This window comes from Kitasatospora sp. NPDC059327 (assembly GCF_042752535.1).
In the GTDB taxonomy this organism is placed as follows: Bacteria; Actinomycetota; Actinomycetes; order Streptomycetales; family Streptomycetaceae; genus Kitasatospora.
The window spans coordinates 56,816-170,293 of record NZ_JBHYYB010000009.1 but is presented as its reverse complement, the minus strand read 5'-3'; the positions used below and the strand labels follow the sequence as shown (position 1 = coordinate 170,293).

At 73.9% G+C, this 113,478-nt stretch carries 94 protein-coding genes, 1 pseudogene, 1 CRISPR repeat array and 1 riboswitch (2 of these 97 only partly in view); of the genes and pseudogenes, 51 read left to right on the top strand and 44 right to left on the bottom strand.

The genetic code is table 11. The features are described from left to right. Window positions 1–59 (top strand): annotated as a pseudogene (locus ACFXHB_RS09125) (pirin family protein); its annotated part reaches 106 nt to the left of the window's first position; the annotation flags it as partial. A gap of 190 nt (window positions 60–249) precedes the next feature. Here ACFXHB_RS09125 and ACFXHB_RS09120 read toward each other — a convergent pair. After that, window positions 250–624: a hypothetical protein gene (locus tag ACFXHB_RS09120; protein ID WP_380573209.1), complete on the bottom strand. Its 375-nt coding sequence runs from the start codon at window positions 622–624 to the stop codon at window positions 250–252. A 100-nt stretch (window positions 625–724) separates the two neighbouring features. Next, window positions 725–1,438 carry a hypothetical protein gene (locus ACFXHB_RS09115; protein WP_380573208.1) on the bottom strand — a complete coding sequence of 238 codons (714 nt, stop codon included), beginning with the start codon at window positions 1,436–1,438 and terminating at the stop codon, window positions 725–727. 283 nt (window positions 1,439–1,721) lie between these two features. On the opposite strand from ACFXHB_RS09115, the gene ACFXHB_RS09110 reads away from it, so the two are divergent. Beyond that, a complete protein-coding gene (locus ACFXHB_RS09110) occupies window positions 1,722–2,087 on the top strand; it encodes a hypothetical protein (RefSeq protein ID WP_380573206.1) in 366 nt (121 codons plus the stop codon). 107 nt (window positions 2,088–2,194) lie between these two features. Beyond that, on the top strand, window positions 2,195–2,413 hold the full coding sequence (locus ACFXHB_RS09105; protein WP_380573205.1) for a hypothetical protein: 219 nt from the start codon (window positions 2,195–2,197) through the stop codon (window positions 2,411–2,413). A 91-nt stretch (window positions 2,414–2,504) separates the two neighbouring features. On the opposite strand, the gene ACFXHB_RS09100 is transcribed toward ACFXHB_RS09105, so the two are convergent. From ACFXHB_RS09100 to ACFXHB_RS09080, 5 genes are all read right to left on the bottom strand, one after another. Next, window positions 2,505–3,542 (bottom strand): sugar ABC transporter substrate-binding protein, encoded by a 1,038-nt coding sequence (locus tag ACFXHB_RS09100; protein ID WP_380573204.1) that lies wholly within the window; start codon window positions 3,540–3,542, stop codon window positions 2,505–2,507. 80 nt (window positions 3,543–3,622) lie between these two features. After that, window positions 3,623–4,354 carry a FadR/GntR family transcriptional regulator gene (locus ACFXHB_RS09095; RefSeq protein WP_380573203.1) on the bottom strand — a complete coding sequence of 244 codons (732 nt, stop codon included), beginning with the start codon at window positions 4,352–4,354 and terminating at the stop codon, window positions 3,623–3,625. Window positions 4,355–4,520: 166 nt separating this feature from the next. Then, entirely contained in the window at window positions 4,521–5,552 is a 1,032-nt protein-coding gene (locus tag ACFXHB_RS09090; protein ID WP_380573202.1) for an ABC transporter permease, read from the bottom strand. Next, window positions 5,536–7,146, bottom strand: a complete 1,611-nt coding sequence (locus ACFXHB_RS09085) for a sugar ABC transporter ATP-binding protein (RefSeq protein WP_380573201.1) — start codon at window positions 7,144–7,146, stop codon at window positions 5,536–5,538. Before ACFXHB_RS09085 ends, ACFXHB_RS09090 begins: the two co-directional genes overlap by 17 nt. Before the next feature lie 131 nt (window positions 7,147–7,277). After that, complete coding sequence (locus ACFXHB_RS09080) at window positions 7,278–8,324, bottom strand: sugar ABC transporter substrate-binding protein (protein ID WP_380573199.1); 1,047 nt, start codon at window positions 8,322–8,324, stop codon at window positions 7,278–7,280. A gap of 505 nt (window positions 8,325–8,829) precedes the next feature. Between ACFXHB_RS09080 and ACFXHB_RS09075 the strand changes: the two genes are divergently transcribed. From ACFXHB_RS09075 to ACFXHB_RS09025, 11 genes are all read left to right on the top strand, one after another. Next, the gene (locus ACFXHB_RS09075) at window positions 8,830–9,681 is read left to right on the top strand and encodes a fumarylacetoacetate hydrolase family protein (RefSeq protein WP_380573198.1); all 852 of its coding nucleotides are present in this window, start codon (window positions 8,830–8,832) and stop codon (window positions 9,679–9,681) included. 11 nt (window positions 9,682–9,692) lie between these two features. Continuing rightward, entirely contained in the window at window positions 9,693–11,105 is a 1,413-nt protein-coding gene (locus tag ACFXHB_RS09070; protein WP_380573197.1) for an L-fuconate dehydratase, read from the top strand. Beyond that, entirely contained in the window at window positions 11,102–11,863 is a 762-nt protein-coding gene (locus ACFXHB_RS09065) for an SDR family NAD(P)-dependent oxidoreductase (RefSeq protein ID WP_380573196.1), read from the top strand. The genes ACFXHB_RS09070 and ACFXHB_RS09065 overlap by 4 nt, the downstream gene beginning before the upstream one ends. Further along, on the top strand, window positions 11,860–12,858 hold the full coding sequence (locus ACFXHB_RS09060; RefSeq protein WP_380573195.1) for an aldo/keto reductase: 999 nt from the start codon (window positions 11,860–11,862) through the stop codon (window positions 12,856–12,858). The genes ACFXHB_RS09065 and ACFXHB_RS09060 overlap by 4 nt, the downstream gene beginning before the upstream one ends. Then, the gene (locus tag ACFXHB_RS09055; protein WP_380573194.1) at window positions 12,858–13,598 is read left to right on the top strand and encodes a (Fe-S)-binding protein; all 741 of its coding nucleotides are present in this window, start codon (window positions 12,858–12,860) and stop codon (window positions 13,596–13,598) included. The genes ACFXHB_RS09060 and ACFXHB_RS09055 overlap by 1 nt, the downstream gene beginning before the upstream one ends. After that, on the top strand, window positions 13,595–15,043 hold the full coding sequence (locus tag ACFXHB_RS09050; RefSeq protein WP_380573193.1) for a LutB/LldF family L-lactate oxidation iron-sulfur protein: 1,449 nt from the start codon (window positions 13,595–13,597) through the stop codon (window positions 15,041–15,043). The genes ACFXHB_RS09055 and ACFXHB_RS09050 overlap by 4 nt, the downstream gene beginning before the upstream one ends. After that, a complete protein-coding gene (locus ACFXHB_RS09045; RefSeq protein ID WP_380573191.1) occupies window positions 15,040–15,696 on the top strand; it encodes a lactate utilization protein C in 657 nt (218 codons plus the stop codon). Before ACFXHB_RS09050 ends, ACFXHB_RS09045 begins: the two co-directional genes overlap by 4 nt. Then, window positions 15,693–16,004 (top strand): L-rhamnose mutarotase, encoded by a 312-nt coding sequence (locus ACFXHB_RS09040; protein WP_380573190.1) that lies wholly within the window; start codon window positions 15,693–15,695, stop codon window positions 16,002–16,004. Before ACFXHB_RS09045 ends, ACFXHB_RS09040 begins: the two co-directional genes overlap by 4 nt. Beyond that, window positions 16,001–16,882 carry an amidohydrolase family protein gene (locus ACFXHB_RS09035; RefSeq protein ID WP_380573189.1) on the top strand — a complete coding sequence of 294 codons (882 nt, stop codon included), beginning with the start codon at window positions 16,001–16,003 and terminating at the stop codon, window positions 16,880–16,882. The genes ACFXHB_RS09040 and ACFXHB_RS09035 overlap by 4 nt, the downstream gene beginning before the upstream one ends. Window positions 16,883–17,007: 125 nt before the next feature. Then, the gene (locus tag ACFXHB_RS09030; protein ID WP_380573188.1) at window positions 17,008–17,703 is read left to right on the top strand and encodes a FadR/GntR family transcriptional regulator; all 696 of its coding nucleotides are present in this window, start codon (window positions 17,008–17,010) and stop codon (window positions 17,701–17,703) included. A 343-nt stretch (window positions 17,704–18,046) separates the two neighbouring features. After that, window positions 18,047–19,795 (top strand): carbohydrate binding domain-containing protein, encoded by a 1,749-nt coding sequence (locus tag ACFXHB_RS09025; RefSeq protein WP_380573187.1) that lies wholly within the window; start codon window positions 18,047–18,049, stop codon window positions 19,793–19,795. Between the two features lie 132 nt (window positions 19,796–19,927). Here ACFXHB_RS09025 and ACFXHB_RS09020 read toward each other — a convergent pair whose 3' ends face one another. Continuing rightward, entirely contained in the window at window positions 19,928–20,758 is an 831-nt protein-coding gene (locus tag ACFXHB_RS09020) for a serine hydrolase (RefSeq protein ID WP_380573186.1), read from the bottom strand. Window positions 20,759–21,092: 334 nt separating this feature from the next. On the opposite strand from ACFXHB_RS09020, the gene ACFXHB_RS09015 reads away from it, so the two are divergent. Both ACFXHB_RS09015 and ACFXHB_RS09010 read left to right on the top strand, forming a co-directional pair. Beyond that, window positions 21,093–21,485 carry a BlaI/MecI/CopY family transcriptional regulator gene (locus ACFXHB_RS09015; RefSeq protein ID WP_380573185.1) on the top strand — a complete coding sequence of 131 codons (393 nt, stop codon included), beginning with the start codon at window positions 21,093–21,095 and terminating at the stop codon, window positions 21,483–21,485. Then, entirely contained in the window at window positions 21,482–22,426 is a 945-nt protein-coding gene (locus tag ACFXHB_RS09010; RefSeq protein WP_380573184.1) for a M48 family metalloprotease, read from the top strand. Before ACFXHB_RS09015 ends, ACFXHB_RS09010 begins: the two co-directional genes overlap by 4 nt. Before the next feature lie 730 nt (window positions 22,427–23,156). Here the strand turns inward: ACFXHB_RS09010 and ACFXHB_RS09005 are convergent. From ACFXHB_RS09005 to ACFXHB_RS08990, 4 genes are read right to left on the bottom strand one after another with little or no spacing between them, the layout of a single operon-like run. After that, window positions 23,157–24,764: an ABC transporter ATP-binding protein gene (locus tag ACFXHB_RS09005; protein WP_380573183.1), complete on the bottom strand. Its 1,608-nt coding sequence runs from the start codon at window positions 24,762–24,764 to the stop codon at window positions 23,157–23,159. Further along, entirely contained in the window at window positions 24,761–25,627 is an 867-nt protein-coding gene (locus ACFXHB_RS09000; protein WP_380573182.1) for an ABC transporter permease, read from the bottom strand. The genes ACFXHB_RS09005 and ACFXHB_RS09000 overlap by 4 nt, the downstream gene beginning before the upstream one ends. Then, entirely contained in the window at window positions 25,624–26,637 is a 1,014-nt protein-coding gene (locus tag ACFXHB_RS08995) for an ABC transporter permease (protein ID WP_380573181.1), read from the bottom strand. Before ACFXHB_RS08995 ends, ACFXHB_RS09000 begins: the two co-directional genes overlap by 4 nt. Beyond that, entirely contained in the window at window positions 26,622–28,181 is a 1,560-nt protein-coding gene (locus tag ACFXHB_RS08990) for an ABC transporter substrate-binding protein (RefSeq protein ID WP_380573180.1), read from the bottom strand. Before ACFXHB_RS08990 ends, ACFXHB_RS08995 begins: the two co-directional genes overlap by 16 nt. A 372-nt stretch (window positions 28,182–28,553) precedes the next feature. Here ACFXHB_RS08990 and ACFXHB_RS08985 point away from each other — a divergent pair, with 372 nt between their 5' ends. From ACFXHB_RS08985 to ACFXHB_RS08960, 6 genes are all read left to right on the top strand, one after another. Beyond that, complete coding sequence (locus ACFXHB_RS08985) at window positions 28,554–29,543, top strand: TauD/TfdA family dioxygenase (RefSeq protein ID WP_380573179.1); 990 nt, start codon at window positions 28,554–28,556, stop codon at window positions 29,541–29,543. A gap of 83 nt (window positions 29,544–29,626) precedes the next feature. Beyond that, window positions 29,627–30,616: an ornithine cyclodeaminase family protein gene (locus ACFXHB_RS08980; protein WP_380573178.1), complete on the top strand. Its 990-nt coding sequence runs from the start codon at window positions 29,627–29,629 to the stop codon at window positions 30,614–30,616. Then, the gene (locus ACFXHB_RS08975) at window positions 30,607–31,947 is read left to right on the top strand and encodes a Y4yA family PLP-dependent enzyme (RefSeq protein ID WP_380573177.1); all 1,341 of its coding nucleotides are present in this window, start codon (window positions 30,607–30,609) and stop codon (window positions 31,945–31,947) included. The genes ACFXHB_RS08980 and ACFXHB_RS08975 overlap by 10 nt, the downstream gene beginning before the upstream one ends. Window positions 31,948–32,046: 99 nt before the next feature. Then, window positions 32,047–33,075, top strand: a complete 1,029-nt coding sequence (locus tag ACFXHB_RS08970; RefSeq protein ID WP_380573176.1) for a cysteine synthase family protein — start codon at window positions 32,047–32,049, stop codon at window positions 33,073–33,075. Window positions 33,076–33,097: 22 nt separating this feature from the next. Next, the gene (locus ACFXHB_RS08965) at window positions 33,098–34,579 is read left to right on the top strand and encodes an MATE family efflux transporter (protein WP_380573175.1); all 1,482 of its coding nucleotides are present in this window, start codon (window positions 33,098–33,100) and stop codon (window positions 34,577–34,579) included. Window positions 34,580–34,789: 210 nt separating this feature from the next. Beyond that, window positions 34,790–35,959: a CopD family protein gene (locus tag ACFXHB_RS08960; protein ID WP_380573174.1), complete on the top strand. Its 1,170-nt coding sequence runs from the start codon at window positions 34,790–34,792 to the stop codon at window positions 35,957–35,959. Window positions 35,960–36,067: 108 nt separating this feature from the next. Here ACFXHB_RS08960 and cobF read toward each other — a convergent pair whose 3' ends face one another. The 4 genes from cobF to aceA all read right to left on the bottom strand — a co-directional run bounded on the left by cobF (window position 36,068) and on the right by aceA (window position 40,837). Next, entirely contained in the window at window positions 36,068–36,823 is a 756-nt protein-coding gene (cobF, locus tag ACFXHB_RS08955; RefSeq protein WP_380573173.1) for a precorrin-6A synthase (deacetylating), read from the bottom strand. A 113-nt stretch (window positions 36,824–36,936) separates the two neighbouring features. Continuing rightward, on the bottom strand, window positions 36,937–37,806 hold the full coding sequence (locus tag ACFXHB_RS08950; RefSeq protein ID WP_380573172.1) for a 3-hydroxybutyryl-CoA dehydrogenase: 870 nt from the start codon (window positions 37,804–37,806) through the stop codon (window positions 36,937–36,939). Window positions 37,807–37,832: 26 nt separating this feature from the next. Beyond that, window positions 37,833–39,443: a malate synthase A gene (gene aceB, locus ACFXHB_RS08945; RefSeq protein ID WP_380573171.1), complete on the bottom strand. Its 1,611-nt coding sequence runs from the start codon at window positions 39,441–39,443 to the stop codon at window positions 37,833–37,835. A gap of 101 nt (window positions 39,444–39,544) precedes the next feature. Next, window positions 39,545–40,837: an isocitrate lyase gene (gene aceA, locus ACFXHB_RS08940; protein ID WP_380573170.1), complete on the bottom strand. Its 1,293-nt coding sequence runs from the start codon at window positions 40,835–40,837 to the stop codon at window positions 39,545–39,547. A gap of 421 nt (window positions 40,838–41,258) precedes the next feature. Here aceA and ACFXHB_RS08935 point away from each other — a divergent pair, with 421 nt between their 5' ends. Together ACFXHB_RS08935 and metE are read left to right on the top strand one after the other, a co-directional pair. Further along, entirely contained in the window at window positions 41,259–42,728 is a 1,470-nt protein-coding gene (locus tag ACFXHB_RS08935) for a short-chain fatty acyl-CoA regulator family protein (protein ID WP_380573169.1), read from the top strand. A 121-nt stretch (window positions 42,729–42,849) separates the two neighbouring features. Then, a riboswitch (cobalamin riboswitch) is annotated at window positions 42,850–43,004 on the top strand. A gap of 158 nt (window positions 43,005–43,162) precedes the next feature. After that, window positions 43,163–45,472 carry a 5-methyltetrahydropteroyltriglutamate--homocysteine S-methyltransferase gene (metE, locus tag ACFXHB_RS08930; RefSeq protein WP_380573168.1) on the top strand — a complete coding sequence of 770 codons (2,310 nt, stop codon included), beginning with the start codon at window positions 43,163–43,165 and terminating at the stop codon, window positions 45,470–45,472. Window positions 45,473–45,559: 87 nt separating this feature from the next. On the opposite strand, the gene ACFXHB_RS08925 is transcribed toward metE, so the two are convergent. After that, window positions 45,560–46,348, bottom strand: coding sequence for an SDR family oxidoreductase (locus ACFXHB_RS08925; RefSeq protein WP_380573166.1), 789 nt, complete (start codon window positions 46,346–46,348; stop codon window positions 45,560–45,562). Window positions 46,349–46,466: 118 nt separating this feature from the next. Next, complete coding sequence (locus ACFXHB_RS08920) at window positions 46,467–47,036, bottom strand: GNAT family N-acetyltransferase (protein ID WP_380573165.1); 570 nt, start codon at window positions 47,034–47,036, stop codon at window positions 46,467–46,469. Window positions 47,037–47,181: 145 nt separating this feature from the next. Between ACFXHB_RS08920 and ACFXHB_RS08915 the strand changes: the two genes are divergently transcribed. Further along, window positions 47,182–48,438 (top strand): styrene monooxygenase/indole monooxygenase family protein, encoded by a 1,257-nt coding sequence (locus ACFXHB_RS08915; RefSeq protein ID WP_380573164.1) that lies wholly within the window; start codon window positions 47,182–47,184, stop codon window positions 48,436–48,438. A 39-nt stretch (window positions 48,439–48,477) separates the two neighbouring features. Here ACFXHB_RS08915 and ACFXHB_RS08910 read toward each other — a convergent pair whose 3' ends face one another. Both ACFXHB_RS08910 and ACFXHB_RS08905 read right to left on the bottom strand, forming a co-directional pair. Then, complete coding sequence (locus tag ACFXHB_RS08910; protein WP_380573163.1) at window positions 48,478–49,158, bottom strand: TetR/AcrR family transcriptional regulator; 681 nt, start codon at window positions 49,156–49,158, stop codon at window positions 48,478–48,480. A gap of 108 nt (window positions 49,159–49,266) precedes the next feature. Beyond that, window positions 49,267–50,139 carry a pirin family protein gene (locus ACFXHB_RS08905; RefSeq protein ID WP_380573162.1) on the bottom strand — a complete coding sequence of 291 codons (873 nt, stop codon included), beginning with the start codon at window positions 50,137–50,139 and terminating at the stop codon, window positions 49,267–49,269. Window positions 50,140–50,341: 202 nt separating this feature from the next. On the opposite strand from ACFXHB_RS08905, the gene ACFXHB_RS08900 reads away from it, so the two are divergent. Beyond that, window positions 50,342–51,106, top strand: coding sequence for an MBL fold metallo-hydrolase (locus tag ACFXHB_RS08900; protein WP_380573161.1), 765 nt, complete (start codon window positions 50,342–50,344; stop codon window positions 51,104–51,106). 10 nt (window positions 51,107–51,116) lie between these two features. Here ACFXHB_RS08900 and ACFXHB_RS08895 read toward each other — a convergent pair whose 3' ends face one another. From ACFXHB_RS08895 to ACFXHB_RS08875, 5 genes are all read right to left on the bottom strand, one after another. Continuing rightward, window positions 51,117–55,031: an amino acid adenylation domain-containing protein gene (locus ACFXHB_RS08895; protein ID WP_380573159.1), complete on the bottom strand. Its 3,915-nt coding sequence runs from the start codon at window positions 55,029–55,031 to the stop codon at window positions 51,117–51,119. 274 nt (window positions 55,032–55,305) lie between these two features. Then, window positions 55,306–56,064, bottom strand: a complete 759-nt coding sequence (locus ACFXHB_RS08890) for an SOS response-associated peptidase (protein WP_380573158.1) — start codon at window positions 56,062–56,064, stop codon at window positions 55,306–55,308. 136 nt (window positions 56,065–56,200) lie between these two features. Then, window positions 56,201–56,815 carry a GNAT family N-acetyltransferase gene (locus tag ACFXHB_RS08885; protein ID WP_380573157.1) on the bottom strand — a complete coding sequence of 205 codons (615 nt, stop codon included), beginning with the start codon at window positions 56,813–56,815 and terminating at the stop codon, window positions 56,201–56,203. A gap of 162 nt (window positions 56,816–56,977) precedes the next feature. Beyond that, window positions 56,978–59,728, bottom strand: coding sequence for an FtsX-like permease family protein (locus tag ACFXHB_RS08880; RefSeq protein WP_380573155.1), 2,751 nt, complete (start codon window positions 59,726–59,728; stop codon window positions 56,978–56,980). After that, the gene (locus ACFXHB_RS08875) at window positions 59,725–60,501 is read right to left on the bottom strand and encodes an ABC transporter ATP-binding protein (protein ID WP_380573154.1); all 777 of its coding nucleotides are present in this window, start codon (window positions 60,499–60,501) and stop codon (window positions 59,725–59,727) included. Before ACFXHB_RS08875 ends, ACFXHB_RS08880 begins: the two co-directional genes overlap by 4 nt. A 437-nt stretch (window positions 60,502–60,938) precedes the next feature. On the opposite strand from ACFXHB_RS08875, the gene ACFXHB_RS08870 reads away from it, so the two are divergent. After that, complete coding sequence (locus tag ACFXHB_RS08870; RefSeq protein ID WP_380573153.1) at window positions 60,939–61,193, top strand: hypothetical protein; 255 nt, start codon at window positions 60,939–60,941, stop codon at window positions 61,191–61,193. Window positions 61,194–61,264: 71 nt separating this feature from the next. Then, window positions 61,265–62,680 carry a diaminopimelate decarboxylase gene (gene lysA / locus ACFXHB_RS08865; protein WP_380573152.1) on the top strand — a complete coding sequence of 472 codons (1,416 nt, stop codon included), beginning with the start codon at window positions 61,265–61,267 and terminating at the stop codon, window positions 62,678–62,680. A gap of 88 nt (window positions 62,681–62,768) precedes the next feature. Here the strand turns inward: lysA and ACFXHB_RS08860 are convergent, their stop codons facing one another. From ACFXHB_RS08860 to ACFXHB_RS08850, 3 genes are all read right to left on the bottom strand, one after another. Beyond that, window positions 62,769–64,415 carry an amidohydrolase gene (locus tag ACFXHB_RS08860; protein WP_380573151.1) on the bottom strand — a complete coding sequence of 549 codons (1,647 nt, stop codon included), beginning with the start codon at window positions 64,413–64,415 and terminating at the stop codon, window positions 62,769–62,771. Beyond that, window positions 64,412–65,929, bottom strand: coding sequence for an APC family permease (locus ACFXHB_RS08855; protein ID WP_380573149.1), 1,518 nt, complete (start codon window positions 65,927–65,929; stop codon window positions 64,412–64,414). The genes ACFXHB_RS08860 and ACFXHB_RS08855 overlap by 4 nt, the downstream gene beginning before the upstream one ends. A gap of 151 nt (window positions 65,930–66,080) precedes the next feature. Next, window positions 66,081–66,989 carry an Lrp/AsnC family transcriptional regulator gene (locus ACFXHB_RS08850; RefSeq protein ID WP_380573147.1) on the bottom strand — a complete coding sequence of 303 codons (909 nt, stop codon included), beginning with the start codon at window positions 66,987–66,989 and terminating at the stop codon, window positions 66,081–66,083. A gap of 180 nt (window positions 66,990–67,169) precedes the next feature. Here ACFXHB_RS08850 and ACFXHB_RS08845 point away from each other — a divergent pair, with 180 nt between their 5' ends. Both ACFXHB_RS08845 and ACFXHB_RS08840 read left to right on the top strand, forming a co-directional pair. After that, the gene (locus ACFXHB_RS08845) at window positions 67,170–67,373 is read left to right on the top strand and encodes a hypothetical protein (RefSeq protein WP_380573146.1); all 204 of its coding nucleotides are present in this window, start codon (window positions 67,170–67,172) and stop codon (window positions 67,371–67,373) included. Next, window positions 67,370–67,837: an SsgA family sporulation/cell division regulator gene (locus ACFXHB_RS08840; RefSeq protein ID WP_380573145.1), complete on the top strand. Its 468-nt coding sequence runs from the start codon at window positions 67,370–67,372 to the stop codon at window positions 67,835–67,837. Before ACFXHB_RS08845 ends, ACFXHB_RS08840 begins: the two co-directional genes overlap by 4 nt. 194 nt (window positions 67,838–68,031) lie before the next feature. Here the strand turns inward: ACFXHB_RS08840 and ACFXHB_RS08835 are convergent, their stop codons facing one another. Then, entirely contained in the window at window positions 68,032–68,442 is a 411-nt protein-coding gene (locus tag ACFXHB_RS08835) for a DUF5997 family protein (RefSeq protein WP_380573144.1), read from the bottom strand. A 57-nt stretch (window positions 68,443–68,499) separates the two neighbouring features. Between ACFXHB_RS08835 and ACFXHB_RS08830 the strand changes: the two genes are divergently transcribed. Next, window positions 68,500–69,342, top strand: a complete 843-nt coding sequence (locus tag ACFXHB_RS08830; RefSeq protein ID WP_380573143.1) for a LysR family substrate-binding domain-containing protein — start codon at window positions 68,500–68,502, stop codon at window positions 69,340–69,342. Between the two features lie 71 nt (window positions 69,343–69,413). Here ACFXHB_RS08830 and ACFXHB_RS08825 read toward each other — a convergent pair whose 3' ends face one another. Continuing rightward, a complete protein-coding gene (locus ACFXHB_RS08825) occupies window positions 69,414–70,361 on the bottom strand; it encodes a hypothetical protein (protein WP_380573142.1) in 948 nt (315 codons plus the stop codon). A gap of 232 nt (window positions 70,362–70,593) precedes the next feature. Here ACFXHB_RS08825 and ACFXHB_RS08820 point away from each other — a divergent pair, with 232 nt between their 5' ends. The 3 genes from ACFXHB_RS08820 (at window position 70,594) to ACFXHB_RS08810 (ending at window position 74,336) form a co-directional block, all read left to right on the top strand. Continuing rightward, the gene (locus tag ACFXHB_RS08820; protein ID WP_380573141.1) at window positions 70,594–70,866 is read left to right on the top strand and encodes a heavy-metal-associated domain-containing protein; all 273 of its coding nucleotides are present in this window, start codon (window positions 70,594–70,596) and stop codon (window positions 70,864–70,866) included. A 118-nt stretch (window positions 70,867–70,984) separates the two neighbouring features. Beyond that, on the top strand, window positions 70,985–73,243 hold the full coding sequence (locus ACFXHB_RS08815) for a heavy metal translocating P-type ATPase (protein WP_380573139.1): 2,259 nt from the start codon (window positions 70,985–70,987) through the stop codon (window positions 73,241–73,243). 358 nt (window positions 73,244–73,601) lie between these two features. Next, entirely contained in the window at window positions 73,602–74,336 is a 735-nt protein-coding gene (locus ACFXHB_RS08810; protein WP_380573137.1) for a Mut7-C RNAse domain-containing protein, read from the top strand. 163 nt (window positions 74,337–74,499) lie between these two features. On the opposite strand, the gene ACFXHB_RS08805 is transcribed toward ACFXHB_RS08810, so the two are convergent. Beyond that, the gene (locus tag ACFXHB_RS08805) at window positions 74,500–75,195 is read right to left on the bottom strand and encodes a type 1 glutamine amidotransferase domain-containing protein (RefSeq protein ID WP_380573136.1); all 696 of its coding nucleotides are present in this window, start codon (window positions 75,193–75,195) and stop codon (window positions 74,500–74,502) included. Between the two features lie 292 nt (window positions 75,196–75,487). On the opposite strand from ACFXHB_RS08805, the gene ACFXHB_RS08800 reads away from it, so the two are divergent. After that, window positions 75,488–76,366, top strand: coding sequence for a LysR family transcriptional regulator (locus ACFXHB_RS08800; protein ID WP_380573217.1), 879 nt, complete (start codon window positions 75,488–75,490; stop codon window positions 76,364–76,366). A 197-nt stretch (window positions 76,367–76,563) separates the two neighbouring features. Further along, window positions 76,564–77,910 (top strand): phenylacetate--CoA ligase PaaK, encoded by a 1,347-nt coding sequence (paaK, locus tag ACFXHB_RS08795; protein WP_380573135.1) that lies wholly within the window; start codon window positions 76,564–76,566, stop codon window positions 77,908–77,910. A 57-nt stretch (window positions 77,911–77,967) separates the two neighbouring features. Here the strand turns inward: paaK and ACFXHB_RS08790 are convergent, their stop codons facing one another. Continuing rightward, window positions 77,968–78,846: a nuclease gene (locus ACFXHB_RS08790; RefSeq protein WP_380573134.1), complete on the bottom strand. Its 879-nt coding sequence runs from the start codon at window positions 78,844–78,846 to the stop codon at window positions 77,968–77,970. Between the two features lie 174 nt (window positions 78,847–79,020). Between ACFXHB_RS08790 and ACFXHB_RS08785 the strand changes: the two genes are divergently transcribed. After that, the gene (locus ACFXHB_RS08785; protein WP_380573133.1) at window positions 79,021–79,449 is read left to right on the top strand and encodes an ArsR/SmtB family transcription factor; all 429 of its coding nucleotides are present in this window, start codon (window positions 79,021–79,023) and stop codon (window positions 79,447–79,449) included. A 73-nt stretch (window positions 79,450–79,522) separates the two neighbouring features. Here the strand turns inward: ACFXHB_RS08785 and ACFXHB_RS08780 are convergent, their stop codons facing one another. Further along, window positions 79,523–81,871: a collagenase gene (locus ACFXHB_RS08780; protein WP_380573132.1), complete on the bottom strand. Its 2,349-nt coding sequence runs from the start codon at window positions 81,869–81,871 to the stop codon at window positions 79,523–79,525. Window positions 81,872–82,172: 301 nt separating this feature from the next. Between ACFXHB_RS08780 and ACFXHB_RS08775 the strand changes: the two genes are divergently transcribed. The 7 genes from ACFXHB_RS08775 (at window position 82,173) to ACFXHB_RS08745 (ending at window position 91,008) form a co-directional block, all read left to right on the top strand. Next, entirely contained in the window at window positions 82,173–83,327 is a 1,155-nt protein-coding gene (locus tag ACFXHB_RS08775) for an aminotransferase class V-fold PLP-dependent enzyme (RefSeq protein WP_380573131.1), read from the top strand. Window positions 83,328–83,478: 151 nt separating this feature from the next. Further along, window positions 83,479–84,822, top strand: a complete 1,344-nt coding sequence (locus ACFXHB_RS08770) for an ABC transporter substrate-binding protein (RefSeq protein WP_380573129.1) — start codon at window positions 83,479–83,481, stop codon at window positions 84,820–84,822. Continuing rightward, window positions 84,819–85,742, top strand: a complete 924-nt coding sequence (locus tag ACFXHB_RS08765) for a carbohydrate ABC transporter permease (RefSeq protein WP_380573128.1) — start codon at window positions 84,819–84,821, stop codon at window positions 85,740–85,742. Before ACFXHB_RS08770 ends, ACFXHB_RS08765 begins: the two co-directional genes overlap by 4 nt. After that, a complete protein-coding gene (locus ACFXHB_RS08760; protein WP_380573127.1) occupies window positions 85,739–86,677 on the top strand; it encodes a carbohydrate ABC transporter permease in 939 nt (312 codons plus the stop codon). Before ACFXHB_RS08765 ends, ACFXHB_RS08760 begins: the two co-directional genes overlap by 4 nt. 2 nt (window positions 86,678–86,679) lie before the next feature. Beyond that, window positions 86,680–88,395 (top strand): glycoside hydrolase family 36 protein, encoded by a 1,716-nt coding sequence (locus ACFXHB_RS08755; protein WP_380573126.1) that lies wholly within the window; start codon window positions 86,680–86,682, stop codon window positions 88,393–88,395. Between the two features lie 108 nt (window positions 88,396–88,503). Continuing rightward, window positions 88,504–89,562, top strand: coding sequence for a LacI family DNA-binding transcriptional regulator (locus ACFXHB_RS08750; protein WP_380573124.1), 1,059 nt, complete (start codon window positions 88,504–88,506; stop codon window positions 89,560–89,562). A gap of 174 nt (window positions 89,563–89,736) precedes the next feature. Then, window positions 89,737–91,008, top strand: coding sequence for a serine hydrolase domain-containing protein (locus tag ACFXHB_RS08745; protein WP_380573123.1), 1,272 nt, complete (start codon window positions 89,737–89,739; stop codon window positions 91,006–91,008). A gap of 305 nt (window positions 91,009–91,313) precedes the next feature. Here ACFXHB_RS08745 and ACFXHB_RS08740 read toward each other — a convergent pair whose 3' ends face one another. Beyond that, entirely contained in the window at window positions 91,314–91,826 is a 513-nt protein-coding gene (locus ACFXHB_RS08740) for a histidine kinase (RefSeq protein ID WP_380573122.1), read from the bottom strand. A gap of 129 nt (window positions 91,827–91,955) precedes the next feature. On the opposite strand from ACFXHB_RS08740, the gene ACFXHB_RS08735 reads away from it, so the two are divergent. Next, on the top strand, window positions 91,956–92,444 hold the full coding sequence (locus ACFXHB_RS08735; RefSeq protein WP_380573120.1) for a DUF5990 family protein: 489 nt from the start codon (window positions 91,956–91,958) through the stop codon (window positions 92,442–92,444). A 67-nt stretch (window positions 92,445–92,511) separates the two neighbouring features. On the opposite strand, the gene ACFXHB_RS08730 is transcribed toward ACFXHB_RS08735, so the two are convergent. The 3 genes from ACFXHB_RS08730 to tsaD all read right to left on the bottom strand — a co-directional run bounded on the left by ACFXHB_RS08730 (window position 92,512) and on the right by tsaD (window position 98,667). Then, window positions 92,512–94,845 carry a collagenase gene (locus ACFXHB_RS08730; protein ID WP_380573119.1) on the bottom strand — a complete coding sequence of 778 codons (2,334 nt, stop codon included), beginning with the start codon at window positions 94,843–94,845 and terminating at the stop codon, window positions 92,512–92,514. 326 nt (window positions 94,846–95,171) lie between these two features. Beyond that, window positions 95,172–97,334, bottom strand: a complete 2,163-nt coding sequence (locus ACFXHB_RS08725) for a collagenase (protein WP_380573118.1) — start codon at window positions 97,332–97,334, stop codon at window positions 95,172–95,174. Between the two features lie 265 nt (window positions 97,335–97,599). Then, window positions 97,600–98,667 (bottom strand): tRNA (adenosine(37)-N6)-threonylcarbamoyltransferase complex transferase subunit TsaD, encoded by a 1,068-nt coding sequence (gene tsaD, locus ACFXHB_RS08720; RefSeq protein ID WP_380573117.1) that lies wholly within the window; start codon window positions 98,665–98,667, stop codon window positions 97,600–97,602. 161 nt (window positions 98,668–98,828) lie between these two features. On the opposite strand from tsaD, the gene ACFXHB_RS08715 reads away from it, so the two are divergent. Further along, window positions 98,829–99,431 (top strand): superoxide dismutase, encoded by a 603-nt coding sequence (locus tag ACFXHB_RS08715; protein WP_380573116.1) that lies wholly within the window; start codon window positions 98,829–98,831, stop codon window positions 99,429–99,431. 60 nt (window positions 99,432–99,491) lie between these two features. Here the strand turns inward: ACFXHB_RS08715 and ACFXHB_RS08710 are convergent, their stop codons facing one another. After that, the gene (locus tag ACFXHB_RS08710; protein WP_380573115.1) at window positions 99,492–99,965 is read right to left on the bottom strand and encodes a hypothetical protein; all 474 of its coding nucleotides are present in this window, start codon (window positions 99,963–99,965) and stop codon (window positions 99,492–99,494) included. Window positions 99,966–99,976: 11 nt separating this feature from the next. Next, complete coding sequence (locus ACFXHB_RS08705; protein WP_380573216.1) at window positions 99,977–101,287, bottom strand: multiprotein-bridging factor 1 family protein; 1,311 nt, start codon at window positions 101,285–101,287, stop codon at window positions 99,977–99,979. Between the two features lie 237 nt (window positions 101,288–101,524). Here ACFXHB_RS08705 and ACFXHB_RS08700 point away from each other — a divergent pair, with 237 nt between their 5' ends. From ACFXHB_RS08700 to ACFXHB_RS08685, 4 genes are all read left to right on the top strand, one after another. Next, window positions 101,525–101,929 carry an ATP-binding protein gene (locus tag ACFXHB_RS08700; RefSeq protein ID WP_380573114.1) on the top strand — a complete coding sequence of 135 codons (405 nt, stop codon included), beginning with the start codon at window positions 101,525–101,527 and terminating at the stop codon, window positions 101,927–101,929. A 218-nt stretch (window positions 101,930–102,147) separates the two neighbouring features. Next, the gene (locus tag ACFXHB_RS08695) at window positions 102,148–102,936 is read left to right on the top strand and encodes a radical SAM protein (RefSeq protein WP_380573113.1); all 789 of its coding nucleotides are present in this window, start codon (window positions 102,148–102,150) and stop codon (window positions 102,934–102,936) included. 67 nt (window positions 102,937–103,003) lie between these two features. Continuing rightward, on the top strand, window positions 103,004–103,702 hold the full coding sequence (locus ACFXHB_RS08690; protein WP_380573112.1) for a pentapeptide repeat-containing protein: 699 nt from the start codon (window positions 103,004–103,006) through the stop codon (window positions 103,700–103,702). Next, window positions 103,699–104,391: a hypothetical protein gene (locus ACFXHB_RS08685; protein WP_380573111.1), complete on the top strand. Its 693-nt coding sequence runs from the start codon at window positions 103,699–103,701 to the stop codon at window positions 104,389–104,391. Before ACFXHB_RS08690 ends, ACFXHB_RS08685 begins: the two co-directional genes overlap by 4 nt. Window positions 104,392–104,457: 66 nt before the next feature. Here the strand turns inward: ACFXHB_RS08685 and meaB are convergent, their stop codons facing one another. From meaB to ACFXHB_RS08665, 4 genes are all read right to left on the bottom strand, one after another. Continuing rightward, complete coding sequence (gene meaB / locus ACFXHB_RS08680) at window positions 104,458–105,459, bottom strand: methylmalonyl Co-A mutase-associated GTPase MeaB (RefSeq protein WP_380573110.1); 1,002 nt, start codon at window positions 105,457–105,459, stop codon at window positions 104,458–104,460. Window positions 105,460–105,471: 12 nt separating this feature from the next. After that, window positions 105,472–107,676, bottom strand: a complete 2,205-nt coding sequence (scpA, locus tag ACFXHB_RS08675; protein WP_380573109.1) for a methylmalonyl-CoA mutase — start codon at window positions 107,674–107,676, stop codon at window positions 105,472–105,474. Continuing rightward, complete coding sequence (locus ACFXHB_RS08670; protein WP_380573108.1) at window positions 107,676–109,583, bottom strand: methylmalonyl-CoA mutase family protein; 1,908 nt, start codon at window positions 109,581–109,583, stop codon at window positions 107,676–107,678. Before ACFXHB_RS08670 ends, scpA begins: the two co-directional genes overlap by 1 nt. A 553-nt stretch (window positions 109,584–110,136) precedes the next feature. After that, window positions 110,137–110,589, bottom strand: coding sequence for a hypothetical protein (locus ACFXHB_RS08665; protein WP_380573107.1), 453 nt, complete (start codon window positions 110,587–110,589; stop codon window positions 110,137–110,139). 387 nt (window positions 110,590–110,976) lie between these two features. Here ACFXHB_RS08665 and ACFXHB_RS08660 point away from each other — a divergent pair, with 387 nt between their 5' ends. Continuing rightward, complete coding sequence (locus tag ACFXHB_RS08660; protein ID WP_380573106.1) at window positions 110,977–111,990, top strand: LacI family DNA-binding transcriptional regulator; 1,014 nt, start codon at window positions 110,977–110,979, stop codon at window positions 111,988–111,990. Window positions 111,991–112,597: 607 nt separating this feature from the next. Here the strand turns inward: ACFXHB_RS08660 and ACFXHB_RS08655 are convergent. Beyond that, the gene (locus ACFXHB_RS08655) at window positions 112,598–112,750 is read right to left on the bottom strand and encodes a hypothetical protein (RefSeq protein WP_380573105.1); all 153 of its coding nucleotides are present in this window, start codon (window positions 112,748–112,750) and stop codon (window positions 112,598–112,600) included. Window positions 112,751–113,354: 604 nt separating this feature from the next. Next, a CRISPR array of direct repeats spans window positions 113,355–113,478; the repeat unit is 29 nt (it continues 1,495 nt past the right edge of the window).

Below are 113,478 nucleotides of genomic sequence, written 5' to 3'. Positions count from 1 at the left end.
GCCTGCGCGCCCCGGAGCTCCCCGCCCTCCCCCTGAAGCCGCGCGGACGGGTGCGCTGACCGGCGGTCATGGTCATTCCCGAGCCGGCGGGAGTGCTGGGTCGGGCGGGGGAAGGGGATCCGGGCGACGGTCGTCCGTCGTCCCCGCCCCGGGCCTCGCGGACGTCCGGGGCGGGGCCCGCGCACGACGGTGGCGCTCCTGCCCGGGGCTGGGGCAGGAGCGCCACCGGTCACCCGCTCGGCCTCCGGGTCAGGCCGTCCGGCGGCGGAAGATCGCCCGGATCGCGAACACGATCGCGACGATGAGCCCGATCACGAACAACACGATCAGCAGGATGACGACGATCACGGCGATGCCGAGCTTCTTGAAGAAGCCGCCCTTCTTCTTGTCGTCCTTCTTGTCGCCGGCGGCGAGTGCGGCACCGTGGGCCGTGCTCGGTGCGGGCGACCCGGTGCGGACGGGTGCTCCGTCCACCGTCCGGCCCGGGTCGGGCTGCGCGGCCCGGGTGGTCGCCGCGGCCGCGTGCGTGGCGGCGGGAGCGGCTCCGGCGGTGGCCGGCGGGCCCAGCAGCAGCCCCGCGGCCACCACGGCGGGCGCGATCCTCGCGAGTATCCGTGCCTTCATCACATCTCCTGTTGTCTTCGGTAGTCATGAGCGAGGTGGTCGTCGGTGGCGCCGAGGGGGCCCGCCGACGCGTCGTCGCCCGGCCCGTGAGGCCGTCCGGTCAGTCGAGGTCGAGGCCCTGGCGGCCGAGGGCCGGGCTCGTGCGGCCGGGGCGGTGGACCCGGTCGGTGGTGAGGCCGTCGGGGGCCGTGTTCACCTGGCCGAGGAGGAAGGGGATCATCCCGCGGTCCAGCAGGGCTGTCAGCCAGTCCTCGCGTGCGCGCTCGGTGTCGGTGCCCGTCCTGCCGGTGGGTCGGCCCGACGGATCCGATGGAGCGACGGCGGCTCGTCCACGCGAGGCCGTCACGAGGAGGCCGCACAGCCCGAACGTCAGGCTGAGCCCGGCGACCACCGCGGCCGCCATGGCGGCGGAGGTCAGGAAGTCCTCCAGCCCGTGCCGGGACTCCGCCATGCCGAGGACGACCCCCAGCAGGTAGAGGATGGCCGCGGTCGTGCCGGCGAGGATCGGAATGAGCGAGGCCAGTACGCCCGCCACCCCGGCGGCCCGCTCCCGGGCGGGGGACGACTCCGGCCGGTCCGCGGCTGGTCGGCCCGGCGACAGGCGGATCTCGACGTACCGCTCGAACTCCGTGCTCGCCGCAGCGGTGATCACGGCCGTGGAGCCGCGGGCCAGCGCTCGGAGGCGTTCGGTGCCCGGTGCCCCGGCCCCCGCCTTCCGCAGCGCGGACCGTACGCCGGGGTCGGCGAGCGCGCGGTTCAGGACGTGTTCGTAGTCGGCCCGGTCCTGGCGCGGGATGTCTGGCGGTCGATCCATGCGGCTCCCCCGTTGTGTGCGGTCGACTGAGGCCGGACCGGTCATGGCGCCGACGCTGCCAGCCGGAATCTACAGGACTGTAGAGGATGGGTGAACCGGCGGCCGGGCCTCGGCCGGTCGGCCGGTGGGCGTCCCCGGCCGCGGCTCCACCGTGGGACAGGCCGGCGCACGGGTGCGACGGAGGTCCGGTGGCGCCGTGCGGACGGTTCTCGCCGACCGCCGGGGCCGCCCGGGTCGTGCGGGCCGTAGGCTGTGGCGTCGGTCGAACAACGGGGGTAGAGGCATGGGCGGTTGGATATGGGCAGTGATCCCGGCCGTGATCATCGGTGGGGGATGGGTCGGTGACACCGTCCGGGGCGCGCTGAAGACGCGGCACGAGCGGAAGGTGGAACTGGGACAGGTGGCCGAGCGGCGCCAGCTCGCACTCGACGCGGCGAAGCGCCCGCCGGAGCCCGTCTGCGGGTGTACCCATCACCTGGCCAAGCACGACAAGCGGGGCAGGTGTCACGAGGTGGTCGAGGCCCCGACGGCCTGGGACGCCGAGCGCAGGCCCCTGAGCTACGAGCCGCGGCCGTGCAACTGCCAGCAGTACGTGGGCCCCGAGCCGCTGGGGACGGTCTTCGCGCCGGAGATCGTCGATCCGCGCTGAACCCGTGCCACCGAGCGTAGCCGGACGGTCCCGGTGCGGAGGTCCTCCGGTCGGGGCGGCCGGTGCCCCTGTGCCGGCCGGTCACCGGGATGCGGGAGAATGTCCCCATGAGTGACGAGCGAACCCCACCCGCCTCGGCGATCGAACGCCGGCAGCGCCTCCTGGACATCATGCGGAAGGACGGCGGCAGCTGGGACTGGAAGCGGGCCCGCGAGACCTATCTGCCCCGTCCGGACCCGCGTACCGTCCGCCGTGACCTGCAGTTGCTCTGCAAGGCCCGGGAGATCTTCCGCGTCGAGAACGGCGAGTACCAGGCCGTCGGCTAGCGGGCCGGTCGCGGCCCCCGCCCGGCCCGTCCGCGGCCCGTCCTGGTGTCTCAGGCACCAGGACGGGCCGCGGCAGCGCCGGCGGCGGGTGTCAGCCCGTGGTCTGGTTGGCCCAGAGGCTCTTGTCGTCGACGTTCTCCTTGGTCACCAGGGGGGCGGGGAGCTGGTCCTCCAGGCCGTTGGGCAGGGAGATGATGGTGGACTGGTGGTCGGTGGGGCCGGGTTGGAAGGTCCTGCCCTCGGCCGCGGCCTGCGCGTAGAACAGGGCGTACTTGGCGTAGAGGTCGGCGGGCTGGGACACCGTCGCGTCGATCTGGCCCTCGCGGATGGCGGCGAGTTCGGTCGGGATGCCGTCGTTGGAGACGATGGTGATGTGGCCGGGCTGGCCCGCGGGCTTGAGCAGGCCCTTCTGCCGGAGGACGTCCAGGGTGGGTTGCAGGAACACCCCGCCGGCCTGCAGGTAGATGCCGTTCAGGTCGGGGTGGGTGGCGAGGGTGGCCTGGAGTTTGGCGGCGGCGACGTCGCCCTTCCAGTCGGTGGGCAGCTCGATGACCTGGATCTTGGGGAAGTTGCGCTTCACGCAGGTCGAGAACGCCTCGGAGCGGTCGTAGCCGTTGACGGAGTTGAGCGCGCCCTGGAGTTCGGCGACCTTGCCCTTGCCGCCGAGCTGCTTGCCGAGGAACTGGCAGGCCTTGGTCCCGTAGGCCTTGTTGTCGGTGCGCACCACCATGTACACGTTGCCGTGCTCCGGTTCGGTGTCCACGCTGATCGCGTTGATGTTGGCGGCGAACAGCCCGGAGAGCGTCACGTCGGTGGTCACGGTGTTCTGCGGCGCCATGACGATGGACTTGGGGTTGCGGCTCTGCAGCGACTGGATGTTGGCGGTGAACTTCGCCTCGTCGCCGTTGGAGTGGGTCAGCGGCAGGACGTCCAACTGCCGGTCGTCGATCTCCCGCTGGAGGTAGGTCGCGTACGCCTTCCAGAAGTCGGAGTCGGTGCGGGGGATGTCGATACCGATCTGCCGTCGCGAACTGCTCGGGCCGTCGGAGCCTCCGCAGGCGGTGAGGCACCCGGCGAGGAGTACGACGATGCCGCCCGAGCAGGTGGTCCGGATGGTTCGGCTTTTCATGGGTCAGAACGTCCTGGGTGGTAGGGGCCGCCGCATCGGGAGGTGAGGCGCGCGGGGTCCGGGGCCTCGGCGGACCGCTGTCAGGCGGTGCTGCCGGGGCCCCGGGGGTCGGTGGTGGTTCCGCCGGCCAGCCAGTCCTCGACGGCGGCGACGTGCACGGTGCTGGCACTGGCGGCGCGCTGGGCGTCGCGGTCGACCAGGGCCCGCCAGATGGCCTCGTGCTCCAGGTGGGCCTGTTCCCGGGCGGGGGAGACCGCGGCGCCCCCGCCCGAGGGCGGCGGGAGGGTGCCGCGCACGATGCGCAGCCGCTGGGTGTGGGTGGAGAGGATGCCGAGCAGGGTAGACAGGACGGGGTTGCCGACGGCGTCGGCGATGGTCCGGTGGAACTCGATGTCCAGCTCGACGAACGCCTCGATGCCGATGTCCGCGGCGCTGCGGTCGAGGATGTCCCGCAGCGTCCGCAGGTCGTCCTCGGTGAGCCGTCCGGCGGCCAGCGCGGTCACCTGGGGTTCGAGCAACCGCCGGACCTGGAGGAGCTGGTGGGCGGTGCGGCCGTGGGAGACGTCGGCGGCGAAGGCCATGGCTTCGAGCAGGAGGTGCGGCTCCAGACCGGAGACGTAGGTGCCGTCGCCCTGCCGGGGGACCAGGATCCGCATCGCGGTGAGCGCCCGTACGGCCTCGCGCAGCGAGTTGCGCGACAGTCCGAGCTGGTCGGCGAGGTCGGCCTCGTTGGGGAGGCGGGCACCGGGCTGCAGGGTGCCGGAGACGATCATGTCCTTGATCCGCTCGATGGCCTCGTCGGTCACCCCCATGGTGGTCGCCTCCTGTGGTCGGGTGTTCGGGCCTGCGGCGGGACGGGGGCACGAGAGGAGGAGGGGACGGGGGAGCGAGGGGCTGAGCGGAGGGCCGGAGCGGCACGGCCGGGGGCCGGCCGGGCGGGTCGCGCCGCTCCGGCCGGCCCCCGGGGCCCGGGACCGGTCACTCCTGCTTCTCGCCGGAGGCGAAGCGCGAGATGATCAGCGCGACGATGATGATCGCGCCGTTGAGGAACTGGTTCCACAGCGGCGGCACGCCCGCGAGGGTCATCACGTTGACCACGAGCTGGAGGGTCAGCACACCGGTGAGCGCGCCGAACAGGGTGCCGCGCCCGCCGTTGAGGCTGACGCCGCCGATCACGGTGGCGGCGAAGACCTGGAAGATCCAGCCGTTGCCCTGGTCGGCGGAGACGGAGCCGTAGTGTCCCGTGTAGAGGACGCCGGCGAAGGCGGCCACCAGACCGCCGAGGATCAGCACGACCCAGGTGATCCGGTCGACCCGGATGCCGGCCGCGCGGGCGGCCTCGGGGTTGCCGCCGATCGCGTACAGGGCGCGGCCGTGCCGCAGCCAGGCGAGCGCGCACCCGCCGGCGAGGAAGAGCAGCGCGCAGATCCAGATCGCCGCCGGGACGCCGAGCCACCGGGCGCCGCCCAGGTAGGTGAAGGAGCCGGGCAGGTTGACGATCGACTGGCCCTGGGAGACGGCGACCTGGAGGCCGCGGAGCAGGGTGAGCGCGCCGAGGGTGACGATGAAGCCGTTCAGGCGCAGCTTGAGGATCAGGAAGCCGTTGACCGCGCCGATGAGCGCGCCCACCGCCAGGCACAGCGGGACGGCCGTCCAGGACGGGAAGAGCCCGAGGCCGTTGAAGCGCGCGCCGTGGTCGGGCAGGACCAGCCAGACGGCGATGACCGGGGCCACCCCGATCGTGGACTCCAGGGAGAGGTCCATCCGGCCGGCGATCAGGATCAGCGCCTCGGCCAGGACGAGCAGACTCAGCTCGGTGGCCTGCTGACCGACGCCCAGGAGGTTGTCGGAGGTGAGGAAGGCGGGTGAGACGGCGAAGCCGATGACGCCCAGGACGAGCAGGACCGGTACGAGCGACAGGTCGCGGTAGCGGGCGAGCTCGAAGCGGCGGCCGGCGGGCGCGGGGACGGCGAGCGCCGGTCGCGCGCGGACCTCAGTGGTGGGAGACATGGTGTTCCTTCGGGTCGGTCGGGCCGGTCATGCCCTCCATGGCCGCGACCAGCTGTTCGTCACTCCATCCGGGGGCGAACTCGGCGACGACGCGGCCGTGGAACATGGCCAGGACGCGGTCACAGGCCCGTAGGTCGTCGAGTTCGTCGGACACGATCAGGGCGCTCCGGCCGGCTTCGGCGACCTCGCGGACGGTGCCGAGCAGGGCTTCCTTGGACTTCACGTCGACGCCGTTGGTGGGCCGGACGGCGACCAGCACGTGCGGTCCGGTGGCCAGCGCCCGGGCGACGACGACCTTCTGCTGGTTGCCGCCGGACAGGGCGGACACCGGACCGGCGGGGCCGGGCGTCTTGATGTCGAGTTCGCCGATCATCCGCTGGGCGAAGGCCCGGGTGCGCGAGGGCAGCACGGTGCCGAACGGGCCGAGCTGGTCGGTGACGGTCAGGGTGGCGTTCTCGGCGACGCTGCGCTGCGGGACGAGGCCCTGGATGTGCCGGTCCTCGGGAACGAACCCGATGCCGGCCGCGAGGGCGGCGGGGACATCCCCGGTGCGCACCGGCCGGCCGGCGACGGTGACGGTGCCGGACTGCGGGCGGTGCAGGCCGGCGACGGTCTCGCCGAACCGGACGTTGCCGCTGGCGGCCGCGCCGGCCAGACCGACGACCTCGCCGGCCCGCGCGGTCAGGGTCAGGTCCTGGTAGGCGCCGGCCAGGCTCAGGCCGGTGACCTCCAGCAGCGGGGCGCCGTCGGGGCGCGCCCGGTCGGTCACCGACCAGGTGGGCCCGTCGGCCCGGGTGCCGTCCCCGGTCACCGCGGGCCCGTCGGCTCCGGAGCCGTCCCCGGTCATCGCCTCCACCAGCGCCAGCCGGCCGAGTTCGGCGACCGGGGCGGTGACGATGTGCCGGGCGTCACGGTAGACGGTGACGGTGGTGCAGAGGTCGTAGACCTCCCGCAGGTGGTGCGAGATGAACAGGAACGCCACGCCCTGCTCCTGGAGCGAGCGCAGCTTGTCGAAGAGCCGCTCGATGCCGCGGGCGTCGAGCTTGGCGGTGGGTTCGTCCAGGATGATGAAGCGGGCGCCGAAGGACAGCGCCCGGGCGATCTCGACGAACTGGCGCTGCTCGACGGTCAGGTCCTCGGCCCGTGCGGTGGGGTCGACGTCGACGCCGTACTCGGCGAGCAGTTCGGTGGCCCGGTGGCGCAGCCGTTTCCAGCTGATCGGGCGCAGCGCGCCGCCGCCGCGCCGGTCGGGGCTGTGCCGGTTCAGGCCGTGCCGGTTCAAGAAGAGGTTCTCGGCGACGGTGAGCGCGGGGATGACGGTGGAGCGCTGGTAGACGCAGGCGACCCGGGCGCGCCAGGCGTCGGTGTCGCCGGGGGCCGGGGCCTGCTCGCCGTTGAACCGCAGGGTGCCGGTGTCGGGGCTCCGCAGGCCGGTCAGGATGGAGACGAGCGTGGACTTCCCCGCGCCGTTGCGGCCGACCAGGGCGTGCGATTCGCCGGGTGCGACCGAGATGCGGGCGTCGCTGAGGGCGACGGTGGCGCCGAAGCGCTTGCTGATCCCGTCGGCCTCGACGACGGGGCTGGGGTCCGCCATGGCGGGTGTCCTTTCCGAGGGCTCCCGCCGGTGGCGGTCTCCCCTCCGAGGGCTCCGGTGAACGGCGGCCGGTGGCAGGGAGCCGGTGGCAGGGCGCCCGGCAGGCGCCGCCGTTCACGGGAGGGTGGGGCCTACTTGCCGACGGTGTTGCCCCAGAGGCTCTTGTCGTCGACGTTCTCCTTGGTCACCAGGGGGGCGGGGAGCTGGTCCTCCAGGCCGTTGGGCAGGGAGATGATGGTGGACTGGTGGTCGGTGGGGCCGGGTTGGAAGGTCCTGCCCTCGGCCGCGGCCTGCGCGTAGAACAGGGCGTACTTGGCGTAGAGGTCGGCGGGCTGGGACACCGTCGCGTCGATGTCGCCCTTGCGGATCGCGTCGAACTCCTGCGGGATGCCGTCGTTGGAGACGATGGCGATGTGGCCGGGCTGGCCCGCGGGCTTGAGCAGGCCCTTCTGCTGGAGCAGGGCGAGGGTCGGCTGCAGGAACACCCCGCCGGCCTGCAGGTAGACGCCGCCGAGGTCGGGGTGGGCGGCCAGGGTGGACTGGAGCTTGGCGGAGGCGACGTCGCCCTTCCAGTCGGTGGCCAGCTCGATCACCTCGATGCCGGGGAACCTCTCCTTCATGCAGGCGGCGAACGCCTCGGAGCGGTCGCGCCCATTGACGGAGCTGAGCGCGCCCTGGAGTTCGGCGACCTTGCCCTTGCCGTCGAGCTGCTTGCCGAGGAACTCGCAGGCCTTGGTGCCGTACGCCTTGTTGTCGGCGCGCACCACCATGTAGACGTTCCCCTTGTCGGGGCGGGTGTCGACGCTGACCACCGGGATCTTCCTGGCGGACAGCTGCTCCAGGGTGGAGGCGATCGCGCCGGTGTCCTGAGGGGCCATCACCACGGCCTTGGCGCCGGTGTTCCGGAACACCTGGATGTTGGCGACCAGCTTGGTGACGTCGTTCTGGGAGTTGCTCACCGGCAGGGTGTTCAGGCCCTGGGCGGAGGCGTCCTGCTTGACGTACTGCGCGTAGGAGTTCCAGAAGTCGGAGTCGGCGCGCGGCAGGTCGATGCCGAGCGCCGGCTTGCCGCCACCGGCGGAGTCCGAGGAGCTGCCGCGGTTGCAGGCTGTGGCGAACCCCGCCAGGACGACGACGGCGGCGGCCGTGGCCGCGATTCTGGAGGAGCGGAACGTCATGGTGCTGATCTCCTTGGCTGGGACGGACCGGTCGCCGTCGGGGAGGGAGCCGGCGCGGCGGGAGGGGTGGGCGGCCCGTCCCCGGGCGGCGCGCCGGGGAGGGTGAGGCCGGCTTCCCCGTCCGGACCTCGCCCGGAGGGAGGCCGGTTCCCGGGCGCGGCGATGAAGTGGCAGACGGCACCGGATCGCGCATCCGCTAGTCATCGGATGGTTTGCGACATCGAGGACCCTACGAGCCTGACACCTGCCTGACAAGAGGAAGCCTCGGACGATTCCCAACCGTGACATCCCCGGCGCCGAACTCTGCCCGATGAGCCGTCATATTCTCTCTGAGCTGCGAACTTTGGTGACGCCATGAGAGGGTCGCCGGGGTCTGCCCGGGAAAACATCGGAGGACTTCTTGCGCTATGCAAGGCCGCTCCGTATCGTCGGGGCATTGTCGATTCATCCGATGTATTGGCCGGCGCAGTGCCCCGGCCTCCGGAGTGACTACGGGAGACGAGACATGAAGCTTCTGCGGATCGGACCGGCGGGAGAAGAGGTTCCGGCCGTCCTGGGCCCGGACGGCCGCGTGTTTGCCCTTTCGGGCCTGACCGGTGACATCGACGGGGCATTCCTCGCGGCGGACGGGACCGACCGCGTCCGCGCCGCCCTGGCCGCCGGAGGCCTGCCGCCCCTCGATCCGGCCGGGCTGCGGATCGGCGCGCCCGTCGCCCGTCCCGGCAAGGTCGTCTGCGTCGGCCTCAACTACCGCGACCACGCCGAGGAGACCGGGGTGGCCGTCCCCGACCGCCCGGTGGTCTTCCTCAAGGACGCCGCCACCGTGGTCGGCCCCTACGACCGGGTGCTGATCCCGCGTGGCTCGACCAGGACCGACTGGGAGGTCGAACTCGCCGTCGTCATCGGCCGCGAGGCCCGCTACCTGGCGAGCCCGGCCGAGGCGTCCGACCACATCGCCGGGTACGCGATCAGCAACGACGTCTCCGAGCGGGAGTTCCAGCTGGACTACTCCGCCCAGTGGGACCTCGGCAAGTCCTGCGAGACGTTCAATCCGCTCGGGCCCTGGCTGGTCACCCCGGACGAGGCCGGCGACGTGGGCTCGCTCGGCCTGCGCCTGGCCGTCAACGGCGAGCCGCGGCAGAACGGCGACACCAAGAACATGATCTTCGATGTGCCGTACCTGGTCTGGTACCTCAGTCAGTACATGGTTCTGCGGCCCGGCGACGTCATCAACACCGGTACCCCGGCCGGCGTGGCGCTGGGCCTGCCCGGCCGGCCCTACCTGCGCGCCGGCGACACCGTCGAACTCGCGATCGACGGCCTCGGCACGCAGCGCCAGACCTTCTCCCAGGCGTGAAAGGCACCGAGTTGTCCGCGACCACGGCACGGATCACCGCCGTCGACACCTACGACATCCGCTTCCCCACCTCGCGGGACCTGGACGGGTCCGACGCGATGAACCCCGACCCCGACTACTCCGCCGCCTACGTCGTCCTGCGCACCCGCGCGGGCGGTGACGAGGGCCACGGCTTCGCCTTCACCATCGGGCGCGGCAACGACGTCCAGGTCGCCGCGATCGACGCGCTGCGCGCCCACGTCCTCGGACGGTCCGTCACCGAGCTGTGCGAGGACCCCGGTTCCCTCTACCGTGACCTCGTCGGCGACAGCCAACTGCGCTGGCTCGGCCCCGAGAAGGGCGTGATGCACATGGCCGTCGGCGCCGTCGTCAACGCGGTGTGGGACCTCGCCGCCAAGCGCGCGGGCAAGCCGCTGTGGCGGCTGCTGGCCGACGCCGACCCGGCGTGGCTGGTCTCCCAGGTCGACTTCCGCTACCTCACGGACGCGCTCACCCCGGACGAGGCGCTGGAACTGCTGCGAAGAGGCAGGCAGGGCGGCCCCGACCGGGCGGCCGAGCTGCTGCGCCGCGGCTACCCCGCCTACACCACCTCGCCCGGCTGGCTCGGCTACAGCGACGAGAAGCTCACCCGACTCGCCGAGCGGGCGGTCGCCGACGGCTTCACCCAGATCAAACTGAAGGTCGGCGCCGACCTCGCGGACGACGTCCGCCGCTGCCGCGCCGCCCGCGCGGCCGTCGGCCCGGACATCCGGCTGGCGATCGACGCCAACCAGCGCTGGGACGTCGGCGAGGCGATCGAATGGACCAACGCCCTCGCCGAGTTCGACCCGTACTGGATCGAGGAGCCCACCAGCCCGGACGACGTGCTCGGCCACGCCGCCATCCGGCGGGGGGTCCACCCGATCAAGGTCGCCACCGGCGAGCACGTGCCGAACCGGATCGTCTTCAAGCAGCTGCTCCAGGCCGGCGCCGTCGACGTCCTGCAACTGGACTCCGCCCGGGTGGCCGGCGTCAACGAGAACCTGGCGATCCTGCTGCTCGCCGCCAAGTTCGGCGTCCCGGTCTGCCCGCACGCCGGCGGGGTGGGCCTGTGCGAACTCGTCCAGCACCTGTCGATGTTCGACTACGTCGGGCTGTCCGGCACGGTCGAGGACCGCGTCATCGAGTTCGTCGACCACCTCCACCAGCACTTCCTCGATCCGGTGGTGATCGACCGCGGCCACTACCGGGCGCCCACCGCGCCCGGGTTCTCCGCGACCATGCACCAGTCCGCCATCGACACCTACCGCTACCCGAACGGCGCGTTCTGGGCGGCCGATCCGACGACGCACCCGGCTGCTCCGACGCACCCGGCCGACGTGAAGGACACCCCGACGGCCCCGATCGCCCCGACCGCCCCGACCGCCCCGGAGGACCGGGGATGACCGCCGACCTCGACGGGTTCACCGCCCTGGTCACCGGCGGTGCCTCCGGCATCGGCCTGGCCACCGCCCGACTGCTCGCCGAGCGCGGCGCGGACGTCGCCGTCCTCGACCGCGACCCGAGCGGGCTCCGCGGCCCGCTGCGCGGCTTCACCGCGGACGTCGCCGACGACCGCTCGGTGCGCCCGGCCGTCCGGGCGGCGGCCGAAGCGCTCGGCGGGATCGACATCCTGGTCAACAACGCCGGCATCGGCGCCACCGGAACGGTGGAGGACAACCCCGACGAGCAGTGGCACCGCGTCCTGGACGTCAATGTGCTCGGCATCGTCCGCACCACCCGCGCCGCCCTGCCGTACCTGCGCCGCTCGCCCGACGCCTCCGTGGTCAACACCTGCTCCATCGTCGCCACCACCGGCCTTCCCGGGCGCGCGCTCTACGCGGCGAGCAAGGGCGCCGTCCTCTCGCTCACCCTGGCGATGGCCGCCGACCACGTCCGGGAGGGCATCCGGGTCAACTGCGTCAACCCGGGGACGGTGGACACCCCGTGGGTCGCCCGCCTGCTGGACGCCGCCGACGACCCGGCGGCCGAACGCGCCGCGCTGAACGGCCGTCAGCCGACCGGGCGCCTGGTGACCGCCCGGGAGGTGGCCGCCGCCATCGCCTATCTCGCCTCCCCGGCGGCCGCGAGCGTCACCGGCACCGCCCTGGCGGTCGACGGCGGCATGGCCGGCCTGCGACCACGACCGGAGCCACGCCCGTGACGCCGCGCCACCGCCCCCTCGGCCGCTCTCCGGTCCGGGTCACCGAACTCGCCTTCGGCGCCGCCGGTATCGGCAACCTGTTCACCCCGGTCACCGACGCGCGGGCCGCCGAGGCGGTCGCCGCCGCCTGGGAGTCCGGCGTCCGGTACTTCGACACCGCCCCGCACTACGGCCTGGGCCTGTCCGAGCGCCGGCTCGGCGACGCGCTGCGCGCCCTGCCCCGGGACGAGTACACCCTGTCCACGAAGGTCGGACGACTGCTGGAGCCGGCCCCCGCCGCCGGCGGCGACGACCTGGCCAACGGCTTCGCGGTGCCCGCCCGCCACCGCCGGCGCTGGGACTTCAGCGCCCGGGGAGTGCGCCGGTCCATCGAGGACAGCCTGCGCAGGCTCGGCCTGGACCGGATCGACATCGCCTACCTGCACGACCCCGACGACCACCTCGACCAGGCGCTCGGCGAGGCCTACCCCGAACTGGAACGCCTGCGCGCCGAGGGCGTCCTGGGGGCGATCGGGGTCGGCATGAACCAGGCCGACCCGCTGGTCCGTTTCCTCCGTGAGACGGATCTCGACGCGGTCCTGCTGGCGGGCCGGTACAGCCTGCTCGACCAGCGCGGACTGGCCGACCTGCTGCCACTGGCCCAGCGGCGCGGCGTCGGCGTCGTGATCGGGGGAGTGTTCAACTCGGGCCTGCTCGCCGACCCGCGCCCCGGCGCGACCTTCGACTACACCGAGGCCCCCGCCGACCTGCTCGCCCGCGCGACCGAGCTCAAGGCCGTCTGCGAGCGGTACGGCGTGCCGTTGCGGGCCGCCGCCCTGCGGTTCCCGTTCGGGCACCCGGCCGTCGCGAGCGTCCTGGTCGGCACCCGGGACGCCGTCGAGGTCCGGGACGCCGCCGCCCTGCTCCACCACCCCGTACCGGCCGCGCTCTGGGCAGACCTCAAGGAGCGTGGTCTCCTGCCCGCGGACGTCCCGACCCCTCCGGAGCCGAGCTGATGCGCATCGCCCTGTTCATCACCTGCGTCACCGACACGCTCTTCCCGGACACCGGCCGCGCCGTGCTGACCGTGCTCGAACGCCTCGGGCACACCGTCGAGTTCCCGTCGGAGCAGAGCTGCTGCGGGCAGCCGCACTTCAACACCGGCTACCGCCCCGAGGCCGTCCCCCTGGTGGCCCGCTTCGCGCGGGCCTTCGCCGGGTACGACGCGGTGGTCACCCCCTCCGCCTCCTGCGCCGCCATGGTGCGCGACAACCACCCGCTGCTGGCCGGGGAGTACGGCGGCGCCGAGCTCCAGCGGCGGGTCGCCGAGGTGGTCCCCCGGGTCCACGAGTTCACCGAACTGCTGACCGACGTGCTCGGGGTCACCGACGTCGGGGCCCGCTTCCCGCACCGCGTCGCCTACCATCCCACCTGCCACTCGCTGCGCGGCCTGCGCCTCGGGGACCGCCCCGGCCGCCTGCTGCGCGCGGTCGAGGACATCGAGCTGGTCGACCTCCCCGCCGCCGACTCCTGCTGCGGCTTCGGCGGCACCTTCGCCGTCAAGAACGCCGCCACCTCCGCCGCGATGCTCGCCGACAAGAACGCCGCGGTGCTCGACAGCGGCGCCGAGGTGCTGTGCGCCGCCGACAACTCCTGTCTGACGCACATCGGTGGCGGACTGTCCCGGCAGGGTGCCGCGGTGCGGACCCTGCACCTGGCCGAGATCCTCGCCGCCACCGAAGGAGGCACCCGGTGAACGGGCGGGGCGTGGTGTGGCTGGGCTCGCCGTCCTTCCCCGACGCCGCCCGCGAGGCCCTCGCCGACACCCAGCTGCGCGCCAACCTGAGACGGGCCACCACCACCATCCGCGACAAGCGGCTCGCGGTCGCCGCCGAACTGGACGACTGGGAACACCTGCGGGACGCGGCCGCCGCGATCAAGAACCGCACCTCGCGCCACCTGGACCGCTACCTGGTGCGCCTGGAGGAGTCCGTCACCGCGGCGGGCGGTACCGTGCACTGGGCCGCGGACGCGGCCGAGGCCAACCGGATCGTCACCGGGCTGGTCCGGGCCACCGGCGAGCGGACGGTGGTGAAGGTCAAGTCGATGGCGACCCAGGAGATCGGCCTCAACGAGGCCCTCGCCGAGGCCGGCATCACCGCCTACGAGACCGATCTCGCCGAGCTGATCGTGCAGTTGGGCGACGACCGGCCCTCGCACATCCTCGTCCCGGCGATCCACCGCAACCGCACCGAGATCCGCGACCTGTTCGTGGCCGAGATGGGCCGTTGGGGCAGGCCCGCCCCCGAGGGACTCGGCGACGACCCGCGCGAGCTCGCCGAAGCCGCCCGGCTGCACCTGCGGAGCAGGTTCCTCGGTGCCAAGGTGGCCGTCTCCGGAGCCAACTTCGCCGTCGCCGACACCGGTACGGTCGTCGTCGTGGAGTCCGAGGGCAACGGCCGGATGTGCCTGACCCTGCCCGAGACCCTGATCACCGTGATGGGCATCGAGAAGGTCGTCCCCACCTGGTCCGACCTGGAGGTCTTCCTCCAACTGCTGCCGCGCTCCGCCACCGGCGAGCGGATGAACCCCTACACCTCCGCCTGGACCGGCACCACCGAGGGCGACGGCCCGCGCGCCTTCCACCTGGTGCTGCTCGACAACGGTCGCACCGACACCCTCGCCGACGAGGTCGGCCGGCAGGTGCTCGGCTGCATCCGCTGCTCGGCCTGCCTCAACGTCTGCCCGGTCTTCGAGCGGACCGGGGGGCACGCCTACGGCTCGGTCTACCCCGGACCGATCGGGGCCGTCCTCACCCCGCAGCTGGTCGGCATCGAACAGGCGGCCTCCCTGCCGTTCGCCTCCACCCTCTGCGGGGCCTGCTACGACGCCTGCCCGGTGAAGATCGACATCCCGCGGGTCCTGGCGCACCTGCGTGCCCGTGCGGTCGAGGCCGGGCGCGGTCCGCTGAACCCGGAGGCCCTGGCCATGAAGGCCGCGGCCAGGGTCCTCGACTCGCCGCGGCTGCTCTCCGCGGCCCAGCGGGCCGCCGCCGCGGGGGGCCGGCTGCTGGCCCGGGACGGGCGCATCGGCCGGTTGCCCGGCCCGCTGCGCGGCTGGTCCGACTCCCGCGACACCCCCGTGCCGCCCGCCGAGTCCTTCCGCGCCTGGTGGCGCGAGAACCGGGAAGGTGAACGATGAGCAGCCGCGAAGCGGTCCTCGGCCGCATCCGGGCGGCCCTCGCCGACGTCCCCGCCGCCGAGACCCCGGACGACGTCCCCGTACCGCGCGCCTACCGCCGCGGCCGCACCGCACCGGGCGAGGACACCGTCGCCCTGTTCGCCGAGCGCGTCGCCGACTACCGGGCCACCGTCACCCGGACCGACCGGGCGGGCCTGCCGTCCGCCATCGGCGCCGCCCTCACCGCCCGGGCCGCCGTCCGCCTGGCGCTGCCCGCCGGCTTCCCCGCCGAGCTGCTGCCGCCCGGCGACCGGGAGTGGCACGAGGAACCTCTGGACACCGCCGCGTTGGACGCCCTGGACGGCGCCGTCACCCTCGCCGCCGCTGGCATCGCCGTCACCGGGACCATCGTGCTGGACGCCGGTCCCGGCCAGGGCCGCCGCGCCCTCACCCTGATCCCCGACTACCACCTGTGCGTCATCGGGGCCGGACAGATCGCCGACGACGTCCCCGACGCCCTCGCCCGGCTCGACCCGACCCGGCCGCTGACCTTCGTCTCGGGCCCGTCCGCCACCAGCGACATCGAACTCGACCGGGTCGAGGGCGTGCACGGCCCCCGGGTCCTGGACGTCATCATCGTCGACGCCACCCGACCCGACCCGGAGCCGTCATGAGGATCGCCCTGCACACGCGGGTCCGCGAGGACCGGATCGAGGAGTACGAGGCCGCGCACCGCGCGGTGCCGGCCGAACTCACCGCCGCCATCCGTGCCGCCGGCGTCACCTCCTGGACCATCTGGCGCAGCGGCCGCGAGCTGTTCCACCTGCTCGAATGCGAGGACTACGGCCAGCTGCTCGCCGAACTGGAACGGCTCCCGGTCAACGTCGCCTGGCAGGCGCGGATGGGCCAACTCCTCGACGTCGCGCACGACTACACCGAGGACGGCGCCGCGGCCGGGCTCGCCGCGGTGTGGGAGCTGTGACCGGCCCCGGGATCATCGACGCGCACCACCACCTCTGGGACCTCACGGCGCGGCCGCAGCCCTGGATCACCGGCGCGGCCCTCGCGCCGCTCGCCCGCTCCTTCGGCGTCGACGAGTTCACCTCCCGGGCCCGCGCCGCCGGCGTGACCGCGACCGTGGTCGTCCAGACCGTCTGCGTCCCCGGGGAGACCCCCGAACTGCTGGCCCTCGCCGCCGGCGACGGCCTGATCGCCGGCGTGGTCGGCTGGACCGACCTCACCGCCCCCGAAGTCGCCGAGGCGCTCGCCGCCCTGCGCGAACAGCCCGGCGGGGAGCGGCTGGTGGGCATCCGCCACCAGGTCCAGGAGGAACCCGACCCCGGGTGGCTGCTCCGCCCCGAGGTGCGGCGCGGGCTGCGCGCGGTCGCCGGGGCGGGCCTCGCCTACGACCTCGTGGTCACGGCGCGCCAACTGCCCGCCGCCACCGCCGCGGCGGCCGGCCTCCCCGGCCTGACGTTCGTCCTCGACCACCTCGGCAAGCCGCCGGTCGCCACCGGGGCACTCGAACCCTGGGCGGGGGAGCTGCGCCGGCTGGCGGCCCTGCCCAACACGGTGGGCAAGCTCTCCGGTCTGGTCACCGAGGCCGCGTCCGGCCGGTGGACGGCCGAGGACCTCCGGCCGTACGCCGAGACCGCCCTCGACGCCTTCGGCCCGCGGCGCCTCCTCTTCGGCTCCGACTGGCCGGTGTGCACCCTGCGGGCCGGCTACCCGGAGGTCGTCCGGACCGCCGGTCAACTCCTGGACGGGCTCGGCCCGGACGAGCGGGACGCGGTGCTGCGCCGCAACGCGCTCCGGGTGTACGGCCTCGGCGTCCCCGCTCCGGGCGGCCGGCCGGCCTGAGCCGACGGCCGTGCGCGGACACCCGGTACCTGCCGGTCGGGCCCGGCCCTCGGCGGCGAACGGGGCCTCGGCCCAGGGGGGCGAGCTGATTATGCTGTGAAGATCAGGAACAGGGAGGCAACACCGTGCCAGTCACCGACGAGGCGATCGAGAAGATCAAGGCCATGATCGTCAGCGGTGAGCTGCGCCCCGGCTCCCGCCTGCCCAAGGAGGCCGATCTCGCCGAGCGGCTCGGCCTGTCGCGCAACTCGCTGCGTGAGGCGGTCAAGGCACTCTCGCTGATCAGGGTGCTGGACGTGCGCCAGGGCGACGGCACCTACGTGACCAGCCTGGAACCCCACCTGCTGCTGGACGCGCTCGGCTTCGTCCTCGACTTCCACCAGGACGACACGGTGCTGGAGTTCCTGGAGGTCCGCCGGATCCTGGAGCCCGCCGCCGCGGCGATGGCCGCCCGGGTGATGCCCGAGGAGAACATCGCCGCGCTCGGCGAGGTCCTGGCGGCGCTGCGCGACGACGCGACCCTCGACGAGCTGATCGACAACGACGTCGAGTTCCACCGAAGAATCGCGGCGGGCTCGGGCAACACCGTGCTCTGCTCGCTCATCGACGGGCTGTCCGGCCCGACCACCCGGGCCCGGATCTGGCGCGGCCTCACCGAGGAGGGCGCGGTCCCCCGGACCCGGGAGCAGCACCGCGCCATCTTCGACGCCATCGCCGCCCGCCGCCCCGACCTCGCGCACGCCTGGGCCACGATCCACGTGGCCGGGGTCGAGCAGTGGCTGCGCGACACCCTCGGCACCGCCGGGTCCGAGCTCGGCTGACACTTCGGCCGTCATCGCTCCGGGCCCCGGCCGTCGGCGCGTCGATTTCCGGCCGTCATCGCGTCGGGCCCGTTCCGCCCGCCCGGCGTCCTCGTCCGGCCACCCCGGACCGCAGACTCTCGACGGGCCGTCAGGGCCCCTCCGGGTGCGGGAGTCCCGTGCCTCGCGCCCGTCCGGACGGGGCATGCCGCTCGCAATTGGTCCAGACCTATTGACTGGCCCCGCCGCCCCTTCTACGATCCGGACCGGCACAGCCCCACATGTCCCCACCTCACCCAGAGCCGGGCGTCACGCCCCCACGCGTCGGTCATGTTCATGACGCTCGGCGGGAAGGGAGCACAGCATGTTCCGTCGGAGGTCCCGTACGCCACGCCTGTCGGGCGAGGTCAGCCCCAGTCCCGAGCCAGGCCGCGCCGGCGGCGAGCCGCTCGGAGCCGCCCGCGCGCAGCGGGCGACCGTGGAACGCGCCGTCCGGGCCCACCGGTCCGGCCGTGCCGAACGCGGCCCGGCCGCCCTGCGGCGCACCGTCGCCGGGGTGAGCGCCGCCGCCCTGATCGGTGCCGGCATCGCCGCCGTCGGAGCCGTCACGGCCGGAGCCGCCGTCCCCAACCTGGTGGCCAACCCCGGTTTCGAGAGCGGACTCTCCGACTGGACGTGTTCCGGCGGCTCCGGCGCGGTCGTCGCCAGTCCGGTGCACGCCGGGTCCGGCGCGCTCAAGGCCACGCCGACCGGCCAGGACACCGCCCAGTGCGCCCAGACCATCAGCGTGCAGCCCAACTCCCAGTACTCGCTGAGCGCCTACGTCCAGGGCAGCTACGTCTACCTGGGCGCCACCGGCACCGGCATCACCGGCACCACGTCCACCTGGACGGCGAGCAGCCCGGCGTACAGCCAGCTCAACGTCGCCTTCAGCACCGGGGCGAACACCACCTCGGTGACGGTCTACCTGCACGGGTGGTACGGGCAGCCCGCGTTCTACGCGGACGACGTGGCACTGGCCGGGCCCGGCGGCACCAGCCCCTCGCCGACCACCGCGCCGCCCACCACGACACCGCCGACCACGACACCGCCGACCACCACCCCGCCCACGACCACCCCGCCCACGACCACCCCGCCGACCACCACGCCGCCGGGTGACACCTGCCCCACGAAGCCCAAGCCGGCGGGCAAGGTCCTGCAGGGCTACTGGGAGAACTGGGACGGCGCCGCGAACGGCGTCCACCCCGGCATGGGCTGGGTGCCCATCACGGACAGCCGGATCGCCGCGCACGGCTACAACGTCATCAACGCCGCCTTCCCGGTGATCCTCTCGGACGGCACCGTGCTGTGGCAGGACGGCATGGACGCCGGCGTCAAGGTCTCCACCCCGGCCGAGATGTGCCAGGCGAAGGCGGCCGGGGCGACCCTGCTGATGTCGATCGGTGGCGCCGCCGCCGGCATCGACCTCAGCTCCAGCACCGTCGCCGACAAGTTCGTGGCGACCGTCGTCCCGATCCTCAAGAAGTACAACTTCGACGGCATCGACATCGACATCGAGACCGGGCTGTCCGGCAGCGGCAGCATCAGCACGCTGTCCGCCTCCCAGTCCAACCTGATCCGCATCATCGACGGCGTGCTGGCCCAGATGCCGGCCGGCTTCGGCCTGACGATGGCCCCCGAGACCGCGTACGTCACCGGCGGAAGCGTCACCTACGGGTCGATCTGGGGTTCCTACCTGCCGATCATCAAGAAGTACGTCGACAACGGCCGCCTGTGGTGGCTGAACATGCAGTACTACAACGGCAGCATGTACGGCTGCTCCGGCGACTCCTACCAGGCCGGTACCGTCCAGGGCTTCACGGCGCAGACCACCTGCCTGAACAACGGTCTGGTCATCCAGGGCACCACGATCAAGGTGCCGTACGACAAGCAGGTGCCCGGTCTGCCGGCCCAGCCCGGCGCGGGCGGCGGCTACATGGCGCCGAGCCTGGTGAGCCAGTCGTGGAACGCCTTCGGCGGTGCGCTGAAGGGGCTCATGACGTGGTCGGCCAACTGGGACGGCTCGAAGGGCTGGACCTTCGGCGACAACGTCAAGTCCCTCCAGGGGCGCTGACGCCCGGCTGACTCCCGCCGGCCCCGGTGCCCCGTTCGGCGCCGGGGCCGGTCACCGACCGGTACCGCCGGGGAACGCGGTCGCCGCGGCCGGCTCCGGGCGCGCGGACCCGGTGGGCGGCCGGCCGGTCGGTCAGTGGGAGGTGCCCGGCGCCAGGGAGTGCCGCCGGGCCCAGTAGCCGGCGGAGATCCGGGCCAGCAGTCGGGCGGCCGGGTCGTCGACCGCGTTCCCGCCGGCCAGCGGGCCGGAGTAGCAGACCGCGATGCCGTAGGGCGGCGCGTCCGCCGGGTAGACGATGCCCGCGCTGTGCCGGACACCGGGGAGCCAGCCGTTCTTGAAGGCGATCCGGGTACCGGGTGGCAGGCCGGCGGCGAGGTCGACCCGGTGCGCGTTGGCGGCCAGCACGTCGAGCGGCTCCGGCGGCAGCAGGCGCAGCAGCCGGGCCAGGTCGGCGGCCGTCACCAGGTTGGTGAGGCCCGCCGCCTGGGCGCCGGCGTCGTCGATGCCGCGGCCGGTGACGCTGCACCGGGCCCGGGCCAGGTGCCAGACCTCGGCGACGGCGTCCAGCCCGACGTGGGCGAGGCACAGGTTGGTGGCCAGGTTCGACGAGTGGACGATCATGCGTTCGGACAGCCACCGCAGGGTCCGTTCCGTCCCCAGCGCCTGCCAGGGGCCGGCGTCGTCGTCCCGCTCCCGCAGGACGCCGAACCGGGGCCCGTAGGCGGCCGAGGCGAACGAGTTGTGCACCGGTACCGGGGCGTCGAGATCCAGTCCGCTGCGGTGCAGTGCCGCGAGGACGGCCACCTTCATGGTGCTGGCCGCGAGGTGGACGGTGTCGGGGTTCAGCGCCCGGACCGGCGCCGCGCCGAGCCTGGCGACGTGCACCGACAGCACACTCCGGCCCGAGGGCAGGCCCACGGCGGAGGGCACCTGGCCCGCTCGCGGCGGCATTTCCTCCAGCACTGCCACTCCTTCGTTCCGCGCTCCCGGCAGGTGCCCAGTGAGCCACTGGCCGTGGGTGCGCGGCAGGGCGCACCCACGGCGCACCGGATCACCGGCCGGGCCGCGCGCGCCCTGCGCACCGGCGGGGGAGCGCCGGGTCCGCGGGGAGGGCGTCGTGCCGGCCCGGCCGCGCGGCGTGGGACGAGGGGCGGCACGCCCGACCAGTACAGTGAGCTGAGGCATACCTTACGAACATCCGATCGGACCGCCCGCGTTCGCGCGGCCGAACCCGGTGGGGCAGAGGCATCGCCGGGTTCGCTGCACGCCTATCCGGGGGCGCGGCAGGGAGCGGGAGATGGTGGACGGGAGCCGGGACGACAGCCGGGATCCGAGACGGCCGCACGGCGAGCTGGTCGCGGACGTGCTGGCCGTGCTGTGGGCGGCCGACCGGCCGTTGACGGCGCAGGAGGTCAACGAGGCGCTCGACCGGGGACTGGCCCGGACGACGGTGGCGACGGTCCTGAGCCGGTTGCACGAGAACGGGACGCTGGAGCGCAGCCGTCCCGGGCGGGGCTTCGCCTACGCGCCGGTCGCCGACGCCGCCGGACTGGTGGCCGGCCGGATGCGCCGGGAGCTGGAGAGCGACCCGCGGCGCGAGCTGGTGCTGAAGCGGTTCGTGTCGGCGCTCTCCGAAGGAGACGAGGAGGTGCTGCGGCGCCTCCTGAGGGAATCCGAGGACCGCGAATGACCGTCTTCCTGGCCCTGGTCGTCCTGGCGACGGCGGCCCCGTGGGCGGCGACGGCGGCCGCCCGCCGGCTGGCCGCGCTGCTGCCGCCGCGCGAGGCGTGCGTGGCGCTGACCGGTGCGGCCGTCCTGCTGGCGGGCGGGACGGTGGCAGCCCTGGTCGCGCTGTTCCACGTGCCGTTCCTCGCCGCCCTGGAGCGGATCCCGCTGTCGCGCGTGCTGACCGAGTGGCCGGCCGCCGTGCCGCTGTCCTGCGTCGCCGGGGTGCTGCTGCTGCTCCAGGCCGTGGTGCTGGTGCGCCGGTGGCTCGATCACCGCGCGCTGCTGGCACGGGCCTGGGCGGCGACCCGGGACGGGGTGGCCGACGGCGATGTGCTGGTGGTGCCCGGAGAGGACGCGGAGGCGTTCGCCCTGCCGGGCTTCCGCCGCCGCCGCGGCCGGGTCGTGGTGACCACCGGCATGGTGCGGGCGCTCGGTCCGGCGGAGCGCGAGGTGCTCCTCGCGCACGAGCGGGCCCACCTGGCGGGCCACCACCACCTGCTGTCCGCGGTCACCGACCTCGCCGCCGGGGTGCACCCGGCACTGCGGGGCCTGCGGGAGGCGTTGCCGTTCCACCTGGAGCGGTGGGCGGACGAGGCCGCGGCCCGCTCGGTGGGTGACCGGCGGCTGGCGGCGACGGCGATCGCGCGGGCGGCGCTGGCCGGGTCGGCCACCGCACGGGCGGGCGGCGGCCGCAACCCGCTCCCGTCGGTGAGCGCCGGACCGGTGCCGCGGCGGGTCGAGGCGCTGCTCGGGGCGGTGCCGGTCCGGCCGCGCGGGCGGGCGCGGCGGGTCGGCGCGGTCTGTCTGACGGCGGTGACGGCGGTGACGCTGGTGAGCCTGGGGCTGGCGTACGGGCTGCACGAGTACGTGGAGTACGCGGCGGCGGCGGTCCGGGGACGCTGAGGGGGACGGTGGTCAGGGGCGGTGCGGCGCGGCGGGGGAGCGGGCCCGGTCGCCGGGGCGACGGACGACATCGATGTAGACCGATGGCGCCGGCCCGGCTATGGTGGGCTCGGTTCACCTTGCAGCGCGGCGCCGTGCTCGGCGCGGCGGGCGAGCGGGTCCTGCGGTCCTCACTTGTGACCGGCGTTCGGCAGCGTGGCATGGCGTCGGTGGTTCCCGGGACCCCCGCCGGAGGTGGTGCGGCCCTCCCCCAGTGATTGGATGCGACGTGTACGACAGGAGGAAGGGATCGTCGAGTCCCTTCGAGCAGACCGTGCACCTCCTGTCGGCGGCCGGCCGGGCGGCCGACTCCCTGCTCGCGGAGCGCCTGGAGTTCCGCGGGATGAGCCCGGCCCACCTGACCGCCCTCTCCACCCTGGCCCGGTTGGGGCCGCACGCCCGCCCCGACCTCGTCGACCGGATCGGCGGGGCCGGTGACGACGACACCGCGCGGACGATCGACGAGCTGCTGGCCGCGGGCCTGGTGCAGTCCCTGTTCGTCCAGGTCGGCGGGCGGCACGAAGTCCTCACACTCACCTCGGCCGGGCAGGTCGCGCTGGAGATCCTGCACAGTGACGCGTCGGCCGTGCAGGACGAGCTGCTGGCCTCGCTGACCCGCGGCGAGCGCATCCAGCTGAACTCCCTGCTGCGGCGGGTCTGCGCGACCGCGGCCCGCGGCGGCGCGGCGCGCTCAGCTCCGCGCCGGACCGACGACTGGGTGCTGACCCGCGAGCGCCGCAGGGACTGGGCCGTCGAGCGCGAGGACGGCGTCGGCGTGGCCGGCGACCAGCGGCAGGTCGTGGCTGACGAGGACGACGGCGAGGCCCCGGTCGCTTCGTAGCCCGGCCAGCAGCGCCATGATGCCGGCGGCGGTCCCGGTGTCGAGCGCCGAGGTGACCTCGTCGCACAGCAGGACATCGGGTTCGGCGGCCAGCGCCCGGGCCACCGAGACGCGTTGGCGTTGCCCGCCGGAGAGCTCGTGCGGGTACCGGGCGGCGTGGGCGGCGGGCAGCCCGACCGAGCCGAGCAGCTCCGCGACGCGTTCGTCGCACCGCGCCGCGGGCAGCCCGAAGTGCAGCTTCAGGGGCCGGGCGAGGGCGGCGCCGACGGTGTGGGCGGGGTTGAGGGCGCCGAGGGGGTTCTGCGGGACGACCTGGATACGGCGGCGCTGGTCGCGGCTGCGCCGCAGGTGGGAGTCGCGGAGGGGTTCGCCGTCGAGGGCGACGGTGCCGCCGCTGGCCCGGTGGAGGCCGGCCAGGGTGCGGACCAGGGTGGTCTTCCCGCAGCCGGAGGGACCGGTGATGCCGGTCAGGGTGCCGGGGCGGAGGTCGAGGTCGACGCCGGACAGGACCTGGCGCCGGGCGCGTCCGGTACCGGTGTGGGCGACCAGCGCGCGGACCGTCAGCACGGGGCTCCCGCCGTCGGCGCGGGCCGCCGGGGTACCGCCGGGGGTGGCGTCCCGGCGCGGGCCGACCGCTGCCGCGGGGGGCGCGGCCGGGGTGCCGGGACGGCCGGCGGGACGCAGGTCGAGGGTGTCGTCGGCGCAGCGGGCGACGAACGCCGGGTCGTGGCTGGAGAAGACGACGGCGAGGTGGTCGCGGGCCGCGATGTCGCGCAGCAGGTCGGCTATGTCGTCGCGCAGGGCGGGGTCGAGGCCGGCGGTGGGTTCGTCGAGGAGGAGGATGTCGGGGCGCCGGGCGAGGGCGCGGGCGAGCGCGACGCGGCGCTGCTGTCCGCCGGACAGCGCGGCGGCGCGGCGGCGTTCGAGCTGCTCGTCGGTGGGGAGGCGGACCTGGCGCAGCAGGTCGGGCAGGGCGGTGCGACCGCGGTCGGCGGCGGTCTCGGTGATGAGTCGGCCGATCCGCATCCGCGGGTTGAGGCCGGAGCCCGGGTCCTGCCCGACGAAGGCGAGCCGGTGGCGGCGCAGCTCCCGCAGGCGGTCGGGCGGGAGGGCGAGGACGTCGTGGCCCAGGACGTCGACGCCGCCGGTGGTGACCCGCGCGCCCGGGGGGAGCGCGCCGACCAGGGCGTGCAGCAGGGTGGTCTTGCCCGCCCCGGAGGGGCCGGTGACGGCGTGGACGCGGCCGGGCCGGAGCGTGAGCGAGGCGTCCGCGAGCAGCGGGGTGTCGTGCAGGGCGATCGACAGGCCGCTCACCCGGGCGGCGACGGGGGAGGAACCGGCCGCGGTGGTGTCCTCGGTACGGTCGTCGGGCGAGGGCGAGGGCGAGGGCGAGGGCGAGGGCGAGGGCGAGGGCGAGGGCGAGGCCACGGCGCGGTCGTCGGGCGAGGTGGTGCTCACAGCGCGGTCTCCGGGGTGGTCCGGGCGGGGGCGAGGGCGTCGGCGGCGAGGTTGACGCTGACCGCGAGCAGGCCGATGGCCAGGCAGGGCGCGGCGACGGCCCAGGGGTTCAGCATGATGCCGGCGGCGTTCTCACGGATCATCAGGGCCCAGTCGGCTTCCGGTGGTTGGGGACCGAGCTGGAGGAAGGCCGCGACCGAGACGACGTAGACGCCCTCGACGAAGCGCAGCCCGAACAGGGCGAGCACGGTGGCGCGCAGGTTGGGCAGCACCTCGCGGGCGGCCAGGTACCAGAGGCGCTCACCGCCGGCGGCCGCGGCCTCGACGTAGCCGGTGGCGGCGATGGGCGCGGCGGCCGCGGCGACGATGCGCACGGCGTAGGGGATGCCGAGGACGGTGGCCGCGGCGGCCACCGGCAGGCGTCCGTCGACGGGCCAGGCCAGGGCGACGAGCATGATGCCGAGGACCGGGGGCAGCAGGATGGCGAGGTCGGCGGCGCGCTCGACGAGCCGGCCCAGGCGCGGCCGGAGCGCGGCGAGGACGCCGATGACGACGGCGGCGCCGGTGACGACCACGGCGACCCCGAGCGCGGTGGCGATCAGCGGCGCGCCGCCGTGCAGCAGGCGGCTGAGGACGTCCCGGCCGAGCTGGTCACCGCCGAGGGCGGCGGCGTCGTCGGGGGCGGCGTAGGGTGCGGTGACCGGTTGGTCGACGGCGTGCGGGGCGAGCAGCGGGCCGGTCAGGGCGAGCAGCACCAACAGGCCGGCGGGCGCGGCGCGCAGGGCGGCGCGGCGGCGCCGGCCGGTGGCGCGGGGCGGGCCCGCCGCGGGGCGGGGGGCGGGGGCGGTGGGGGCGCTGGTCACGGACGGGCTCCCAGGACGCGGTCGCGGATCAGGTCGGCGAGCAGGAGCAGCGTGCTGATGGCGGCTCCGGTGGCGGCGACGACGCCGGCGACCAGGGGGGTGTCGCGGTCGGCGATCGCGCCGGCGAGGACGGCGCCGATCCCGGGGTAGTTGAAGAGGGTCTCGACGACGACGGCGCCGCCCAGCAGCATGCCGGCGGAGGTGGCGACGGCGACCGCGACGGCGGGCAGGGCGCCGGGAAGCATGTGGTGGGTGAGGACGCGTCGGCGCGGCAGACCGTCGAGGACGGCGGCGCGTACGTGCGGCAGGGCGGCCTGGTCGGCGAGCGCGCCGCGCACGATCCGGGTGTTCCAGCCGATCTGCGGGATCGCCAGGGCGAGGGCGGGCAGCACGAGCATGTCCCAGGAGGCGGGGGCGCCGTCCGCCCCGGTGAGGGTGACGGCGGGCAGCCAGCCGGTCCACTGGGAGAGCACCAGCAGCAGGCCGATGGAGAGGACGAACTCGGGGACGGCGAAGGCGGCGGTGGCGAGCACGGCGACGGCACGGTCGGCGCGGCCGCCGGGGCGCAGCGCCGTCCAGCAGCCGAGGGCGAGCGCGCCGAGGATGCTCGCCGCGAGCGCCAGGCCGCCCAGCAGCAGGGTGTTGGGGAAGGGGCCGGACAGCACGGCGGTGACGGGCTGTCCGTGGGCGGTGGTGCCGAGGTCGCCGGTGGGCAGGCCGCTCATCCAGTCCCAGAACCGCACGGCGAGCGGGCGGTCGAGGCCCAGCGCGGCGCGGCGCGCGGCCATGTCGGCCGCGGTCTCGCCGCGTTCGGAGGTGGCGTTGGCCGCGTCCCCGGGGAGCAGGGCGACCGCGGCGAAGACGGCGGCCAGTAGGAGGCCCAGCAGGACCAGGCGCTTGGCGATCAGCCGCGCGGCCCGCCCGAGAGCGGCCGGCGGCGCGGCGTCGGCGGACGCCGGGGGCGCCGGGGCGCCCCCGGCTGTCGGGGTGTCACTCAACGCGCCAGCCACGTCTTTTCGAGCTGGACGCGGCCGTAGCCAGGGAGCTTGGGCAGGTTGCGGACGGCGGAGCCGGCCAGGTCGATGCCGTCGGCCATGCCCCAGAGCAGGTAGCCGGACTTGGCGAACTCGATCTCCTGGAGCTGGTGCAGCACCTTGCCGCGCTCGGTGGCGTCCGCGGTGCCGATGGCCTTGCGGTAGAGCTCGTCGAACGCGGGCTCCTGCCAGCCGGCCTCGTTCTGGCCGGCGTCGGAGAGCATCGTCTTGGAGGCGAAGAACACCACCGAGTCGTTGGTGCCCCAGTAGGTGGTGTAGAGCGGGGCCTTGAGCCAGGTGGCGTCCCAGAAGATCTTGGAGTCCTGCTTGACCACGTTGATCTTCACGCCGGCCTCGCGGACCTGGGTCGCGAACAGGGTCGCGGACTCCGCCAGGCCCGCGATGTCCTCGGTGGTGACCAGGTCGTACGTCCTGGCGGTGTCGAACCCGGCGTCGGCGAGCAGCTGCTTGGCCTTCGCGAGGTCGCGCTTGCGCTGGGGGATGTCCTTGGCGAACGCGGGGTCGCCGGTACCGAGGATGTCGTTGCCGACGGAGCCGTAGCCCGACAGCACCTGCTTGACCATGGCGTCGCGGTCGACGGCCAGGCGCAGCGCCTCACGGACCCGGACGTCGGCGAACGGGCCGTCGGCGGTGCGCATGACGATCGGCATCGCCATGTCGTTGCCGCGGCGCAGGATCTGGACGTCCTTGCGGGCCTCGGCGGTACGGGCGGCGACGGCGCCGACGTTGGAGGCGACGTCGATCTGACCGGCCAGCAGCGCGTTGGCCATGGCCTGCGGGCTCTCGAAGATCCGCACCTCGACGGCGTCCAGCGGGGGCTTGCCGCCGTACCAGTCGTCGTTGCGGACCAGGCGGGCGTTGCCGTCGCGGTACCAGTCGAGCTTGAAGGGGCCGGTGCCGGGCGCGCCGGCGAGGGCGTCGTCCTTGGTGTCCTTCTTCAGCACGAAGGTGGTGAGCCGGGTCTGCAGCGGCAGGTCGGCGTTGGGGTAGTCGGAGACCAGGACGACGGTCTTCGCGTCCTCGGCCCTGATGCCCTCGGGCTGGATGCCGGGCAGGCGGCTCTTGCCGGCGGGGGTGTTGCGCAGGCGCTGGAGCGACCAGACCACGTCGTCGGCGGTGACCGGGGTGCCGTCGTGGAACTTCGCGCCGTCGACGAGGGTGAAGCGCCAGGTCTTCAGGTCCTCGGAGGGCTTCCAGGAGGCGGCCAGCCGCGGGGCGGTGTTCGTGGTGTCCCCGGGGACGGCCAGGGTGTCGTAGAGCAGACTGATGATCAGGTAGTCGCTCTCGTTGGCCTGGGTGCCGTGCGGGTCACGGGTGACGGCGGACGCCTTGCCGAGCGCGCCGATCTTCAGGGTGCCACCGGTGCGGGGCTGTTCGGAGACCGTGCCGGTCGACGCGGTGTCCTTGGACCCGCCCGTGCCGCTGCTGCAGGCGGCGAGCGTACCGGCCACCCCGAAACCGGCACCGGCCCACAGCAGCTGTCGTCTGGTGACGCCCACGTTCGTTCCTCGATTCCGGGTTGAGCTTGATGTGCTTAGGGTTACCTATCCTAAGTTCTGAGGCTTTCGCAAGCCGCGCGACGGGGCGCACATGAGATCCGGCCATGCTCGGGATCTCGTCAACCAAGGCGCTGACCTGGGGTGTTGACGCAGTGCGCCGGGTGTACGCACCGATGGAACTGAGACTACGTAAATGTAGACAATCATACGAGTGAGGGTTGCCTTACCTCACAGTCGTTGTTACGTTCCTGGTGTCCGGCAGCCCGAGCCGCGCCGGACCGACGCCACTCGCGTTTCTCCCGTCACCCCCCTCAAGCCGGTGCGGCGATGCCGCATGCCCGCGCTCCTCCTGCCTGCCCGGAAGGTGCCACCGTGCCCACCTGCCCCGCCCCGGTACGCCGCCTCGACACCGAGGCCGCCGCGGAACTCACCGCCACCGCGGCCACGTTGCTGGCCCTGCACGGTTCCTCGACCAGCCCCGCCCTGCTGGCCGACCTGCCCGCGCGGTGCGCCGGGCTCAGCGAGCCGCTGCGCCACGCGCTGCGCCCGGTCGACACCGCCGACGGACTCTTCGTGCTCCGCGGCCTGGACGTCGACGACCCGCGGCTGGGCCCGACCCCGGGTCACTGGTCCAGCGTCGGCGACGCCGGCGCGCTGTACGACGTGGTGCTGCTGCTCGTCTCCACGCTGATGGGCACCCCGATCGCCTGGGACGGCCAGCAGGACGGCCGGTTCGTGCACAACATCATCCCGTCGCCCGGCCACGAGAGCGAGCAGACCGGCGCCTCCAGCTCGGTCCTGCTCACCCCGCACACCGAGGACGCCTTCCACCCCGGCCGGGCCCACCTGCTGCTGCTCTGCTGCCTGCGCAACCACGACGGGATCGCCACCACGGCGGCCAGCGTGCGCCTGACCGACCTCGCCGGGGACGACCTCGCCCGGCTGAAGCGCCCCGTCGCGCCGATCCTGCCCGACGACGCCTACGAGCAGGCCCGGCACTTCGCCGGCCGGCCCGCGCCGGTGCCCACCCTCTTCGACTCGCCCGAGGGCCTGACCATGCGGTACGACCCCGCCTACACCCCGCTGGAGGAGACCGACGAGGCGTGGCGCGAGGCCTACGGCCACCTCGGCGAGGAACTGGCCCGCGTCTCGGTCGCCGTCGCACTGGAGCCGGGGGACGTCCTGGTCGTCGACAACGACATCGTCGTCCACGGCCGGGTCCCGTTCCGGGCCCGCTACGACGGCACCGACCGCTGGCTCAAGCGCGCCTCCGTCCGCGTCGAGGGCCGGCCCACCCGGCCGCTCGCCGAGCACGACGAGCACGGCTACGGCCAGGCCGCCCTCACCGCCTGGGCCGCCTGACCCGACGCGGCCGCCCGAACCGGGCCGCCCGGGCCCTCCGGCCCCGCCCACCCTCAGCCCCACCACCTCGAAAGGGGACCCCCGTGGACCGGGACGACACCACCCTGCGCGTACTCTCCACCAGCGACCTCGCCGGCCTGGACATCTCCCTCGCCGACGTCGTCGACACCGTCGAACAGGCCTACCGCACCCTGGCCGCCGGCCGGTCCGACAACCCGCGCAAGCTCACCGTCAAGCCCGCCGACGGCCACTCCGTCTCCTACGCGATGCTCGGCCGGGACGGCTCCCGCAACGTCGTCGCGATCAAGACCTCCTACAAGCACGGACTGCACGAGAGCCGCGAGAACCAGCACTACTACACGACGCTGACCATCTACGACGACGTCACCGGCCTGCCGGTCGCGATGATGGACTGCTCCCGGATCGGCTCGCTGCGCACCCCGGCGGTCTCCGCCCTGCTGGCCCGCGAGTGCGCCGCGCCGGACGCGCGCACCGCCCTGGTGATCGGCACCGGTACCCAGGGCCGGCTCGCGCTGCCCTTCCTGCTCACCACCCTGCCGAAGCTCGACCGGCTGCTGCTGTCCGGCACCCACCCCGAGGGCATCGCCGCCGTCCGCGCCGAACTCGCCCGGCACTTCCCCGACCGCGAGATCGAGCTCGTCGAGGACCTCCGACGGGCCGCCCGGGACGCCGACGTCCTCGTCGCCACCGCCGGCGGCCACACCACCGCCGCCGTGGAGGCGGACTGGCTGAAGCCCGGCGCGGTGTCGATCCTGGTCGGCCACGGCCTCGCCCCCTCGACGCTGCACCGCGCCGACCGGGTGATCGCCACCAGCGAGGCCCAGATGCGGGTCACCGGCACCGACATGGCCGACGAGAACGGCGCCTTCCCGACGGTCGACCTGGAGCTGCCCGTCGTCCTCTCCGGGGTCTCCAAGGCCCGCACCGCACCCGAACAGCGGATCTTCGCCTACAACAGCGGCCTCGTCGTCACGGACATCGCGCTGGGCCACCGGTTCGCCCAGCTCGCCACCGCCCAGGGCCTCGGCACCGAGGTGGCCCTGTGGCGCTGACCCTGCCCGCCCACGCCGACCCGCTCACCGACCGGATCCAGGCCGCCGGCCTGCTGCCCGAACTCGCCCACGGCCTGGGCGGCCCGTTCCACTACCTGCTGCCGGAACGCTTCGACGCCAACCTCGCCGCCTTCCACGCCGCGCTGGCCGAGGCCGGGGTCGAGGGCCGGGTCCACTACGCCAAGAAGGCCAACAAGGCCTCGGTGTTCATGGACCGCTGCGCGGCGGCCGGCGCCGGCGTCGACGTCGCCTCCCCGGGCGAGCTGCGCGACGCGCTCGGCCACGGCGTGCGCGGCGAGGACCTGGTGGTCACCGGCCCCGCCAAGACCGAGCACCTGCTGCGCGTCGCCGCCCGGCAGGGCGCGCTGATCGCCGTCGACGCGCTCGACGAACTGGACCGGGTGCTGGCCCTCGGCGACGCCCGCCCCGCCCGGATCCTGCTCCGCTGCCACCCGCCGGCCCAGCCCCGCAGCCGGTTCGGCCTGGACGGCGGCCAGCTGGAGGAGGCACTGCGCCGCTGTGCCGCCGCCCCGGACACCGTCCGGATGGAGGGCTTCAGCTTCCACCTCTCCGGCTACGAGGTGCGGCCGCGCACCGACCTCGCCGGCGAGGTCGTCGAACTCTGCCTCAAGGCAAGGGTGTTGGGTCTGCCGGCGGACCGGATCAGCATCGGCGGCGGTTTCGCCGTCGACTACGTCGCCGCGGACGCCTGGCAGACCTTCCTCGCCGAGCAGGGCCCCGGCCACTACCACGCCGGAAAGGCCTTCGCCCCGGAGGACTTCTACCCGTACCACTCACCGGTCGCCGGGGCCGACGCGCTGCGCGCGATCCTCGCCGCGAGCCCCGGCGGCACGGGCCCGAGCCTGGCCGAACGGCTGCGGCGGGCCGGGGTGCGGCTGCTGCTGGAACCCGGCCGCGCCCTGCTGGACCGCGCCGGATCGTCCGTCTTCCAGGTCCAGGGCGTCAAGGACCGCGCCGGCTACGGGATCGTCACCGTCGACGGCACCAGCCTGAGCCTGTCCGAGCAGTGGTTCAACAGCGAGTACCTGCCCGACCCGGTGCTGCTGGGCGACCACGCCGCAGCCGGCCCGGCGGAGCCGTTCCCGGCCTGCGTCGGCGGTGCCAGCTGTCTCGACTCCGACCTGCTGACCTGGCGCAAGATCGCCTTCCCGGCCCGGCCCCGGGTGGGCGACCTGCTCGTCTACCCCAACACCGCGGGCTACCAGATGGACTCCAACGAGTCCCCGTTCCACGAGCTGCCGCTGCCGCCGAAGGTCGTCATCGACCACCCGGAGGGCAGCGCGCGTCCGCGCTGGCGGCTCGACCGCTGACCCCGGCCCGCCGTCCCCGCACCGCCCGCACCGCCCGCCGTCCCCGCACCGCCCGCACCGCCCGCCGTCCCCGCTCTCGCCGTCCCCACGGAGCCCCGCATGAACGACGCCCTGCACCGCCCGCCGGTGGTCACCCGGATATCCGACCTCATCGGCTACACCCCGCTGTTCGAACTCGCCCGCGCCGACAACGGTGCCCGTCTCCTGCTGAAGCTGGAGATGTTCAACCCCACCGGCAGCGCCAAGATCCGGATGGCCCGTCAGATGGTCCTCGACGCCGAGGAACGCGGCGAGCTCCGCGAGGGCGGCCACATCATCGAGTCGACCTCCGGCAACACCGGTCTGGGGCTGGCGGTCGTCGCCGCCGAGCGCGGCTACCGCTTCAGCGCCGTGGTGGACAACCACGCCGCCGTCGACAAGCTGCGCGGCATGAAGGCGATGGGCGCCGACCTCGTCCACGTCGACGGGGACGGCGGGGAGGAGCTGCACACCGCCGCCCGTGAGGAGCTCGCGGAGGAGATGGCCCGCGGCCGGGAGAACACCTTCTTCACCGAGCAGCACAACAACCCCAGCAACGCGGTGGGGTACTACGCCGTGGGCCGGGAGATCGCCCAGGCCCTCGACGGCCGGGTCGACGTGCTGGTCGGCGCGGTCGGCACCGGCGGCGGCCTGTGCGGCACCGCCCGCGAACTGAAGAAGGCCGTCCCCGGCCTGAGCGTGATCGGTGTCGAACCCAAGGGGTCCATCGCCTTCGGCCCGCCCGCCCACGACTACTACCAGTCCGGCACCGGCACGCCCGAGGGGGCCGGCATCGGACTGCTCGTCGACTACGACCTCATCGACGAAGGCGTCAAGGTCGGTGACATCGAGGCCTTCGCCACCGCCCGGGTGGTCGCCCGCCGCACCGGTCTGCTGATCGGCGGCTCCGCCGGCGGCGTCGTCCACGAGGCCCTGACCCGGCTGCCCGCCCTCGCGCCGGACTCCGTTATGGTCGCGTTCATCAACGACGGCGGCGAGAAGTACATGGACACCGTCTTCGACGACGAGTGGATGAACGCCCGCGATCTCCTCGTCCCGGCCGTCGAGGCCGAGATCGACGAGGCCCTCACCAAACTCCGCAGGCCCTGACTTCCAGGAACGTGACCCCGCCATGCAGCAGCTCGCCACCCTCGCCCGCGACAGCCGGGCCCTCGCGGCCCTCGCCGTCCCGCTCGCCCTCACCCAACTCGCCCAAGTCGCCCTGACCACCACCGACACCATCATGATGGGCGTGCTCGGCACCGAGGCCCTGGCGGCCGGCGGGCTCGCCCTGGTCGTCTTCAACCAGCTGCGCACGATGGGCGTCGGCCTGGTCACCTCGGTCGGCAACCAGGTCGCCGCGGCCGCCGCCCGCGCCGAACGGGCCGGCGTGGACGGACCCGGCGGGAGCGGTACGGACCCCGACCCCGGCGCGGCCGGCGACCCCGGCGACCCCGGAGACCCCGGCGACCCCGGTGCGGAGGTGCGTGACCTGGTGCGGGCCGCGATGGCCGTCGCCACCCTGGCCGGCCTGGCCGGCGCCGTCCTGATGGTCCTGATCGGACAGGCCGCCGGCCTGCTCGGCCAGGACGCCGCCGTGGCGGACCGCGCGCAGACCATGCTCGTCGCCCTCGCCCCGGGCCTGCTGCCCTGCCTCTGGTTCCAGGCGATCCGTCAGTTCAGCGTCGGCATGCGCCGCCCGCAGGCCCTGCTGCAGATCACCATCGCCTCGGTGGCCGTCAACGCCGCCCTCAACTGGGCGTTCATCCACGGCACCTGGGGCCTGCCGGAACTCGGCCTCACCGGCATCGGCGTCGCCACCAGCAGCGTCTACCTGCTCTCCTTCCTCGCCCTCTACGCCAGCGCCCGCCGTGACCCGCTGCTCGCGCCGCTGCTGAGCCTGGACTTCTGGCGCGCCGACGTCCCCACCGTGCGGCGGCTGCTCGGCCTCGGCACCCCGATCGCCGCGACCTACGGCTCCGAAGCCGGGTTCTTCTCCGTCACCGCGCTGCTCGCGGGCAGCTTCGGCGCCGCCGCGCTCGCCGCGCACACCGCCGTCAACCAGCTGATCTACATCGTCTTCCAGGTCGCGGTCGGCCTCTCGCACGCCGCCTCCATCAACGTCAGCCGCGAACTGGCCCTCGGCGCGTACCCGGCCGCGCGCCGGATCAAGAACACCGCGCTCGCCTGCGGAGCCGCCGTCACGGCGCTGGTGGGCATCGTCTACCTGGTGCTGCCCGAGCTGGTGCTGCGGCCCTTCTTCGACCCCGACGCGCCGGCCGACCAGGCGGGTCTGCGGATCGCCACCGGCCTGCTCGTCGTCGTCGCCGTCCTGCAGTTCTTCGACTGCGCCCAGAACATCGGCGTCGGCCTGCTGCGGGGCCTCGACGACACCCGGAGCGGTTTCCGGATCACCCTCGTCGGCTACTGGCTGGTGGGTCTGCCCGCCGCCTGGCTGTTCGCCTACCCGCTCGACGGCGGGACCAGGGGCCTCTGGCTGGGCCTGCTCGTCGGCCTCGCCACCACCGCCGTGCTCCTGCTGCGCCGCTACGGCCTCGCCCTCGGCCGCAAGGAGGCCGCCGCGCCCGCCGAGGCCGTGCCGGCGGGCGCCTGACCCGGCGCCCGGGGGCGTCCCCACCGGGCCGGCCCGGGACCTGCCCACCCGGCCGGCCCCGGGCTGCCCGCCCCCGTCCCAGCGGGTGGAACGTCGCCGAGGGGGCGGCTCGGCCCGCCGACCGGCCGGTAGCTCACAAGAAGATGACGATGGAACGTCTGATGTCGTCCCGATGGCTTACAGTCTCTTTATTTAGGTTAGCCTCACCTCATGGATCACGCCCTTCTGGCCGCGAACACGGCCGCCTACGCCATGCCCCAGAGCTGGCGCCTCCTCACCAAGACCGGCTACTTCCTCGGCCTCAGCGGCGCCATCGGTGCCACCGTCACCTACGCCACCACCGTCCGCCCGGCGCTGCGCGCCGCGGAAACCGAAGGCCGGAACGCCGAGGTGCTGCGAAGTAGATCGGCGACCTACCTGGCCTGGACGGGGGTGGTGCTGCTGATCGCCGGGTACTTCCAGCTCGCCGCCCGCCTGGCCCGCGCCGGCAAGGGCATGCCGTTCGGCGACGCCCTCGCGCCCGGACGGCTCTGGGACTACCTCCAGGCCCCGGCCGCCAAGGGCGCCTGGATCGCCCAGGGCACCGTGTACCTGGTCCAGAACGCCGTCCTGCTGGTGACGGCCGCGGTCCTGGCCGCCCTGTTCGTACCGGCCGTCCGCCGCCACGCCGACGCCGTGGCCCTCACCGCGCTGCCGCTCGCCCTCGCCGTCACCCTGATCGCGGCCGTTCCCGCCACCAAGCCCGTCGACCTGGACAAGTGGCTCGACCTGGCCTTCGACCAGACCCACATCGTCTCGGGCACCGTCTGGCTCGGCGGCCTCGCCCTGCTGGTCGCCCTCGCCGGCACCCGCGGCCGCCTCGGCGACGACGCCGGCCTGCTCTGGGCCGAGCTGTGGCGCCGGTTCAGCCTGGTCGCCATGGTCTGCGTCGGCGCGGTCACCGTCTCCGGCCTCTGGCTCAGCTGGAAGCACGTCGGCGCGATCTCCCAGCTGTGGACGACCGGCTACGGCATCGCCCTGCTGGTCAAGATCCTCCTGGTCGCCGGCCTCGTCACCGCGGGTGCGTTCAACCAGTTCTGGCTGATGCCCCGGATCGCCCGGGCCCGCCGCGCCGACGACACCTCCTCGCTGCTGCACCTGACCCTGCGGCACTTCCCCAAGGTCGTCTGGGGCGAGGTCGTCCTCGGCGTGGCCGTGCTGGTGGTCCTGCCCTTCATCGCCGGGTCCGCCCGGACCGAGGCCGGCAGCGCGAAGGCCGTCTCCTCCGGCGGCGTCTTCGCCGCCGGCGCGGCCCTGGCCCTCATGCTCGCCGTCTCCTTCTACGCCACCGCGAAGGCCGCCGAGGCGCTGTCCCGCCGCCCGGTCGCGGCCGGGGTCTGAACGCCCGACCGGTGTGGGCCAGGGGTCCGAACGCCCGCGCGGCGCCCGCCGGACCCGGTCCGGACCCACCGTGCGGTGCTCCCCCCGGGGGGAGCACCGCACAGTGGGTCAGCTCTCCGAGCGGCGGAGCAGATAGGTGTCCATGATCCAGCCCTTGCGCGCGCGGGCCTCCTCGCGCAGCTCGCGGATCCGGGGGGCGGTCTGCGCGAGCGGTCCGGCGGCGAGGATCTCGTCCGGGGTGCCGAGGTAGGCGCCGTAGAAGATCTCCAGGCCCTCGGGGTCGATCTCGGTGAACGCGGCCCGCCCGTCCAGCATCACCACCACGTCGTCCACCTCCTCGGGGAAGCCCGCGGCGAGGCGGCGGCCGGTGGTGATCTGTACCGGGCGGCCGACCCGGGTCAGCGTGGTGCGGTGCCGGGCGGCCAGCGCCGAGACGCTGCTGATGCCGGGGATCACCTCGTAGCCGAAGCCGCCGCCGCGGGCCAGCACCTCGTCGACCACCGCGATGACGCTGTCGTAGAGGCTCGGGTCGCCCCAGACCAGGAACGCGCCGGTCTCGTCCGGCCCGAGGTGTTCGGCGATCAGCCGCTCGACCAGGTCCGCCCGGCGGATGCGCCAGTCGTCCACGGCCGCGGTGTACGCCGGGGTGGTGCGGTCCCGCTCCGCGTCCGGGACCTCGACCACGCGGTGGCCGGGCCGGGCGTGCTCCGCCAGCATCTGCCGGCGCAGCCGGATGAGGTCCTGTCGTTCCTCGTTCTTGTCGAGGATGAAGAAGACGTCGGTGCGGGCGAGGGCCTTGGCCGCCTGCAGGGTGAGGTGGTCGGGATCGCCCGCGCCGATGCCGATCAGGATGATGTGCTGCATGCAGTGATTGTGCCGCCCTCGGCCGCCGCCCACGGCCCGCGGTCCTTGCCCGCCGCCCGCGGCCGCCATCCGCGGCCCGCCGCCCGCTGTCGATCGCCCGCCGCCCGGCCGGCTCAGGCCGCCGCCCGGTGCGGGTGGAAGCCGCGGCCGGACTTGCGGCCGAGCAGGCCGGCCTCGACCATCCGGGCGAGCAGCGGCGGGGGCGCGTACAGCGGCTCCTTGAACTCGTCGTACAGCGCCCGCGCGATGGCCAGGACGGTGTCCAGGCCGATCAGATCGGCGAGTTCGAGCGGCCCCATCGGATGGGCGCAGCCGTGGACCATGGCGGCGTCGATGTCCCCGGCGGTGGCGTGGCCGGCCTCGGCCATCCGGATCGCGGACAGCAGGTACGGCACCAGCAGGGCGTTGACGACGAAGCCGGCCCGGTCGCGGGAGCGCACCACGTGCTTGCCTAGGACGCCCTGGGCGAAGTCCTCCACCCGGTTGAGGACGGTCGGGTCGGTGTGCAGCGAGGCGACCACCTCGACCAGCGGCATCACCGGCGCGGGGTTGAAGAAGTGCAGTCCGAGGACGTGCGAGGCGCGGCCGGTGGCGATGCCGAGCCGGGTGACCGGGACGGCGGAGGTGTTGGTGGCGAGCACGGCCCGGTCGTCGGCCAGCACCTTGTCCAGGGCGGCGAGCACCTGGGTCTTCACCGCCTCGTCCTCCACCACGGCCTCGACGACCAGCTGGCGGTCGGCCAGGGCCTCCAGGTCGTCGGCGAACAGCAGGCGCGCCCAGGCGTCCTCGCGCCCGGCCGGGTCGAGCCGGCCGCGGTCGACCGCGCGGTGCAGGGAACGGTCGATGCGCGCGCGGGCCGCGCGCAGGGCGTCCGGCCCCCGCTCGCACACCACGGTGTCCAGGCCGGCGCGGGCGAACACCTCGGCGATGCCGGAGCCCATCTGTCCGGCGCCGACCACGGCCACCCGTCGGATCTCGTCCATGTCGCTGTCTCCTTGCTCGGGGCGGTTCAGGCCGCGGTGCGGACGCGGACCAGGTGGCGGGCGTAGGCCTCGGTGGTGAGGAAGGCGGGGAGGTCCGCGCCGAGGGCGGTCTCCTCCAGGACCCGGACCGCGTCGTCGACCAGCGCCGGGTCGGCGCCCTCGGCGAGCAGCGCGGCCCGTTCGGCCACGATCAGCCGCCGCACCAGGTCCGGTGTGGCCAGCGAGCCGCCGGCCAGCCGGGTGCAGTGGTGCTGCCACTGCCAGAGCTGGCAGCGGGCGATCTCGGCGGTGGCGACGTCCTCCATCAGGCCGAGGACGGCGACGGCGCCCGTGCCGCCGAGCCAGGCGGTCAGGTAGCGCAGGGCCACCGCCACGTTGGAGCGCACGCCCTGTTCGCTCGGGAGGCCGACGGGCAGGCGCTGCACGGCGAGCAGGTCGACGGCCGTGACCTCGACGTCCTCGCGGCTCCGGTCGAGCTGGTGCGGCCGCTCGCCCAGCACGGCGTCGAAGACCTCCCGGCAGGTGGCGACCAGGCCGGGGTGGGCGACCCAGGAGCCGTCGAAGCCGTCGCCGGCCTCGCGCTCCTTGTCGAGCCGGACCTTGGCCAGCGCGGCCGCGTTGGCGGCCGGGTCCCGGCCGGGGACGGCGGCGGCCATGCCGCCGATGGCGTGGGCGCCGCGGCGGTGACAGGTGCGGACCAGCAGGTCGGTGTAGGCGCGCAGGAAGGGCTGGGTCATGGTGACCCGGTCGCGGTCGGGCAGCACGAAGCGGGGCCCCCGGTCGGCGAAGTTTTTGATCAGGCTGAACAGGTAGTCCCAGCGGCCGGCGTTGAGACCGGCGGCGTGCTCGCGCAGCTCGTAGAGGATCTCGTCCATCTCGAAGGCGGCGGTGATCGTCTCGATCAGCACAGTGGCCCGGACGGTGCCGCGCGGGATGCCCAACTCGGCCTGGGCGAAGGTGAAGACGTCGTTCCAGAGCCGGGCCTCCAGGTGGTTCTCCAGCTTGGGGAGGTAGAAGTACGGACCGCTGCCCCGGTCGATCTGCCGCTTTCCGCAGTGGAAGAGGTAGAGGCCGAAGTCGACCAGCGCCCCGGCGGCCGGCCGGCCGTCGACCAGCAGATGGGCCTCGTCGAGGTGCCAGCCGCGCGGGCGGACCACGATGGTGGCGGGCGCGTCGCCGACCCGGTAGCGCCTGCCCTCCGGGGTGGTGTCGTCGATCCGGCGCTCGATCGCGTCGAGCAGGTTGAGCTGCCCGGAGACGAGGTTGTGCCAGGTGGGGGAGGTGGCGTCCTCGAAGTCCGCCAGCCACACCCGCGCACCGGAGTTCAGCGCGTTGACGGTCATCCGGCGCTCGGGCGGTCCGGTGATCTCCACCCGGCGGTCGTGCAGTCCGGGCCCGGCGCCGGCGACCCGCCAGGAGGCGTCCTCCCGGACGGCGCGGGTCTCCGGGCGGAAGTCCGGCGTGGCGCCGGCGGCCAGCGCGGCCGCCCGGCGCGCGCGCTCGGCGAACAGTTCGGCGCGGCGGCCGGCGAAGGCGCGGTCGAGGCGGGCGACGAACTCCAGGGCGCCGGGGGTCAGGATCTCGTCGAAGCGGTCCTCGGGGGCGCCGAGGACGGTGATGCGGCCGGTCGTGGTCATCTGCGGTCTCCGGAGGGCAGGGCCCGGGGCCTCGTCCCTCAACGAGGCCCCGGGCGGTGGGGCGGAAGGCGGCTCGTCCCCGACGAGACCGCCGGGGTGGCTCAGTGGAACTGCTCGGCCTCGGTCGAGCCGGCCAGCGCGAGCGTCTCGGCGTTCGGGTTGAGCGCGGTGCTGACCGCGTCGAAGTAGCCGGTGCCGACCTCGCGCTGGTGCTTCACGGCGGTGTAGCCGTCCGGCACGGCGGCGAACTCGGCCTCCTGGAGGTCGACGTAGGCGGTCATGCCGCGCTCCGCGTAGCCCTTGGCGAGCTGGAACATCGAGTGGTTCAGCGCGTGGAACCCGGCCAGCGTGATGAACTGGAAGCGGTAGCCCATCGCGCCCAGCTCGCGCTGGAACTTGGCGATCCGGTCGTCGTCCAGGGCGGCCTTCCAGTTGAAGGACGGCGAGCAGTTGTAGGCGAGCATCTTGTCCGGGTACTCGGCCTTGAGCGCCTCGGCGAACTCGCGGGCCTGGGCGAGGTCCGGGGTGCCGGTCTCCACCCAGATCAGATCGGCGTGCGGGGCGAAGGCCAGACCGCGGGAGATGACCGGGGCCATGCCGGGCTCGACCCGGTAGAAGCCCTCGGCGGTGCGCTCGCCGGTGCAGAACCGGGCGTCGCGCTCGTCGACGTCGGTGGTCAGCAGGGTGGCGGCGAGCGCGTCGGTGCGGGCCACGATCACCGTCGGCACGTCGGCGATGTCGGCGGCGAGACGGGCCGCGTCGAGGGTGCGGATGTGCTGGGCGGTGGGGACGAGCACCTTGCCGCCGAGGTGGCCGCACTTCTTCTCGGAGGCGAGCTGGTCCTCGTAGTGGATGCCCGCCGCGCCGGCCGCGATCATGCCCTTGGTGAGCTCGAAGGCGTTCAGCGGGCCGCCGAAGCCGGCCTCGGCGTCGGCGACGATCGGCACCAGCCAGTCCGGGCCGTCGTTGCCCTCGGCGGCGTCGATCTCGTCGGCCCGCAGCAGCGCGTTGTTGATCCGCCGCACCACCTGGGGCACCGAGTTGGCCGGGTACAGGCTCTGGTCCGGGTAGGTCTGGCCGGCCTGGTTGGCGTCGGCGGCGACCTGCCAGCCGGACAGGTAGATCGCCCGCAGCCCGGCCCTCACCATCTGGACGGCCTGGCCGCCGGTGAGCGCGCCGAGGGCGTGCAGGTAGTCCCGCTCGTGCAGCTGCGCCCAGAGCCGCTCGGCGCCGCGCCGGGCCAGCGTGTGCTCCTCGCGCACCGTTCCGGACAGCCGGACCACGTCGGCCGCGGTGTAGCCACGCTCGACGCCCGCCCACCGGGGGTCGGACGCCCATCGGGCGGCCAGCTCCGCCGCCCGTCGCTCCTGCTGCTGCCGTACCGACTGGGTCATGATCCGCTCCCGGGGATGCGTGTTGCGAAGGGTGTGAGGGTGCTCACCTCGTGGGTGGAGGTGCGGCCGGGGCGCCGGGCGGGCGGCTGGGGCCGCCGGGACGTCGGTGCCCCCACGGGCCCGCCGCCGGGCTGAAAATGCCTGGTGGAGCGGGCTGTTGGTGGTGCGCCGACCGGCCGCGGTACCGACTCTGGCACCCCCGGGCCGCGCCGTCACCGCTGGACGGCGGCCATGTTCTGCGAAGCGCGGCCTGTGAATCGGCGAAGTCTGCGAAGGTCCCGCCGGCGGACGCCCGGCTATGCTGCCGGGCACCGGACGGGTCGACGGCAGGCAGGCGGACGGCAGGCAGGCGGACGCGTCGACAGCACGGGGAGCGCCGACGGCCGGCTCGGACGGATCGACGGCAGGGAGAGAGGGCCGGATGGGAAAGACCTTCGCCGGCGCACGGCTGCGCCGGCTGCGCGAGGACCGCGGACTCAGCCAGGCGGCGCTCGCCCGGCTGCTCGACCTGTCCCCCAGCTACCTCAACCAACTGGAGCACGACGCCCGCCCGCTCACCGTCCCGGTGCTGCTGCGCCTCACCGAGGCCTTCGGCGTCGACGCCGGGTACTTCGCGCCGCCGGACACCGCCCGGCTCACCGCCGAGTTGCGCGACTCGCTCGGCGAGGAGCTCCTCGCCGGCCGCCTCACCCCGGGCGACCTGGACGACCTCGCCACCCGACTGCCCGCCGTGGCCCGGGTGCTGGCAGACCTCGGCCGCGGCCGCCGGGCGGCCGCCGAGCAGCTCGCCGTCCTCACCGGGGACCGCGGCCCGGCCGCCGACACCGCCCGCACACCGCACGAGCTGGTCCGCGAGTTCTTCTACCGTCGCCGCAACTACCTCCATGAACTCGACCTCGCCGCCGAGGAGTTGGCCGCCGAGATCGGCCTGCGGCGGGGCGGGGTCCGGGAGGCCCTGGCCGAGCGGCTCGCGGCCGGGCACCAGGTCCGGCCGGTCGTCGGGGGCGAGCACCTGCACGCGTACGACCCGGACAGCCGGGTGCTGCGGCTGTCCGACCGGCTGCGCCCGGGCCAGCAGGCGTTCCGGATGGCGACCCAGCTGGCCTACCTGGAACACGACGCGCTGCTCGGTGAACTCGCCGCCGAGGACAGCGCGCCCGGGTCGACCGCCTGGTCCCTGACCCGGATCGGGCTGGCCAACTACTTCGCCGCCGCCCTGGTCCTGCCCTACCGGGTCTTCCACGCCGAGGCGGAGGCGGCGCGCTACGACATCGAGCACCTCGCCGACCACTTCGGGCTGGGGTACGAGACCGTCTGCCACCGCCTCAGCACGCTCCAGCGGCCCCGGCTGCGCGGGGTGCCGTTCTCCTTCGTCCGGGTCGACCGGGCCGGCAACGTCTCCAAGCGCCAGTCCGCCACGGACTTCCACTTCTCCCGCACCGGCGGCACCTGCCCGCTGTGGAACGTCTACGAGGCCTTCGCCGCCCCCGGCCGGGTGCACGTCCAGGTCGCCGCGATGCCCGACGGCCGGCGCTACCTGTGGACCGCCCGGGCGGTGTCCCGCTCACCGGGCGGCTGGGGGCGGCCGGGCAAGACCTTCGCCGTCGGCCTCGGCTGCGAGCTCCGGCACGCGTCCAGGCTCGTCTACTCCGCCGGGCTCGACCTCGCGGACGAGGCGGCCGCGACCCCGATCGGCCTCGGCTGCAAGGCGTGTGAGCGCCCCGCCTGCCCGCAGCGGGCCGCGCCCGCGGTCGGCCTGCCCCTGGCGGTGGACGAGCACACCAGCACCTTCGTGCCCTATCCCGTCCGGGTCGGAGCGGCGGTTCGCCCGGGCGGCGCCGCACAGCCGGGGGGAGCGGGGCGGTCCGGGGGAGCGGGGCCGCGGGGGTGACGGGGCGCCTCACCTGCCCACGCCACCATCCGCGATCCGGACAATCGCCGACGCGACGCCGTCGATGGGCCTAGGGTGGGCGGTGCAGTCGGTTCGCCGTGTCCTCCAGCCACGGCGTCGCAAGAGGGAACCCGGTGGAAATCCGGGACTGCCCCGCAGCGGTGAGTGGGAACGACCGCCGTCACATGCACTGGGTCCCAGCGGGGCCCGGGAAGCGACGGCCAGTAGGGGTCCGCCTGGTTCGCCAGATGGACGTGCCCGCGAGTCCGAAGACCTGCCACTGCCCGCGTGCACCCCGCACGCGGTGATCTCGGTGACCTCGAGGGCGGGTCGGCGGAGCGGGCGGGCCCATCCTGGTGCCGTGCCCCCACTGTCGTACCTCCACGCCGTCGCGCTCTCCCGGGATCGCAGCGCGACTCGCGAAGGAGAGTTCCGTGTCATCGAGTTCCACCGCCCCGCAGGCCACCGTGTACGGCTACCCGCGGCAGGGTGCCGACCGGGAGCTGAAGAAGGCCGTCGAGGGGTACTGGGCCGGCCGCGTCACCGCCGCCGCCCTGCACGCCGTCGCCGCCGGACTGCGCCGGGACAACTGGCGCCGGCTGACCGAGGCGGGCGTCACCGAAGTCCCCACCGGCGACTTCTCGCTCTACGACCACGTCCTGGACACCACGGTCGCGGTCGGCGCGATCCCGGCCCGCCACCGCGCCGCCGTCGCGGCCGACCCGCTGGACGGCTACTTCGCCATGGCCCGTGGCACGCAGGAGGTCGCACCGCTGGAGATGACCAAGTGGTTCGACACCAACTACCACTACTTGGTACCCGAGTTGGGCCCGGACACGGTCTTCGTGGCGAACTCCGCGAAGCCGGTCGCCGAACTGCGTGAGGCCCTGGAGGCCGGTCACCGCGCCCGGCCGGTGCTGGTCGGCCCGCTGACGTACCTGCTGCTCGCCAAGCCCGCCCCCGGCGTGGCCGCGGACTTCCGGCCGATCACCCTGCTGGACCGGCTGCTGCCCGTCTACGCCGAACTCCTCGCCGACCTGCGCGCCGCGGGCGCCGAGTGGGTCCAGCTCGACGAACCGGCCCTGGTCCAGGACCGCACTCCGGCCGAGCTGAACGCCGCCACCCGGGTCTACCGCGAACTCGGCGGGCTCACCGACCGCCCCCGGCTGCTGGTCGCCAGCTACTTCGACCGTCTCGGCGAGGCCCTCCCCGTCCTGGCCAAGGCCCCGATCGAGGGCATCGGCCTGGACTTCACCGGTCCGGGCGCCGCCAACCTCGACGACCTCGCCGCCGTCGGCGGCCTGCCCGGCAAGCGCCTGGTCGCGGGCGTGGTGGACGGCCGCAACATCTGGATCAACAACCTGGAGAAGTCCCTCGCCACCCTCGGCACCCTGCTCGGGCTGGCCGACCGGGTCGACGTCGCGCCGTCCTGCTCCCTGCTGCACGTCCCGCTCGACGCCGACGCCGAGCGGGACCTCGACCCGCAGGTCGCCCGCTGGCTGGCCTTCGCCCGCCAGAAGACCACCGAGATCGCCACCCTGGCGCGCGGCCTGGCCCACGGCACTGACACCATCGCGGCCCAACTGGCCGCCAACCGTGCCGACCTGGCCTCCCGCGCCGCCTCCGCGCTGACCCACGACCCGGCCGTCCGGGCCCGCGTCGCCGCCACCACCCCCGCGGCCGCCCGCCGCGCCCAGGCCTACCCCGAGCGCGCCGAGGCGCAGCGGACCAGGCTGAACCTGCCGCTGCTGCCGACCACCACCATCGGCTCCTTCCCGCAGACCACCGAACTGCGCACGGCCCGCGCCGATCTGCGGGCCGGCCGCATCGACGACGGCACCTACCGGGACCGGATGCGGGCCGAGGTCCGTGAGGTGATCGCCTACCAGGAGAAGACGGGCATCGACGTCCTGGTCCACGGCGAGCCGGAACGCAACGACATGGTCCAGTACTTCGCCGAGCAGCTGACCGGCTACCTGGCCACCCGGCACGGCTGGGTGCAGTCCTACGGCACCCGCTACGTCCGCCCGCCGGTGCTGGCCGGCGACATCTCCCGCCCGCACCCGATGACCGTCGACTGGTACCGCTACGCCGCCGATCTGACGGACCGTCCGGTCAAGGGCATGCTCACCGGCCCGGTGACCATGCTCGCCTGGTCCTTCGTCCGGGACGACCAGCCGGTGGGCGACACCGCCCGGCAGGTCGCGCTCGCCCTGCGCGACGAGGTGACCGACCTGGAGGCGGCCGGCGCGGCCGTCATCCAGGTCGACGAGCCGGCGCTGCGCGAGACCCTGCCGCTGCGGGCGGCCGACCGCCCCGGCTACCTGGCCTGGGCCACCGAGTCGTTCCGGCTCTCGACCTCCGGGGTCCGCGCCGACACCCAGATCCACACCCACATGTGCTACGCCGAGTTCGGCGCGATCATGACCGCGATCGACGAGCTCGACGCCGACGTGATCTCGCTGGAGGCGGCCCGTTCGCACATGGAGGTCGCCCACGAGCTGGCCGAGGCCGGCTATCCGCGCGAGGTCGGCCCGGGTGTCTACGACATCCACTCGCCCCGGGTGCCGAGCGCCGGGGAGGCGGCCTCGCTGCTCCGGGCCGGACTGGCCGCGATTCCGGCGGAGCGGCTCTGGGTCAACCCCGACTGCGGTCTGAAGACCCGCGGTTGGCCGGAGACCAGGGCCTCGCTGGAGCACCTGGTCGAGGCGGCCCGGGTGGTCCGCGCCGAGCTGGCGGGCTGACCGGCGGGCCGGGACGGACGGCCGCCGTTCGTCCCGGCCCGTCCGCCGCCACCCGGCCCCGGGCGGGGGAGTCGCGGCGCGGCGGGTTCAGAGGGTGGTGACCAGCCCGCCGTCGATCCGGAAGTCGGCGCCGGTGACATTGCCGGCCCGGTCCCCGGCGAGCAGCAGGACCAGGTCGGCGACCTCCTCCGGCCGGGTGAAGCGGCCGGTGGCCGACTCGGCGGCGGCCTGCCGGACGACCTCGTCGGCGCTGCCGCCGCCGGCCTGCGCGACGGTCGCGGCGACGCCGTCGACGCCGAGCCACAGGGCGGTCGAGACCGGACCGGGGCTGATGGTGTTCACCCGGACGCCGCGCCCGGCGACCTCCTTGGAGAGGGACTTGCAGAAGTTGGCCAGCGCCGCCTTCGCGGCGCCGTAGTCGATGACCGCCGGGTCGGGCAGCGAGGCGTTGACCGAGCTGACGGTCACGACGGCGGCGCTGCCCCGTGCGAGGAGATGCGGCAGCGCGGCCCGGGTGGTGCGGACGGCGGTCAGGAAGTTGACCGTCAGTGCCTGCTCCCAGTCGGCGTCGGTGACGGACAGGAAGCCGTCCGGGCGCGGGCGGACGGCGCCGACGTTGTTGACGAGCAGGTCGAGCCCGCCGAAGTGGGTGACCGCCGCGTCGACCGCCCGGGCCGGGCCGTCCGCGGCGGTGAGGTCCACCCGCAGGGGCAGGACGTCGGCCGTTCGGCTCAGCCCGGCGAGGTCCTCGGTCAGGGTGCGGGACGCGGCCAGCACGCCGACGCCCTCGGCGGCGAGGGCCCGGGTGACGGCGAGGCCGATGCCCTTGCCCGCGCCGGTGACCACGGCCGCCTTGCCCGACAGGTGCAGGTCCATCCGCGACTCCTCCAGCGTGCTGCCGGGCGCCACCCGCCCGGTCGGGCGCGGCTCACGGTGGCACCCTCGCAGCAAAGCCCCCGGACCGCATCCGGGCGCCGGCCCGCGCCGCCGGGGTTCAGCGGCCCGGCCGGGCCGGTCCGGAGAACACGTCGCCCGGGGCGGTCCACTCCTCGGCGAGGAGGCCGAGCACGACCTCGTCGCGGTGGGCGCCGTACGCCCAGGCGGAGCGGCGCAGGGTGCCTTCGAGGGTGAAGCCGAGCCGGGTCGCGGTGGCGATCATCGGCAGGTTCTCGGCGAGGGTGTCGATCTGGAGGCGGTGGAGTCCGCGGACGGTGAAGCCGTAGTGGCACAGGAGGGCGACGACCTCGCGGGCCAGGCCCCGGCCGCGGAACGCGGGGCGCAGGGAGATGCCCAGGTGGGCGGTGCGGTTGTGGGTGTCGATGCCCCACAGCAGGGCCTCGCCGGCGAGTTCGCCCGAGGGGAGGGCGCCGACGGAGAAGCAGGCCGCGTCCTCCGAGGGCGCGGCCACCGCGTACGGGGACTCGGCCGCTCCCGGCGCGATGGGCTGCCAGGGGCGGGAGTCGGCCCGGGAGCGGGTCATGACGTCGTCGTACAGCTCAGCTTGCAGGACGGGGACGTCGGCGTCGTGTCGGGCCCGGAGGGCGACCTTGGCGGTATGTAGCATGTCACATTGCTATCAGGGGCGCGGTCGATCGCACCAGCGGATTCCGGCGCTGTCCGCGCGGTGGCGCGGGCGCCCGGGATCGGCCCCCTGGGCTCGGGGTCGTCGGCTGACCTACCATCAGAACCGTTGTCCCCGGGAGGTGTTCATGCGTCGGATCGCCGTCGTCGGAGCGGGTCAGGCGGGTCTGCAGCTGGCGTTGGGCCTGCTCGCGGGCGGGTACGAGGTGACGGTGGTGGCGGAGCGGACCGCGGCGCAGGTGCGCGGCGGCCGGGTGCTCTCCACCCAGGCGATGTTCGGCCCGGCGCTGCGGATCGAGCGGGCGGCGGGGTTGGACCTGTGGGCCGGTCGGGCGCCCGCGGTCTCCTCGGTCCGCTCGGTGCTCGTGGCGCCGCCGGGGGTGCGGGCGCTGGAGTTCACCATGACGCTGGACGACCCGGCCCAGTCGGTGGACCAGCGGCTGAAGACGGCCCACTGGCTGGAGCTGGTCGCCGAGCGCGGCGGCCGGGTCGAGCACCGCACCCTGGACCGCGCGGCCCTGCGGGAGTTGGCCGGGCGGCACGAGCTGACGGTGGTGGCCGCCGGCCGGGGCGAACTCGCCGGGATCTTCGAGCGGGACGCCCGGCGCTCGCCGCACGACGTGCCGCAGCGGTCACTGTCCTGTCTCTACGTGCACGGGGTCGGCTCGCCGGATCCGGCGACGGAGCCCCGTGCCCGGATGCACGCGCTGCCCGGCCTGGGGGAGTTGTACCTGCAGCCGGCGCTGACCCTCTCGGGGCCGTGCGAGATCCTGCTCTGGGAGGCGGTGCCCGGCGGGCCGCTGGACTGCTTCCCCGACCGTCCGGGCCCCGCCGCGCAGTTGGCCCGGATCCGCGAGGTCCTGGGGGTCCACCTGCCGTGGGAGGCCGAGCTGTGGGGCTCCGCCGAGCCGACCGACGCGGGGGCCGGGCTGTACGGGGCGCTCACCCCGACGGTGCGCCGGCCGGTGGCCCGGCTGGACGGCAGCGGCGGGGAGGTCCACGTGCTGGGCATCGGTGACGCGCTGGTGCTGAACGACCCGATCACCGGCCAGGGCGCCAACAGTGCCGCCCGGGCCGCGGACGCCTATCTTCGGGCGATCACCGCGCACGGCGGGGAGCCGTTCACGCCCGCGTGGATGCACGCCACCTTCGAACGGTTCTGGCGGGAGCACGCGCGCCACACCGTCGACTTCACCACCGCGATGCTGGCGATGCCGGAGCACCTGCGGGGTGTGTTCGGCGCGGCGGCGGCGCACCCGGCGGTCGCCCGACGCCTCGCCAACACCTATGCCGAGCCGGCCGACCACGCGGCCTGGCTCGCCGCGCCGGAGTCGACCGCGGCCTACCTGGCCTCGGTCGGTCAGGGAGCCGCGGACCGGTCGTGATCCGTCCGGACCGGCCCCGGGCCACCCGGCCCGGTCAGGTCAGGCCTGCCCCGGCCCCGCGTACCGGGCGAGCAGGAGGTCCACCCCGGAGCCGATCAGGGTGGCCAGCCGGGCGTCGTCGAGCTCCTCGTCGGGGGCGAAGGTCCGCATCAGCTGCGGGACGCCGAGGGTGGCGGCCACGAGCTGCTGGACGGCGAGTTCCGGCTCGGGGGCGGTCAGCCGCCCGCGCCGGTCGAGCTCGGTGAAGGCCTCGGTCAGCGGCCCGTTGATCATGTCGTAGCTGAGCCGGTACCAGAGCCGGCCCAGCTGCGGGAAGCGCTCCGTCTCGCCGATGACCAGCCTGCGCAGCGACATGATGTCGGGGCGCAGCAGGACGTGGGCCCACGCGGTGCCGAGGTCGACCAGGGCGGCCCGCAGGTCGGGGGCGTCCACCAGGGTGGAGGTGCTGGACTCCAGTCCGGCGTAGGTCTGCGGCAGGACACCGCCGATGACGGCCAGGAAGAGCCGCTCCTTGCTGCCGAAGTGCTTGTAGATGGTCGCCTTGGAGACGCCGGAGCGGCTGGTGATCGCGTCCATGGACGCGGCCGAGTAGCCCTCGGCCAGGAACTCGGTGAGCGCGGCCTCGATGATCGCCCGGCGCTTGCGCTGGGCGGCGTCGGTCGGGTCCGGGATGACCGGGATGCCGTACTCGTCCGTCGCGTCCGCTGTGTCGGCGCCCATGGCGGTGTCCTCGGGGTGCTGGTCCTGGATGGGGGAGCCCAGTGTATGAACTGAACCGTTCGGTACGCAAAGGCGGCGGGGGCGGCCGGCCCGGGGGCCGGGGTCGCTTCACCGGGGGAGCCGCCCCATCAGGCCGAGGCCGTGGTCCCGCTGGGCCTGGTGCAGCTCGGCGACGGTGTTCATCACGAAGGGCCCGCTGCGGGCGACCGGCTCGCCGATCGGCTCGCCGGCCAGCACCAGGACCTCGGCGGCCCCGCCGGAGGCCTCGACGGTGAAGCGCTCGCCGTCCTGGGCGAGCACCGCGAGATGGCCGTCCGGCAGTCGCGCGTCGGGCGTCGCGGCCTCGCCGGACAGGACGTACAGCAGGGCGTTGTGCCCGGCGGGGGCGGTGAACTCGGCCCGCGCGCCGGCCGCCAGGCGGGCGTGCACGACCAGGACCGGGGTGTGGGTGGTGAACGGTCCGGTGGCGCCGTGGGTACTGCCGGCGATCACGGTGAGTTCGGCGCCGCCCTCGGTGGTCACCACGGGGAGGTCGGCGGCCTCCGCGTTCTGGCTGCGCGGCGGGAGCGTCTTGAGGGCGGCCGGCAGGTTGACCCAGATCTGCAGCATGTGCTGGCGGCCGCCCGCGGCGAGGAACTCCTCGGTGGGCAGCGCCTCGTGGACGATCCCGGAGCCGGCGGTGAGCCACTGCACGCCGCCGGCGCGGACGACCGCGTGGTGGCCGCGCGAGTCGGCGTTCGCGATGTCGCCGTCGATGACGTACTGGATGGTCTCGAAGCCGCGGTGGGGGTGCGGCGGGGCACCCTTGGCCTCGCCGGGGGCGAGCTCCACCGGGCCGACCTGGTCGACCATCAGGAAGGGGTCGAGGAAGGGCAGGTCGGCGGTGGGGAGGGGGCGGCGGACCGGGAAGCCCGCGCCCTCGTGGGTGTGGACGGGGCGGACGACTCGGACGGTGGACCGCGGGGCGGTGGTGGTGGTCATGGCCCCAATGAACTACACGATTCAGTTCACTGTCAAGACTGAACCGTTTGGTTGACATAATGAACTGAGCGGTTTAGTTTCCTCGATGTCGCACCGCTGCGCCGAACGCCCGTTCGCCGCTTCCCCCTCCCGGGGCCGTCCCGGCCCCGCCCCTCCTCCTCCGCTCGCCGCCCGCCGTCCTCCGCCCCAAGGAGCGTCCGACATGGCCGTCCCCGTCACCGCCACCTATCTCGGCACCGCCACCGTCCTGCTGCGGATCGGCGACCTGACCGTCCTCACCGATCCCGCGCTGGACCGGGCCCCCTCCGACTACCCGGCCGCCCGCCCGCTGCGCCGCACCGCCGGTGCCGCGCTCGGCGCCGAGGACCTGCCGCCCATCGACCTCGTCCTGCTCTCCCACGACCAGCACGCCGACAACCTCGACCGCGCGGGCCGGGAGGTGCTCGGCCGGGCCGGGAGGGTGCTCACCACCCCCGAGGCCGCCGAGCGGCTGGGCGGCGCGGCGGCCGGCCTCGCCACCTGGGAGAGCGTGCGGTGCACCGCCGGTGCGACCACCGTCACCGTCACCGCGACCCCGGCGCGGCACGGACCGGCCGGCACCGAGCCGGTCACCGGCCCGGTCACCGGCTTCGTGGTGGAGTACGAGGGCGGCACCCTCTACATCTCCGGCGACACCACCCGCCACGACGCCCTGCGCGAGATCGGCGAGCGCTTCACCGTCGACACGGCCTTCCTGCACCTGGGGGACGCGCACTTCCCCGCCACCGGGGACCTCGCCTTCTCGCTCAGCGCGGCCGAGGGCGCCGAACTGGCCCGGACGCTCGGTGCCCGCCAGGTGGTCCCGCTGCACTTCGAGTCCTGGGAGCACTTCGTCGAGGACCCGGCCCGCATCGCCGAGGCGTTCGCCGCCCCCGACCTGGCCGGCCGGCTGCGGATGCTGCCACCCGGCTCGGCCGAGGCGCTCTGACCGGCCGGCCTCAGCCGACCGGCCGGGCCCGGATCGCGGCGACCAGTTCGGCGATGCCCTGCTCCCTCAGCACGCCGTAGTGGTCGCCGGCCAGTTCGACCACCAGCGGCGGCGCGGCGGAGTAGCCGGAACTCCCCTCGATGAAGGAGTAGTCGTCACCGGCCGCCTTGACGATGGTCACCGGCGCCTCCAGCCGCCGCCGCGCGAGTTCGCCGAAGCTGTAGTCGAACTCGTAGGTCTGCCCGACGATCCGGCAGATCCGGCGGATCAGCTCCTCGCCCAGCTCCGGCATCAGGCGGTGGACGACGGAGGTGAAGCCGTCCTCGTCGTGCGCCTCGGCCAGGCAGGCCTCCAGGCCGGGCCCGCCGACGGAGCCGGCGAAGACCGAGTAGAGGATCGCGACGTAGGCGGGGTTGCGGTAGGAGGCCTCCCGCCCGTGCCGCCCGCCGCCGGCCCGGCGCAGCTCCGGATTGCCGGGGCAGATCAGCAGCAGGTCCGCGACCCGCTCGCCGGCCCGCTCCAGCTGCCAGGCCGTCTCGAAGGCGACCCGGGCGCCGAAGGAGTACCCCCACAGGGTGTAGGGGCCGGTGGGCCGCACCCGGCGGATCTCCGCCAGATCGGTCGCGGCCATCTCCCGGATCGTCGGGTACGGCGTCTCCCCGGCGTTGATGCCGTGCGCCTGGACGCCGTAGAACGGCCGGCCCACGGTGCGCCCGAGCAGGCGCAGGTTCATCGGATAGCCGCCGAGCCCCGGCCAGCAGAACACCGGGCCGCCGGTGCCCTCGCGGTGCAGCGGCACCAGCCGCGAGCCGGGCTCGCCCGCGTCCCCGTCGATCCGGGCGGCCAGATCGGCCAGTTTCGGGCTCTCGAACAGGATCTGCAGCGGCAGCCGGGTGCCGAACTCGCGGTTGAGCCGGTTGATCAGCGCCACGGCGATCAGCGAGTTCCCGCCGGCGGAGAAGAAGTCGTCCTCCACCGACACGTGCTCGTACTTCAGCGCCCCGCCCCAGGCCGCCGCGAGCCGGTGCTCGGTCGGCGTCGACGGCGGGACGTCCGGGCCGCCCGGGCCCGCGTCACGGACCGCGGGATCGGCGGCGAGGGCCTTCGCGTCGACCTTGCCGCTGGCGGTCAGCGGCAGCTCGTCCAGGACGAGCACCCGGTTGGGGAGCATGTAGTCGGGCAGGACGGCGGCCAGTTCGTCCCGGACGATCTCGGCCGGTCCCTTCATGTGGACGGCGTCCTCGATCATGCCCTCGCTGCGGATCTGTTCCTCGCTCACCTTGCCGCCGAGGAAGAAGTACGACGGGCCCGGCTCGATCCCGCAGGAGGCCAGCACGGCGTCGATCCGCCGCGCGGCCGGCAGCGGGTGCCCGCTCTTCGAGCTGTAGCCGGAGGACATGAACCCGAGGCCGAGGGCGAGCCCGGCGCGCTGCAGCCGGTGCAGCGCCGTGCCCAGGCCGATGTACTCCAGCCACGGTTCGTCGGCCCGGCTGACGGCGGTGATGCCGAAGCCGGCCCGCCCGTACACCTGCTGGTTGATCGCGATCACGTGCCGCGACCGCACCAGCTCGTCCGAGATCCGGGTCAACGCGCCGTCCGCGTAGCGGTACTGGCCGGCGGGCAGGCCCGTGACCCGCCCGGGGTGGGCCTGGACGTAGAACTCGGTGCGGTCCGGCCGCGGCCGGCCGTCGGCGGGGCCGATCCCGAACGAGCCGAGGTAGTGGTCCTCCTCGGCCACGTCCAGCCCGGCCCGGACGGCCGGCCGGACGCCGAGCGGCCGGACGGCCAGCCCGTGGGCGGGCAGCACCTCCTCGAACACGCCCACCATGTGGCCGGCCTCGAACTCCAGCACCTCCAGGATGTTGTTCCGGTACACCGGCGCGATCGCGCGCCGCTTGCCGAGGAAGTGGACGGTCAGGCCGGGGCACCCGGTACCGTCGCCGACCCGTACCAGGGTGTGCTCGACCGGGTGGTAGTAGTACACCCCGGCGTCGAGACCGTCGGTGCCGCCGGTCTCCAGGTACAGCTGGGTGGCGTACAGCGCCCCGGGGGAGGCGTAGGCGTACTTCGGCAGCAGCCGCTCCGGGCTGTGGAACTGGCCGAACCACCTGAGGATCGATCCCAGTTCGGCCAGGCCCGGTCCAGCCGCGCCCGGTCCGGCCGGCTCCGGGGCGGCCGGCTCCGGGGCGGTGGGCGGCGCGAGCAGGGCCAGCAGGTCCTCCCGGGTGACCGGTCCGCCCTCGTAGAAGCGGTAGGTCTTGCGGGCGAAGGTCTCGCGCCGCTGCCGACCGCTCTCCCGCCGGCCGGGCAGCGCCACCACCGGCCGGCCGGCCAGCTCGTCGGCGTCCCGCACACCGGGATCGGACAGCTGCGTTCGGACCTGCAGCCGGCTCGCCTTGGACTGGTGGTGGCCGCCGTGGTTGCCCTGGTCCATCAGGGCCGCCTCCCCGGGGTTCAGCTCCACGCAGGCCACCAGGTTCCGGTGACCGGTCCGCGGGTCGTCGGTGACGATCGCGGCCGCCCGGCGGACCCAGGTGTGCTCCTCGACGGCGAGCGCGATCTCGTCCAGTTCGACCCGGTAGCCCCGCAGCTTGACCTGGTTGTCCACCCGGCCGGCGCACTGGAGGGTGCCGTCCGGGTTCCAGTGGGCGAGGTCCCCGGTGCGGTACAGCCGCTCGCCCGGGAGGTGCGGGGAGGCGACGAAGCGCTCCGCCGTCAGGTCGGGCCGGTTCAGGTAGCCGCGGGCGAGTTGGACGCCGCCGATGTACAGCTCGCCGGTCGCCCCGGGTTCCACCGGCGCCAGCTCCCGGTCCAGGACGAAGCACCGGGTGCGGTCGACCGGCATCCCGATCGGCACCGACCCGGCCTCCCCGGCCACTGCGGCGGGGTCGACGGTGTGGGCGGTCGCGTTGATCGTGCACTCGGTCGGCCCGTACAGGTTGACCAGCGTGGCCCGCGGCAGCGCGGTGGTGAGGGCGCGGGCGAGCCGGCGGGAGAGCGCCTCGCCGCCCGAGTAGAGCCGCCGCAGCGTGCCGCAGCTGCCCAGCCGCTCGGTGTCCAGCAGCGCCTGGAGCAGGGTGGGTACGCACTGCAGCGTGGTCACCCCGTGCTCCCGGACGGTGTCGATCAGGGCCTCCGGATCCCGGTAGACCCCCGGTGCGCCCATGACGACCCGGGCGCCGCCGGCCGGTGCCAGGATCTCCCACTGCGCCGCGTCGAAGCTCATCGGCGTCTTCTGCAGGACGACGGCGTCGGTCCCGAGGTGGCCGCGGGCGGTGAGCCAGCGCAGTTGGGACACGATGGCGCGGTGCTCGATCATCACGCCCTTGGGCCGGCCGGTGCTGCCGGAGGTGTAGATGACGTAGGCGAGCGACTCCGGCCGGGGGCTCGGCGGCGGGTCGGCCGGGCCCTGGCTCTGGTGCGGGAACGGGTGGGCGCGGTCGGCCCCGGCGTCGCCCGGCCGGCCGCCGTCCCGGAGTTCCCGGCCGCCGTACGGGTCGGCGGAGGTGACGATCCGGGTGCCGGGCGGCGCGAGCGCGGCCAGCCGGGTCCGCAGGTGCTCCTGGGTGACGATCACCCCGGTCCGGCTGTCCTCGATCATGTAGCGGATCCGGTCCTCGGGGTACTCCGGGGAGAGCGGCAGGTAGGCGGCTCCGGCGTACAGGATTCCCCAGGCGCCCACCATGAGGTCCGGCGAGGGCTCGACGTAGAGGCCGACGCAGTCGTCCGCCGCCACCCCGAGGTGGTGCAGGTGGTCACCCAACTCAGCGGCGGCGGAGCGGAGTTCCCGGTAGCTGAGGTGCCGGCCGGCGCCGGTCACGGCGACGGCGTCCGGCCGTGCGGTCACGTGTTGGTCGAGCAGGTCGGGCAGGCAGCGGGCGCGGCGGGTGTCGTGGACGGTGAGCTGCGGGGACTGTGCGGACATGGTGGGATCCCCATCGGGTGGCGGGACGGATGGCGTCGCCCGGCGTACCGGGCTTGTCACCCAAGGTCCGCCGCCCGCTGTCCCGGCCGCCTGGGGCACGGGTCGGCTCTTCCGCCCGGAGCCGGTCCGGCGGCGCCCGGGTCCGGTCCCGGGCGCCGCGGCCGCGGCCGGGCCGCAGGTCCCGGGGCAGGGCCGGCCGGGAGAGAGCGGGCCGGGTCAGGGCCGGCCGGGTCAGGGAGGTCCGGGGCGGCAGGGGCCGGGTGGGGAGGCCCGGTCAGCCCGGTCCGTCGCCGTGCCCCACCGGGTCCGGCACGGCCGCCAGCAGCTCGGCGCCGTTGTTGCGGACGCTGTTGACGGCGGTGGAGACCGGCCGCACCGCGAGTTCGTCGCCGGCCGGTGTGTGGAGGAGCCGCCGCAGCCCCACCGGGTCGGTGTGTTCGGGGTCGAGCCAGGCGTCGAGGTCGGCCGGGCCGATGGTGAGCGGCATCCGGTCGTGGACCCGGCCGGCCGCGTCGGTGGCGTCGGTGGTGATGATCGTCGCCGTGGTGAGCCAGGCCGCCGGGTCGTCCTCGGGCAGCGAGCGGTCGCGCCAGAACTCGTACAGCCCGGCCATCAGCAGCGGGCCGCCGGCCCGGGGGTGGAGGAAGTACGGCTGCTTGTAGGCCTTCCGGCCGTCGGCGGCGGCCACCGGCACCCACTCGTAGTAGCCGTCGGCCGGCAGGACGCAGCGGCGCTTGGCGAAGGCGGAGCGGAAGGCGGGCTTCTCGTGCACCGTCTCGGACCGGGCGTTGATCAGCCGGGCCCCGCCGGCCGGGTCCTTCGACCAGGAGGGCACCAGCCCCCACCGCATCGGGCGCAGCCGGCGGGCGAGTTCGCCCGTTTCGTGGTCGACCCGTTCCAGCACCGTCCAGACCGGGTCCGTGGGGGCCACGTTCCAGCTCGGCGCGAGGGTCTCGGCCGGGGGCGGGCCGGCCGCGCCGAGCAGGCCGAGCAGGTCCTGGGGCGTGGTGGTGGAGACGAAGCGGCCGCACATGGGCGCCACTCTGCCACCACCGGACGGGTCCGGCCACAGCCCCGGGCCCGGCCGGAGCCGGGGCCCGGAGTCCTGGGGAAGGCGCTCGGGGGAGGTGTCGGGGGCCGGGGGGGGGCCCCCGACACCGGAGGCCGGCTCAGGGACGGGCCGGGCGCCACATGGTGGAGACGACGTGCCCGGAGGGGACGGTGACCCGGTCGAGTTCGTGGAAGCCCGCCCGGGCGTAGCGCTCGTTGTTGGCGGGGTTGCAGGACTCCAGGTACGCGGCGGCGCCGAGGGCGTCGACGCGGGCGAGGTTCTCGGCGAGCAGTCCCATGCCGAGGCCCTGGCCGCGGTGGTCGCCGTGGGTGGCGAGCAGGCTCAGGAAGAAGTGCGGTTCGGTTCTCGGGTGGGCCGCGTCCAGCACGTCGAAGATTTCGAGCAGGCCGTCGGCGGTGGCCCGGTCGGTGATGCCGACCAGGAACTCCTCGAAGGTCTCCTGCTCCCGCGGGCTGAGGTCGGTGCCGCCGGGCGGGATCCAGAGCGCGGCGGACTCGACGTTCGGTGTCACCAGCGTCCAGGGGTAGCGGAGCGCCGAGGTGGCGAACAGCCGCCACATCGCGGACGCCTGGGCCGCGCGCCGCTCGCGGTCGGGGAACGGCGGGCCCCAGAGCGGGTCGTCGAAGAAGGCGGTCGTCAGCGTGGCGACGATCGCGTCGACGTCGGCGGGCGTCGCCGTGCGGGCGGTCACGGGTGGGGTCGGTCGGTTCACTGCGCCACCTTCGGAAGGCCGGGAGAGGGTGATCGTCAGCGTACGACGCGGCCGGGTCGGCCGGGCGGGGTCGGGCGGGGTCGGGCGGCCCCGGGGGTGGGCGCACGACGGGCGCCGTCCCCCCGCGGCGTGCGGGGAGACGGCGCCCGGGGCACCGCGGACTCAGCCGAGCCGGCGGGTGAGCGGGGTGTCGGAGCGGGTGAACAGGACCGCCAGCAGCCCGGCGACCAGCGGGACGGCCAGGGTGGTGAGCGCGATGTCCGCCCAGGGCACGACGATCGGGTCGGTGGCCCCGGGGTAGTCGACGGCGCGGGCCTTGAGCAGGGCGACCGCCGGGACGAACCCGTTGACGGTGCCGAGGGCGGCGCCCAGGACGGCGATCAGCGCGCACTGGATGCCGGAGAGGCTCCGGCGGATCCCCGGCGGCGCTCCGACGGCCGCGAGCGTCGCCTGGTCGCGTCGGGAGTCGGCGGCGGCGAGGCCGGTGGCGATGCAGGCGGCGCCGAGGACGACCAGCGCGGCGAAGCCGGTGAGGGCGAGCGTCGGCAGATCGCTCTTCGAGCTGAACCCGCGTTCCACGTCGAACGAGGCGGTCGGCAGGATCAGGTCGGCGGTGGCCTCGGCGCGCTGGGTCGCCTTGCGGTCCGGCGCGGTGGCCGGCAGCCAGACCGAGCCGGTGGGCTTCACGGTCAGGTGCAGGTCCGTGACCGTCCGGGGGCTGACCACGGCGGCCCCGTACCGGGCGGCGGCCGGGTTGTCGACCAGGACGGCGTCGACGGCGATCTCGCGGACCTCCTGGGTCGGGTTGACACCCGGCTGCGGAGGAGCGGTGAAGCCGCCGGTCAGCTGGAGCAGCACCTTGTCGCCGCTGAGCTGGGCGCGGTCGAAGACCACCGCCTTGCCCGCCGCCAGGGCCTGTTCGGCGGCCGCGTCACGGACGGCGAAGGCGTTGCGCAGGGCGACCGCGTCGCCGACCACCAGGGGGCGCGGCCCGCGGCCCAGGCCGTCCTTGACGGTGACGTTGCTGGAGCACTCGGCACACCAGGAGTAGACCGCGGCGCCGAGATCGGCGCGCTCGCCGAGGTCCGGGAGGTCCTGCTCGATCGCCGCGCGCAGCCGGGGGAGCTGGGGGGAGTCGGTGAGCACGCCGAGCGAGACGGAGTTGACCGGGCTGTGCGGCCGGTAGGCGGCCGCGTCCCGGGCGTCGCTGCTGGCGGTGTAGAGGCCGACGGCCACCGAGCCGGCGACGGCGGCCATCACGGCCGCGATCGCGGGGGCGGTGCGGCCGCGGTGGCGGGCCGAGTCGCGCAGGGCGAGCCGGCCGCCGAGCGGCAGGAAGCGGGCGAGCCGGCCGCAGAGGGCGATCAGCAGCGGGGTGAGGGCGAGCAGGCCCAGCTCGGCGACGGCCGATCCCGCGAGCACCATCAGGGTCTGCGCGTCCAGGCCGGCGAAGACCGGCAGACCGCGGCCGGTGCCGTCGTCGGTGCCCACCGCGAGCAGCGCGGTGGCCGCGCCGGCGACGAAGAGCACCAGGCCGGCGGCGGTGGTCCAGCGGCTCGGCGGCTTGACGGTGTCGCGGCCGGTGAGGCCCGCGGCGACGCTCTGCCGGGCGGCCTGCAGGGCGGGCAGCGCGGCGGCGAGCAGGGCGGTGACGACACCGACGAGGGCGATCGCAAGCAGGTCCGGCGCTTCGAGGCCGAAATGGCCGAACCGGGTGCCGGCGGTCTCCTCGATCCACGGGCGGAGGGCGGCCACCAGGCCGGTGCCGAGGACCACGCCGGCGACCGCGCCGACCGTGCCGAGGACCACGCCCGAGCCGAGGACGACGGCCGCGATGTGGCCCCGGTCGCCACCGCTCGCCCCGACCAGCGCGAGCTGCCGGCGGGAGCGGCGGGCGCCGACCGCGAAGGCGGGCCCGGCGAGCAGGGCGACCTCCAGCAGGGCCATCCCCGCGACGGTGGCCACCACGACGGTGCTGCCGGAGCGCAGCGCGCCGCCGGAGTCGAACCGCAGCGGGGCATGGCTGTGGTACGGCACCTGTGAATCGGCGGGCGGGTCGAGTGCCACCGCGCGCGAGGTCGCGCTGAAGCCGTAGCGGTTCAGCTCCTTGACGCTCTCCCAGCCGAGGGCCTTTTCGCCCGGCAGCCGGAGCAGCCAGGCCGGCTTGCCCGGCGTGGACCGCTCGCCCGCCCCGGTCGGGGGCTTGGCGGCGGCCGGCGCGGCCGCGACGAGCTGGGCGAGGACCTCGCCGGGGCGGCCGACGATCTCGACCTTGGCGAGGTCGCCGGGGTGCTCGACGACCCCGGTCACCCGGAACGGCGTCTTCTCCAGCCCCTTGAGGGTGGTGGTGTCGCCCAGGCGCAGGCCGGACTCGGTGAGGAACTCCCGGGTGACGGCCGCCTCGTGCGGAGCGCTCGGGGCGCGGCCCTCGACCAGGTTCAGCCGGCCCTTCCAGACCGGATCGGTCAGGTCGGCCTCGGCGGTCGCGGTCCGCAGCAGGCCGTTGGGCGAGCCGGCGCTGGCGTTGAGCCCGGAGGCGGCCGGCAGCAGGGTGGCGCCGGGCAGCAGCTCCCGCAGCAGGGCGGCCGGGTCGGCGCCGGTGCTGCGGGTCTGCTCCGCGGTGGGTGCCTGGCCGGGCCGGACACCGAGCGCGAGCGTGCCGTCCTCGGCGAAGGGGAGCTGTTCGACCGTGCTGCCCGGCTCGTAGGCGGTGACGAGCGCGTCGGCTCCGCCGAGCAGCCGTTCGACCCGCTCCGCCGGGGCGAGTTGGCCGCTGCGGTAGACGATGTCGGCACCGGCCACGCCGAGCACGGGCAGCGAGATCATGGCGATGACGAGGGCGCTGCGGCCCTTGGCGCGCAGGGCGTCTCGGCGGGCGATCCGCAGGGCGACCTTCAGGGGTCCGAGCTTCATCCGGTGGCCTCCGTCCGGTTCCCGTGGCGGGCGGCCATCGTGTGCAGGCTCGCGGCGTCGCGGCCGAAGCCCTCGTCGACGATCAGCCCGTCGCGGAGGAAGACGACGCGGTCGGCCCAGGTGGCGTGCCGGGGTTCGTGGGTGACCATCATCGCGGCGGCGCCGGCGTCGCAGCGGGCGCGCAGCACGGCGAGGACGGCCTCGCCGTTGGCGGAGTCGAGGGCGCCGGTGGGTTCGTCGGCGAGGACGAGGCGGCGCTCCCCGATCAGCGCGCGGGCGATGGCGACGCGCTGCTGCTGGCCCCCGGACATGTCGTCGGGGAAGCGGTCGGCGAGCTCGGGGATGCCGAGCTCCTCCAGCGCGGCCCGGGCCTCACGGCGGGTCACCTTGGCCGGGGCGCCGTCGAGTTCGCGCGGCAGCGCGATGTTCTCGGCGGCGGTGAGGGCCGGCACCAGGTTGTAGTCCTGGAACACGTACCCGATCGAGTGCCGCCGCGCCGCGGCCAGCTTCTTGCGGCTGAGCCCGCCGAGTGCGACCCCCTCGACCAGGACCTGGCCGGTGGTCGGGGCGTCCAGGCCGCCGGCGAGCGCCAGCAGGGTCGACTTGCCGGACCCGGACGGGCCCATCACGGCGACGAACTCGCCGGCCCGCACCTTGAGGTCCACCCCGCGCAGCGCGTGCACCTCGGTCGCGCCCCGGCCGTGCACCCGGGTGACGTTGTCCAGGTGCAGCACCGGTTCGGTACCGCGCCTGGACGGACTGGTCTGGAACATGGGTCCCCCTTGTTGAGAGATCGGGCGTCGGGAAGCCCTCGGACGGCGGGGCGGGAAGCCTCCGGGCCGGGCCGGGCTTGCATACCCCGTATGTATATCGCACCTGCCGAGGAAAAGTATATGCAGGTTGACGACATATCTTGTCCAGCGGGTGGTTCGCGGCCCGTCGAGCCGGCTGTCGGGGCCTGCCGGAGCGCCGTCCGGGCCTGCCGGACCCGCCGTCCGGGCCGCGCTCGCGCTCCCCGGCGGGCGGCCGCCGCCGCGCAGAGCCGCCGGCCCCACCCGTTCGCCGCGGTGGACGTCAGGAACCCGTCAAGGAGGGCCCGTCGCGCGTAGGCCCCGCGTCAAGGCCGGCCGCGGCCGGGGCGGACCGGGGCTCCACTGGAGTCGCGGGCCCCGCACCGGAGCCCGCGGCCACTCCGGAAGGAACGTTCGCCATGAGCGACACCCAGGCCCGCTTCGCCGTCACCGCCGTCACCGCCGCAGGGCGGCTCGCCGCCGTCGGGCCCGACGGCGTACCGCCGCGCCGCCGCCCCGCGCCGGTCGCGGCCCTCCGGCCGATCGCCGCGTTCCGGCCGGCGGACGCCCTCCGACCGGAGGAGGACGAGGACGCTGACGAGCCGTCCACCGCCGCCGGGTCCTCGCGCGGCCGGTCGGCGCACTGCCGGATCGCCCTGCACTACCTCGACTGACGCCGCCCGCGCCGGGCCCGACACCCCCGGCGCGCCGACCCTCCCGACCTCCCCCGCAGGAGCAGCCCGCCATGACGAAGCAGTCCGCCACCCCGACCGCCGTCCTCCCCACCCCCGCCCGCCGCGCCGACCCCGCGCCGGCCGCCGGGCCCGGCCCCGCACCGGACGGGCTCCCCGGGACCGCCGCGCCGCTCGGCGCTCCCTGGCCGGCCTCGGCGCACGCCGCCCCCGGCGGGGACCTGCTGGTGGGCGGGGTCGGCCTGGCCGAGGCCGCCGACCGGTTCGGCACACCGCTGTACCTCCTGGACGAGGACGAGGTACGGGCCCGTGCCCGCGCCTACCGGCAGGCCCTGCCGCAGGCCGACGTGCTCTACGCGGCCAAGGCGTTCCTCTGCGGCGCGATGGCCGACTGGGTCGCCGAGGAGGGCCTGGGGCTGGACGTCTGCTCGTCCGGCGAACTCTGGCTGGCCGCCTCCGCCGGGTTCCCCACGCAGCGGATCGTGCTGCACGGGAACGCCAAGACGCCGGAGGAGCTGCGGCTCGCGCGGCGGCTGCGGGTCGGCCGGATCGTCATCGACGGGCCGGGGGAGATCGCCCGGCTGGCGGCCCTGGTGGCGGCGGACACGCCGCAGCGGGTGCTGGTCCGGGTCGTCCCGGGCATCGCGGCCGGCCACCACGAGGCGGTGCGCACGGGCGTCGGCGGCCAGAAGTTCGGCTTCCCGATCGCCGGCGGGGACGCGGCCGACGCGATCGCCCGGGTGCTGGCCCAGCCCGGGCTCGACCTGGTCGGCCTGCACTGCCACCTGGGCTCGCAGATCACCGAGGTGGAGCCCTACCTCGCCGCCGTGGACACCGTGGTGGCCTTCCTCGCCGAGCTGCGCGACCGGCACGGCGTCGAGCTGCCCGAACTGGACCTCGGCGGCGGCCACGGCATCCGTTACCTGCCCGGGGACGACGCCTTCGACCTCGCCGGCTTCGCCGCCCGGGTGCCGCAGCGGCTCGCGGCCCGCTGCGCCGAGGCCGGGCTCGCGGTGCCGCGCCTCGTGGTCGAGCCGGGCCGGGCCGTCGTCGGGCCGGCCGGGGTGGCGGTCTACCGGGTGCTGTCCGTGAAGCACGGCGCGGACGGCCGGGTCTTCGCCGCCGTCGACGGCGGCATGAGCGACAACCCGCGGCCCGCGCTCTACGGGTCCCCGTACACCGTGCGGCTGGTCGGCCGGCACTCCGACGCCCCGCCGGCCCGGACGGACGTGGTCGGCCGGCACTGCGAGGCCGGCGACGTGCTGGTCCGGGGTGCCGGCCTCCCGGCCGACCTGCGGGCCGGGGACCTGCTGGCCGTCCCGGCCGCCGGCGCCTACCAGTTCTCGATGGCCTCCGGCTACAACCTGGTCGGGCGCCCGGCCGTCGCCGCCGTCCGGGACGGCCGGGCGCGGCTGTTGATCCGCCGTGAGACCGTCGAGGACTTCCGCGCCCGCGAGGTCGGCCGCTGACCGTGCCCCGGTTCGTGCCCCCGGTTCGTTCCCCCGGCCGGGACCGGGAGACGGGACCGGGAGCCGGGACCGGGGGCACGGCAGGCGGTCACGAGGCCCGGTGCACGACCTCCCCGTCGACCACGCTCAGCTCGACGCGGGCCTCCAGGATCGCCTTCGGGTCGAGGGCGAACAGGTCGTCGGAGAGCAGCACCAGGTCGGCGAGCTTGCCGGGCGTGAGCGACCCGAGCCGGTCGTCCAGGAAGTTGGCGTGGGCGCTGCCGAGCGTGTACCCGCGCAGCGCGGTGGCCAGCGACACGGTCTCCTCGGCCATCCACGGGTCGCCGCCGGCCAGGCCCCGGCGGGTGACGGCGGTGTAGAGGCCGACCAGCGGGTCCATCTCGGCGACGTTCCAGTCGCTGGAGAAGGCCAGCGTGGCCCCGGCCTCCTGGAGGCTGCGCATCGGCCAGGCCTTGGACCAGCGACCCTCGCCGACCGCCTCGGCCCAGTCCTTGCCGGGGCCGGCGATGTCGGGGGAGCAGTGCCGGGGCTGCATGCAGGCGACCACGCCGAGTTCGGCGAAGCGCGGCACGTCGGCCGGGTCGAGGCACTCGACGTGGACGACCTGGTGCCGGGCGTCGCGCGGGCCGTTGACCCGGCGGGCGTGCTCGACGGCGTCCAGCACGGTGCGGATGCCGCGGTCCCCGGTCGCGTGCACGAAGGCCTGGAAGCCGGCCGCGTCGAGCGCCGTCAGCAGCTCGGCGAACTCCTCGGCGGGGTAGAAGGTCTCGCCGCGGTGGCTGTGGTGGCCCGCGTAGGGCTCCAGCAGCGCGGCGGTGTGCGGCTCCACCACGTCGTCGATGTACAGCTTCAGCGGGCCGACCCGGAACCGGTCGCCGTTGTGGCGGCGGGCGGCCGCCGCGAACTCGACGAGGTCCGCCGCGGTGGTCCCGCGCGGGTGGAACAGCGCGGCGACCAGCCGGGAGCGCAGCCGGCCCTCGGCGATGGCCCGCTCGAACAGGGCGAGGTCGTCCAGGGAGTTCTGCGGTTCGACGACGGTGGTGATGCCGTAGCTGGCGGCCATGTCGAGGCTGGCGGCGAGCCGCCCGTACTGCCGGTCGGGGTCGGCCCACGGCACGCCGGCGGCGCGCAGCGCGCGGTGTCCGTCGCGGGAGAGGCCGCGCACCGCGAAGTCGGTGAGGAAGCCGGTGGGCTCGCCGGTGGCCGGGTCCTTGCGGACGGTGCCGAAGGCGAGTTCGCGGGTGTCGGCGGTGATGCCCAGGCGGCGCAGCGCGGCGGTGTTGAGCCAGGCGGTGTGCACGTCGTAGCTGAGGACGAGGGCGGGGTGGTCGCCGGTGTACGGGTCGAGATCGGCGGCGGTGGGCATCCGGCCGCCCGGGACGGCGGAGTAGTCGAAGGCCTCGGCCTCGATCCAGTCGGCGTCGGGGTTGCGCTCCAGCCACGCGCCGATCCGGCGGCCTATCTCGGGCAGGTCGGTGGCGCCGGCGAGTTGGACGCAGGCGGCGTCGGAACCGAGCCGGACGTGGTTGTGGCTGTCGACGAAGCCGGGCACCAGCAGGCGGCCGCGGCCGTCGACGACCTCCGTGGCGGGGCCGGCCAGGGCGCGCCAGTCGTCGCCGTCGCCGACGTGGACGATTCGGCCGTCGCGGACGGCGACCGCCTCGGCGCGCGGGCGGCGGTCGTCCACGGTGTGGACGTGGGCGTTGTGGACGATCAGGTCGGCGGGGCGGTTCACGAGTTCTCCGAGGCGGTGGCGGCGGGGGTGCGGTCGGCGGTGGTGGCGGGCCCGTCCGCGTCGCTGCGCGGGGCGTCGGCCCGGTCGGCCCGGTCGGGCCGCTCGACCCGGTCAGGCTGGTCGGCCTGGTCGGCCGGGAGGCTGAGCACCCAGTGGGTCGCGCTGCGCGGGCGCAGGTAGAGGAACCAGTACAGGACGCCGACGAGCAGCACCGCGAGGGTGATCAGCAGGTCCCGCCCGGCCTGGCGGGTGAGCGCGTAGCCGAGCACGACGGTGGTGAGCAGGGGAGCGACGGGCCAGAGCGGCATCCGCCAGGCGGCGGTGTCCCGGTGGCGGCCGCGTCGGGCGAGCAGCGCGGCGACCCCGAGCAGCAGGTAGATCACGGCGACGACGACGCCGGTGAAGCCGAGCAGCGCGTCGATCGGCACGGTCAGGGCCAGGACGGCGCCGGGCGCGCCGATCGCGAGCGTGGCGACCCACGGCGAGCCCCAGCGCGGGTGCAGCGTGCCGAGCGCCCGGTTGACCGGGTCGGGCCAGGTGCGGTCGCGGGCGGAGGCGTACAGCACCCGGCCGTTCTGGATCACCATGACGATGACGGCGTTGAGGATGGCGGCGGCGATGCAGAGGCTGACGAAGGTGCCCACCGTGCTGCCGGCCCAGGAGTCGACGATGGCGACCAGGTCGCCGGCGGCCAGCCGGTCCGGCGAGTCGACGCCGAGGCAGATCGCCACCACCGGGACGGTGATCACCACGACCCCGGCCAGCAGCGACCAGAGCACCGTACGGGCGACCGAGCGGCGCGGGTCGCGCAGGTCCTCGGACAGGTAGACGGCGGTGCCGAAGCCGTTGTAGGTGAACATCGCCACGGCGAGCCCGGAGACCAGCAGTCCGAGGGTGAACGGTGAGGTGCCGCCCTGCCCGTCCGGGACGACGGCGTGCACCAGCGAGGACAGCGGCTGGTGGACGTGGGTGAAGCCGAGCACCGCGACGATCCCGGCGGCGAGCACTTCGAGCCCGAGGAAGACGCCGGTGATCAGCGCGTTGGACTTGATGTCCAGGACGCCGACCGCGACGGCCAGCGCCATCACGACGGCGCCGGCGACCGCCGGGTCCAGCGAGAGCACCGAGCCGAGGTAGCCGGCGGTGCCGAGCGCGATGATCGGCGGGATGACCAGCAGCGAGACGATCGAGATCATGAAGACCAGCCAGCCGGCCAGCCGGCCGAGCACCTGGCCGACGATCGAGTACTCGCCGCCGGCGCTGGGCACCAGGGTGCCGAGTTCGGCGTAGCAGAGGCCGACGCCCAGCGAGAGCACGGCGGCGATCAGCAGGCTGAGCACGGCACCGCTGCCCTGCGACATCAGCAGCGGGGGCACCACGATGAACAGCGACGAGGCCGGGGTGACGCAGGACAGGGTGAGCAGGACCCCGCCGAAGACGCCCAGGGAACGGGGGAGCGCCTCGACCGCGGGCTGGGGGGAGCCGGCGGGCTGTGGGGGAGGGGAAGAGACCATCGGGGGACCGGACTCTCTCACGGGGAAGGTGTCCGACCATTGAAAGGTGGGTGAAAAGAAAGCGTCAAGGCCTTTCGGCTGTCATTTCGCTCAATGAATTGCCATCGCCCTGCGAATCATGCGCCATTCGTTAACTGGGGCTATCAAATGCCTACTCGATGGGCAGATCGTAGGTGTAGGACTCCTTGACGATGTCGAGGTGCACCCAGGACTCGGAGCGGGTCACGCCGGGCAGCGCCCGCACCGCCTCCAGTCCGTTCAGCAGCGCCGGACGGTCCGGGGCGTCCAGTCCGCAGACGAGATCGAAGCGGCCGTAGCCGGCGGCCACGTAGTTGACGCCGGGCAGCGCGGCGGCCGCCTCCGCGACCTCCCGCACCGGTCCGTGCACCCCGAGCCCCACCCCGGCGGCCTCCCGGACACCCAGCGCGCGGGACTCCACCAGGCCGGTGACGTGCACCGCGCCGACCTCCAGCAGGCGCAACACCCTTGCCCGGGTGGCGGGTTGGGAGAGGCCGATCCGATCCGCCAGTGCCGCGAAGCTGGCCCGCCCGTCGGCCTGGAGCAGCCCGAGCAGCCGCCGGTCGGTCGCGTCCAGGGTGGGCAGCCCGCCCGTCCGGACGTCCGGGGCGGCCTGCGCGTAGGCGTCCCGGACCAGCTCGGTGCAGCGGAACACCTCGACGCCGCGCACCCCCGGCACCGCCCGCAGCGCGGCGAACTCGCGCTCCAGCGCGGCGTCGTCGGCCACCCTGAACTCGGCCAGCACGCTCCGCGGACCGGCGGTGCAGGAGACGAAGCTGGCCGCCCGCCGTCCGGCGGCCGCCGTCGCCACCGGCCGGGCGGGGCCGGCGACGTCCAGGGAGACATGGGCGACGGTGGTGATCCCGGCGACGGCGGGGGGCACGATGCCGACGATCCGCACCTCACCCCGGGTCAGCAGCCGCTGCACCCGGGCCCGCGCGGCCTCCCGGGAGATCTCCAGCAGCTCGGCGAGCCGCTGGTAGCTGACGCGGCCGTCGCGCTGGAGTTCGGCTACGAGGGCGGCGTCCGTGGTGTCGAGCACGAGGGGCTCCCGGGGCGGCGGGGTGGCTGGTCCCGGCAATCTATCCGGCCCCCGCCGGGCCGAGGACGAGCGGGTCGGCCGGGGCCGGGCGGGCGGGCGCGCGGTGCCCCGCGCCGGTGGCGGGCGCGAGTCCGCCGTCGGTGGAGGGTTACCGCAGGTGGAGCGCGTCGTTGTCCAGGCATGAGAAATGACCGCCAGGCCTTCGTCCTCGCAGGCGAAGAAACGATTCCTCATGAGCAGGCTCCGATCTTCACGCACCTTGTCGCGCTCTGGATCGGTTACGGGCGCACCGTGCCCGGCCAGGTCGACCACGAGTGGCACCGGCTGGTGCAGCCGCCCCGGTTCCTCCCGCCCGTCCACGGCGCCGCGGGGCAGCCGGAATGACCGGCCGGGAGACGCCACAGGTCCCCCCGCAGCGCTCCGGCGCTCCGGTGACGGCCCTGGACCTCGACCTGCGCGCGCTCGTCTGCCCCGGCCTGAGCGTCCGCGTGAAGGCCCGCCTGCGCTACGAGGCGGCCGAGCCCTACGCGGTCTACCTGGACAGCCACGTCGACCGGGCCGAGCCGATCACCTGGATGTTCGCGCGGGAGCTGCTGACGGCGGGCTTGACGCGGGCGGTGGGCATCGGCGACGTGTCGATCCGGCCGGGTACCGGTGAGGACGCGGGCAGTGTCCTGGTCCTGCTCGGCGGGGACGAGGGAAGCGTCGTGCTCCGGGCCCGGACCGCCGAGGTCAGGTCCTTCCTCGCACGCGCCGACCGCCTCGTTCCGCCGGGCCGTGAGCACGAGTACGTCGACCTGGACGGGCTGGTGCGCCGCCTGCTCGACCACGGGCGGCCCTGGTCGTGACCGGCGCGGCGAACCGGCGGGGCGGCACGACGAGCCGCTGGGCACGACGAACCGGTGGTCGCGGCGAACCGACGGGGGCGGCACCGGCCGGGGCCCGTCGGCCCCGCTCCCCGGTCCGAGGGGGCGGGCAGGCCGGGCTCACCCGCCCGCACTCCGGCTCGCGGCCCCCGGCGACCGGAGGGGCCGGGCGGGGGTCAGCGGGTCTTGGCGGGCGGGGTCGCGGCCTGCTGCGCGTTCTTCTCCTTGATCCGCACGGCCTCCTTGCGGACCTCGGCCTGGACGGTGCGCTCGCGCTCCAGCCAGGTGGGGTTCTCCGTCTTCAGGGCCTCGATCTGCTCGGTGGTGAGCGCCTCGGTGACGCCGCCGCGGGCCAGGCCCGAAACGGAGACGCCGAGCTTGGTCGCGACGACCGGACGGGGGTGCGGGCCGTTGCGCCGCAGGTCCTGGAGCCACTGGGGCGGGTCGGCCTGCAGCGTGTTGAACTCCTCGCGGGAGATCACGCCCTCCTGGAACTCGGCGGGGGCGGCGTTGAGGTAGATGCCCAGCTTCTTGGCGGCGGTGGCCGGCTTCATGGTCTGGGTCGTCTTCGACTTGAGCGATGTCATGGTCACTAGGGTAAGCGAGTGAGTGGCGGCCCCGATCACGGTCGGTAGCCTTGCAGCGTGACAGAGATGCAGGCGAACCCCTCGTTCCGGCTGGTATACGTTCCGGGCGTGACACCCGGTAAGTGGGTGCGCGTCTGGCAGGAGCGGCTGCCCGATGTGCCGCTCAGCCTGGTCGCGGTGGCGGTGGAGGAGGGCGCGCGGACGCTGGTGGCCGACGAGGCCGACGCCGGGCTGGTCCGGCTCCCGGTGGACCGGGACAGCCTCAGCGCGATCCCGCTCTACACCGAGAGCACGGTGGTCGTCTTCCCGAAGGACCACTGGCTGGCGGCGGCCGAGGAGGTGCCCGTCGCGGACCTCGCCGAAGAGGTCGTCTTCCACCCGCTGGACGACACCCTGGGCTGGGAGGACCTGCCCGGCCGCCCCGCGATCGAGCGCCCGGCCACCACGGCCGACGCGATCGAACTGGTGGCCGCGGGCGTCGGTGTCCTCCTCGTCCCGCAGTCGCTCGCCCGGCTGCACCACCGCCGGGACCTCACCTTCCGGCCGGTGCCGGACGCACCGCAGTCGCAGGTCGCCCTGGCCTGGCAGCTGGACCGGACGACCGACCTGATCGAGGAGTTCATCGGGATCGTCCGCGGGCGGACGGTGAACAGCTCGCGCGGCCGGGGCCAGACGGCTCCCGCGGCGGACCAGTCGAAGCAGAAGCCCGGTGCGGCGGGCGGCCGCCCGCGCGCCGGCTCCGGCAAGGCGGCGGCCGGTGGCAAGGCCGGTGCCGGCAAGGCGGGGGCCGGCGGCCGGTCGGGGGGCGGAAAGTCCGGCGGTGGCAAGCCGGGCGCGGGTCGGGCGGGTGCGGGCAAGGCCGGCGCCGCCCGCAAGGGCCGCCCCCGCCGTTCGTCCTGAGCCCTCGCGGTCCCGGCCGTGCCCGAGTCGGCACCGGCCGGGGCGGGTGGCCGTCCGCTGGGGGCGGCCGGTCAGTGCCGGTGGCCGTCCGGAGCCGGGGCCGGCGGCGCGATGGCGGTGGCGGTGCTCGCGGGGAGGGTGAAGGCCGCGGTGTGGACGGTGTCCTGGTGGCGGAAGTCGAGGAAGAGCCGGTAGTCGCCCACGCTGGGCGCCGTGCCGGTGAAGGTGAGGTCCGGGCCGGGGGCGGTGCTGTCCGGGTGGACGTGGAGCTGGGCGAGGTCGCCGGCCCGCAGGGCGACCAGGTGGCCGTAGGCGCCGAGGTAGGGCTGGAGGTCGGTGACGGGCCGGCCGTCCTCGGCCACCGTGAGGGTGAGCCGGCCCGGGCGGCCGGGGGTGAGTTCCCCGCCCAGGGTGACGGTGTAGCCGTCCACGGTGACGGTGCGCCCGGTCTCCGGCAGGGGCGCGGGGCGCAGGTCGCCGGCGGCGTGCAGGTCGGCGCCGAGGGTGAGCGCCTCGGTGGAGCCGGCCGGGGTGAACTCGGCGAGGACCCGGTACTCACCCGCGGCCGGTAGCGCCGCCGAGGTGCTCCAGGTGCCGTCGGCGGCGCGGCCGGGGTGCAGGTGCTGGAAGGTCGAGAGGTCGCGCGGGGCGATCATCAGATGCAGCTCCTTCTCGTGCGCCGGGAGGTAGTCGGTGACCGGTCGGCCGTCCGGGCCGAGGACGCGCAGCCGCAGGTCGGCCGGGGCGCCGGCGGTGACGAACGGGGTGTCCAGGCCGAGGGTGTAGCCGCGTTCGGAGATCTGGAGGCCGCCGGGCAGCCGGTCGGTGTCCGGGGCGGGCGCGACCCCGGGGGTGTCCCGCGCGGCGGGGGCGCCGTGGGGAGCGGGGGCGCCGTGCGCGGTGGCCGCGGCGGGCCGCGGGGCCGGGGCGTCTCCGGCGGCCCGGCCGACGCCGTAGGCGGCACCGAACGCGGTGGTGAGGCCGGCGGTGAAGGCGGCGATCTTCAGTGCGGTGTTCATGGCGGAACTCCTTCGGGCCCGTGGGGGTGGGGGTGCGCCGGATGGTCGGGCACCCGCCGGCCGGCGTCCCGGGGGCGGGAGCCGCGTCCCGAGTGAATACCCCCCTGGGGTATGAAGTCAAGGCATTCAAGGGTTGCGTCGGATACCCCCCATGGGTATTAATGGAGTCACGCCGAACGGATACCCCCCATGGGTATCTGGGCGAGATCGTCGGACACCACCGGAGGAAACCATGTCCTGCTGCTCCACCACCGGCACCTGCTCCACCACCGCCGTCGCCGAGCCGGCCGCCGCGGTGACCGCGGTCTACGCCGTCGCCGGGATGACCTGCGGCCACTGCGAGCGGTCCGTCGCCAAGGCGGTCGCGACCGTGGTCGGTGTCACCGCCGTCCGCGTGGACGTCGAAGCCGGCCTGGTCACCGTCGAGGCCGAGGCCGAGCCGGACGAGGAGGCCCTGCGCGCCGCGATCGACGAGGCGGGCTACGAACTGGCCGGCCGCGTCTGACGGGCGCCGCCCGGTCCGCCCCGGAGTCCGGGGCCCGCGCCACTCCCGCACAACCCCCCTGGGGGTATCCGGACCCCGGACCCGCCCCACCCCGACCCACGACTCACGAGGAGCCCAGATGACCACCCAGGCACCCGCCTCCACCGAGGTGGAACTCCAGATCGGCGGCATGACCTGCGCCTCGTGCGCCGCCCGGATCGAGAAGAAGCTCAACCGGATGGAGGGCGTCGAGGCCACCGTCAACTACGCCACCGAGAAGGCCAGGCTCGTCGTGGCGGACGGTGTCGAGGTCGCCGACCTGATCGCCACCGTCGAGGCCACCGGCTACACCGCCGCCCTGCCCCGGCCGGTCGCCACCGCGCCGGCCGACGCCGCGGACGGCTCCGACGGCGCCCCCGGGGCGGACGCACTCGCCCCGCTGCGGCAGCGCCTGTTCACCGCGCTCGCGCTGGCCGTGCCGGTGATCGCGATGGCGATGGTGCCGGCGCTGCAGTTCGACAACTGGCAGTGGCTCTCGCTGACCCTGGCCGCGCCCGTCGTCACCTACGCGGCCTGGCCGTTCCACCGGGCCGCCTGGACCAACCTGCGGCACGGCGCCGCGACCATGGACACCCTGGTCTCGGTCGGCACCGGCGCCGCGTTCCTCTGGTCGCTCTGGGCCCTCTTCTTCGGCCACGCCGGTATGCCGGGCATGCGGCACGGCTTCGAGTTCACCATCGCGCGCGGTGACGGCTCCGCCAACATCTACCTGGAGGCCGCGGCCGGCGTCACCGCGTTCATCCTGGCCGGCCGCTACTTCGAGGCGCGCTCCAAGCGCACCGCCGGCGCCGCGCTGAAGGCGCTGCTGGAGCTCGGGGCCAAGGACGTCACCGTGCTGCGGGGCGGCGTCGAGGTCCGCGTCCCGACCGCCGAACTGGCGGTGGGCGACCTCTTCGTGGTCCGCCCGGGCGAGAAGATCGCCACCGACGGGACGGTCGAGCAGGGCTCCTCGGCGGTGGACGCCTCGATGCTGACCGGCGAGTCCGTCCCGGTCGAGGTCGCGGTCGGCGACAGCGTCACCGGCGCCACCGTCAACGCCGGCGGCCGACTGGTGGTCCGCGCCACCCGGGTCGGCGGCGACACCCAGCTCGCCCGGATGGCCAAGCTGGTCGAGGACGCCCAGAACGGCAAGGCCGCCGCCCAGCGACTGGCCGACCGGATCTCCGCCGTCTTCGTCCCGGTCGTGATCACCCTGGCGGTCGCCACCCTCGGCTACTGGATCGGCACCGGCGAGGGGTGGACCGCCGCGTTCACGGCCGCGGTCGCGGTGCTGATCATCGCCTGCCCGTGCGCCCTGGGCCTGGCCACCCCGACCGCGTTGATGGTCGGCACCGGCCGGGGCGCGCAGCTCGGCATCCTGATCAAGGGCCCGGAGGTCCTGGAGTCGACCCGCCGGGTGGACACCGTCGTCCTCGACAAGACCGGCACCGTCACCACCGGCCGGATGACCCTGCTCGCCGTCCACACCGCCGAGGGCGTCACCGAGACCGAGGCCCTGCGCCTGGCCGGCGCCCTGGAACACGCCTCCGAGCACCCGATCGCCCGGGCCGTCGCCACCGCCGCGGCCCAGCGGGTGGGCGATCCGCCCGCCGTGGAGGACTTCGAGAACGTCCCGGGCCTCGGCGTCCAGGGCGTGGTGGACGGGCACGCCGTCCTGGTCGGCCGCGAGCAGCTGCTCGCCGACTGGTCGCAGTACCTGCCGGAGGGGCTCGCCGAGGCCAAGCGCGCCGCCGAGGGGGCCGGGCGGACCGCCGTCGCGGTCGGCTGGGACGGCGCGGCGCGCGCCGTGCTGGAGGTCGCCGACGCCGTCAAGCCGACCAGCGCCGAGGCCATCGCCCGGCTGCGCTCCCTCGGACTCACCCCGATGCTGCTCACCGGCGACAACGCCGCCGTGGCCGCGACCGTGGCCGCCGAGGTCGGCATCGGGCCGCAGGACGTGATCGCCGAGGTACTGCCGCGGGACAAGGTCGCCACCGTACGGCGGCTCCAGGCCGAGGGCCGGGTCGTGGCCATGGTCGGCGACGGCGTCAACGACGCCGCCGCCCTCGCCCAGGCCGACCTCGGACTCGCCATGGGCACCGGCACCGACGCCGCCATCGAGGCCGGCGACCTCACCCTCGTCCGCGGCGACCTGCTCGCCGCCGCCGACGCCATTCGGCTCTCCCGCCGCACCCTGGCCACCATCAAGGGCAACCTCTTCTGGGCCTTCGGCTACAACGTCGCCGCCCTGCCCCTGGCCGCCGCCGGACTCCTCAACCCCATGATCGCGGGCGCCGCGATGGCCTTCTCCTCCGTCTTCGTGGTGGGCAACAGCCTCCGGCTGCGGACCTTCCGCTGATGCGGCGCCCGCCACCGGCGACCTGGCCGCTCCCCGTCCGACAGGGTGGGGAGCGGCCAGGTCCAGTCCGGGGCCCGGGCCCCGGGTCGCCGGCTCCGGCGGGTGCGGCCGAGGGCGATCCGCCGCGCGGGACGAACCGCTCCGAGGGACCGCCGCCCCCCTCGCCCGTGCCGGCCGTCACCCGGCTCCCGTCACCCGGCTCCCGGCGGAGCGTCGGGCCCGGGCGCCGGACGGTTCGTCGACCGCCGGGCTGCCCGCCCAGAAGTCCGGCCACAAGTCCCGCCGGGCCGGTCGGCGAGGCCTCGCGAGCACCGAAAAGTGCTGGCCGCGGCGGCCCGGCCGCTGGCATGCTGGCCAAGTGGAGAGACCGGAGATCTGGCTGAGCTTCGCCCCCGACCTGCACGTCTTCCTCGCCGCCGGGCGGCGGTCGGAACGGATCGCCCTGCGGACCGACGGGGTCGCGACCCTCGGACACGTGGTGGAGTCGCTCGGCGTTCCGCTGACCGAGGTCGGCACCCTGCTCGCGGACGGGCGGCAGGTGGGCGGCTCCCACGTGCCCGCGGCCGGGGAGCTGATCTCGGTGCGGGCGGTGCGCAGACCGCAACCGTCCGCCGAGCCGCCGCGGTTCCTGCTCGACGTCCACCTCGGGACGCTCGCGCGCCGGCTGCGGCTGCTGGGCATCGACGCTGCCTACGAGAACCCGGACATCGGCGACGCCGCGCTCGCCGCGCGCTCGGCCGCCGAGCGGCGGGTGCTGCTCTCGCGCGACCGCGGGCTGCTGCGGCGCCGCGAACTCTGGGCGGGCGCCTACGTCTACAGCCACCGGCCCGCCGAGCAACTGCGGGACGTCCTGTCGCGTTTCGCGCCCCCGCTCGCCCCCTGGAGCCGCTGCACGACCTGCAACGGGACGCTGCGCGATGTCGCCAAGACCTCGGTGCGGGACCAGCTCCGGGACGGTACCGAGCGGTCGTACGACGCGTTCGCGCAGTGCGTCGACTGTGGGCAGGCCTATTGGCGGGGTGCCCACCACGCCAGCCTGGAGGCGATCGTGGCCGATGCCGTCCGCGAGTTCGGCTCGCCGGTGGTCGCCTGATCGGTGTCGGGCCCGTGCGGGCGCCCGCCGGCGCGGGTGCTCACGCGGGCCCGGCGGACGGCGTCGTCCAGGCCGCGGACGGACCGGTGGACCGCCGACCGGGCACGGCCCCCGGCGCCGGCGTGGCGGAGGGCCCCGTCGGGCCGGTCGGCGGCCCCGACGGTCAGGACAGCTTCTTGACCAGCTCGGCGGCGAGCGGGGCGGCGGAGGCCGGGTTCTGGCCGGTGACCAGGTTGCGGTCGACGACCACCTTCGGGGCCCACGGCTCGCCCTCCTGGAAGTCCGTGCCGGCCGCGACCAGACGGTCCTGGATCAGCCACTTCGCCTTGTCGGCGAGGCCGGCCTGGATCTCCTCGGCGTTGGTGAAGCCGGTCAGCCGGTAGCCGGCGAAGGCGTTGGTCCCGTCCGGCAGGGTGGCGGCCAGCAGCGCGGCGGGCGCGTGGCAGACCACGCCGAGCGGCTTCCCGGAGGCCAGGGCGTCGACCAGCAGCCGGCCGGAGACGGGGTCGACGGCGAGGTCCTCCATCGGACCGTGGCCACCCGGGTAGAAGACGGCGTCGTAGTCGGCGAGGTCCACGTCCTCCAGTCGCACCGGGTGCCGGAGTTCGGTGAAGGCCTCCAGTCCGGCCGCGATCTTCGCGGCGCCCTCCTCGCCGCCGTTGGCCTCGGGGGCCAGGCTGCCCTTGTCGACGGCCGGGACGACCCCGCCCGGGGTGGCGACGGTGACGGTGTGGCCGGCGGCCTCGAACACCTGGTAGGGGGCGACGGCCTCCTCGGCCCAGTAGCCGGTGGGGTGCTGGGTGCCGTCGGCGAGCGTCCAGTAGGTGGCACCGGTGACGACGAAGAGGATCTTCGACATGCGGGGGCTCTTCTCTGCGGGCGGGCCGGACGGGCCCGGAGATTCGGTCTGACGCCCTGGAGGCACTGACGTCCCGGTCCGGACCGTCAGTTCGGCGATGGGTCCGACGATAGGCGGGCCGTCCCATCGGTCACCAATGGCAGATCCGATCGATGCCATAGGCATTCCAATGGGTGGTGGGGAATAGGCTTGCCGGGTGAACCGCCCCGACGCCGAGCGGCCGGCCCAGCCCCCGGCCGTACCGCAGCCCCCGCCTCCCGGGCCGCCGCCGGCCGCGCCCGCCGACCTCAACCTGCTGCGGACCTTCCTGGCCGTGCACCGGGCCGGGTCGTTCACGGCCGCCGCCCAGGTGCTGGGCCTCTCCCAGCCCACGGTGACCACCCAGATCCGGGCGCTGGAGCGCCAGGGCGGGCGCGAGCTGTTCGAACGCCTGCCGCGCGGGGTGGCCCCGACGCCGGTCGCGGAGGAGCTGGCCGCCCGGATCGCCGGGCCGCTCGACGCGCTCGCCGCCGCCACCGGTGCGGGGATCGGCCCCGAGGCCGGCACGGAACCGGTTCACCTGGCCGGTCCGGCCGAACTGCTCAGCACGCTCGTGCTGCCCGCGCTCGCTCCGCTGGTCGCCGACGGCGTGCGGCTCCGGGTGACCGCGGGCCTGACCGACCAACTGCTGGAGGAGCTGCGCGCCGGCCGTCACGACCTGGTCATCGCGACCACCAGGCCGCGCGGGCGGACCTTGTCGGCCGTGCCGCTGGGCGACGAGGAGTTCGTGCTGGTCGCCGCGCCGGTCTGGGCCGAGCGTGTGCGCGGGCGGCTCGCGGCCGAGGGCCCGGCCGCCCTGCACGAGGTGCCGCTGGTGGCGTACGCCGAGGACCTGCCGATCGTCCGCCGCTACTGGCGCCATGTGTTCGGCCGCCGTCTCACCTGCCGGGCCGCCCTCACCGTGCCCGATCTGCGCGGGGTCGTGGCCGCGGTGGCCGCCGGGGCGGGCTTCGCCGTGGTGCCGCGCTACCTGTGCGCGGACCGGCTGGCCGACGGCGGCCTCGTCCTGCTGGACGACCCCGAGGACCCGCCGATCAACACCGGCTATCTCGTCCAACGCCCCGGCGCGGACCTGAGCGGGCCGTCGGCCCGGGTCCGGGACCGGCTGCTGGCGGCCGCCCGGACCTGGTGACGGTCCCGCCCCGGGACGTCGGGCGGCACGGGCCCCGGCCCCGCACCGGCCCCCGACCCCGCACCCGCCCCGCACCGGCCCCCGACCAGGGGTGCGTCCCTTGACAGGTGGTTCGGCTGCTGGATTACTTGGCCTGTCGAACACTGACCGAATGATCGGTTGGTGCCTGGGGGGCGGGGACGGCGGACGGAGACACCATGAGCGCTGGAGCGACCGAACCGGCCCCCTCGGGTGCGCGCCGGGGGGAGCCGCTCCCGGCCCGGCTGCTCGACGCCGGGGAGCGGTTGACCGCCGAGGAACTGGCGGAGCACCAGCTGACGCACCTCCGGGCCACCCTGCGTCACGCGTACGACCACGTCGAGCTCTACCGACGGAAGTTCGACGCGGCCGGGGTGCTCCCCGAGGACTGCCGGACCCTCGCCGACCTGGCCCGGTTCCCCTTCACCACCAAGGCCGACCTGCGGGAGAGCTACCCCTTCGGGATGTTCGCCGTCCCGGTGGAGGAGGTCCGGCGGCTCCACGCGTCCAGCGGCACCACCGGGCGGCCCACCGTGGTCGGGTACACCGAGCACGACCTCTCGGTCTGGGCCGATGTGGTGGCCCGCTCCATCCGGGCGGCCGGTGGCCGGCGCGGCCACAAGGTGCACGTCGCCTACGGGTACGGGCTGTTCACCGGTGGCCTGGGCGCGCACTACGGTGCCGAGCGGGCGGGCTGCACGGTGATTCCCGCCTCGGGCGGCATGACGGCCCGGCAGGTGCAGATCATCCGGGACTTCCGGCCCGAGATCATCATGGTCACCCCCTCCTACCTGCTCACCCTGCTCGACGAGTTCGAGAAGCAGGGCGTCGATCCGCGCGGTACCTCGCTGCGGGTCGGGATCTTCGGCGCCGAGCCCTGGACGGAGGCGATGCGCCGGGAGATCGAGGAGCGGATGGACATCCACGCCGTCGACATCTACGGCCTCTCCGAGGTGATGGGCCCGGGCGTGGCCCAGGAGTGCGTGGAGACCAAGGACGGGCTGCACATCTGGGAGGACCACTTCTACCCGGAGGTGGTGGACCCGCTCACCGACCGGGTGCTGCCCGAGGGGGAGAGCGGTGAGATCGTGTTCACCTCCCTCACCAAGGAGGCGCTGCCGGTCGTCCGGTACCGCACCGGCGACCTCACCCGTCTGCTGCCCGGGACCGCCCGGCCCGCCTTCCGACGGATGGCCAAGGTCACCGGCCGCTGTGACGACATGATCATCCTGCGGGGGGTGAACGTCTTCCCGACCCAGATCGAGGAGATCCTGCTCCGCGCCCCCGCGGTGGCACCGCACTTCCAGCTCCACCTCACCCGCCGGGGCCGGCTGGACCACCTGGCGGTCCGGGTCGAGGCCCGCCCGGACGCCGCCCCCGAGCAGCGGGCGGCCGCCGCGTCGGCGATCGCCAAGGGCGTGAAGGACGGGGTCGGCGTCACCGTGGAGGTCGAGGTGGTGGACCCGTACACGCTGGAGCGCTCGGTGGGCAAGATCCGCCGGGTGGTGGACCTGCGGGACCGGTGAACGGGGCCGCGGCCGCCGGGGCGCCCCGCACGGGAGGGCGCCGTCGGGGGCCGGTGGTCACTTCTCCACGAGCACGATGTCCTCGATCTTCCGGGTCATCCTGATCGTGTCGCCGTTGATCTCGACGACGTGCTGGAGGCCGGTGACGGAGGTGGTCTGCTCGGGGAGGAAGAACTCCTCGGCCTCGCCGGCCAGGTAGGCGGGGAAGCAGCCGAGCGAGGGCCCGAAGAGGCGGATGTAGTCGGCGAGGCGGCGGAACAGCTTCGGCAGGATCACCTGGTGGTCGGTGATCGAGGTCAGGTCCTCGATCACCGCGCCGTCGGTGGTGACGTCGTGCGCCCACACGCTGCCCGGCGCCTTCGCCGCCCGGGCCTGCTGGGAGGTGGCGGTCATGTCGTGGCGCAGGACCTCGGGGAGGCTGGTGTAGAAGGTCGGGTAGACCAGGCCGAGCGAGAGCAGGTGGTGGTTGGCGGTCTGGTGCAGCAGGTCCGGGGTGACCTCGGTCCGCCGGCCGTTCGGGACGTCGGCCGGCAGGGCGCCCCGGCCGACCAGGGCGATACACCGGCCGAAGACGTCGGCGCCGTCGGCGAGGACGAAACCGGGGACGGTCTCCGGGGTCGAGCCGGTGACCTTGCCGTCCGCGCCCCGGACGACGTCGCTGAAGCCGAGCCAGGAGATCAGCTCGTCGCGGGCGCCGCTCGCTCCCAGGTCCATCGGCTGGTGGACGGCCTCGGTGGCGACCCCCGAGTAGTGGGTCTCCAGCGCGTCGATGCCCTCCATGCGGATCTTGCCGCCGCCGCGGCTGTTCCGTCCGACCCGGTGCTTGCCGGGCACGTCGCACCAGAAGCCAGGATCCTGCGGCAGGAAGTGCACGGTGTCGCCGTCGGGGTCACTGTCGATGAGCCGGTACGTTCCCTTGATCGCGAGCATGGGCATGGGGTGCTCCGGAGGATGAGGGGCGGGGGCCACTCATTGTTGCTCCGTGCTCGAACCGGTCCGCCGACCGGCGGTGCCGCATTCGGGTGCCGCGGTGGGTGCGGGGGTGCGGCGGGGGCGCGCGGCCGCACGACCGCGCCGTGCGTGAACGGGTGAGCCCTCTACGATGTGGCCATGAGCGGCAGCCTTCGGCTATCAGGTGCACATCGGTCGCAGCAGCCGGGCGGACAGCAGCGGCCGTCCGGTGAGCAACGGCCGTCCGGCGATGCGCGGCCGGGGAACGACGCGCAGCCGGGCAGCGACGAGCGGCTGGAGACGGCGGCCGCCGTCCTCGCGCTGCTCGCCGACCGCACCCGGCTCGCGCTGCTGCGGCGCCTGGGCGAGGGCGAGGCCGATGTGACCACGCTGACCGAGGCGTGCGGTGCGGCGCGCCCGTCGGTCAGCCAGCATCTGGGCAAGCTCCGGCTGGCGGGGCTGGTCACCACCCGCAAGGACGGCCGGCGGGTGGTCTACGCCCTGCGGCAGGGCCATCTGCGCCGGCTGGTCGACGAGGCGCTCAACGTGGCCGACCACCAGCTCGGCGGGTTGCCGCCGCACGACTGAGCCCGCTGGGGGCGCCCCGACCCGACCCGGTGCCGCCGTCGGGCGGTCGCCGGGCCGGGCCGGGCCTCGTCCGTCAACGGCGCAGCGGGCCCTCGCAGTTGTAGTCGGCGGTGCCGGCCTGGCCGGTGGGCCAGACGTCGACCTTGCCGAACCAGCAGTTCATGTCGGCCAGGTTGTTGGCGGCGGAGCCGCCCCGGTTGAGCAGGTAGGTGTCGACGGTGGCCGCCATGTCGGCCCGGACCCGGCCGGCGTCGGCCGCGTTGGTGAGGTTGGCGGTGATGCGTCCCGAGCAGCTGAAGCGCATCTTGTTGTTCCAGTCGCCGTTGTCCTTGCAGACCGGGGCGTTCTGGGTGGCGGCGGCGAAGGCGGACTGGACCTCGGAGGCCCAGGCGTACTGCAGCGAGCCGTTCGCGGCGTACTTGGTGACCGGGACGTAGAGGGAGTCGGCGAGCGGGATCTCGGCGTCGAGGTAGGCGTTGTACTCGCGCTGGAGCGCGGTGTCCCGGCCGAGGCGGTCGCGCCAGGCGTCGTAGCCGGCCTTGTCGTCGGCGCGCAGCAGGCGGTACATCTCGGCCAGCTGGTCGGGGTGCTTCTCGCCGAGCAGGTTGAAGAACGTCGCCGCGTACGGGTAGGCGCGGAAGCCCTGGGAGGCCCAGGTGGCGTGCAGGACCTGGTCGACGGTCAGCCGCGGGGCCCCGGCCTCGTCGTCCCAGCCGACCTGGCGGACCATGTACTTGCGGGCCTTCACGCCGCCGTCGCGGGTGGAGCCGGCGAAGTACTCGGCGGTGCCCTCGTTCATGGCGAAGGTCGCGTCACTGGGCCAGCGGGTGGTGTAGCCGGACTCGGGGATGGCCCAGCGGGCGTTGAGGTAGTGCGTGTACTCGTGGCGGAAGAGCTCCTCCAGGCTGAAGTACGACTCCTCGGTGGTCCGCTGGTAGGTGTAGAAGGTGGAGCGGTCCTCCAGGAACATGCCGCCGTTGTTGACGTCGCCGATGCCGAACAGCGTGGACTGGAAGGCCTGGTAGTGGCTCTTGGTGTCGTACAGCTGGACGGTGAGCACCGGGTGGTCGTCGCCGGCGATCGGCTGGTCGGTGCCCAGGACGCGGAAGAACTGGGCCTTGACCTGCTTGGTGGCGTAGTAGAGCTGGTCGGCGGTGGCCCGGTCGAGGGCGGTGCGCACGACCAGGGCGCCGTTGTCGTAGCTGAAGGTGTTCGGGAAGAGCGCCTTCTCGATGTCGGCGCGGCAGACGCCGTACTGCGCGCAGAGCCCGAGGTCGTTGACCGGGCCGACCAGGTTGGCCCAGGGCTTGCTCATCCGGCCGAAGGTCGCCTCGGTGAGCTGCAGTTGGGCGCCGATCCGGGACTTCACCTCGGCCTTCAGGGCGTCGATCTGGGCGAAGCGACCGTACTCCAGCATGGCGTCGGAGGCGGCCCACTCGCTGTAGGTCCCCTTGAGGTGGGCGTAGCCGGCGTAGGCGCGGAAGGCCTCGCGGTAGTCGGCGTCGGCGGCCACCGCGGCGCGGAACAGGCCCTGCGGGTCCTCGCCGACGTTGCTGATGCCCTGGAAGTTGATCTGCAGGGCGCCCTGGACCGCCCAGTTCCAGCCCTGGTCACCGATGACGGTGCTGCCGGGGGCGAACGTCCGGACGATCTGCTTGACCAGTGGGATGCGCGCCAGTCGCAGGCCGGGGGCGCTGCCGGTCTGCAGCAGCTCGCCCATCGTCGAGCCGTTGGTGGTGGTGGGCTCGAACACCCGCGGGTTGGCGGTGTAGTCGCGGATGGCGCGGTCGATGGCGGCGACGGTGCCGGCGTCACCCAGGTTGATCTCGTCGTAGGAGAAGTCGAAGTAGACGGCTATGTGCAGGTAGTACCAGAGTTCCTGCTGGTTGAGGTTGTTGGCGCTGTCGAAGCGCGAGGAGAGCTGGCTGATCCGCGCGGCGACGGCCTGGACGTGCGCGGGAGTCATGACCTTGGCGGTTTGAACGTTCCAACTGGTCAGCAGCGGACGCAGGCAGTCCTGGTAGCTGTGGCCGCGGTCGGTCAGGAAGTCCGCCAGCTGGGCCGGGGTGAGGGAGGTGAACACCTCGGGCGGGCAGGGCGTCGCCTGGGCGGTGACGGCGGCGAGGGCGGCCTCGGCCGGGTCGCTCTCGGGGGTGCCGGTGGTGGGCTGGAGCGCGGCGGCGCCGGGCCCGCCCTGCGGGCCGACGGAGGTGGCCCCGCCGGGGGCGCCCCGGTGGGCGACCTGGTCGGCGGCCTGGCCGGGTGCCTGTGCCGGGGTCCGGGCGGCGCCGGAGGTGAGCTCACGGACGGTGACGGCCGGAGCGGCGCCGACGGCCTGGGCGCTCTGCAGCAGCGGCACGGCGAGGGCCGTGGCGAGGGCCGCGGAGAGCAGGGTGTTGCGCACGGTTCTGGAGGTGGGCACCGGAACTCCTCGGTGGGGCGTGGGGGGTGTCCTGCGTGGGGGTGTCATGCCCGAGGACCGCCGAGGGGGGTGGCGGTGGGGAGGGGCCCGCCGAGCGACAGCGGGGAGGGGGATGACAGTACGTAACATAGTAATGTGAAATTGCACTTGCAAGAGATTGCGTCCACGTTATCCATTCGTGTTCTTCGTTCGGGGTCTTGACGTCGCCCGGAGTGCGAGCTTCACTGTGGCTCTCTCGTTTGAACCTGTTTGGTTCTGATGAGTTATGTCTGTTTGAACGTTCAAATCGAAGGGTTGTCTCATGTCGGCGTGGACTCTCCCCGCGTACCTGCGGCAGTTCGACGAGCCGGCCGGCTATCTGGACTTCGCGCGGGTCGGGCCGGTCTCGGCCGATGTGCGCACGGTGCTGACCCGGTCCGCCGAGTTGATGCACGGCCAGGGGCTCGCCGCGCTGGACGAGTTGGACCGCGCGGTGGCGCGGACGGCGCGGACGGCGGCGGAGCTGCTCGACTGCCTGCCGCACGAGATCGCCTTCGTCGGGTCGACCTCGCACGGGATGTTCGCGGCCGCCCACGCCGTCCGGGGCGGGGGCGTGGTCCTGGTCGGGCGCGACGACTTCCCCGGGGCCGTCTACCCCTGGCTGCGGGCGGCCGACCACGGCCGCCTCGCGGTGCGCCTGATCGACGGTCCGGTCACCGCCGACTCCGTCCGGGCCCACCTGGACGACCGGGTGCGGGCGGTGTCGGTCTGCGCGGTGGACTCCGCGACCGGGTTCCGGGCGCCGCTGGCCGCCATCAAGGAGGTGATCGGACCGGACCGGGTCCTCGTGGTGGACGCCATCCAGGCACTCGGCGCGGTCGACTTCGACGCCGAGGCCGCCGATGTGCTCACCTCCGGCGGCCAGAAGTGGCTGCGGGCCGGCTGGGGCGCCGCGCTGCTGCTGGTGCGCGACCGCGTCGCCGGGCTGCTCGAACCCGGGCTCGGGGGCTGGTCCGGCGTCATCGACCCGATCGGCGCTACCGACCACCCCCGCCCGGCCCGGTCGGGCGCCGTCGCCCATACCCTCACCAACCCCGACGGACCGGCCGTCGCCGCCCTGGGCGCGGCCCTGGAGCTCGTCCGGTCGGTCGGTGTCGGGCCGATCAACGCCCGGATCGGCGGGACGCTCGACGCCCTGCTGGCCGCCGCCCGCACACTGGGCGCGCGGACGGCGGGCGGCGGGGCGACCGGCCCGGGGGAGCGCCCGGCCGGCGCGGGATCGGCCACGGGCAGCGGGATCGGCCGCTTCCACCTGCCGGGCGCCGACCCCTCGGCCGTCCACGCCGCCCTGACGGCGGCCGGCCTCGCCACCACCCTGCGCGCGCCCTGGATCCGGCTCTCGCCGCACGCCTCCACCGACCGGTCGGACGCCGTCGCCCGTCTCACCGAGGCGCTGGGCGCGGTGCCCACGGGCTGACCGGCGCCCGCCGCCCCGCGCCTCCCGTCCGCCCGCCCCGCCCCGCCGGCCCGACCGGCCCCGCCCGTCGCTCCAGCTCTCCGTCGCACCCCGTCGCCACCCGCGGGGGTGCCGTGCCCCACCCCACCACCACCCCTCAGAGAGGTCAGCCATGTCATCTGTCTCCCGTCGGGACCTGCTGCGCGCCACCGGCGCCGGCGCGCTCGCCCTCACCGCGGGCGGCGCGCTCGCCGCCTGCGGCGGGTCCGACTCCCTCTCCGGCAGCGGCGGTGACGCCGCCACCGGCACCGTCACCGTCTGGTCCTGGACCACCGCGGCCCAGGCGCTGCGCGGCGTCGTCCCGGCCTTCGAGAAGGACAACCCGGGGATCAAGATCGACGTCCAGGACGTCGGCAACCCGGCGATCTGGGACAAGATCACCGTCGGCCTGGCCGCCGGCGGGCAGGGCCTCGCCGATGTGCTGCACATCGGCTGCGACTACCTCCCCGGCTACCTGGAGAAGTTCCCCGGCGGCCTGGCCGACCTCTCGGCGCTCGGCGCCGACTCCCACAAGGACAAGTTCGTCCAAGGGCTCTGGCCGGTGGTCAGCGGCAAGGACGGCCATGCCTACGCGCTGCCCTGGGAGGTCAACCCGCTGGGCTTCTACTACCGCAAGGACTACTTCGACAAGGCCAACCTGGACCCGAGCACCTTCCAGACCTGGGACGACGTGCTCGCCGGCGCCGACGCGTTCAAGGCGGCCAACCCGGGGATATCCCTGATCGGCATCAACAAGCCCGCGACCCCCGAGACCGACCTCGACTTCCTGCAGTCGCTGATGCAGCTGCAGGGCGCCTTCTACTTCGACCTCAAGGGCGCCATCACCCTGGGCTCCCCGGAGGCGGTGCGCGCGCTCACCGTCCTCAAGCGCCTGGACGACGCCGGGCTGGTCGGCGACGCGGCCGGTGACCAGGGCTGGCTCAACCTGGTGAAGGCCGGCAAGGTCGCCGTCGCCCCGCTGCCCGCCTGGGCCGCGCATTACCTGGAGACCAAGCTCCCCGACCAGAGCGGGAACTGGCGCCTCGCCCGGCCCCCGGCGGTCACCGCCGGCGGCAAGCGCGCCGCGATCGTCAACTCCACCCACCTCGCCGTCGCGGCCTCCAGCCCCCGCCGGGTCGCCGCCTGGAAGTTCGTCGAGTACGCGCTCACCCGGCCGGCCTCGGTCAACGGCATGTTCACCGCCGGCGGCGTCTTCCCCTCCCTGACGGCGGCCTACGCGGATCCGATGTACGCGGCGCCGAACCGCTACTACGGCGGCCAGCCCGTCCTGAAGACCTTCGCCGACCTGCTCGGCGAGGGCGCGGACGCCACCAACTACTCCGGCGACTACGCCCGCGCGCTGAAGCTCGCCAGCGACGCCCAGGTCAAGGTCCTCGTCAAGGGCGCGGACCCGGCGGCCGTGCTCCAGGAAGCGGCCAAGCAGCTCGCCCAGCAGACCGGGCGCACCATCGCATGACCGCCACCGCCCGACTCGTCGAGCCCGTCGGGGCGGTGGCGACACCGGCCCGGCGCCGGGCCGTGCTGCGCCGCCGCGCCCTGCCCTACCTGCTGCTCGCCCCCGCGCTGATCCTCTTCGCGGTGTTCAAGGCCTACCCGATCATCTCCTCGCTGCTGCTCTCGCTGACCACCGGCGCGGGTTCGGCCACCAAGGGCGCCGGGCTGGCCAACTACCGGCGACTGCTGGACGACCCGCTGTTCTGGACGGCCCTGCGCAACACCGGCGTGATCCTCGTGGTCCAGGTGCCGCTGATGCTCGTACTGGCGCTCTTCCTGGCCGTCGGCATCAACTCGGTCTTCGTGCGCTGGCGCGCCGTGTGGCGGCTCGGCGTCTTCATGCCCTCCGTCACCGGCCTGGTGGCCACCGGCGTGATGTTCGCCTTCCTGCTCAACACCGACCAGGGCGCCGTCAACTGGCTCCTGGACGCCGTCGGCCTGCCCTCGGTGGACTGGCTCGGCAATCCGTTCTGGTCCCGGATGTCCGTCGTCCTCGTCCTCACCTGGCACTACACCGGCTACAACGCCGTCATCTACCTGGCCGGACTGCAGGGCATCCCCAAGGAGCTGTACGAGGCCGCGATGGTGGACGGCGCCGGACCGCTGCGCCGCTTCTGGTCGATCACCGTACCGGCGCTGCGGCCCGTGCTGCTCTTCACGGTGGTGCTCTCCACCATCGGCACGCTGCAACTCTTCGACGAGCCCTACGTGCTGACCCGCGGCGGCCCGGACAACGCCACCCTCACCGTCTCGATGTACCTGTACGAGAACGGCTTCCGGTACTTCGACTTCGGCTACGCCTCCGCCATCGCCTACGCGCTCACCCTGATCGTGTCGGTGCTCGGCGCCGTCCAGATGCGCCTGATGGGAGAGCGTTCATGAGTACCACGACCACGCGGAGCGGGAGTCGGCGCGACGACCGCGTCGGCAGGCGCCGGACCGGCGGCCCGGGCGGCCCCGGCGAGGGGACGGGGGCCGGCCGCGGCGGCGCCCGGACGAAGCGGCTGCGCGGCCTGCCCCTGACCCTCCTCCTGGCCGCCGTCGCCGGACTGTCGGTCGGCCCCTTCTACTGGCTGGTGGTCGCCGCCAGCCACAAGGACAGCGAGATCTTCTCCTGGCCGCCCGCGCTGCTGCCCGGCGACGCCTTCGGCGACAACGTCGACCGCCTCCAGGCCAAGATCGGGCTGGGCCGGGTGCTCCTCAACTCGCTGCTGGTGGCCGGGCTGCAGACGGTGGGCGCGCTGATCGTCGCCCTGCTGGCCGGCTACGCCTTCGCCAAGTTCCGCTTCCGCGGCCGCACCGTGCTGTTCGCCCTGCTGCTCTCCACCCTGGTGGTGCCGGAGCAGGTGATGCTGGTGCCGCTGTTCAAGATGATGATGTCCTTCGGCCTGCTCGACACCTACCAGGCCGTCGTGCTCCCGGGCCTGTGCGTGCCGTTCGCGATCTTCCTGATGCGCCAGTCCCTGAGCGGGATGCCGGACGAACTCCTGGACGCCGCCCGGGTCGACGGCGCCGGCGAGTTCCGGGTGCTGTGGAGCGTGGTCGTCCCGGTGATGCGCCCGGTGCTCGCCGCGTTGTCCATCTTCCTCTTCCTGGGGTCGTGGAACCAGTTCGTCTGGCCGCTGATCGCGCTGCGCAGCGCCGACATGCACACCCTGCCGGTGGCGCTCGCCACGCTCCACGGCATGAAGAGCACCACCGACTACGGCGCGATCCTCGCCGGGACCGCCGTTTCCACCGTGCCGATGATGGTCCTCTTCCTGGTCCTTCAGCGGCAGTTCATCTCCGGCCTGCTGGCCGGCGCTACGAAGGGCTGACCATGGAACAGATCTGGGAGCCGCACGCGGGTGCGGCGGCCGCCGGCCGACCCCGCACCCTGGCCGTCGACGGGCTGGAGCTGCTGGTCACCGGCGAGGCCGCGGCCCGGGTGACCGACGAGGGCGTCATCGAGGTCACCGCGGCCGACGCGGGCGAGGTGCGGATCGAATGGCGCGTCCCGTGCGTCGACGCGACCGCCTTCTGGACCCCGGAGGCCGGCCTCGGCGGCCGGCTGCCGGCGGCCTGGAGCGCGCCGCGGCGCACCTCGCTCACCCGCGGCGCGCCGGTCGCCGCGCTCGTCGGCACCGGCGACGTGGCGATCTGCGCCTTCGCCGCCGACCGGGTGGACGTCCTGGCCGGTGCCGGAGTCGTCGAGGAGTCCGGCGAGTTCCGGTTCTGGGTGCAGGCCGCCGGGCGGCTGACGGTCCGGATCGACACCTCGCGCCGGCACTTCGCCCGCTGCCTGGCCGGGATCGCCGGCTGGTGGTGGGCCGACCGCCAGGCCGACGTCCCGGACGCCGCCCGCCTCCCGGCCTACTCGACCTGGTACTCGCTGCACCAGGAGGTCAGCCCCGAGGCGGTCGAGACCCAGGCCGCCCTCGGCAAGGAGCTGGGGCTCGACGTGATCATCGTCGACGACGGCTGGATGACCGGCGACCGCACCCGCGGCTACGCGCACTGCGGGGACTGGGAGCCGGTCTCGCTGCCCGACACCGCCGCCCACGTCCGGCGGGTGCACGACCTCGGCGTCCAGTACATGCTCTGGTACGCGCTGCCGTTCATCGGCCTGGACAGCGAGGCCGCGAAGAAGCTCGGCCGGTACGCGCTGAGCGAGAACGACAAGATGGGCGTGATCGTCGCCGACCCGCGCTACGCCGTCGTCCGGGACCACCTCACCGACCGGCTGGCCCGGGCGGTCGAGGAGTGGGGGATGGACGGACTGAAGATCGACTTCGTGGACTGGTTCGACGTCCAGGACCCGCCCGAGGCCGGGCCCGAGGCGGACTGCGCCACCGTGGCCGAAGGCGTCGAGCGGCTGCTCGCCGGGATCCGCGGCCGGATCACCGCCGCCCGGCCGCAGGCCATGATCGAGCACCGCCAGCCCTACGTCAGCCCCGGCCTCTGGCCCTACGCCACCATGGTCCGGGCCATCGACTGCCCGCTCAGCCCGGCCGAGAACCGGCACCGCACCATCGACACCCGGCTGGTCGCCGGGCCGATGGCGGTCCACGCCGACATGCTCATGTGGCACCCGGCGGAGCCGCCCGAGCAGGTCGCCTGCCACCTGATCAACGTACTGTTCTCGGTGCCGCAGATCTCGGTCGACCTGGCGACCCAGACCCCCGAGCAGCGCGAGGCCCTCGCCTTCTGGCTCGGCGTCGTGCGCGAGCACCTCGCCACCCTCCAGCTCGGCGAGCTGCGCCCGTCCCGGCCGGAGCTCGGCTACCCGCTGGTCACGGCCGTCGGCCCGGACACCGTGGTGGTCGCGCGGTACGCCCCGCTGCCCGTCCGGGCGGTCGCCGAAGCGTGGCGCACCCTGCTGGTCGCCAACGCCGACAACGACCCCGAGGTCCACCTGGTCGGCGGCACCGGACAGGCGGAGGCCACCGTCCAGGACGCCCGGGGCCGCGTCCTGTGGCAGGGCGCCCTCGACCTGACCGGGTCGGCGGTCGTCCCGGTCCCGCGCGGCGGGCTGCTGACGCTTCGCCGGGCCTGACCCCGCCCGCCCCGGACCGGCGGCCCGACCGGCCGCCGGTCCGGGGCGGGCATGTGATTGCCTGGCTCCGTGACCGCACACCCCCCAGACCGACCGAGCGGAGGACCCATGTCCGAGGCAGCGGCCCGGCCGCGCCGCGGCGCCACCACGATCGAGGAGGTCGCCCGCGCGGCCGGGGTGTCCCGGCAGACCGTCTCCAACGCCATCAACGCACCGCAGAAGGTCCGGCCGGAAACCCTGGCCCGGGTCACCGCGACCGTCGAGCGGCTCGGCTACCAGCCGGACCAGTCGGCCCGCGCCCTGCGCACCGGGGCCCGTCGCACCCTCGGCTACCTCGCCCCGGTGGACGACCCGTTCGACCCCAATCCGCTGATGGCCGGCTTCCTGGAGGCCCTGGTCGACGCGGCCGGAGCCGAGGGGCAGCGGGTGCTGCTCTTCCGCCCGGCGCCCGGCACGGCGGACCCCCGGCCGGCGATCGACGAGCTGCTGGCGGCCCGCCAGGTCGACGGCCTCGTGCTGGCGGACGTCCTGACGGACGACCCCCGGGTCGCCCACGTCGTCCGTTCCGGCGTCCCGTTCGCCGCCTTCGGACGGACCGGCGCGGACCGCCCGCAGCACTGGGTGGACATCGACAACGCCGCGGCGACGGCGGAGGTGGCCGGGCACCTCGCGGACCGGGGCCACCGCCGGGTCGGCTTCGTCGGCGGCGCGGCCGCGCTGCCGTGGATGGCCGACCGGCGCGAGGGCTTCCGGGCGGAGGCGGACCGGCGGGGCCTGACCGTGGTGGAGCCGGCGCGGCGGGGCGGCGCACCGGGGGGCGCCGAGGCGGACCGCGCCGGCGCCGGCGTGGCGGCGGTGCGGGCGCTGCTGCGCGGGCCCGGCCGCCCGACCGCCGTGGCGGCGGGCAGCGATCTGCTGGCCCTCGACGTCTACGAGGCGGTCCGGGCCGAAGGCCTGACGGTCGGCCGGGACGTGGCGGTGGTGGGCTTCCACGACACCCCGCTCTGTCGGCACCTGCACCCCGCGCTGACCTCCGTCCGGCTCCCGCTGCCGGCCATCGCGGCCGGACTGGTGCGGCTGTTGCTGGCCCAGGTCCGGGGAGAGCGGCCGCCGGGCGGGGGCCTGGTGCTGCCGGCCGAACTGATCGTCCGGGACAGCTCGGGGTGAGCCCGGTGCCCGGACCGGCGGCGCGCCGGTCCGGGCACCGGCGGGAGGCCCCGGGCGGCGGGTCGGCGCCGAACGAGTGGACTCACCGGGAGGCGTGCCGGACGGGCACCCCCGCCCGCGGTCCGAGTGGTGACCTTTGCCATCTGAGCCCCTGAGATGGAAGAGGCGCCCGCCATGCGACGTACCCCCTCCCGCCGCCTGATCGCGGCAGCGCTCCTCGCGCTGTCCGTACTGGCCCCGACCGCGGCCGCTCCCGCCACGGCGGTTGCTCCCGCCACCGCCGTCCACGCCGCGAACACCGACCCGTACGACCGGTACGACCAGGAAGACCAGGACGACCGGTACGACGAGGACGACCGGTACGAGCAGGACGACCACCCGGCGGGCGGCCTCGGCCCCGAGCTGACCGCCAGGCTGGACCGGGCCATCGAGGACGTCCGCCGGCAGGCCGGCATCCCCGGCGTCGCCGTCGGACTGTGGCTGCCCGGCAAGGGCGGCTACGTCCGCGCGACCGGCGTCGCCGACCAGGCCACCGGCCGGCCGATGACCACCGACGGGTACACCCGGATCGGCAGCGAGACCAAGACCTTCACCGTCACCGCGCTGCTCGAACTGGTCGACGACGGTCTGATCGGGCTGGACGACCCGATCTCCGACTATGTCGAGGGCGTGCCCTGCGGCACCGACATCACCCTGCGCCAGCTCGCCGAGATGCGCAGCGGCCTGTTCCCCTACACCGCCGACCCGGACTTCGTCCGGGCGCTGGAGAGCGACCCGAGCCGCTCCTTCACCCCGCGCGAGGTGCTCGCCTACGGCTTCCGGCACGCGAACACCTTCGGCCCGGGGGAGACGTTCCAGTACTCCAACACCAACCTCGTCCTGCTCGGCCTGGTGGTCGAGAAGGTCAGCGGCCACCGTCTCGTCGACGTGATCGAGCAGCGGGTGCTGCGCCCGGCCCGCCTGCACCGCACGCTGTTCCCGACCGGGCCCGAGTTCCCCGAGCCGCACGCGCGCGGCTACACCGACCAGACCCCGAGCGGCGCGACCGAGGACGCCACGGACTGGAACCCGAGCTGGGCCTGGGCGGCCGGAGCGATGATCTCGGACCTGCACGACCTGCGCCGCTGGGCCAGGATCGTCGCCACCGGGACGCTGCTCAGCCCGCGGACCCAGCGCGAGCGGCTCACGGTGCTGCCGACCGGCTTCCCCGGCACCGGCTACGGGCTCGGGATCTTCGAGACCGGCGGATGGATCGGACACAACGGCTCGATCCCCGGGTACGAGACCGTGGCCGTCTACCTGCCCGCGCAGCGGGCCACCCTCGTGATCGAGATCAACACGGACATCGTCTCCCAGGGCCAGGAGCCGTCCACCCTGCTCGCCCGGGCGATCACCGAGATCGCGACCCCGGAGAACGTCTACGACCGCCCGGTTCCGCCGCGCTGACGACGCGTCGGAGCTGCCCGGTGGCCGCCCGGTCGCCCGGTGCCGCCCCGGTCGCCGGACACGGCGGTCTTCCGCACCCGAACGCACGCGGCCTAAGGTGACCGGCGGAGACCGGGCGGCGCCGAGGGCCGCCGAGGTCCGGACGATTCGGAGCGCCCATGGCCGTCCTGAAGACCTACGCCCGCCTCTGGGTGGACAGCCTCGACCAGGCCCTGCCGCTGCCCGGCACCGCCCCGTAGCGGAGTCGACGGGGCCCGGCCCGGGTGCTGCTCGGCGCCGACCGCCGTCAGGCCCCCGGAGCGCCGTCAGGCCCCCGGGCCGTTCTCCGGGGAGTCCTCGGCGCGCTGCTCGGCCGCGCGGACCTGCTCGGCGAACTCCTCGGCGGGGATCCGCTCGACCGCGGCGCCGTGCCGGGCGGCGAACGCGTCGGCGGCGGCCGGCGACTCCTCGCGGATGTCCAGCACCAGCATCGCCGTCCCGTCCGGCACCCGCGGCGAGAGCACGATCAGCCCGGCCCCGCCGGTGGCGGCCCGGCCCTCCTCGGCGGCGTTGCCGAGTGCCGCACCGGCCGCGAAGCCCAGCAGGGAGCCGATCGGCCCACCGAGCAGTCCGATCAGACCGCCGACCACGCCCGAGCCCACGGTCGCCACTCCGGCGCCGCGGACGTAGCCCTCCTTGGTCTCCAGCAGGCCGTCGGCGGAGCGCTCCAGCACGGCGGCCTGCCGCAGGCCGGGCAGGTGCTCCGCCTCCTCGAACGCGGGACGGCAGGTGGACGGGTCCGGGAAGGTCAGCAGGACGACGTTGTGCTGGTCGGTCATCGCACTCCGATCGGGTCGGGGCTGGGCCCTGGCCTCCCATCCTGACGGCGGCCGGGCGGGCCTGCCACAGGAGTGGGTCCGGCGCGGTCCGGCGCGGGCCCGCACGGTGCCGCGCGGCAGGATGGTGCCATGGCGAACACGAGCGTGCGGATCAGGATCGAGGCCACCGACCTTCCGGGGCGCAGCTGCCCCGGGGCCCCGGGCTTTCCGGGCTACGACGACATCCACGTCGCGGTGCAGCGGCGCGGCAGGCCGGGGGAGTTGCTCGACCCGGTGGCCGGTGACGCGGCCGGGGCGGTCTGGACGCTGGAGTGCACGGTGAAGGCCGGACCGGACCTCCCGGGACCGGACCTCCTCGGCCCGTACGTCCAGGGTGGCCCGGGGGCCCGGTTCGTCTACCTCTCCTGGGTCGCGGGCGGGGCCGGGGGCTTCACGATGTTCCGCCGCGCCAAGCTGATGCTGGCGGCGGTCGAGCGCGACACCGTCGAGGCGGCCGTGCGCGGCGGCCTGCTGGTGGCCCGGCTCGGGCTGACCGACGTCAAGGGGCACCCGCTCTGCGCCGCCGTCCGCCCGCCGCTGGTCACCTGGTCCGCCGGGCCGGCCGGACCCGGGGCATGACGAAGGGCCCCGCCGGAGCGGGGCCCTTCGCCGGGAGTGCCGTGGTGCGTGGAGTACCGCGACCGTCCTACTGGTACTGCGTGGTGACGCTCACGCCGGCGAAGTCCTGCTGTCCGGCGTAGAGGCTGAAGTAGACCCAGCCGGCGGGCGGGTTGGTGATGGTCAGCGTCTCGCCGTTGCCGGCGTTGGTGGACTTGGCCAGGGCGTTGCCGGTGGTGGCCCAGCTGCCGCCGCCGTAGTACAGGTCGGCGTTGCCGGTGCCGCCGGTGGTGGTGATGGTCAGCTGCTTCACGCCGGCGGGCAGGTTCAGGAAGCTGTAGCTGTAGTTGCCGGTGGTGGCCGCGACGTTGTCCCGGCGGCAGTTCTTGTCGAACTGGCGGGTGTCGGCGACGGTGCAGAGGGGGGTGGTCGGGGTGACCGGGGCCTCCGGCAGCGGGCCGCAGTCGTTGGTCGCGCAGGTGGTGGTCAGCCAGGTGTCGAACCCGGCGTCGTAGCTGGTGCCGATGGTCTGCTTCAGGATGGTGCGGGCACCGTTCCAGTCACCGGCACGGTACTTGGTGAGCACGTTCTCGATGTCCGCGCGGTGCTCCTGGAGCATGTAGCGGACGGCCAGCCAGCCCCACCGGTAGACCCGGTTCGAGTTGACGTCCGGGTCCCCGGTCTGGTCGTAGACGGTGTCGAAGAGCTCGCTCAGCTTGTAGGTCTTCTTGCCGGCCTCGGCGATCGCGTCGCTGTTGCGGACGTTGCGGTAGCCGTAGGAGATGTTCTCGGCGATGCCCTCGACCCACCAGATGGTCGGGGTGACGATGCCGGCCTCGAAGTCGCCGGCCATGTTGTAGCGGCCGTCGAGGTAGTGGGTGTACTCGTGGTTGAGGTTCCAGATCTGGAAGCTCGGACGCAGCCAGCTGGCCTCGTGGGCGATGAAGCGGGCCTGGTTGCCGGGCAGGGCCGGGTTGCCCTCCTCGTACATGCCGCCGTTGTCCACGTCGATGTCGTAGAAGGACCAGGCGTACAGCGAGTAGTTGTAGTAGTCGTCGAAGACGACGACCTCCAGGTCGGTGTTGACGTCACCGGGGATCGCGCCCTTGTCGCCGATCACCTTGTGGAAGTAGGCGTCCTCGTTGATCAGGCTGGTGCAGGTGGCGGCCAGCTGCGCGGGGGACATGTCCTGGGCGCGGATCTTCAGCCCCGCGTTGCAGGTGTGCTGGAGCGGCAGGATCACCGGCATCAGGCGGGTGTTCAGGTCGCAGATGCCGTAGGCCGCGCAGTTGCCCTTGTCGAACTTGCGGGTCGCCCAGGCCAGGTTCATGGTGATCGGGGCGGTGGGGCCGACGTTCGGGTACCGGTTGATCAGGTCCTTGAGCAGCGGCCGGAGCTGGGGCTTGAGCTCGGGGACCACGAGGGCGTAGCCGAGGTAGCGGCCCATGTTGCTGACCATGTCGTCGCGGTTCAGCAGGTCGTCGTTGCGGGTGATGAAGTCGGCCCAGGCGGTGAGGAGGCCGCTGTCGGCCTTGAGGGCCGCCTTCAGGCCCTGGCTGTCGCCCTTGGGGTCGAAGCCCTCCTCGATGATCCAGTCGAAGTGCTGCAGGGACAGGTTCATCTTCTGCGGCCAGGTGCCGTTGTAGCCGGCGAGCATCCGCTGGAGGACGCCGGTGTACCGGCCGAGCGTCTTGGACTGGCCGATCACCGTGACGACCTCGTTGAGGGTGTCGCCGTTGGCGTCGGTGATGTCCTTGCTGTGCGGGGCCGCGAAGAAGGCGTCCAGCGCGCCGCGGGTCGCGGTGTCGAGCGCCGCGCCGTAGGTGCCGACCTCGGTCGGGCGGGTCTCGTGCACGTAGTAGCCGGCGCGCAGGAACATCACCAGCTGCCCGACGGAGGTGCTGTTGTCGCCCGGGTAGGTGGCGGAGGCGTCGCGCAGGGCGTTGGCGACGGTCACCATCTGGGACTCGGCGAAGGCCTTGCCGGCGTCGGTGCCGGTGAGGTTGAACAGCGGGTAGGCGCAGGGGACGTTCGGCAGCGCCTTGAGCTGCTGGACCAGCGCGCCGCCCGTGGCGTTGATCAGCCCGGAGAGATCCGGACAGGGATCGCCGGCGGCCGCCGAGAACTGCTTGGCCGCCTTGACGGGCGCGGTGGCCGGCGCGGCGGGCGCGGTGGACTCCTTGCCGTAGTCCTGCGAGGAGAGCTTGAAGGTGCTGCTGTTCGTGGCGTCCGGCGACTTGGGGACCGGGATCGACCGCGGCGACGAGGAGGCGGCTCCGGCGGTGCTCACGCCGGCCGGGGCCGTGGCGCCGACGGGGGCGGCCTGGCTCTGGGGCGTGAACAGGCCGAGCGCGATGAAGAAGGCGGCGCCGAGCGCGGGAATTCTGCGCGCGTTGGCCGCTGATATCCGGGAGGGACGCATCTGTGGGGGCCTCCGGGGCCGTTGTGGCCGCTGTTGGGGAACGCGGCTCGATGTGTGACATGTAAAATGGCACATGTCGCATGGTGCGGGGAAGGCCTCGGACCGGATTGCCGGCCGTCGCAACCGAAACGTTGTCAGGGCGAACAGCCCTCGGGGGCGTGCCGGTCGCCGCACCGACCCCTCCGCCGTGCCGACCGTGATCCGGCCGGCACGGCGGAGGGCCCCGCCGGTGCGGCGGGGCCCTCCGCCGTCGGTGGAACCGATGGCCCGGCGGTGTCACCACCGGGCGGTTCGACCCCCTGGTACGGCGTCTCCTGGTACGGCGCCTACTGGTACTGCGTGGTGACGCTCACGCCGGCGAAGCCCTGCTGGGCGTAGAGGCTGAAGTAGACCCAGCCGGCGGGCGGGTTGGTGATGGTCAGCTGCTTCACGCCGGCGGGCAGGTTCAGGAAGCTGTAGCTGTAGTTGCCGGTGGTGGCCGCGACGTTGTCCCGGCGGCAGTTCTTGTCGAACTGGCGGGTGTCGGCGACGGTGCAGAGCGGGGCCTGGCCGCCGGTCGGCAGGGTGCCGCAGTTGTCGGCCGCGCAGGCGGTCAGCCAGGTCGCGAAGTCCGCGTCGTAGCCGGTGCCGATGGTCTGCTTCAGGAGGGTGCGGGCACCGTTCCAGTCGCCCGCCCGGTACTTGGCGAGCAGCGTGTTCACGTCCTGCGGGTGCGACTGGAGCATGTAACGGACGGCCAGGTAGCCCCAGTTGTAGATCCGGGTCGAGTCGGCGTTGTCGTAGGTGGTGTCGAAGAGCTCGCTCAGCTTGTAGGTCTTCTTGCCGGCCTCGGTGATGGCGGCGGCGTAGCGCTCGTTGCGGTAGCTGTACGAGATGTACTCGGCGATGCCCTCGACCCACCAGATGGTGGGGGTGGTCATGCCGGCCTCGAAGTCGCCGGCCATGTCGTAGCGGCCGTCGAGGTAGTGGGTGTACTCGTGGTTGAGGTTCCAGATCTGGAAGGTCGGGCGCAGCCAGTCGGCCTCGTGGGCGATGAAGCGGGCCTGGTTGCCGGCCGCGGCCGGGTTGCCCTCCTCGTACATGCCGCCGTTGTCGACGTCGATGCCGTACATGATCCAGGCGTACAGCGAGTAGTTGTAGTAGTCGTCGAAGGCGACGACCTCCAGGTTGGTGTTCAGGTCGCCGGGGATCGCCCCGTTGTCCTTGATGACCTTGTGGAAGAAGGCGTCCTGGTTGATCAGGCTGGTGCAGGTGTCGGACAGCTGCTGGGCCGTCATGTCCTGGGCCCGGATCCGCAGGTTGGCGTTGCAGGTGTGGTTGACGGTCAGGACCAGCGGGACGAGCCGGGTCGGCAGGTCACAGGTGCCGTAGTAGGAACAGTTGCCCTTGTCCTGCTTCTCGGCGAACCAGACCAGGTTCATGGTGAGCGGGCCGGTGGCGCCGACCAGCGGGTACCGGTTGATCAGGTCCTTGACCAGCGGGCGGCCCTGGGCCCGCAGCGTGTCGTTGCCGACCAGGTTGCCGAGCAGCATGCCGACGCCGGTGACCACGTCGCCGCCGTTCAGCTGGGCGGAGTTGCGGGTGACGAAGGCGGCCCAGGTGGTGGCGATGGTCGGGTCGGCCTGGAGGGCGGCGACGAAGCCGGAGTCGGCGCGCTTGGCGTCGAACCCGCCCTCGATGACCCACCCGGCGTGCTGGACGGCGGTGGTCATGGCGTTCGGCCAGCCGCCGGTGTAGCCGGCCAGGAGGCGCTTGACGACGCCCGCGTAGCGGCCGTTCTCGTGGGCGCTGTCGATCAGCGTGACGGCCTCGTTGAGGGTCGCGCCGTTGGCCTCGGTGACGTCCTGGCTGCGCGGGGCGGCGAAGAAGGCGTCCAGCGAGCCGCGGATCGAGGTCTGCAGCGCGATGCCGTAGGCGCCGACGGCGGCGGAGTTGTTGCCCTGCACGTAGTAGCCGGCGCGCAGGAACATCACCAACTGGCCGATGCCGGCGCTGTTGTCGCCGGAGTAGGTGGCAGAGGCGGCGCGCAGCGCGTCGGAGACGGTCACCATCTGGGCCTCGCGGAAGACCTTTCCGGCGTCGGTCCCGGTGAGGTCGAACAGCGGGTAGGTGCAGGTGACGTCGGGGAGCGCCTTGAGCTGCTGGACCAGCGCGCTGCCCGAGGAGGTCATCACACCGGAGAGGTTGCAGTCGACCGCCGCCGCGGCGGCCGAGAACTGCTTCGCGCTCTTGGTGGCGGCCGCCGGGGTCTGCGGCGCCGCCTTGGGGCTGGTGGCCTTGCCGGCGGTCTCCGAGGCGAGCGGGCGGTCGCCGATGCTCGCGTCGGGGGACTTGGGGACCGGGATCGACTTCGGCGCCGGTGCCGAGGTGGTGCCGGTGGTGGTCCTGGCCGCTGCTGCGGACGGACCCACCGGTGCGGCCTGGCTCTGGGGGGCGAGCAGGCCGAGCGCGAGGAAGAAGGCCGCGCCGAGCGCGGGCACTCCGCGCATCGTGGCCTTGGATATCCGGGAGGGACGCATCTGTGGGGGCCTCCGGGGCCGTTCGGGGCCGCGTAGTTGGGGGACGCGACCGCTCGATGTGTGACATGTAAAATGGCACATGTCGCGCGGCGGCGGGAAGGCCTCGGATCGGATTCGACCCCGCCGCAACCGAAACGTTGTCAGAAGACAGTCAGGTCGCCGGGGCGGGCGGGGTCACCGCGGCGGTCCGGGTCGCGGGGAGCGGGTCGGGCGGCCCGGGGTACGAGGGTGCGGGTCAGGCGGCCCGGGTCGCGGCGAGCGGTGCGAGCGCCGCGAACTCCAGCGGCGCCGACGGGTCGATCGACAGTTCGGCGGGCGCCGGCTCGGCACCCGCCCGGACCAGCAGGTCGCCGATCGCGGCGACCATCGCGCCGTTGTCGGTGCACAACCGCAGCGGCGGCACCCGCAGGGTGATCCCGGCCGAGGCGCAGCGCCGCTCGGCCAGTGCCCGGACCCGGGAGTTGGCCGCGACGCCGCCGACCACCACCAGGGTCGAGATCCCGTGGTCGGTGCAGGCCCTGACGGCCTTGCGGGTCAGCACGTCGGCGATCGCCTCCTGGAGCGCGGCGGCCGCGTCGGGGACCTTCGGCTCGGTACCGGCCGCGCGTTGGGCCTCCACCCAGCGGGCGGCCGCGGTCTTGAGGCCGGAGAAGGAGAACGCGTAGGGGTCGTCGTCGCGGCCGGTCAGTGGACGCGGGAAGCGGACGGCCTTCGGGTCGCCCTCGCGCGCGGCCCGGTCGATCGCCGGCCCGCCGGGGTAGGGCAGGTGGAGGATCCGGGCGACCTTGTCGAAGCACTCGCCGGCCGCGTCGTCCAGGGTGTCGCCCAGGTGGACGATCGGATCGCGGGCGAGGTCGCGGACCAGCAGCAGCGAGGTGTGCCCGCCGGAGACGATCAGCACCACGCAGGGGTTCGGCAGCGGCCCGCCGTCCAGCGTCGCGGCGGCGACGTGCCCGGCCAGGTGGTGCACCCCGTAGAGCGGGACGCCGAGCGAGAAGGCGTAGCCCTTGGCGGCGGCCACCCCGACCTGGAGCGCCCCGGAGAGGCCGGGGCCGGCCGTCACCGCGACGGCGCCGACGTCGGCGAGGGTCAGTCCGGCCCGGTCGAGTGCCTCCCGTACCACCGGCGCCATCGCGTGCACGTGGGCGCGGGCGGCGATCTCCGGCACCACGCCGCCGAAGCGGGCGTGCTCGTCCATGCTGGACGCCACCGCCTGACCGAGCAGTCGCCCGTCCTGGACGAGGCCGGCACCGGTCTCGTCGCACGACGACTCGATCCCCAGCACCACCGGCGATCCGGTCATGGTCACACACCCTTAGCGCTCATTACATCTGAGTGTCCATTGTGCACGACGGGACACGGGGAATATGCAGGAGCCCACCCTTCGTTCCTGCAAGCCATACGCAATAGTGTGGTCCCGGCACGATCACCACCGCTGAACTCGCTGAAAGGGCCCGTCTCCTGATGAGCACCTACTCGCTTCCCGACCTGCCGTACGACTACTCCGCCCTGGAGCGGGCGATGTCGGCCGAGATCCTGGAGCTGCACCACTCCAAGCACCACGCGGCCTACGTCAAGGGCGCCAACGACACCCTTGAGCAGCTCGCCGAGGCGCGCGACAAGGACCAGCTCGGCGGCCTGGTCGGTCTGCAGAAGACCTTCGCCTTCCACCTCTCCGGCCACGTGCTGCACTCGCTCTTCTGGGAGAACCTCTCCCCGGAGGGCGGCGACCGTCCCGAGGGCGCCCTCGCCGACGCGATCACCGAGCACTTCGGCAGCTTCGAGGCGTTCAAGAAGCAGCTCACCACCGCCACCACCGGCGTCCAGGGCTCCGGCTGGGGCATCCTCTCCTGGGAGCCGCTCGGCAAGCGCCTGATCGTCGAGCAGGTCTACGACCACCACGGCAACGTCGGCCAGGGCACCACCCCGCTGCTGGCCTTCGACGCCTGGGAGCACGCCTACTACCTGCAGTACCGCAACGTCCGCCCGGACTACGTCACCAAGCTGTGGGACGTCGTCAACTGGCAGGACGTCTCGACCCGCTTCGCGGCCGTCACCGCCGCCTGACCGGCCGACCGGCAACGGACCGGCCCCGGACCGCGAGTGCGGTCCGGGGTCGGTCCCCGCTCACCTCCGCATTCCCTCCGGCCACAGCACCTCCACCGGCACACCCTGCCGCCGCGCGTACGCGACGACATCCGCCGTCCCGCCGAACCCGCGTGCCGGCAGTCCGTCCCAGACGGCGAGGAGCCGGTCGACCTGCCCGACGAGAAGCTCGCTCGCCGCCATGTGGGCCGCCTCGTCGGACTCGACCCGCCCGATCCGGTGAACGGCGGCCGCGCCGTGCAGCAGCCGGTCGTAGACGTCGTGATGCCATTGCGGCAGCCCGGCCCGGTACTCGTCGGCCGGTACGACGACCTCCAGTCGGGCGCCCCGGTCGAGCGCGACCTCGGCCAGCCACGCGTCCGGCCCGTCCGCGATGCAGGACACGATGGTCAGCCGGCTCCGGTCCTCTCCCGCGACCGCTCCTTCCAGCAGTCGCCGGACCTGCCGTTCGATCGACTCGGACAGCCCTCGGTGGCCCGTGATTCCGATCCGCATCGGATTCCTCCCTAGAGATGCATGTCGTACATGCGCTCGTCGAACTCCCGCACCACTTTGGGTGGTGAGGACGTTCTGAACGACCGTCTGAGTGCGCGTCCCCGTTCGACGATGCGCCCTGAACGGAACTGGCGGCCGACTTCCAGGGCTTGCGTCGCCAGCGTGAACGCCGCCTCCACGCGTCCCGCCGCAAGGTGTCCCGCCGCGATGTCCAGCACGAGCAGCGCCCGTTGTTTCGGGTTGCCGGAGGTGAGGACCGGGCCCGCGCTCTCGGAGACCCATCGGGAGAGTCCCAGCTTGGCTCCACAGGTCAACCGGAAGCCGGCGACCTTGCTCTCATCGAAGACGAACACCCACGGCCAGGGGGGTGGTTCAGCTACCGCATCGGCCTGGACCACCGTTCTGCTGTGCACCAGTGAACGGTCCGCACTGCGCTGGTCGCCGGTGGCCGCGTGCCCGAGAGCTTCCACGGCCGACAGCCATGCGTCGGCGACCGCGGGGGAGCCGGAGTCCAGGAAGCCCCGGGCCCGCCTCACGAGGCTGAGTGCCTGGACTCCGTTGCCGGTGTGTGCCTCGAACTGCGCCAGACTTCCGGCCTGGTACGCGGCGAGGAGCGGACTCGTCCCTGACCTGGCCGTCTTGACGGCTGCGCCGTAGAACGACCGGGCCGACCCGTTGTCCCCCGTGTCCCACGCCAGCCAACCAGCCAGGCTCGCCGCCTCGCTGGCGGCAGCGATGAGCCCGGTCCGACGACCATCGGTCGGGGCCGTTCTGACCAGTTTCCGAATCAGCCGAAGATGCGAATGGACGGCATCGGCCAGATCTCCGGACGGCGTCGAACCGTCCAGGCGACGGTAGGACATCGTGACGAGGCGCAAGGACGCGGCCTGCTGCTCGCCCTCATCGACGGGGTCCGCGCCGGCGACTGCCAGGGCGGGTGATGCGGCGGCTGCCGCTACGACTCCCAGGAATTGACGTCTCTGCACGCTCTCGGCTCCGCTCCGTGCCTGGATCGTGGGTCCGGCGAGACCCACCAGAGCCGCTGGAATGTCCAGGTGCTCCGACATCCTCAGCAGCACATCCATGGCGTACGGGCTGGTGCCCCTCTTCTCCAGCCGTGAGACGGCCGACTGCGAAAGGCCGCACATCTCGCCCAACTGGGCCTGTGTCATGCGCCGATGGGTTCGCGCCAGCTCGATGACCCTGCCGTAGTCCCTGGTCCGGGATGCCTCTCGGACCACTGCCGAATTCCAGTTCAACGGCCCACCCCACTGTACGAGTGCCGGCACGCCGAGCGGCGCAGTCCGATGCGGCGCCCGCATATCCGTATGCGGGCGCCGCATGATCGATGGTCTCACGGAGGTGACGGCTTGTTGACTGACAGTGAGAAGAGGGGCTGGTGAGTCGGTGTCGCGGTCGTTGCCGCGACACCGACTTGTGCCCCTGTGCTGGCAGTTGATCTGCCCGGCCTTGGAGGATGTCCGTGGTGATCAGTCCGCTGAGCAACGCGCGGTTCCCGGTCCCGTTGGAGGGGGGGAGCGCCGCCGGGGCTGGAGGCGGTGCCGGCGGCGCGGCGCATGGTGACGGCGATCGTGCGGGGCTGGGGAGTGCCGCTCGCGCCCGGCGTGCTCCAGGACGTGGAGTTGTGTGCGAGTGAGGTGATCGCCAACGCTCTGGTGCACACCCAGGCCGACTGCGCGGTGACCGTCCGGCGCCACGCCGGACGGTTGCGGGTCGAGGTCGCGGACCGGTGCCCGGCGCTCCCGCGGCGGGAGCGTGACGCCGAATCCTGCGGTGGACGTGGGCTGTTGCTGGTGGCGGAGCTGGCGCACGCCTGGGGGTGGTACCCGGCGGGGACGGGCAAGGTCGTCTGGTTCGAGTTCTTGGAACCCGCCGAAGCGCCGTGCCCCACCCACGGGTGGGGCACGGCGTGCGACCTCCACTCCCTGCCCGAGGTGGCGTGATGACGGGGCTCGACAGGTCGACCGTGGTGCGCCTGGTGTGGTGGCTCCTCTTCTCGGCCGTCGTGACGGTCGGGTTCGCCAAGGGCTGTGACCGATGACCGCCGGTGTCGGGCGCCGCTGACGGATCGCCGCACGGCAACGGAACGGGCTCCGGACCGCTCTCGCGGGGCCGGACCGGGCCGTCGAGAATCACGTACGTACCGAGAGAGGGGATTCCCATGCCCGATCCACCAGGACGCGACCGGTACCGGCGGAGGATCGCTGCTGTACCGCGAACCCTGGTCCTCCAGCCGGACGGGTACTGCAACGTCAGCTGCGGCTACTGCTACCTGCCCGAGAAGGACAGGCGCACGCCGATGCCGCTTCGCGTCGCCGAAGCGGTGGCCAGCTCTGCCGCGCGGTTCGCGACTCCTGCCGCGCCGGTGGAGCTGGTCTGGCACGCCGGTGAGCCGCTCACGGTCGGGGTGCGGCGTTTCGCCGAGCTCGCCGAGCCCTTCGAATCCCTGCGCCGTGCGGGGGCACTGCACCACTACGTGCAGACCAACGGAACCCTGATCAGCGACCGGTGGTGCGAGTTGTTCGTCGAGCGCGAGGTCCGGGTGGGCGTGAGCATCGACGGCCCGGCCGACTGCAACACCACGCGGGTGGACCGGCGCGGCCGACCGATCTTCGACCGCATCGTCAAAGGCATCACCCGGCTCCGCCACCACGGGATCGGCTTCCTGCGAGTTCTTCGACTTCTGCCGGGGTGCGCAGGCCGGCAACCGGTACTTCGAGAACGGCAGCTTCGACACCACCGAAACGAGCTACTGCCGCGTGTCGAGGCAGGCCCTTCTCGTGGCCCTGTCCGATACCGTCCGCAAGGAGACCGCAGCATGACCCTGATCGAACTGCTGGCCACTACGGAGGCCGACGTGATCACCGATCTGGTGGGTGCGACGACGGTCGGCCCCGTCATCGCGAAGTCCGACAACCGACCCACCTGGGACAACTGGAACAAGAAGTAGCCCCGTAGGCGACGCTGGGCCCGCGAGCCTGCTCGCGGGCCCAGCGGTTCACGAGAGAGACACGATCATGGAGACTCGTACCTTCGGCCGCGTTCGCGTCACCCTGCCCGGCCTCGCCGACGGCTACCTTTCGAACGTCACCTCGCTGGAGAACAGCCGTGGCACCGTCCAGGACTTCCGGTACGCCGACGCCGACCTGCGGGATCTCGACCTGGCGCACGCCCAGCTGATCACCGGCCGCATCGGAAACCTGCGTGCCGCCCGTGTTCGGCTGGAGGACGTGCGCGCCGATTCGGTCGAGTTCGACGGCTGCGACCTCGGATCGGCGCAGTGGGTGGACAGCAAGCTGTCCCGGGTGGTCTTCCGGAACTGCAAGATCATGGGGGCGAACCTCAGCGGTCTCACGCTGGACAACGTGATCTTCGAAAGCTGCAGACTCGACTACTCCGCCTTCGAGCAGGTCCGAGCCGCCGGACCGGTCGCGTTCTCCCGGTGTGTTCTCTCCGAGGCAACCTTCACCGGGTGCGATCTGACCCGCGCCGTTCTGGAGGACTGCACGTTGCGCGCCGCCGAGTTCGGGCGTGGCACCTACAAGGATGTGGACCTGCGCGGGAACGAGCTGAGCGGCATCAGGGGCGCGGCCAACCTGGCGCGGGTCATCATCGATCGCGCTCAGGAGGCCGACCTGGGCCAGGCGCTGACCGCCGAACTCGCGGTGACATGGGGGGACGATCTTCCAGTCGGGGGAGGGAGGGTTGGCCGATGAGCCTCGCCATCGCGGCCGGGTTCGGCGTGTTGGCCGGTCGCTGCGATACGGCCGATGTGCGTGCTGTTCACGGACACCGGGCCTACGAGGACGGCGCCGTGGTGCCCTCCGGTCCCTGGCGGCCGCTGACCCGGGACCTCGCCCGGGGCTTGGCCCCGGCTGCGGGCACTCCGGACGATGTCCTGGTGGAGCTTGTCGATGTCAAGAACATCGACCGAACCTGGCTCGACCGCCCGGGCGTCACCCGACTCGGCCGGGCGCTCAGCCCGGCCGACGGCCTCACCACGACATCGCACCACGGCAGCGGCCTGCTGATCGGCCTCCACCTCGACAACTGGGACAGGCTCCCGTACGCGGCCAAGCACACCGGTCGCCGTCGACTGTGCATCAACCTCGGTCCCGGTACCCGATACCTGCTCGTCTGCGATCAGGACGCACAGACCGTCTGCCGTGCCGTGCACAGTGACTGGACCGCGCGCTACCCGCACACCGACGACCTGCGAAGCTATGTGATCGAGGGTCGGCCAGTGCGCTGCTACCGGCTGCGACTCGACCCTGGTGACGGCTACGTGGCTCCCACCGAGTTCCTGCCCCACGACGGTTCCACCGAGGGGCAGCAGGAATCCACGGCGGCCTTCTGGCTGGGCCGTTGGCCGAGCGGCCTCTTCGCGGCGGGCAACGCCGTCTGACCGGGGCGCGGCAGGAGCGGACGGCTCCGGACCGTTGTGTTCACCGGTCCGGAGCCCTTCCACGCATCAGCCGCCTTCCGGCGGGCCGGAGAACGCGTCCAGGATCCGTTGGGCCGCCAACCCGGCCGGCAGGGTGCCCGCGCGGACCTGGCGTTCCAGGTCGGGGGCGAGCCGCTGCACCTCGGGGTGGGCGTGCAGGCGGGCGTAGAGCTGGTCGTGGACCATCGCCCACGTCCACTCCACCTGCTGGTCGCGGCGCTTGGCGGCGAGGGCACCGGTGGCGTCGAGGACCTTGCGGTGCTGCTGGAGCCGCTCCCACAGCACGTCCAGGCCGGCGCCGTCGCGGCCGCTGCAGGTCAGGACCGGCGGGTTCCACGGTGCGTCCGGTGGCTGCAACAGCCGCAGCGCGCCAGCGAGTTCGCGGGCGGCGGCCTTGGCGTCGGTCTCGTGCGGGCCGTCCGCCTTGTTGACCGCGATGATGTCCGCGAGTTCCAGCACGCCCTTCTTGATGCCTTGGAGCTGGTCCCCGGTGCGGGCCAGGCTGAGCAGCAGGAAGGAGTCGACCATGCCGGCCACCGTGGTCTCCGACTGTCCGACGCCGACCGTCTCGATCAGCACCACGTCGTAGCCGGCCGCCTCCATCACCACCATCGACTCCCGGGTGGCCCGGGCCACCCCGCCGAGCGTGCCGGACGTCGGCGAGGGGCGGACGAAGGCGTCGGGGTCGACCGCCAGGCGCTCCATCCGGGTCTTGTCGCCCAGGATGGAGCCGCCGGTGCGGCTGGACGTCGGATCGACGGCGAGCACCGCGACGCGGTGGCCCAGCCCGGTGAGCATGGTCCCGAAGGCGTCGATGAAGGTCGACTTGCCGACACCGGGGACGCCGGTGATGCCCACCCGGACGGCCCCGCCCGCGTGCGGCAGCAGCGCGGTGAGCAGCTGCTGCGCCAGCGCGCGGTGGTCGGGCCGGGTGGACTCGACGAGGGTGATGGCCCGCGCGATGTACGCGCGCGAGCCCTCCCGTACTCCCTGGGCGTACTGGTCGAGGTCGATCGTCCGGGGCGCCATCGGCTCAGCGCCTCAGATCTCGTGGCCGAGATCGGCGGCGAGCGACGTCAGCAGGTCGTAGGCGGCCTCCGGGATCACCGTGCCGGGCGGGAAGACGGCGGCCGCCCCCGCCTCGTACAGGGCGTCGAAGTCACCCGGGGGGATGACCCCGCCGACCACGATGGTGATGTCCTCCCGGCCGGCCTCGGCCAGTTCGGCGCGCAGGGCCGGCACCAGGGTGAGGTGGCCGGCGGCCAGCGAGGAGACGCCGACGATGTGCACGTCCGCCTCGACGGCCTGGCGGGCGACCTCCGCCGGGGTCTGGAACAGCGGACCGACGTCGACGGTGAAACCGAGGTCGGCGAAGGCGGTGGCGATCACCTTCTGCCCGCGGTCGTGGCCGTCCTGGCCCATCTTGGCGACCAGGATGCGTGGGCGCCGGCCCTCGGCCTGCTCGAACCGCTCGACCAGGTCCCGGGTGCGCTGGAGGGGGGCCGAGGGCCCGGCTTCGTCTCGGTACACACCCGAGATGGTACGGATCTGGCCCGAGTGGCGGCCGTACACCTTCTCCAGGGCGTCCGAGATCTCGCCGACGGTGGCCTTGGCCCGGGCCGCGTTCACGGCCAGGTGCAGCAGGTTGCCGTCGAGCGAACCGCCGCGCTGCGCGCCGGCCTCGGCCGCCCGGGTGAGCGCGTGCAGGGTGGCCTGGGTGACGGCCTCGTCGCGCTCGTCGCGCAGCCGGCGGAGCTTCTCGATCTGGCGGGCGCGCACCGAGGAGTTGTCGACCTTGAGCACGTCGATCTGCTCGTCGCTGTCCACCCGGTACTTGTTGACGCCGATCACCGGCTGGCGGCCGGAGTCGATCCGGGCCTGGGTGCGGGCGGCGGCCTCCTCGACGCGCAGCTTGGGGATGCCGGCGTCGATGGCCTTGGCCATGCCGCCGGCCGCCTCCACCTCCTGGATGTGCTGCCAGGCGCGGCGGGCCAGGTCGTGGGTGAGCTTCTCGACGTACGCGGAGCCGCCCCACGGGTCGATCGACCGGCAGGTGCCGGACTCCTGCTGGAGCAGCAGCTGGGTGTTGCGGGCGATCCGGGCCGAGAAGTCGGTCGGCAGCGCCAGCGCCTCGTCGAGGGCGTTGGTGTGCAGCGACTGGGTGTGGCCCTGAGTGGCCGCCATCGCCTCCACACAGGTGCGGGTGACGTTGTTGAACACGTCCTGCGCGGTGAGCGACCAGCCGGAGGTCTGCGAATGGGTGCGCAGCGAGAGCGACTTGGCGTTCTTCGGGTCGAACTGCTTGACCAGCTTGGCCCAGAGCAGCCGGGCCGCGCGCAGCTTGGCGACCTCCATGAAGAAGTTCATGCCGATCGCCCAGAAGAACGACAGGCGCGGCGCGAAGGCGTCCACGTCCAGCCCGACGTCCAGGCCCGCCCGCAGGTACTCGACGCCGTCGGCCAGGGTGTAGGCCAGCTCCAGGTCGGCGGTGGCCCCGGCCTCCTGGATGTGGTAGCCGGAGATGGAGATCGAGTTGTACCGCGGCATCTTCTGCGAGGTGTACGCGAAGATGTCCGAGATGATCCGCATCGACGGCTGCGGCGGGTAGATGTAGGTGTTGCGGACCATGAACTCCTTGAGGATGTCGTTCTGGATGGTCCCCGCCAGCTTCTCGGGCGCCACCCCCTGCTCCTCGGCCGCCACGATGTACAGCGCCAGCACGGGCAGCACCGCGCCGTTCATGGTCATCGACACCGACATCCGGTCCAGCGGGATGCCGTCGAAGAGCTGGCGCATGTCGTAGATGGAGTCGATCGCCACGCCGGCCATGCCGACGTCGCCGGTGACCCGCGGGTGGTCGCTGTCGTAGCCGCGGTGGGTCGGCAGGTCGAAGGCGACCGAGAGGCCCTTCTGACCGGCCGCCAGGTTGCGGCGGTAGAAGGCGTTGGACTCCTCGGCGGTGGAGAAGCCGGCGTACTGCCGGACCGTCCACGGCTGGTTGACGTACATCGTCGGGTACGGGCCGCGCAGGTACGGGGCGATGCCGGGGTAGGTGCCCAGGAAGTCCAGGCCCGCCAGGTCGTCCGCGGTGTAGAGCGGCTTGACGCCGATGCCCTCGGGGGTGTCCCAGAGCAGCTCGTCGACGTCCTTGCCGGTGGCCTGCCGCCAGGCGCCGCGCCACTGCTCGCCGGTGACGTCCGCCCGCCCGTCCCCGGCCAGTCCGATTCCGGTGAAGTCGGGGATCATCAGGCCACTCCGCTTTCGTCGGTGATCTCGTCCAGGAGCGAGGACAGGACCGCGACGGCGTCGCCGCCCGCGACCACGAACCCGTCCACGCCTGCCCGCTCGTACGCCTCGCGCAGCTCGCCGGGCCGGCCGGCCAGCAGCACCCGCCGGGCACCGGCCGCCTTGAGCGCCTCGGCCACGGCCTCGGCGTGCTCCCCGTACAGCTGGTCGCTGGAGCAGAGGCAGGCCACCCGCGCGCCGGAGGCGGCGAAGGCCTCGGCGACCCTGGCCGGGGCGCCGGGCTCGGTCACCGCGGTCTCGACGGCCGTGGTCGCGATGCCGCCGGCCTGGAACAGGTTGGCGGCGAAGGTGGTGCGCGCGGTGTGCGCGGCGGCCGTCCCGAGGGAGGCCAGGAAGAGGGCCGGGCGGGCCCCGGTGGCGGCCAGCCGGGCGTCCGAGCGGGCGCGCAGCGCCTCGTACGCGTCGGCGCGCCGCACCCGCGGCAACCCGCCGCCGGGCCCGGCCGGAGCCGGCGGGCGGACCAGCGACTGCTCGTCCAGGTTCGGGAACTCGCTGACACCGGTGATCGGTTCACGCCGCTTGGCGAGGGCCGTGGTGCGCTCCGCCCAGGTGGCGGCGATCCGCTCGCCGACCAGGCCGGAGCCCAGCGCGGCCCGCTGGCCGCCGGCCCGCTCGATCTCCTGGAACCAGTCCCAGGCGGCGTGCGCGAGCTCGTCGGTCAGCTGTTCCACGTACCAGGAGCCGCCGGCCGGGTCGACGACCCGGGCCAGGTGGGACTCCTCCAGCAGGATCGACTGGGTGTTGCGGGCGATCCGGCGGGCGAAGGCGTCGGACAGGCCGACCGCGCTGTCGAACGGCTGGACGCTCACCGCGTCGGCGCCGCCGACCCCGGCGGCCAGACAGGCCACCGTGGTGCGCAGCATGTTCACCCACGGGTCGCGCGCGGTCATCATCACGGCCGAGGTCACGGCGTGCTGACGCTGCGCCGAGGCCTCCGGCGCGGCCCCCGACACCTCGGCCACCCGGGCCCAGAGCCGGCGCGCGGCACGGAACTTCGCGATCGTCAGGAACTGGTCGGCGTCGGCCGCGTAGCGGAACTCCAGCTGGCCGAGCGCGGCGTCGACGGACAGCCCGGTGGCGGTGAGCGCGCGCAGATAGGCGACGCCGGTGGCGAGGGAGCAGCCGAGCTCCTGCGCGGGGGAGGCGCCGGCCTCGTGGTAGGGGAGGGCGTCGACGACGAGCGCCCGCAGGTGCGGGAAGCCCCCGGCACAGCGGGCCGCGAGAGCAGTGGCCTCGGCGAGCAGGGTCTCGGTCCGCCCGGCCTCGCCGGTGCGGGCCTCCAGACCCAGCGGGTCGGCGCCGAGGGTGCCCGCGGCGGCGCCGGCGGAGATCTCGCGCTCCTCGTAGAGCGTGAACAACTGCTCGGCGGCGGCGGTGAATTCCGGTCCCGCGTCGAGCACGATGCCGGCCAGGTCGAGGTAGACGCCGGTCAGCGCCTCGGGCAGGGCCGCGACCGGCAGGGCGTCGCCGCCCAGCTCCAGCCAGAGCGAACTCCCGCCGTTCTCCAGATCGGCCAGTACCGCCTCGTTGGCACGGCGCGGGTCCGGGTCGGTGTGCCGCTGGCGGACGTCCCAGCCGGAGACCGAACTGCCCTGCGGCCGCCCGCCGCGGACGAACGGCGGGAAGCCCGGGTAACCGGGCTCGGCCGAGGAGTCCTCGGCGGTGTACAGCGGGCGGGCGCGCAGCCCGTCCTGGAGGGCGGTGGTGAGCGCCTGCTCGGCCGCTGCGCCGTCCGCGGGCTGCGCACCCGACTTTCGCAGCACGCCCTCGACGAGGTGCTGCCACTGCTCGCGGTGTGCGGCCGGGAATTCGGCGGCCAGGGGAAGCCCTTCGGGCGGGACCGTCATGCCCGCAGGTTAGCGCTCGTTCGCGTGGGCGCAGCAGAGGACGAGGGTGTGACCTTGCCCTCGCTTTGTGCTTCGTCGCACTTCAGAGGGGTCGGCGCCGGGATGCCCCGGGTCGTGCCGGAACCGGAAGTTCTCAAGGGGTGGACGGTGGGGCCGGTGTGGAGGGGGTGGGGCGGGGTGCGGAACCGCACCGGCTGCATCTTAAGGTGCTTAGTAGAAGTGCGTCGGGTGCCGCCGTCCGGGCCTCCCGCTCCGCCTCCGCCTCCGCCTCCGCCGAACGTCGCGCGTACAGCGGTCCGGCCGGCGGCCGCGCCGGCGCGGTCGTCCAGTTCGCCTACGCGCAGCCGGGCAAGCCCTATGTCCGGGGTGATGCCGGACCGTCCGGCTTCGACTGCTCCGGCCCGACCGGCCCGACCGGCGCGGCCCGGCGGGCCGCCGACGTCAAGTCGCCCCGGATCTCCCAGGGCCGGTGGAAGGTCCGCCGGCGGATCGCCCGCGGCGATCTCCAGCCCGGCGACCTCGTCCCTGCGTCACGGTCGACCTCGTCCTTGTGTCACGGTCGAATTGCCCAGCGGCCGTCAAGATTGAACGAGTGAATGGGGGTGTCGAAGTTCACGATCCATTCACCCCGAAGGAAGCCGCCCAGAAAAAGCCTGACAGTCTGGGGCGTGAGGGCGGAGGTGGGGGGAGCCTCCGAGAAGGTCCGCAGGGTTGCGTCGGGCTCCTGCGAGGGAATGGCGGCCATCGAGACCGGGCTTGTCACAATGAGTGAGTTCAGCTGCTGCTGGAGATTCGAGGTCGAAACTCCGGAGATGTCCAGGCTGAGAAAGCTGTAGTCCGCCCCGAATGCGCCAGAATTGTAGAATCGGAATCCGAAGTCTACTTGCGGGTTGCCGAGGTCATCGATCTCGCCGATGACCATGCTGATGGGGAGGAGGCCGGTCGTGTCACCGCCGGGAATTTGCATCGTTTCATCCAGTCCGGGGCCGGCGATATGAACACGCACTGCCCTGCGGTCGGGTTTCCTCATCGCGCTGCCCGGGGCCGACTCCGGCAGGTGAACGGCGTCCGGAGGTCGCCGTGGAGGCCATGGCCGGCGATATGGGTCAGCGCACACGCCCACTGTGTGGGAAGGGGGTGGATCCCGCATGTCGGGAAGGCCGGCGCGATCACCTGACCTGCGGAAGTACATCGATGATCAAGAGCTGCAGCTGCCCTGTGACATGGCGGCCGGCCACGGGCACACATCCTCGGCCCGGAGTGCGGGTGGGCGGGCTGGTGGGCATGGGCGCGGGCGGGCGCGGCGGCAGCGGTTCGGGAGGCGGCACAGGCGGTCCTTCACGAGAGCGCAAGAACACGCAAATTCTTGCGCTGAACGACGTACACTCCCCCCATGACACGACGACTTGCCCAGGTGGCGCAGAAGGTCGGGGTCAGCGAGGCCACCGTCAGCCGGGTGCTGAACGACAAGCCCGGAGTCTCGGAGGCGACCAGGGCCGCCGTCCTGACCGCCCTGGACGTGCTCGGCTACGAGCGCCCCACCCAGCTGCGGGGCGAACGCGCCCGGCTGGTGGGCCTGGTGATGCCCGAGCTGCAGAACCCGATCTTCCCGGCCTTCGCCGAGGCGGTGGGCGGCGCGCTGGCCGGCCAGGGATTCACCCCCGTGCTCTGCACCCAGACCGCCGGCGGGGTGTCCGAGGCGGACTACGTCGACCTGCTGCTCTCCCAACAGGTCTCGGGCGTGGTCTTCTTCGGCGGTCTCTATGCCCAGGCCGACGCCGCCCACGACCACTACGCCCGGCTGGCCGAGCGCAGCCTGCCGACGGTGCTGCTGAACGCGGCCATCGAGGGACTCGACTTCGCCCGGGTGTCCTGCGACGACGCGGTGGCGGTCGAGCAGTCGATCGGCCACCTGCGCCAGCTCGGGCACCGCCGGATCGGCCTGGTGCTCGGCCCGGCCGACCACGTGCCGTCCCGCCGCAAGCTGGCCGCCGCGCAGGCCGCGGCGGCGAAGGCCGGCCTCGACCTGCCGCAGAGCCGGGTCGAGCGGGCGCTTTTCACACTGGAGGGCGGCCAGGCCGCCACCACCCGGCTGCTCCGGGAGGGCGTCACCGGCATCATCTGCGCGAGCGACCCGCTGGCGCTCGGCGCGGTCAGGGCGGTCCGCCGGGCCGGTCTCTCGGTGCCGGACGACGTGTCGGTGATCGGCTACGACGACTCGTCGTTCATGACCTGCACCGACCCGCCGCTGACCACCGTCCGGCAGCCGATCGAGGCGATGGGCCGGGCCGCGGTGGACCTGCTGGTGGGGGAGATCGGCGGCGCCCGGATCACCCACGACGAGCTGCTGTTCGAGCCGGAGCTGGTGGTCCGGGGGTCGACGGCGCCGCCGCGCGCGGAGTCCTGACCGCCCGCGCACCGCACCGCACCGTGCGACGGAGGGCCCCGGAGACCACGCGGTCTCCGGGGCCCTCGCCGTGCCGGTGGCCGACCCTTCGGCCCGCGACCTGCTCGAAGTCGCCCGGGCCGAGGGTGGACGGTGACGGTGGGGGCCTGCGCGGTGGAGGCACCTGCGGCCGGATCCTCGTGCCGGAGGGCAGCGAGCCGCCGCACATGGTGCGCAAAAGATTGACAGTGAGACCGCAAGGACAGGGCTTCCTGGGGGCGGCCCCCGGTCCGCGGGGGAGTGGGCCGTCCGGCGCGTCCCTGCCCGCGTGTCGCGGGCAACTCTCGCTGGCGGGTGGGGCCTTCGCCGACCCGGCACGGGCCGCGCGAGGCGGCGGTCCTCACGATTCTCGTCCGACGCTCAGGACCTGAGGCTCCTCGCACCCGACGGACGATCCGTACCCGTTGGGGAGATCTGATCCCGGGCGGACTCGGTCAACGCCCGGAGCTGGGTGGGGAGGGTCGGGCGCGGTGTCACGCTTCCGACGTGGTGTTTCCGGATCGGCGACCGGCCGGACGACCACGCGTCCGGCCGGAATGCCGCGAGCGACGGCTCGCCGCGGTGGTGCTCACCCGCCGAGACGGGCGAGGAGCAGGCGTGCCCGCCGGGTCTTGGCCTCGGCGCGGTTCTTGAGGTACATCGCGTGGGCGAGACGCTGCTGCTCGGCTTCCCGCATCCGCTCGTTGATGATCGCGCGCGCAGTGTCGAGGTGGTAGGTCATGACGGTCGTTCCCCCTGCTGGTGGGCGGCCCGCCGATGGCTTCCGCATCGGCCCCAAGGCCCCCCTTGCACCTATGATTCTACATCAGATATTAGGATCTGCTCTCAACTTCGCAGTCGAGTCGGGCTTTTGTCCTGGTGTTTGAAGGTCTGTCGGTTGGTGAGCAAAAGGTGTGCCGAGTGTGTCCACGCGCCGTCCGGCGGTCGAGCGGCGAGGACTCCACACGGAACCCTCGCCGCTCCGCCCCAGGTCGGACGGCCTCGGCGGGAAGGCCGGCCTCGACCCGGTCCCGGACGCCCTCGCGGTTCCCGCGGACGTGTCGGTGTGGCCGAGGGCGGTGAACGCCCGTTTCGACTGCCCGCTCGAACACCTGGTCGGCGGTCTTCGGCCCGCGTGTCCGAGACCGCCACCGGGGCCCGCTGCCGGATCGGCGCCCGCTGCCTCTTGCACCGCCGGTTGGCGATCCGGCTCGCCACCCGGCGGCGCCCCGACCCCGCAGTCCCCGACTTCCCTGCCGCCCTGGCTGCCGACGATGCGCCGGCCCTCCGACCGGACGCCGACGAACACCACGGTCTTGGCCTGCCAATGGCAAGACGGCCCAGGTGGGATCAACCCCGCATGCGCGGGGAGCGGGCCTCTGGGCCGGCGTCGAGGGTGCCGTTGCCGGGACCAACCCCGCATGTGCGGGGAGTGGTGCTTGGCCCCGCCGGTCAGGTAGCGGTCCATGG

Bases quoted from the DNA above. Each gene is read 5' to 3' on its own strand.
- ACFXHB_RS08935 (WP_380573169.1), top strand. From the start codon at position 41,259: ATGGGAAAGACCTTCGCCGGCGCACGGCTGCGCCGGCTGCGCGAGGAC.
- ACFXHB_RS08715 (WP_380573116.1), top strand. From the start codon at position 98,829: ATGAGCACCTACTCGCTTCCCGACCTGCCGTACGACTACTCCGCCCTG.
- ACFXHB_RS08735 (WP_380573120.1), top strand. From the start codon at position 91,956: ATGGCGAACACGAGCGTGCGGATCAGGATCGAGGCCACCGACCTTCCG.
- ACFXHB_RS08875 (WP_380573154.1), bottom strand. From the start codon at position 60,501: ATGTTCCAGACCAGTCCGTCCAGGCGCGGTACCGAACCGGTGCTGCAC.
- ACFXHB_RS08785 (WP_380573133.1), top strand. From the start codon at position 79,021: ATGAGCGGCAGCCTTCGGCTATCAGGTGCACATCGGTCGCAGCAGCCG.
- ACFXHB_RS08655 (WP_380573105.1), bottom strand. From the start codon at position 112,750: ATGACCTACCACCTCGACACTGCGCGCGCGATCATCAACGAGCGGATG.
- ACFXHB_RS08725 (WP_380573118.1), bottom strand. From the start codon at position 97,334: ATGCGCGGAGTGCCCGCGCTCGGCGCGGCCTTCTTCCTCGCGCTCGGC.
- ACFXHB_RS08870 (WP_380573153.1), top strand. From the start codon at position 60,939: ATGAGCGACACCCAGGCCCGCTTCGCCGTCACCGCCGTCACCGCCGCA.
- ACFXHB_RS08835 (WP_380573144.1), bottom strand. From the start codon at position 68,442: ATGACATCGCTCAAGTCGAAGACGACCCAGACCATGAAGCCGGCCACC.
- ACFXHB_RS09040 (WP_380573190.1), top strand. From the start codon at position 15,693: ATGAGGATCGCCCTGCACACGCGGGTCCGCGAGGACCGGATCGAGGAG.
- ACFXHB_RS08970 (WP_380573176.1), top strand. From the start codon at position 32,047: ATGAACGACGCCCTGCACCGCCCGCCGGTGGTCACCCGGATATCCGAC.
- ACFXHB_RS08790 (WP_380573134.1), bottom strand. From the start codon at position 78,846: ATGCCCATGCTCGCGATCAAGGGAACGTACCGGCTCATCGACAGTGAC.
- ACFXHB_RS08760 (WP_380573127.1), top strand. From the start codon at position 85,739: ATGAGTACCACGACCACGCGGAGCGGGAGTCGGCGCGACGACCGCGTC.
- ACFXHB_RS08960 (WP_380573174.1), top strand. From the start codon at position 34,790: ATGGATCACGCCCTTCTGGCCGCGAACACGGCCGCCTACGCCATGCCC.
- ACFXHB_RS08765 (WP_380573128.1), top strand. From the start codon at position 84,819: ATGACCGCCACCGCCCGACTCGTCGAGCCCGTCGGGGCGGTGGCGACA.
- ACFXHB_RS08840 (WP_380573145.1), top strand. From the start codon at position 67,370: ATGACCGGCCGGGAGACGCCACAGGTCCCCCCGCAGCGCTCCGGCGCT.
- ACFXHB_RS09055 (WP_380573194.1), top strand. From the start codon at position 12,858: ATGCGCATCGCCCTGTTCATCACCTGCGTCACCGACACGCTCTTCCCG.
- scpA (WP_380573109.1), bottom strand. From the start codon at position 107,676: ATGATCCCCGACTTCACCGGAATCGGACTGGCCGGGGACGGGCGGGCG.
- ACFXHB_RS08920 (WP_380573165.1), bottom strand. From the start codon at position 47,036: ATGCTACATACCGCCAAGGTCGCCCTCCGGGCCCGACACGACGCCGAC.
- ACFXHB_RS08845 (WP_380573146.1), top strand. From the start codon at position 67,170: ATGAGAAATGACCGCCAGGCCTTCGTCCTCGCAGGCGAAGAAACGATT.
- ACFXHB_RS08770 (WP_380573129.1), top strand. From the start codon at position 83,479: ATGTCATCTGTCTCCCGTCGGGACCTGCTGCGCGCCACCGGCGCCGGC.
- ACFXHB_RS08965 (WP_380573175.1), top strand. From the start codon at position 33,098: ATGCAGCAGCTCGCCACCCTCGCCCGCGACAGCCGGGCCCTCGCGGCC.
- ACFXHB_RS08755 (WP_380573126.1), top strand. From the start codon at position 86,680: ATGGAACAGATCTGGGAGCCGCACGCGGGTGCGGCGGCCGCCGGCCGA.
- aceB (WP_380573171.1), bottom strand. From the start codon at position 39,443: ATGACCACGACCGGCCGCATCACCGTCCTCGGCGCCCCCGAGGACCGC.
- ACFXHB_RS09025 (WP_380573187.1), top strand. From the start codon at position 18,047: ATGTTCCGTCGGAGGTCCCGTACGCCACGCCTGTCGGGCGAGGTCAGC.
- ACFXHB_RS08820 (WP_380573141.1), top strand. From the start codon at position 70,594: ATGTCCTGCTGCTCCACCACCGGCACCTGCTCCACCACCGCCGTCGCC.
- lysA (WP_380573152.1), top strand. From the start codon at position 61,265: ATGACGAAGCAGTCCGCCACCCCGACCGCCGTCCTCCCCACCCCCGCC.
- ACFXHB_RS08740 (WP_380573122.1), bottom strand. From the start codon at position 91,826: ATGACCGACCAGCACAACGTCGTCCTGCTGACCTTCCCGGACCCGTCC.
- ACFXHB_RS08660 (WP_380573106.1), top strand. From the start codon at position 110,977: ATGACACGACGACTTGCCCAGGTGGCGCAGAAGGTCGGGGTCAGCGAG.
- ACFXHB_RS09090 (WP_380573202.1), bottom strand. From the start codon at position 5,552: ATGTCTCCCACCACTGAGGTCCGCGCGCGACCGGCGCTCGCCGTCCCC.
- cobF (WP_380573173.1), bottom strand. From the start codon at position 36,823: ATGCAGCACATCATCCTGATCGGCATCGGCGCGGGCGATCCCGACCAC.
- ACFXHB_RS08910 (WP_380573163.1), bottom strand. From the start codon at position 49,158: ATGGGCGCCGACACAGCGGACGCGACGGACGAGTACGGCATCCCGGTC.
- ACFXHB_RS09015 (WP_380573185.1), top strand. From the start codon at position 21,093: ATGGTGGACGGGAGCCGGGACGACAGCCGGGATCCGAGACGGCCGCAC.
- ACFXHB_RS09075 (WP_380573198.1), top strand. From the start codon at position 8,830: ATGAAGCTTCTGCGGATCGGACCGGCGGGAGAAGAGGTTCCGGCCGTC.
- ACFXHB_RS08695 (WP_380573113.1), top strand. From the start codon at position 102,148: ATGCCCGATCCACCAGGACGCGACCGGTACCGGCGGAGGATCGCTGCT.
- ACFXHB_RS08915 (WP_380573164.1), top strand. From the start codon at position 47,182: ATGCGTCGGATCGCCGTCGTCGGAGCGGGTCAGGCGGGTCTGCAGCTG.
- ACFXHB_RS09085 (WP_380573201.1), bottom strand. From the start codon at position 7,146: ATGGCGGACCCCAGCCCCGTCGTCGAGGCCGACGGGATCAGCAAGCGC.
- ACFXHB_RS08670 (WP_380573108.1), bottom strand. From the start codon at position 109,583: ATGACGGTCCCGCCCGAAGGGCTTCCCCTGGCCGCCGAATTCCCGGCC.
- ACFXHB_RS08890 (WP_380573158.1), bottom strand. From the start codon at position 56,064: ATGTGCGGCCGCTTCGTCTCCACCACCACGCCCCAGGACCTGCTCGGC.
- ACFXHB_RS08775 (WP_380573131.1), top strand. From the start codon at position 82,173: ATGTCGGCGTGGACTCTCCCCGCGTACCTGCGGCAGTTCGACGAGCCG.
- ACFXHB_RS09065 (WP_380573196.1), top strand. From the start codon at position 11,102: ATGACCGCCGACCTCGACGGGTTCACCGCCCTGGTCACCGGCGGTGCC.
- aceA (WP_380573170.1), bottom strand. From the start codon at position 40,837: ATGACCCAGTCGGTACGGCAGCAGCAGGAGCGACGGGCGGCGGAGCTG.
- ACFXHB_RS08730 (WP_380573119.1), bottom strand. From the start codon at position 94,845: ATGCGTCCCTCCCGGATATCAGCGGCCAACGCGCGCAGAATTCCCGCG.
- ACFXHB_RS09110 (WP_380573206.1), top strand. From the start codon at position 1,722: ATGGGCGGTTGGATATGGGCAGTGATCCCGGCCGTGATCATCGGTGGG.
- ACFXHB_RS08745 (WP_380573123.1), top strand. From the start codon at position 89,737: ATGCGACGTACCCCCTCCCGCCGCCTGATCGCGGCAGCGCTCCTCGCG.
- ACFXHB_RS08925 (WP_380573166.1), bottom strand. From the start codon at position 46,348: ATGGACCTGCACCTGTCGGGCAAGGCGGCCGTGGTCACCGGCGCGGGC.
- ACFXHB_RS08690 (WP_380573112.1), top strand. From the start codon at position 103,004: ATGGAGACTCGTACCTTCGGCCGCGTTCGCGTCACCCTGCCCGGCCTC.
- ACFXHB_RS08815 (WP_380573139.1), top strand. From the start codon at position 70,985: ATGACCACCCAGGCACCCGCCTCCACCGAGGTGGAACTCCAGATCGGC.
- ACFXHB_RS09105 (WP_380573205.1), top strand. From the start codon at position 2,195: ATGAGTGACGAGCGAACCCCACCCGCCTCGGCGATCGAACGCCGGCAG.
- tsaD (WP_380573117.1), bottom strand. From the start codon at position 98,667: ATGACCGGATCGCCGGTGGTGCTGGGGATCGAGTCGTCGTGCGACGAG.
- ACFXHB_RS08905 (WP_380573162.1), bottom strand. From the start codon at position 50,139: ATGACCACCACCACCGCCCCGCGGTCCACCGTCCGAGTCGTCCGCCCC.
- ACFXHB_RS09120 (WP_380573209.1), bottom strand. From the start codon at position 624: ATGAAGGCACGGATACTCGCGAGGATCGCGCCCGCCGTGGTGGCCGCG.
- paaK (WP_380573135.1), top strand. From the start codon at position 76,564: ATGAGCGCTGGAGCGACCGAACCGGCCCCCTCGGGTGCGCGCCGGGGG.
- ACFXHB_RS08710 (WP_380573115.1), bottom strand. From the start codon at position 99,965: ATGCGGATCGGAATCACGGGCCACCGAGGGCTGTCCGAGTCGATCGAA.
- ACFXHB_RS09045 (WP_380573191.1), top strand. From the start codon at position 15,040: ATGAGCAGCCGCGAAGCGGTCCTCGGCCGCATCCGGGCGGCCCTCGCC.
- ACFXHB_RS08950 (WP_380573172.1), bottom strand. From the start codon at position 37,806: ATGGACGAGATCCGACGGGTGGCCGTGGTCGGCGCCGGACAGATGGGC.
- ACFXHB_RS08880 (WP_380573155.1), bottom strand. From the start codon at position 59,728: ATGAAGCTCGGACCCCTGAAGGTCGCCCTGCGGATCGCCCGCCGAGAC.
- ACFXHB_RS08685 (WP_380573111.1), top strand. From the start codon at position 103,699: ATGAGCCTCGCCATCGCGGCCGGGTTCGGCGTGTTGGCCGGTCGCTGC.
- ACFXHB_RS08895 (WP_380573159.1), bottom strand. From the start codon at position 55,031: ATGTCCGCACAGTCCCCGCAGCTCACCGTCCACGACACCCGCCGCGCC.
- ACFXHB_RS09010 (WP_380573184.1), top strand. From the start codon at position 21,482: ATGACCGTCTTCCTGGCCCTGGTCGTCCTGGCGACGGCGGCCCCGTGG.
- ACFXHB_RS09095 (WP_380573203.1), bottom strand. From the start codon at position 4,354: ATGGGGGTGACCGACGAGGCCATCGAGCGGATCAAGGACATGATCGTC.
- ACFXHB_RS08750 (WP_380573124.1), top strand. From the start codon at position 88,504: ATGTCCGAGGCAGCGGCCCGGCCGCGCCGCGGCGCCACCACGATCGAG.
- ACFXHB_RS08855 (WP_380573149.1), bottom strand. From the start codon at position 65,929: ATGGTCTCTTCCCCTCCCCCACAGCCCGCCGGCTCCCCCCAGCCCGCG.
- ACFXHB_RS09115 (WP_380573208.1), bottom strand. From the start codon at position 1,438: ATGGATCGACCGCCAGACATCCCGCGCCAGGACCGGGCCGACTACGAA.
- ACFXHB_RS08705 (WP_380573216.1), bottom strand. From the start codon at position 101,287: ATGCGGGCGCCGCATCGGACTGCGCCGCTCGGCGTGCCGGCACTCGTA.
- meaB (WP_380573110.1), bottom strand. From the start codon at position 105,459: ATGGCGCCCCGGACGATCGACCTCGACCAGTACGCCCAGGGAGTACGG.
- ACFXHB_RS09100 (WP_380573204.1), bottom strand. From the start codon at position 3,542: ATGAAAAGCCGAACCATCCGGACCACCTGCTCGGGCGGCATCGTCGTA.
- ACFXHB_RS08900 (WP_380573161.1), top strand. From the start codon at position 50,342: ATGGCCGTCCCCGTCACCGCCACCTATCTCGGCACCGCCACCGTCCTG.
- ACFXHB_RS08805 (WP_380573136.1), bottom strand. From the start codon at position 75,195: ATGTCGAAGATCCTCTTCGTCGTCACCGGTGCCACCTACTGGACGCTC.
- ACFXHB_RS09080 (WP_380573199.1), bottom strand. From the start codon at position 8,324: ATGACGTTCCGCTCCTCCAGAATCGCGGCCACGGCCGCCGCCGTCGTC.
- ACFXHB_RS08825 (WP_380573142.1), bottom strand. From the start codon at position 70,361: ATGAACACCGCACTGAAGATCGCCGCCTTCACCGCCGGCCTCACCACC.